A 115,343-nucleotide genomic window follows, 5' to 3' on the forward strand; every position below is an offset into this window, starting at 1 on the left:
TGTCCTACCACCTAGTTAGATTATACCATAACACGGCTACTTTTTTATGCTCCACGTCTATACATTTTTTACTAGTCATCCACTTGATCTTGCGAATTGCCTTTTATTAAGGCATTCCCGATGGTTATGTACAATTTTCCCAAGCACAAAAATTTGACGAAAGACCAAAAAATCCCAAAGACAGCTAACCCTTTCACCAATAGAGAGTAATAACTTTCTTTGACAATCTCTCCATAAAATGTCATGGATGATGCCATGATCACCCATCCCCAAATGATGAGAACGAGGGAGGCCCCATAAAGGATGGCCAAGCCCCAAAAGACCAAAGCATTTTTTAAAAATTTCCTCATGATACGCACAAGTGCCAATAAGCATAACAAAGAAACAAACAGTAGTAATTCCGTATTCGACATTGCTTCCCTTCCTTTTTTATTCATTAAAGCATACTAGGCTTTTTCTTCTAATTAGTTAGTCTTTCAGATATTCATATAAAAAAGGACCCTTCTTGTCTCTTGCAGTTGACAAAGAGTCCTCTTTAGTTCTTTTTCACAGTTAGCATGATCCATTCATCCCCTTTTCCAAAGGACGCATGGTAGCTTCTTGGCGTCTTGACTTTCTAACTGTAAAGTGAAGGATGGCAAGACCAGTAAATAGTCTACTACTCTTAGTTTTCTTAGGCACTCATCCTACTTCCGTTTTCGCGCAATCAAATGGATCGGGGTTCCTTCAAAGACAAAAGCTTTCCGAATCTGGTTTTCCAAGAAACGAAGATAAGAGAAGTGCATGAGTTCTTCTTCATTGACAAAGACAACAAAGGTTGGCGGCTTGGTTGCCACTTGGGTCGCATAGAAGATCTTGAGACGTTTTCCTTTATCTGTTGGTGTCGGATTGATGGCAATGGCATCCATAATCACATCATTCAAGACAGCTGAAGGAATCCGCGTATTTTGACTCTCGCTAATCTGTTTGATCATCTCTGGCAACTTATGCAAGCGTTGTTTGGTAAGTGCTGACACAAAGACAATCGGAGCATAAGAAAGGTATTGGAATTGGTCACGAATATCATCTTCCCACTGCTTCATGGTATGGTTGTCTTTTTCAATGGTATCCCATTTGTTAACAACAATGATCATACCTTTACCAGCTTCATGGGCAAATCCAGCAATCCGCTTATCATACTCGCGAATTCCTTCTTCGGCATTAATGACCATCAAGACCACATCTGAACGGTCGATGGCCCGCATAGCACGCATGACAGAATATTTCTCAGTGTTTTCATAGATTTTACCAGACTTGCGCATACCAGCTGTATCAATCATGGTGAATTCTTGGCCATCTGCATCGGTAAAATGGGTATCGATGGCATCCCGTGTGGTTCCAGCTACTGGGCTAGCAATCACACGATCTTCTCCAAGAATGGCATTGATCAAGCTTGATTTCCCAACATTCGGGCGGCCAATCAAGCTAAATTTGATGATATCTGGATTTTCTTCTTCTGTTTCATTCGGGAGATTTTCGATGATAGCATCGAGCACATCCCCGGTTCCAATCCCGTGAACAGAGGATACCGGTAGTGGCTCACCCAGTCCTAAGGCATAAAAGTCATAGATATCATTGCGCATCTCTGGGTTATCCACCTTGTTGACAGCCAGAATAACTGGTTTATGTGTCTTATACAAGATACGAGTGACATATTCATCTGCATCGGTGATCCCTTCTTTTCCAGAAACAACAAAGACGATCACATCTGCTTCGTCCATGGCGATTTCTGCTTGATGCTTAATTTGCTCCATAAATGGGGCATCTACGTCATCAATTCCCCCTGTATCAATGATACTAAATTTCCGATTCAACCACTCAGCTGTTGCATAAATACGGTCACGAGTGACTCCTTCTACATCCTCAACGATGGAAATCCGCTCACCGGCAATCCGGTTAAAGAGTGTAGATTTTCCGACATTGGGACGGCCTACAATCGCAATAGTTGGTAGGGCCATGATTTCCTCTTTTCTAATGAAAGGCGAGACTTCAGTTCAAGAACGCCTCTCTTCATTTCATAATAGTTTGTGTTTTTCTAGTAGTTTTTTGGTCTCTTCTTGTTCAGGTTGACCAAATTGAGCTGCAAGGCGCTCGCTCCAGCTATCTGTTGCACGCGCTCCAGCATAATCTGCCTGAACCTTGTCATAGTCAGTCACAACTGATATGTCTTGTTCTTGGTATTCTTCTTCAAAAGTAATCTGTTCCAAAGGCAAGCGCGGTTTCACAGCATGCTGTTGATTTGGCACTCCGAGAGCAATTCCAAAAACAGGGTAGGTATAGTCCGGTAGACGGAAGAGTTCTGCGACTTCTTCTGAACAATAGCGCAACATGCCGATCATCACTCCACCATAGCCGAGACTTTCAGCTGCTAATAGCGTATTTTGAGCTGCTAGAGCCGCGTCCACTGAGGTGATCAGTAAGTTGTCCACCCCTTCAGGATGGAAATCCTGCTCATGAAGTTTGACAGCTTTTTCAGCACGGTTTAAATCCCCAACAAAGAGGAGAAATACGGCTGATTGGCGAATCGCTTCTTGAGGAAGCAAGTCGTAGAGAGCTTCTTTCTTTTCCTTGCTCTTCACCACAATCACAGAATAAGATTGAAAGTTTTTCCAACTTGATGCCATCTGCCCAGCTGATAAGATTTCCTTGAGGTCAGCTTCTTTGATGGCTTCTTCCTTAAACCTGCGAACAGAAAAATGAGATTTCATTAAACGGATGGTTTCATTCATCGGCGATTGACTCCTTCCAAATGGATTTCCTTGGCTAAAAATTTCACGCGCTCCATGACACGTTTGGCCTGCCAGGTTTCATCCCCATTGCGCGAAGCTGCAAAATGACGTTCCAACTCTTCAAAATTAAAGTTAGAAGTAAAGAAGGTTGGGAGATTTTCCTGCATTCGGTGCTGCAGAATCACTTGTAAGACTTCGTCTCGCACCCAGGCTGACATCTGTTCCGCACCGATATCATCGAGAATTAAAATTTCGGCTTTTTTCACCTGATCTACGGTTTCTTTGACCAAGCCCGAACTGATGGCATTTTTGACATCGATAGCAAAACTTGGAAAATGTAGTAGAGTGGTAGAGGCCTGGCGTTTTTCGGATAAATCATGAGCCAGGGCTGCCATCATGTAACTCTTTCCTACTCCAAAATCACCATAGAGGTAAATTCCCTTTTGATACTCGGGATAGTTAGCTACAAAATTAGCTAATTCCTCAAAGGCCACAAATCGTCCCTTATCATCGAGCTCAACCTTGGCTAGACTCGCTTCTTTTAAGGTTGAAGGGAGATTGATCAAGTTGAGACGTTGGTTGATCGCAGCCCGTTTTTGGGCTTCGATTAACTCTGGTGTCTCCTCATAGGCTACATCTGCATAACCTTCATTCATGGTGAGGATCGGTTTATAGCCTTTGGCAATATAATCCGGATCAGCAAGTAAAAAACGGTTTCGCTCGCTGATGTATTGATTAAATTTTGAAATACTCCGTCGAATTTCCTGCTCAGACAAAGACTGAGCTTGAATAAAGGCAGCGACTTCTTGGTCTGCCAAAATCTGTGCCACCAAATCCTCATAGTTAAATTGGCGGGCACGATTCATGTGGGACAGGGTTTGACCTACACTTTCCATCTACTCACCTCCTTGATTTAATTTTTCTAATAGGCGTTGTTTCTCTTTTGCAAGATCCACTTTTTCTTTTTGACTGGTTTGATTTTGATAGTTCGGTTGACTCCACTTAGGAACATTGCTTGGCTTGCCTTTGGCAGGAGCAGTTGTTGTCCCTTTGTTTGCTTGAGACTTAGCCTGTTCCTGACGTTCTCGGACTTTTAAAATCGCCATTTCAGCACTGTTGACCCCTTGGTAAGAAAAGTCATTTCCCACTTTCAAAGCATATTTTTCATTGAGATTAGCTGACTGGGTTTTATTAAAGGTCAGCAACAAGATGATATTGATCACTTCATCCAGTAAGCCTAGATCTGCTAACTTGGAAAGGGTCTTGCGTTCGCTCTGCGTAATGGTCGCCTTGCGGGCCTTCTTTATCTCTGCCAAGAATTGCAGGCTAGATTTTTGCTTGGCTTCCCTCAAGATGGTTTCTTCCTGACGGCTATAGGACAGGCGTGGTTGTTCCTGATTAGCTTGGGCTAGCTTTTGCTTCATTCTTTTTGGAGAAATGGTGCGGTCTACTGCCGTTTCTTTTGCTAAAAGATAGGTTTCATACCAGGTCCATTGTTGCTCCTCTGCAATGGCAAAGAGGTCCAGAGTGGCTTCCCCTTCATCCGCAAAACGAAGACCGTCTCGGCCCATCATGCGTGTAAACATATCCATATCAAACTGCTGTTTTCTACTTGGTGTTGCAGCAACCTCACCCGCATCTATACCAAAAACTTGAGAGAAAGAAACTTGACGTCTGGTCCCTAAAGAACGCTCTGGCAGCAGATCTTCCACTGCCTTCTCTCCAATCTTTCTTTCCAGCAAGCGTTTATAGACGGCATTTGAACAAAATTGCTCTGCTTCAAGGGGGGCATGCATCTGGATAGTGAGACCATCTTCCTCCTCAAAGAGATCAATCAAGCCCATGGCAATCAAGCGATCAAAAGCCAATAACAATTGAGGGAATCCCATATCGATGTGGTTTAGAATCTGTGCAAGCAAATGTTGCTTTTCACCTTGATCATACGATGCCAGCAAATAGCGATACACCGTCACTGTTTCCATCTCCAAAATAGGCAGGTAATACTGCTCCAAAGCAGCCCCTGCCGGCGGAAGAATATTATTTTTTAAAAATACAAAAGGAGTATTGGGCTTCATCTATTTTTCCTTTTTCTTCTTGGTTCCTTTCGTAATTTGCTTCAAGAGCGTCTCTAACTCACCGACATCCTTGAAACTCCGGTAAACACTGGCAAAACGAACATAGGTAATCTCATCCAGATCTGCTAACTCATCCATGACCAAAGAACCAATATACTCGCTGTTAATTTCATTATCACTTTGGCTACGAACCTTTTGTTCAATCCGGTTTACAATTTCTTCGATTTCATCACTCGATACAGGACGTTTTTGAGCCGAACGGATAATGCCATTAAAGATCTTATCACGAGAAAATTGCTCGCGCGTTCCATCCTTTTTGACAACCACTAGCGTTCGTTCTTCTACTCTTTCGTAGGTAGTAAAGCGATAATGGCATTCTTCGCATTCACGACGACGACGAATGGTGTTCCCGTCTTCAGCTTGTCGACTATCCACCACACTAGACTTACTTCCACCACATTTTGGACAACGCATTTGCTACCTCCTTAAACTGTTTTAACACTTCATTTTACCATAAAATCAATCGTAAAGAAAGCAGAAGAACATGAGAAGCCCCGATGCCAACCTCTAATGTAAAAATTAAAAAAGAGTCGACGAACGATTCGAACAAAATCGTTTTCCTATCGACTCTCAATTCTTTTTAAAGTGATAATTCTGCTTCTAAACCATAGTGATCACTGACATGTGGTTTGTTTTGACCGTCAAAAATGACGTGAAGACGCTCGATGTCCCATTCCGGACTTGCAAAGACGTAATCGATCCGCAATGGTACTTGATTGTCCGTCCAGCCATCGATACCAGGACCTACCGTATAGGTGCCCTTGGTTTCTTTGGCTTCAATAAAGCTATCTTGTAGCTCTAGAGAACTTGATAAAATGGTTTCATAGCCTTCTTGACCAGCAGGATTATTGAAATCGCCAGCTAGAATAAAGGGTTTGCCTACTTGGCTAAAATACTGCTCAATCCGTGGCCACTCAAATTGGAAACCTTTGTCCCACCAAGAAAGATGGACACTAGCAACAGCAATGTCTTTTCCATCCACACTCGTGTGAGCAACAGCCACCCGACGGGTATGGTAGTCTGTTGGATCGTCCATATTAGAGACCAAAATCTCATCTGCCTTTAATGGTTGACGTGATAAAACAGCAACCCCTTCATTGAGGTGATCATAACCAATATGGTTGTAAGCCCAAGTCCAGTAATAGTGAAGACCTTGAGCAGCCAACTCCTCAACCAATAAGCGAACAAAGTGATCCTTGTGAATAGCTACGGAAGATGGCAAAGCTTGATAATACTCGTCGGTTGCAATTTCCTCTGTAGCCATCTCTTGGTTGACTTCTTGAAAGCAAATCACATCGTATTGAGCTTCTAAAATTTGCTCTTTGAGGGTCTCAAACTTTTGCTGAGCATTCTCCTCCATCCAACTATGGGAATTTAATGTTAAAAATTTCATCCCCTGATTTCTCCTTTTACTTAAAACAAGAAACGGCAAGAGGTCGGGTGCACTGCCCCAACCTCATTTTCTTTGCCGTAGTCTTTATAATTCTACTGTTGCAACTGGAGCATTGGCTGCCAATTTGCCTGTATGTTCGATCTTAACTGACTTAATGGCATCTGCATTTGTGAAAACAACAACTGTAGATGTTTCACGACCTGCTTCACGAATCGCATCAAGATCGGCTTCTACTAAAAGGTCTCCTGCAGCCACTGTTTGGCCTTCAGATACTTTAACCTCAAATGGTTTTCCTTCTAGACTAACAGTATCTAGACCAATGTGAACCAAGACTTCCAAACCATTATCTGTCAACAAACCAAGGGCATGTTTAGTTGGGAAGACGCTCGTAATTTTACCAGCCACTGGTGAAACGATGTGGCCATTTTCAGGCTCAACTGCAAATCCGTCACCCATCATTTTTTGTGAGAAGACTGGGTCTTTCACATCTTCAATATTGATGACTTGACCATCCGCAACTGAATGAACTTCATCCGTCACACCTTTGAAGGTTGCTTCTGCCTTTTGAACAGCTGTCATTTGGCTAGGAAGTGTTTCAGGAATGACTTCACCTGAGTCAAGTACGTCTTGGATGTCTGACTTCAAGACGTCTGCTTTTGGACCGTAGATGGCTTGAACCCCTTGTCCTTTCATGACAAGACCCATTGCACCTTCAGCTTTCCATTGTTCTTCTGTTCCAACTTTTTCTGCGTCTTTCACAGTCACACGGAGACGAGTCATACATGCGTCAACATCTACGATATTGGCACGTCCACCAAGAAGGTTGATGATGTTGATGACTTGTGAGCTAGCTGAGCTAGTAGCCGTACCAGATGCTTCACCTTCTCCTGAAGCTGCATCATCATTTTGCTCGTAGTTACCATTGCGTCCTGGAGTCGCATAGTTGAATTTCTTAATCATGAAGTTGGCAATGAAGTACATGATACATCCAAAGAGGACAGTTACCCATACAAAGTTAAAGATATCAATTGCCAAACCAGCGTTGATGGCCATTGGAGTACGTGTCAAGAATTCGATTGAACCGAATGAGTGAACCCGTAGGTGAACCACGTCCGCCATTGCAAAGGCAGCCCCTTGAACAAAGGCGTAGATCAAGTACAATGGTGTTGCAATGAACATGAACATGTATTCAATTGGTTCTGTAACACCTGTCAAGAAGGTTGCAAGAGCAGTTGCAACAAGCATCCCTTTGTATTTTTCTTTTTTATCTGGATCCACATTGCGGTAGATGGCAACTACAATCCCCATCAAGATACCGAAAGATCCGATCATTTGACCAACTTTGAAACGAGCTGGTGTATATGCTTGAAGCAAGTGTTGGTATTGGCTAGGATCAGCTTTCTTCAAGTTCACTAGGTCTGTTACCCAAGCCAACCAAAGTGGGTCTTGTCCAAATACAGTTGTTCCTTTAGCAGCTCCCGTAAGAACTTGGTAGCTACCACCCAATTGAGTGTAGTTAATTGGAATGGTCAACATATGGTGAAGACCAAATGGCAAGAGAAGACGTTCCAAGGTACCAAACAAGAATGGTGCCAATACTGGAGCAGTGGATTGTGAGTTGGCAATCCAAACACCAAATCCGTTAATTCCTGATTGAACAGCTGGCCACAAAATTGAAAGTAGCAAAGCTGCTAGAGTAGAACGGATGATAACAATGAATGGTACAAAGCGTTTTCCGTTAAAGAAGGAAAGAGCTTCTGGAAGTTTACGGTAGTTGTAGTATTTATTGAAGGCAGTCGCTCCAACAAAACCAGAGATAATCCCTACAAAGACACCCATATTCAGAGCAGGAGCTTCAAGGACACTAATGAAATAATCCGCAACTTTAACAGAACCGCCTAAAATTGTGTGAACGGTAGCTTCTTTATCAGCCAACATTGCAGATGTCACTCCAAAAACGGCACCTGTAATACGGTTAATTAAGATGAAAGAGAGACCAGCTGCAAAGGCACCCCCTGCACGTTCCTTGGCCCAGCTACCACCGATAGCGAGTGCAAACAGGATGTGAAGGTTTCCGATAACCCCCCAACCGATTTGTTCGAGAATCCCACCTGTAATAACAAGTGGAGATAAATTCGGGTTGATCATAGGGATTGATTTCCCGATTGAAATCATCAACCCAGCCGCTGGCATTACAGCGATAACGACCATCAAGGCCTTACCGAACTTCTGCCAGAATTCAAAGCTAAATAAACTTTTGAATGATCCTTTGTTCATCATTCAACCTCCTTATATTGTTTAAGGCTTTGTTTTTAAGAAAACGTTTGCGCTTAATTTGATTCTAGTATACCATATTTTTCAAAAATGTAAAGCCTTACATAACATTTTTCTTGAATTTTTTCTCTTTATATTAAATTTCAAACACAAAATCTTTCTCAATCTTTCTTTTTTCGATAATTTTTAACGCAAACGATTTCTTTGAAACATAAAAACATTCGAACCCTTTAAGGATTCGAATGTTTCATTCTAGTTCGTCTTGCATGGCATAGCCAATCCCACGAACGGTCTTAATATAGCTCTTTTGTCCTGGGAGATCTATTTTCCCACGAAGATAACGGATATAAACGTCGACAATATTGGTCTCCCCCTTACTCTCGTACTTCCAAACGCTCTCTAGCAATTGCTCACGAGTCACCACTCCCTTGTTTCCCATCAGAGTCGCTAGGAGATCGTATTCTCTTCGCGTCAGACTAATCATGTCTTTTCCTCGATAGACGGTGTGGTGTTCGACATCGATCCGCAAATTCCGATAAGAGGTTGGAATTTTCATCTGGCTACAGTGTTGGTCAATATAATCACGGCCTCTAAATATAGCTGTGATTTTATCTACTAAATCACTGATCACAAAGGGTTTGACCATATAGGAAACGGCAAACCGCTCAATACTCTCTTCGTGTTCGGCAATCTTTTCCCGACTATCCAAAACAATCAAAACCGAAGCAGGGCGAATCTGACTGATCTCCTGAGCAAAGGCTTCACCAGACATGTCTGACAAATCATAATTGAACAAGATCAGATCATATTTGGTGGTAGCAATCAAGGCCAGACCCGTTTTCCCATCCTCGACCACATCAACTTGATAGCCTTCTTTTTGAAGTTCCAAATTAATGAAGCGAGCGATTTGCTTCTCATTTTCTACTAGTAGGACTCGTTTGACCATAAGCCAAGATTATTTTTCGTCGTACCAAGAATAGTGGAAGGTACCTTCTTTGTCCTTCCGTTGGTAAGTATGGGCACCAAAGTAGTCACGTTGCGCTTGGATCAAGTTCGCTGGAAGATCCGCTGAACGGTAGCTATCAAAGTAAGTGATGGCTGCTGAGAAGGTTGGTACTGGTACACCTGCTTGAACAGCAAGAGCTACAATATCACGAACAGATTGTTGGTACTTAGCTGTTACATCCAAGAAGTATTCATCCAAAAGAAGGTTAGCAAGATCTGCATCGCGGTTGTAAGCATCTGTGATCTTTTGCAAGAAACGAGAACGGATGATACATCCATCACGCCAGATAGATGCGATGTCCGCAAATGGCAAGTTCCAGTTGTTTTCTTTAGAAGCGACACGCAATTGGGCAAAACCTTGTGCGTAAGAGATGATTTTTGAGAAATAAAGGGCTTGGCGGATCTTTTCAATCAATTCAGCCTTGTCTCCTTCAAATTTGAAAGCAGCTGGTTTTGGAAGCACCTTGCTAGCGTGTACACGTTCTTCTTTATAAGTAGAAATGTAACGTGCAAATACTGACTCAGTGATGAGTGACAATGGCACACCAAGGTCAAGAGCTGATTGGCTCGTCCATTTACCTGTTCCCTTGTTTCCTGCAGCATCCAAGATGTAGTCAACGATTGGACCATCTTGACCTTCGTCGTCTTTGCGTCCAAGGATATCCGCAGTGATTTCGATCAAGTAGCTATCCAATTCGCCCTTGTTCCACTCCGTAAAGATTTCAGCCATGTCTTGAGCTGAAAGGCCAAGCAAGTGTTGCATCAAATCATAGCTTTCTGCAATCAATTGCATATCCCCATATTCGATCCCGTTGTGGACCATTTTCACGTAGTGACCAGCTCCATCAGGACCGATGTAAGTCACACATGGTTTGCCATCTTCAGGCGCTTTTGCAGAGATTTCTTCAAGAACATCTGCTACCAATTCATAGGCTTCTTTTTGTCCACCAGGCATGATAGAAGGACCTTCAAGGGCACCTTTTTCACCACCAGAAACCCCTGTACCGATAAAGTTGATACCAGAGTTTGCCAACTCTTCGTTCCGACGGATGGTATCTTTGTAGAAAGTATTTCCTCCGTCGATCAAGATATCGCCTTTATCCAAATGTGGAAGAAGAGCTTGGATGGTTGCATCTGTACCAGGTCCTGCTTGAACCATGAGCATGATACGGCGTGGTTTTTCGATAGAGTTTACGAAGCTTTCGATATCATAGCTTGGCACAAAGTTCTTATCAGGATGGCAAGCAACAACATCTTCTGTTTTTTCTTTACTACGGTTATAAATGGCAACTGTATAGCCACGAGATTCAATATTAAGGGCAAGGTTACGACCCATTACGGCCATACCGACAACACCAAAGTTTGCTTTAGTCATGTGACACTCCTCTTTATAGTTTGCCCTTATTTTACCATTTTTCCTCCTCAAAAGAAAGCAGAAAATAGCTTCCCGCCTTCTACAAGAAGGAGAAGCTCCTGCAAATCATTTGATCTTAAAAACAAAAGTGCCCGAGAAACAGTTCTCAGACACTTCCTTATGAATGGCATTAATCTTCTTTTAAAGCTAATTCATCCGCTTCAATGACCGGATGTTCTCCTTCTTTGAGTTTGTTGACTGTCATATTGACCCCAAGAGCTCCTGCTAACAATTGACGAATATCAAATCCAGCTCCTTGAGAGACTTGATCGATACTTTGCATGATATCGCCCACCATCTTAGAAGCATTGCCTTCGCCATACATCGTGATCTTATCCACCTTGGTCAATGGCTCAGCAACAGCACGCGCAATTTCAGGCAATTTGTCGACCACCATTTCGGTAATGGCTGCTTCTTGCATTTTCTTCATCGCTTCGGCCTTTTGGTCCAAACCTTTAGCTTCGGCTTCTAGTTTCAAGCGAATAGCTTCTGCTTCTGCACGACCTTTGGCTTCGATAGCTTCAGCCTCTTGCAGTTGAGCAAATTTCTCTGCTTCGGCTTGGGCTTTCCGAGCTTCGGCTTCTTTTTGCGTTTCGAAGAGTTCTGCTTCTGCCTTGCGTTGGCGTTCGATCAATTCTGCTTCGGCTGCTTGTTGACGAGCATACTTTTCAGCTTCGGCTTGCTTACGGATGTTGGCATCCAATTCTTGCTCACGAACCTTAACTTCGCGTTCTTTGACTTCCGCTTCTTTTTCTTGTTTCATGATATTGGCTTCAGCTGCCACGCGCTCTTGTTCACGACGTTGTACTTCTGCCTCAATCCCTTTCGCGGCATCTGCTTTTGCTTGGGCAATATCTGCTTCTTGCTTGAGGGCTGCTTGTTTGAGTTTTAATTCGTTTTGTTTTTGCGCAATTTCAAGATCGGCTGCAACACGTTTGTCGTTGGCCAATTTATCTTGTTCTGCTTCGACTTCCTTGCGTTCGCGTTCTGCTTTGGCTTTGGCAATCAAGGCATCTTTCTTAATGGTTTCAACATTTTCAATCCCGAGGTTGTCGATGACTCCCCCTTCATCAGAGAAGGATTGAACCGTAAAGGCGATGACTTCTAGACCCATTTTGGCCAAGTCTGGTGCTACGTTGTCCTGCACTTTTGAGGCAAACTCTTGACGGTCATTGACCATCTTACGGAGCTCCATCTGACCGATCACTTCCCGCAAGTTTCCTTCCAAGACATCTTGGACAGAATTGGAAATATCTGTCGTATTCCAGTTCAAGAAGTTTTCTGCAGCCCGGGCAATCATTTCATCGGTTGTACCGATTTTTAACTTAACAGCTGCATCGGCACGGACGTTAATGAAGTCCAGTGTTGGGACTGCTTCTGACGTCCGAACATCTGTCGAGAATTGCTCAATATCAAGATAAGAGCGTTGTTCGACAAAGGGAATCATAAAGCCAGCTTTCCCACGCAAGTGACGTTGTTTCCGAAGACCTGTAATGACCACGACTTCGTTGGGTTTAGCGTTCACGTAGCCTTTTACAAGCAAAACTACAATAATGACAGTAACAATGAGACCTGTTATCAACCAGCCTGGAATAAATAATGTATCCATACTTTTCTCCTTTTTCAGAGGTCTCCCCTCTGTTGTTTATAAATCCTAGTATACCAAAAGAAGGCCTTTCCTCAAAGAAAAGACCTGTATTTATGTTTAGATTTTTAATATGTCATCCCTAGCCTATTCTTCCTCAAATAAACCTTGGAGACCAGCAAAGGGACTGTTTTCTTCTTTCTTAACCGCTTGAGCTTCTTGATACTCTTCTTCTGTCATGATTTTCCAATCATTGCCCTCGATAAAGCCTTGCCCGGCCTCTTCTTCTGGAGTGAGAACCTTGAGAGGAATATTGAGAAGGATATTGTCTGCCACACTCTCACTTAGGTCAATTTTGCCCCCTTCAATGGGAAGGATCAGATCTTCCTCAAGAGCTTCGATATCTGCCTCTGACTGTACGTCCTCAGCAAACACTTCTGTTACAGGATAGCTTTCTTGGAGTTCAACGGGTTCCATGCTTCGGCTAGATGCCAAAACAATGGTGTAGGTCAATTGGTAATCTAAGACATAGAGACCTGTATCATAGGCTACTCGTCCTGTCGCTGTCACATTCTTTAAATCAAGAATTTCTGGATTGCGCTTTTGCAATTCCTTTAACAACTCCAACTCTTGATCAAAGGCTAGTCCTTCAGGATTTTTACGGATTTCTTGTGTGTATAAGTTCATTCTTTTGTCCTCAAATCTTCTAGATACTACTAGTATATCATGAAGCTGTCTCTTCAACCAAGAAGTCTCCTCAAAAATTTGTTATAATCATGAAAAAAGATAAAGGAGATCTGATGGCAAGAGTTTACGATTTACCATTTTCAACTGTATATACAGCTTTAGTCCAAAAAGTCTTACGAAAGGGTGGAGCAGAGACCAGCCTTGACCAAATTACCTCGCGATTAACAGGCTATTCTCTGGCGGAACTAAAAGAATGGAAAAGGCGTGATGGAAGCTACGGAGATTTCTTTCGCCAAGCTCCCGCCTATCACCCCAATCGAACACTGATTACTGGGAAAGTTTGTGACGTGCAAATTGAAACAATTCAAGATCCTTTGATGCAGGAAATTCGTCGATTAGATCGTCTGGTCGATTGGTTAAGCAAGGGGAAGACTGTTGAGCAATTGGTTGAAAAATACCAGCTACAAGAGGAGAAGGCATGAAAGAAATCGGAGCAGCTTTTCGGCAAATACGTGAAAGTCGCCACATCTCTTTAGAGGAAGCAACTGGAGGCGAATTTTCGCGCTCCATGCTATCTCGATTTGAAAGAGGGGAAAATGACCTCACTACGCAACGGTTTTTTCATGCCCTTCAACAAATCAAAACCAGCCTCAGTGAGTTTTCCCATCTAGCAGGGATCGACCAGCACTCCTTTATTCCCAAATTGTTGAAAGAGCACTATGAAAACATGAGCTTGGAACACGACCAAGCCTTGTACCAACGCTATCAACTAGCCTATCAGAAAGATTACAAAAAAGAAGACTTCTTAGCCAGCATTATTCTCAAGGCCCAAATGCTTGGCAACTATCCTGAGGTAGAGTTGACTGCTAACCAAGAGGAACTAGATTTCCTCTATGACTACCTCTTCTCTGTCATGATCTGGGGAAATTTTGAATTAAGCCTATTTTCACTGACCTCTCCACTTTTTTCCAGTCAGCTCTATCGACAGTACACAGAGGAATTGGTCCAGCGGGAGGACTTCAAGCTTCTCCTAGACTCTTCTCTTCCTGCCCTCAACTCTATTTTTCTCAATGGCTTTTTTCTGGCCATTAGTTCAAATGAATTTGAAGATGCGACCTATTTTGATCAGCTGATCAAGGACCACTTTTACTCCGAAAACGAAGCCTACCTTCGGACGGTTTATCTCTATGCCAAAGGGGAATTTCTTTATCGAAAGGGAGAAAAAGAAACTGGTCTTGAAAAGATGGAACAGGCCATTCAGGTCCTCTCTATTCTGGATTGTAAGGACAGTGCCAACTACTACAAACAGGGCCTGCAAGAACTGATTAAGGAAGCCTGAAAAGAGAGTGGGACAGAAATCGGTCATTCGTTAGAATTCGATTTCGTCGTCCCACCTCCGCACAGTTGAGTAGGGATGTAAAAGCTGATGAAATCAGCGTAATAGAGACCACTCAACCACTGCGTCTTGCTCGACAATCCAAAAACAAAAAGAGGCTAGGACTTTTGTCCCAGCCTCTTTTTGTTGAAAATATGCAACATGTAATTTTTCTTGCTTTTAGGGGTTACAATAGGATCATCAAGAAAAGAAAGAGGTCCCAGCATGATAAGCAGACTAAAGAATCATCTCCTTCATTATTTCCTTAAACAGACTAGTTTTTATGTTAAAGAGGAAAAATTAGAACTGACGGAAGAAGAGAAACTGTCTCTTCTCAAGCAGACCTTGCAACATTTAAGAGAAGTTATTTTATCTGCTAAGCATAAGGAGGAAAGCTTATGAAACTCTTATTTCGCAATCATATCTTTGCCTTACTCAGTCTTTCACGTTTTTTGAATTCCATTGGTGCTGCGATTTACAACCTTGTCTTTGTGGTCTTCGCGGCTAGCATGCCTCACCCTAGTCTGGCAGTTGGGATCGCCAATCTCATTGTTTTCATCCCAGGTCTTTTCACCATTTTCATCGGAATGAAGGCCGATCACACCGCTAAAAAAGCTGACTGGCTGATCCGAATGGGCTTTCTGCAAGCTATCCTTTTCGTCATCATTGCACTGATGACGAAGATTCCGGGTTACCTGGCCTTTTCGATCGTTTGCTTCTTGAATATTGTGTCAGATTGTTTAAGTGATTATCGCGGGGGATTGCAACTTCCCATTATGCAGAAGAACATCCCTAGCGAGGATCTGATGGAAGCCTATTCCTTCAATCAACTGCTTAGTATGGTTTGTTCCATTTCAGGTCAAGCGCTGGGAGTCTGGCTTTTAGCTATCAGTCACCATAACTTTGCACTTGTTGCTTCGATCAATGCCCTGACCTTTCTCCTTTCTTCCACTTGTCTTTTCATCCGACGCAGTCAACTGACCCACGAACCGATTCAAGTGGATTCGAGTAAGAAAGTTTCTTTCCTTCAAGAATGTCGAGACATCTATCGCAATGTCACCACTATCTTTGCAGATGAAGAAGTTCACAACTTTGGGAAACTTCTCCTATCCTTAATTTTCATCAATGCTTTGGGAGGATCCATCTCCGGCATCTATAATTTGCAACTGCTTCACTCCCCCTTCTTTCATTTGAGCTTTAGCCAATCGCTCTTGATCTTAGAAGCAGTAACTATTTTAAGCATGGTCTGGGCTAGCCTGACACCTCACGATTATTTTTCCAAACAAACCCTCCACCATACTCTACTGTGGATTGCAGGTGGTCTGACCATGCTTGGCCTCACAAATACTCTGGTCCACTGGGATATCCTTTCCCTTCTACTCATCACTTTCCTCGGTTATCTTGTTGCAAAAATCAACCCAAAAGTTTCCAGTCTTTTAATGAGTAAATTACCCGCTGAAAAATTAGCTTCTACCTCTAGCTTTTTGGGACTGATGGTCAGCTTTGCCATGCCTCTTGGAACAGCCCTTTTTTCTAGTCTATCTATCTGGAACCTCTCTCTAGCTTGGGGAATCTTTGCCATCCTTGGTTTCACTACCGTCCTCTTGTCTAGCAAATAAAGAGAGTGGGACAGAAATCGGTAATTCGTTAGAATTCGATTTCGTCGTCCCACCTCCGCACAGTTGAGTAGGGCTGTAAAAGCTGATGAAATCAGCGTAGTAGAGCCCACTCAACCACTGCGTCTTGCTCGATAATCCAAAAATGATTAAAAGGCTAGGACTTTTGTCCCAGCCTCTTACTTTACATTTTTCTTAGTCTTTCCACCCGCTCGGCAATGGGTGGGTGGGTATAAAAGAGCTTTTGAAAGCCGGATTCCTTTTTGGGATCGTTGATAAAGAGAGCACTACTTGCACTATCAACTTCTCGCTGCATGGGTGCACTATGATCCAGTTTCAAAAGAGCATTAATCATCCCTTGAGGATTTCGTGTCAATTCGACACTTGAAGCATCCGCTAAAAACTCCCGTTGACGAGAAATGGCTAATTGGACCAAGGTCGCCGCTAATGGAGCTAATACGATAGCAATCAAGGAAAGAATCAGAATAATAATTTCTAAACCACTGCCCCCTTCTCGATCATCATCCCGTCTACGGCCACCGCCCCACCACATCATCCGTCCTCCAATACTAGAAAGCATGGTGATGGCACTAGCAAGGGCAACCGCAATCGTGGAGATGCGGATATCGTAATTGCGAATATGGCTGACTTCGTGTCCAATGACTCCCTCCAATTCCTCACGGTTCATCACAGCTAGAAGACCTGTCGTTGCTGCAACAGCAGCATTTTGAGGATTGGATCCTGTCGCAAATGCATTCATGGATGGATCATCTACAATATAGACCCGAGGCATAGGGATTTGAGCTACCATGGCCATATCTTGGACAATATGGTAGAGTTGAGGGGCTTGCTCTTCCGTCACCTCACGCGCCCCGTTCATCCGCATCACTACCTCTGTCGATTGAAAAATCATACTAATCGCATAGATTCCACCAATAATCAAAGCTAGGATGACACCACCAAGAGAGGAGCCTAACCAGAGGTAGCCAACGGCTGCTCCGATGAGGGCCAAGAGTATGAAAAAAGCAATAAGGAGAATCCAAGTTCTCCTTTTATTGCTTGCAATTTGGTCAAACAGCATATTAGTCTCCTAATCCGCTAAAATCCACCTTTGGTACAGCTTTTTCTTCTTCAGGCACTTGAAGGAATTCAGCTTGTCTGAAGCCAAACATTCCAGCAATCACATTTGTTGGGAAAGTTTCCAATTTCACATTGTAGTTGCTTGTGACACTGTTATACAATTGACGAGCATAAGAAATTTTATTTTCTGTGTTGGTCAATTCTTCTTGCAATTGCATGAAGTTGGTGTTGGCTTTCAAGTCTGGGTAGTTTTCGGCAACCGCAAAGATGCCTGCTACTTGACGTGAAAGAGCATCACTGGCTGCCATTGCTTCTGCAGGTGAAGTAGCTTGAGCCACTTGTTGACGAAGTTGAGTTACTTTTGCTAGTGTATCTCCTTCGTACTTAGCATAGCCTTTAACGGTTTCGATCAAATTTGGAATCAAGTCATTCCGACGTTTCAATTGCACGTCAATTTGACTCCAAGCTTCGCGAGTTTGCATCCGACTTTTCACTAAACCGTTGTACACTCCTACTACCATCAACACAAGGACCACAAGGATCCCAAGAATAATCCAAATCATTTTATTGAATTCCTTTCATTTCTTTCTACCAGTATATCAAATTTCTCTTATTTTGTGGTAAAATAATAGCATGAAACCAGAAGAATTTTATGCCCATTTAGCCGATCTCGGCTACCCATTAACAGATCGTCAAAAAGAGCAATACGAACGCTATTTCGAGCTCCTCGTGGAATGGAACGAAAAGATCAACCTCACTGCCATCACCAAAAAAGACGACATCTATCTCAAGCATTTCTATGATTCTATCGCGCCTATCTTACAGGGATTGATTCAGAATCACCCCATCCGTCTCTTGGATATCGGAGCTGGTGCCGGCTTTCCCAGCCTACCCATGAAGATCCTATTCCCTGAGCTAGATGTGACCATCATTGATTCCCTCAATAAGCGGATCAATTTCCTTCATTTACTGGCTGAAGAATTGGACTTGGATGGAGTTCATTTCTACCATGGGAGGGCTGAGGATTTTGCACAAGACAAGGAGTTTCGTGCCCAATTTGACGTGGTGACCGCTCGCGCTGTTGCCCGCATGCAGGTTCTTTCTGAGCTGACCATTCCTTATCTGAAAGTTGGGGGACGTCTCCTCGCTCTCAAGGCTAGCAATGCTCCAGAAGAGTTGGAGGAAGCTAAAAACGCCCTGAATCTGCTATTTAGCAAGGTTGAAGACAATCTACACTATGAATTGCCTAATGGGGATCCTCGCTACATTACTGTTGTGGAGAAGAAAAAAGAAACCCCCAACAAATACCCAAGAAAAGCAGGCCTGCCCAATAAGCGGCCTTTGTAATAAGATACAAAGGGCCAAGCGGATAAAGTCAAAAAAGGAGTAGGATAAGTTCCCTACTCCTTTTTTATTTTTGTTTCAATTCTGTTCGCAGGGCTTCTTGCTGCTCTTTTGTCAGATGAACGCCCTTACTTGCAACAATGCGACTAGAGACTTTGTTGGCAAAGCTTAAAGCTTTCGCAATGTCTAAACCTTCTAAACGAGCTGCAATAAAAGCGCCTACGTGGCTATCCCCAGCACCCACTGTATCGATGACTTTTGTCGGAATTCCTGCCGCCTTATACCAGTTCCCATCGTAAGCGATTGCTCCTTTTTCTCCCAAGGTGACAATGACCAATTGGCCCGTTCTCTGATACAATCCTTCGACTGCTTGGTGGATCTCTTTACACCCTGAAAATTCTAGTGCTTCGACCTCATTGACGTGGAGAATTGGATGCAGATCATAAATCGCTTCCAGTCGGTCCTTCGGAATCAGGCGTCCTCGTGGTCCTGGTGCAAAGATCACCTTGCCCTCTATTCGCGAAACGGACTGGACTAATTCTAGACCCGTTGACTCCTCAACCTCCAGACCACATAAGTATATGTAATCAAACTTTTCCCTGGCGATTTCTTGTAGCCACTCTGCTTGGAAGCTATACTCCACACCATGGTCCGATAAAAAGGTTCTTTCACCATCAGACTCTACAAAGCAGTAACAGCAACCATTAGCCCCGTCTAATGAGATGGAAGAGGGAATCCCTAATTGCTTTAGTTCTCGCCTAATAAAATCGCCGTAAATCCCAGAACCTATGGGCGAGATAAACTGATAGGGTTGCGATAAAAAATGGAGGATGTTGACGACATTAAAGGCGCATCCCCCAACAGACCATTGTTGGTGATCAATGTGAGCATCGCCTTCTCGATTTGGCAAACGATCCAAATAGATCATCACATCACAAACGGTTGAACCAATAATTAACGCAGCTGCCATCTTCTTCTCCTTACTTTGCCTCCTATTATACCAAAAAGCTTGGAGAAACAGAAAAGAACAACCCATACAACTTATACGGGTTGCTTCTCTTTTTAATCACGGCAAACCGGTTGCGGTCCAAAACTTTGGGAAACTGGCATGATCTCAATTCGGTTGACATTGACATGCTTAGGTTGTTGGAGCAACCAAGCGACAGTGTTGGCAATATCTTCGGGCTGAATAGCATGAGCATCTTTATAAAGGGCTTCTACCCGTTTTTCGTCCCCTTTGAAGCGAACAGAAGAGAACTCCGTTCCTTCGCAGAGTCCAGGTTCGATGTTACTGACACGGATCTTCTTCCCTGCTAAGTCGGCCCGAAGATTGAGGGAGAATTGCTTAACAAAAGCTTTTGACGCCCCATAGATATTGGCACCTGGATAAGGTACTGTTCCTGCTGTAGATCCTAAATTGATAATATAACCATCATTTCGCTGGACCATCTGGGGTAAGATTTTCCTTGTCAGATAGGTCAAGCCAACAATATTGGTCTGGATCATAGTCAGCCAGTCTGATACTTCTGCTTCATAAGCAGGAGCAAGGCCTAGGGCTAAGCCAGCATTATTGACCAAGACATCAATTCTCTCCCAAGAAGCTGGCAAACTAGTAAGTGCATGATCCACCTGAGGGAGATCTGTTACATCCATTTGAAGGGGGTAAAACCCTTCTCCTAACTCTTCTTGAAGGACCTGTAATTTTTCAATGCGTCTAGCCGATCCGATCACGCGGTATCCATCTGCTACTAAGCGACGACAGATCGCTTGACCAAAGCCAGCTGAAGCTCCTGTTACTAAAATCGTTTCTGACATGTGATTACCTCCATGGATTGTAAAAACGCCCTTGATTGAGAAAAATTAACAGAACGCTTAAGATGAGAACAGCCAAAGCAGTTAGAATCATTCCATAATCTTTCCCTTCCATGGCTTGGTATGAATACCAGGTCCGCTTTTTATTTTTACCGAAGCGACGTAATTCCATGGCCGTAGAAATACTGTCAATCCGCTCAAGTGAGCTAAAGATTAAGGGCGAAATGATTTGCAAATTGCCTTTGATTCGCTGAACGAGCTTGGCCTTTTTGGATAACTCCAATCCTCTGGCTTCCTGTGACAATCTGATCGTCTGGTATTCTTCCTGCACGTCTGGAATATAGCGCAGGGTCAAGCTCACTGAATAAGCAATCTTGTAGGACACCCCAATCTGATTGAGACTCGATGCAAATTGACTGGGATGGGTGGTCATCAGGAAAATGAGAGCCAGCGGAATGGTACAAACATACTTCAGAGCTAGATTAAAGAGATAAAAGAGCTCCTGAGAAGTAATGCTGTAGGATCCCCAGCCTTTGATGAGTAATGTTTTTGCTCCATAAATCTCTACCCCGTACTGAGGAGCAAAGAGATAGACCATGAGCACATTCAGAATAGCAAAAACAATAGCAAATCCAAGTACAAAAGAGATATCCCGAAAACGAATGCGGGCAGTAGAGAACAAGGCCAGAGCACCCAGACCAATTCCTAAAAGGAGCCTGGTATCATAACTCAGCATGGCTGCAAGAGAGACTAAAAGAAGAAAGAGCAACTTACTCGCCCCTGAAAGGCGGTGAAGAAAACTACTTCCCTCATGGTAGCCGACTAATCGATGATTCATGGCCTGCTCCTTTCTGTTTCATGTAAAATTGCGTGAGAGCTAAAGGATCAACACCTAAGCGATTGGCCAAGGCAAAAATAGACGTTTCTTTCAAATTGGCCTGGGCTAAAATGTCTGGACGAGTAAACAATTCTGCAGGAGACAGGTCAGCTATGATCCGACCATCTGTCACCACGATTGCCCGGTCCGAATAATCCAGCATGAGCTGCATATCATGGGTAATCATGATAATGGTATGGCCTTTTTGTTGCAAACTATCCAAAAATTCCATGATTTCAGTGTAATTGCGCTGGTCCTGACCTGCTGTCGGCTCATCCAAGACCAACATTTCTGGTCCTAAAACCAGTATAGAGGCGATGGTCACCCGCTTCTTCTGACCATAAGATAGAGCAGAAATCGGCCACTTACGAAATTCGTAGAGACCACAGGTCTTCAAGGCTTGATGGACACGACTTTCAATCTGATCCTCTGGAACATTTCTCAAGCGAAGACCCAGGGCCACCTCGTCAAAAATCATATTGGTCGTGATCATCTGGTTAGGATTTTGCAGGACATAGCCTACGCGCTCTGCCCGCTCCTTGACACTGTCACCCTTGATATCCTCTCCCTTTGAGAAATATGTTCCTTCCGTCTGGATGAAGCCACAAATCGCCTTAGCAAGGGTTGATTTTCCTGCCCCATTTTTACCAACAATGGCCAACCGTTGACCTTTTGGAATGGTTAGAGATAGGTCTTTTAGAATGGGCTGGCCTTCTCGATAGGCAAAGTTCAAATGCCCGAGTTCTAGGATTGTCTCTGCCTCTGCTCCTTTTTCAAAATGAGGACTTGGGATATCCACTGATAAATCCCCAAGTGGTAGTTTTTCTACCTTGTCCAAATGCGCTAGCTCGCTGATATCCTGCCCTAACTGACGAAGAGTCGTTAAATAGAGGGGTTCACGAATCCCATTTTCAGCCAGCAGTGTCGTCCTCAACAACTCATCTGGGCTCCCATTAAAGAGTACTTGCCCTTGATTGATCAAGATGACCCGATCAATGGGACGATAGAGCACATCCTCCAGACGGTGTTCGATAATAATGGTTGTCGTTCCCTGCTCTTCATGAATCTGATCAATCAGATCTATGATATCCTGACCCGATTTTGGATCTAGATTAGCCAGTGGCTCATCAAAGAGCAGGATCGGACTTTCGTCGATCAGGACGCCAGCCAAGCTGACCCGTTGTTTTTGCCCACCGGATAAATCTTGAGGCCGATGGTCCAAGAGCTTGCTCAAATCTAAGCGCTCCGCCCAGGTATGGACCCGGGATTTCATGCTTTCCAGCTCCAGCATATCGTTTTCAAGGGCAAATGCTAAGTCTTCTGCAACACTGAGACCAATAAACTGACCATCTGTATCCTGCAAGACCGTACTGACCAAATGAGATTTCTCATAAATACTGAGATCAAAGGCTTCTTTCCCCTGAATAAGGAATTGCCCACTACTGGTTCCCTTATAGATATTAGGGATAATCCCATTTAAGCACTGGCCAATGGTTGACTTTCCAGAGCCAGATGGCCCGACAATCAGGACCTTTTCCCCCTTATAAATGGTTAAGTTGAGATTTTTCAAAGTTGGCTCAGACTGTGCCTTGTATTGGAAGGAAAAATCCTTCAGTTCAATCATTGCTTCTTTCATTTAGTTTGCCTTTTCCCATAAGAGCGCAAATTGGATGGCTAAATCCGCGATTCGATCCTTGCTATCTAAATCCTCATGACTAGATAAGGTTCGGATATCCCATTTTTCTTCCGAGAGGTGGTCTGCTGCGTAGAAGAAATGGCAGAGCTCAAAGCCCCGAAAAGCCGCTAAAGCTGCCACTGCCGAACATTCCATATCTACACAGATGGCTCCTGCTTCCTTTCGACGCTTCATCTTGTCGATGGTTTCCCGGTAGGGAGCATCGGTTGTCCACACTTTTCCTGACTGATAAGAAACCTTGTGACTGTCCAGAAAAGCTTGGAAGAGAGGAAGGCTTTTCTTATTTACTTCCACTTCATCACTAGCTGGAAGATAGTGATAGCTGGTCCCTTCGTCTCTAAGAGCTGCTGTTGGAATGATGATGGAGGTCGCCTCAATATTTTGGTCCAAAACCCCACAGGTCCCAAAGAGCACTAGTTTTTCCATCCCAAATTGAATCAAATCCTCTATAATCCCTACACAGGAAGCAGCCCCAACTGGTGCATTAAAGACAGCAATCTGTTGGTCTTCAATCGTAATCCCATAGACTAGGACTTCAAAGTTGGCCATGGAAGTTCTTGTAATGACCTCATGTTCATAATTTTCAAGGAGACGCGCAAAAGTTACTCTTGAAAAGCAAGAGATGACTACTTTGGGAAATCCTTCAATTGGTTCGTGTAGGTCTTGTGGGTTGATAATCGCCTGTCGATTGGCATCGAATTCTTCTAACAGCATCTCTGACTTCTCTTTCATTAATTCTACTTCTAGTCCTCTATTATACCATAAAACCGGCCTCTTTCCTTCTAACAAAGGGGCAAGCAACCCCACTTGTTCGCCTTTTGTGATGGGAAACAAAACAGCTGTCCTCCAAAAGATAATAAAGAGGGATACCTCAACCACTGCGTCTACTGTTGACCTCTTTCCTGATGAAAATAGATAACTCCTGCCTCGCTTGTTTATTTCTTGGCTCGGGAAAAATTCGTTTACAAAACGAATTTTTTCTGCTATACTTCTTAGAAGCAAAGGTTTTTAATGTCATCCCGTGAGGTGACAAAGACACAGAATATGAATAATCTGAGGGCCCTTGCTATGCAAAAAAATCATGGGCTCTTTTTTGGTGCCCAAAAGTGAGGTTATTATGAAAGAAGAATCAACTGTTGATTTGCTCCTGGATGTCGACCAAAGTCCGGCACCCCTTAAAGGAATCTTATTAAGTTTCCAACACGTTTTCGCCATGTTTGGGGCAACCATTTTGGTACCACTCATCTTGGGCATGCCCGTATCTGTTGCCCTATTCGCATCAGGTGTTGGGACACTGATCTATATGACTTGTACCGGCTTTAAAGTCCCTGTCTACCTCGGCTCTTCCTTCGCCTTCATCACAGCCATGGCTTTGGCGATGAAGGAAATGGGCGGAAAAGTCGATGCAGCCCAAACAGGGGTTATCCTGACTGGTCTGATTTACGTGCTAGTCGCTGCAGGGGTTAAAGTAGCAGGCACTCGCTGGATTGACAAATTGCTTCCTGCCGTTGTTATTGGACCTATGATCATCGTCATTGGTCTAGGGCTTGCAGGATCAGCCGTTAAGAACGCTGGTTTTGTCGAAGGGGGAGATTGGAAAAATGCACTTGTCGCTGTCGTGACCTTCCTGATCGCTGCCTTCATCAACACCAAAGGAAAAGGTTTCTTCAAAATCATTCCTTTCCTCTTTGCCATTATCGGTGGTTATGTCTTCGCAGTTTGCTTGGGCTTGGTGAACTTTGATCCGGTCCTCAAGGCGAACTGGTTTGAGATTCCTGGTTTTTATCTTCCTTTCAATACGGGTGGGGCCTTCAAACAATACAACTTGTATTTTGGGCCTGAAACCATTGCCATCTTGCCAATCGCTATCGTAACGATTTCAGAACACATCGGTGACCATACGGTACTTAGCCAAATCTGTGGCCGTCAATTCTTAAAACAACCGGGACTTCATCGTACCCTTCTTGGTGACGGGATTGCAACATCTGTATCTGCCTTCCTTGGTGGTCCAGCCAATACCACTTACGGTGAAAATACAGGCGTTATTGGGATGACTCGCATCGCTTCTGTTTCCGTTATCCGAAATGCAGCCTTGATCGCTATTTCCTTGAGCTTCCTTGGTAAATTTACTGCTCTCATTTCTACCATTCCAAACTCTGTTCTCGGTGGCATGTCTATCCTTCTCTACGGGGTTATCGCAAGTAATGGTTTGAAAGTCTTGATCAAAGAACGCGTTGACTTCAGCTTGATGCGTAACTTGATTATTGCAAGTGCTATGTTGGTTCTTGGACTTGGTGGAGCAATTCTGAAACTTGGTCCAGTGACCCTATCAGGAACAGCCCTCTCAGCTATGACAGGAATCATCCTTAACTTGATCTTGCCACATGAATCAAACTAAAAGAAAAAGTTCTCAACACTGAGAACTTTTTTTATTAGAGTTGGGCCAATTGCAACAAGCGTTCTTTGGACAATTTTTTGATTTCAATTTGATTGGCATCTAGAAGCTGATATTCATTCGGCTCTAAGGCTTCTATGAGTGCCTTCAAAGGAACGGAAGCAAGTGGATGGTAATTTTCTTGCTTGTCAGGATCTCCATCGATCGCTACCAAAAGAACCCGCCAATCACTCACACCCGCCAAGCCCACAATTTCTACATATTCTGCAGGAACATGTGGTCGGCGTGGCAAGACGGTATCTGTCTCTTCTGTCAAGCTATAGCTAGCTAAGAAGTCTCTTGTCTCCTCCTGTTGGTAAAAACGGACTTGACTAAAATAAGCAGCACTGTATTGAATCTTCTTGATAAAGGCAGAGTAGGCTTCTAGTGGGTGAACATGGTTCAAGACTTCCTGAACGGTCTCCCTATCTAAATAAACTGGATGGGCGAAGCCTTGTACTTCAAACTCTTCTAGATCTTTTTCCTTCGTCAGATTCCCAAGTGTTTCTAGGATAATGACTTCGTAATCAAAATGGAAAATAGAATCTGGACTATAGTTCCCGCCTTCGCTGGATGTGATCTCTGTTCCCAATAGCTCAGCTAGACGACTCATCCATCGAAGAGCCAACTGCCAATCTTCCTCAATGGCGAAAGGTGAAACTAGGATTTGATAAGCGTTTTCCGCATCAACATAGCGTAATTGCAAGGGAAGACCACTCTTACCAAATAGGATACAGTTCAGGCTTTCAAAATCATTCAAGGAACGATGCAAGCTACTGGGGTCATAGTTGTAACTGATCAAACCTTCCACTAATTTGAGGACTTCATTAGCTGCGAGTACTTTCTGATAGCCAAACAAGCTCTTTTTATTCTTGATTGAAAACACAATAGTCATTTGTTTGCTCCTTTGTGAAATCGCTTACTTAGAGTATAGCATAATTTTCAATCAATTTCCATATAAAAACAGCCTGAGCTTTCAGACTGTTTTTTTCTCTTATGCAAGCTCTCCATCAAGTGTCTCACCGATAGCGGCCAAACGCTCAGCAACCTCTGCTTGTGACAAGTTGTGTTCTTCTACATAGCGATTGCGTGGATGAACACGACACTCATGGGAGCAGCCACGGAGGTACTTGTCTTCGTTTTCTTCTGAAGTCAAGATGCGACGGTTACAGAAAGGATTTCCACAGTTGACATAGCGTTCACATGGTGTTCCATCAAACCAATCTTTTCCGACAACACTTGGATCAACATGGTTAACATCGACTGCGATCCGCTCGTCAAAGACGTACATTTTCCCATCCCACAATTCTCCTTGAACTTCTGGGTCTTTTCCGTAAGTGGCGATTCCTCCATGCAATTGGCCGACATCTTTGTAGCCTTCACGCACCATCCAGCCTGAGAATTTCTCACAACGGACTCCACCCGTACAGTATACGACCACACGCTTGTCCATGAATTTTTCCTTGTTATCACGGACCCATTGTGGCAACTCACGGAAGTTGCGGATATCTGGACGAATAGCCCCACGGAAGTGTCCAAGGTCGTACTCGTAGTCGTTACGAGTATCAAGGACAACGGTATCCTCGTCTAGAAGAGCTTCTTTAAATTCTTTTGGTGACAAGTAAGCGCCTGTTGTTTCAAGAGGATTGATGTCGTTATCAAAGTTATCATCCTCTAATCCAAGGTGGACAATCTCTTTCTTATAGCGGACGAACATCTTCTTGAAGGCTTGCTCTTCTTCCTCATCCATCTTGAACCAGAGGTCTTCCATACCCGGAAGGCTGTGAACGTAGTCCATGTATTTTTGCGTCGTTTCGTAATCACCAGAAACGGTTCCGTTGATTCCTTCGTCAGCAACTAGGATACGGCCCTTGAGCCCGATTGATTTACAGAAAGCCAAGTGATCAGCCGCAAATTGTTCTGCATTTTCGATGGGAACATATTTATAGTAAAGTAAAACACGAATAGGTTTTGCCATAAGATTCTCTTTTCTAAGATTAAATTATCAGAATTTTTCATTCAACTATACCAGTATACTCTCCCCAGAAAACGAATGCAATTTATTTGACTGAAAAATAAAAGCCTGGGGTTCCAGACTTTTACACGATGAAACCAAGATTTCAACTTCCTACTCTTCCTTTTCCAACTGATCCAGATAGGCGTCATAGCGTTTTTTCTCTACTTTTGCAAGCAGCATCACAACAGCATTCACACCCCCTACAATTGGGAAATTCAGTAAAAAGGTAATAGGAAGTACGAGCAAGAATTTTGAATGAAAAGGATTATGGTGATAGACAGCTTGGTTTAATTGATAATTCTGAGCCCAAATGAATAAGGAAAGAATAGAGGTCACTACTACCATACCAGTTAGATTGAAGTAGCTATAGATGATAAACCGTACACCCAATCGTTGACATCGAACCGAATAATACAATCCTGACACAATGAGTAGACTTACGACCATGATTGGACTCAGACCGACCTGAGAAGTAAATATAGACCCCACACTAAAAACGGTTAAGGCAAGAAACAGAAAACCAGCCGTCTCCGCACCAGCTTTATTGGCCAGTCCTTCCTCTCGTTCATCTATGATTTGTTTGTTCATCAAGTGTACTCTCATCTATTCCTCCTCTAATTCTGCCTCGATCTTCTTCTGTTTTTTCCGATTGATAAGTCCTAGTGGTTTCTCTAACAGATAAGTCAAAAGGGCAAAGACGAAAATGGCAAGGACAATTTTGAGCAGATACTTGGGACTGAACATAAAGCTCATCGTTTCCCGCTTCCCAATTACATCCGTTACGATCACAAATATGGCAAATAAAATTCCTGAGCCAAGGCGGCTCAACCAGCTATCTCTTTCTAACATATCTCGAATGTCAATCCCTGAACTGATCCTTCTTACAAGGGCATAAGCCCCCATGGCAATCAAGAGAATAAGTTCGGGCATATAGGCTACTAGGGTTAAGTCCAGAATACTAGCTTTCACAAGGACAGATAGGGCAATAAAGCAAGTCATTCCTAGAACAAGTTCCCCTGCAATTTTTCCATCAACCAGCATGGTCCGTTCATCTTTTACAATTGGTTCTTTCTTTTGTTTCATATGATTCCTCTTTCTATGTTAAAACTGTTATTCCCAGAACAGTTGATCCAGCGTCTTATCCAAGGTCTTACAAATGGCTAGGCAGAGGCTGAGGGTCGGATTGTACTTCCCTGCCTCAATCAGACCAATGGTCTGGCGTGTCACTCCGATGGCATCTGCAAGATCCCCCTGGGTCATATCATGCTCGACCCGAGCCATTTTTAATTTGAGATTTTTCGCCACATGCTTTTCCTTTCTTGTTTTTATAGATACATTATACACTATATTTTCTATTTTGCAATATATATATTACATTTTGTAAAAAATATTTTTTGATAAACAAAAAAGCCTGGTTTCCCAGACTTTCTCTTCTTATTTATGATTAATCTTTAGACAAACTTCCGTCTTTTGTTTGGGTACGAGCATAGGCAATCAAGAGAAGAGAACCTGCAATAGCTACCACTAAAGCATTGACAGAACCTGCTACAACACCTTGTAGGAAGACTTTATTTGGATTATCGTGGTAGATCAAGACATCCCCAACCGGAGCAATCAATCCCCAAATTACAAGATTGGCTACAATTTGAACGACGTTAAAGACGAGCAATTCTTTCTTGGTCACTTCTCCTTTGAGGTCACCGATTTGTTTGCGGAAGAGACCAACAAAGAGTCCAAACAAACCACTTGAAATGATCCAAGTCCACCAAAGACCACCTGACATAGCGTCCTTAATAGCATGACCGATTATGCCCATTAAGAAACCAACAATCGGACCAAAGATCACACTAAAGAGGGCTTGAAGAGCAAATTGCAACTGAATGTTTGTATTTGGAGCTGGCGCTGGAATTGGGATCATCGCAATGACCACAAAGAGGGCTGCTCCAACCCCGATGGCTACAACATCCTTAATTGAAAAAACTTGTTTTTGTTTCATATTTTATCTCCTATTAATTTTCCATTTTTCTAATTTCGATATGCCAAGAAGCCCCAACTCCTACATTATAGGCCTTAGCAAAGGATCCCTGGTTGATGGCAAGGCCAACACGATAGAGGGAATTGATATAGAGGATTGGCTGTCCAATCCGCACATCGGCGAAAGACTTGCCGTAAGTTACTTGATTTTGATAAACCAGCATGTCATTGTTATAGATGGTCACTTCAAAGCGTTCCCCAAATTCAGGTTCCAAATGATTGAATTCTTCCCGAGTAATCGACGTCCAGAGAGAACCAAAGCGCACATCGAGAATATCGACTGCTCCTTTAACTAAGTTCTCTTCAATGATGGTCTCCACCACTGGAATTTCCACAATGTGTTCGACACTGAGTTCTGGACCTACTTCCTCAAAGCTGATATGGCCACTGGCTAACTTAGCTCCTGTATAGGCATAGACATCACGCCCGTGGAAGGTATAAGAAAACTCTGTATTGGCCCGACGGTTCTTCACCTCTGAAATCTCACGGATAGCAACAATCCCTACATGTTTTTTGATGAAAGAGAGGGTCCCATTATCGGGAGTCACAATGTATTGATTCTTAGAAGTTTTAGCTACCACACTCTTTCGTTTGGAACCGACCCCCGGATCGACCACCGAAACAAAGGTTGTCCCTTCCGGCCAGTAGTCTACCGTCTGAAAGAGGCGGTAACTTCCTTCAAAAATATTGTAAGGGGTAATGTCATGGGTCAAGTGGTGAATCTTGAGGGTTGGCGATTCCTCTAAAGCAACCCCAATCATAGCAGAGACAGCCCCATCCACCAGACCAAAGTCTGACTGAAGGACTAGTAAATTATTGTGCATATTTCTTCTCCATCATATCATTTTCTATCTAGCTTTTGATAGACCAAAGATCCAAGAAGATAACCTACCAGAGCTCCAAGAAGAAGGGTCAGTAAAAACCAGCTCACCGTTCCCATATTCGACGGTACCATAACGCGTTCGATATAATCCATCGACTTCCCACGGGCTAGTAAAGAAGCACGGTAACTAGCTGGTTGGAACCACATCATAACGATAGGCCCTGTCGTCGTAAAGGAAAAGAGGAGGAAGGAAAGCGCATTGCCCAGCTTCGACTGATAGTGGCCACGTGCTGCGACCAATTCAGCTAAGAGGCCTCCAACAAGAGCAGGAAGAAAAGCTCCGGCCCCATGACGAGTGAAAAGGAAAAAAGCACCAATCACAAGAGCGACTACTAGAATGGCTCCTGTTCGTTGAATTTTTTCAACATAAACTCGATAGATCCCTCCACCCACTAGGGCAGAGAAGGCTGGAGCATAAAACATGTTGCCTCGATGATCAACCAGACTTCCAAGCAGGACGCCTAAGCCAATAGCAAGAAAATACAAGCCTGCAAAGGCTGCTACCTGCTTAAACTGATGTTTCTGTATTATTTTCATGTACCTATCCCATCCTTACCGGTGGCTAATTTTCTTGGATAGGAAATCGCCCATAAATTGGACCAGCACAATGAGGATCAAAATTAATAAGGTCGCCACAAAGATGACATCATTGTTAAACATATTTTTACCATAGTTGATGGCCAAGGTTCCCAATCCTCCTGCCCCAACGGCACCTGCCATGGCTGTTTCCCCGATCAAGGAAATGATGGTCACGGTTGTCACACGGATCAAATCTGGAAGGCCCTCACGAAGGTAAACTCCGACGATATCCCAGAAAGTGGCCCCACTGGCTTGAGCCGCTTCAATCACACCGCCATCCAATTCAGATAAGACCACTTGGACTTGGCGGGCAAAGAAAGGAAAGACTGCTAAGGAAAGTGGAACAAGGGCCGCAGTTGGACCGATCGTATTTTTCAAAAGCAAGTAAGTCAATGGATTAATAAAGGCTAACAAGATAATGAAGGGAATGGCACGGAACAATGAAGTAATCTTATCCAAAATTTGGAAAACGATTCGATTTTCGATGACCCCCCCCGGACGAGTCAAGACTAATAAAAGTCCTGTTACCAATCCTAAAAATCCTCCGATGAGAAAGGAAATAACGGTCATATAAAGAGTCAAGTAAATAGCGGTTCCCCATCCATATTGGCCAGACCACCCTAATTTATAAACATTTGGTAAATATGTTTGAATTAACTGGATCATGCTTTTCTCCCATCTTTCACAATAGTCACGGAAACTCCTGCATTTTCTAACTCAGCTTTGGCCGTTTCCAGATTTTGAGTTTCACCTGATAAGATGACCACCAACTCTCCAACAGGCGTGTTATCAAGGATCTCGATATTCCCAAATAAAATGTTGGCAGATACTTGGTACTGCTTGTAAATATCATTGATGATCGCTGTATCTGTTACAGAACCTGCATACTTGAGATGCGCTAAAATCGAATCATCTGGCAAGTTCTTAACAATCGCTTGTTGGTTGATTTTCACCATGGCTTCATCGATTCCTGTTGCAACAGTGATAAAGTCTTGGGTCAAGGCATTTTTCGGATTCGAGAAGATATCTAAAACAGATCCTTCTTCGATCAATTCGCCATTTTGCATCACGGCTACGCGATTGGCAATGTCTTTGACAATTTGCATCTCATGGGTGATCAAGACAATGGTTAAGCCTAGTTTTTTATTCAATTCTTGCAATAAAGCTAGAATTTGTTTGGTCGTCTTCGGATCCAGGGCTGAAGTTGACTCATCTGAGATCAAGATTTTTGGATCGTTGGCAAGGGCACGCGCAATCGCTACCCGTTGCTTTTGACCACCAGACAATTGGGCTGGGTAATTTCCTGCACGGTCAGCTAGACCGACTAGTTCCAACAATTTCGCCACTTTCTCATTCTTTTGTTCTTTGTTCAATTTAGAATGTTTAAGAGCGAAGGTAACATTTTCTGCGACAGTCATTTGAGCCATCAAGTTGAAGTGTTGGAAGATCATCCCGATATCCCGACGTTTCTCTCTTAGGGCAGCTGGTTTCAAAGTTACTTGATTTTGGTAGATCACATCTCCATCCACAGTGATGGTTCCGGTGCTAGGCACTTGCAAGAGATTGATCACCCGAACCAAGGTAGATTTTCCGGCTCCGGAATAACCTACAATCCCATAGATATCGCCTTCATTGATCTGAATGGTCACATCTTTGACAGCTTGAATCTGACGTTTCTTTTGCTGGAAGGTCACATCAATGTGGTCCAGCTGAATCATTGCTTTACTCATAACTTGCTATTAACTCCTTTATCAATTCAATATGGGTGTAATAATCGGCGATTTTCACATTTTCATCGCCCCCATGGTCACGGCTATTGGCATTACCAATTCCGAAGGCTGCCATAGGTACCTGCAAAGCCTCAAATACTGTATGCATTGGTCCTGTTCCCGCTGTTGTTGGAAGAACTGAAACCCCTTCTCTATAGAAATCTTTGGCTAGCCGAATGACATTTAAAATCGAAGGGGCACTCATATCACTTCGGTAACTCATTTCACCGAGAGTGTAGACCAATTCGACCTGATCATAGCCATTTTTCTTCAATTGTTGCTTGATCTTTTCTAAGACATCTTTGGGATCTAGTCCTGGAACCAAGCGCACCTCCATCTTGGCACGCGCCTCTGCTGGAAGAATCGTTTTGACACCTTGACCTTGGTAACCAGAACCAAAACCTTCAATATTCAAGGCTGGTTCAAAATAGAAACGGCGCAAGAATTCTTTCCGGTCTTCCTTCAAGACGGGGAGAGTAAGACCATAGGTTTCTGCAACATCTTCTGGGCCTTTGTTGGCATATTGTTCAATCAAAGCGAGCTCGCGTTCATTGGGTTCTTGAATCTGATCGTAAATCCCATCCACCAAGATTCGACCTTCTTTGTCACGTAGACTTGCAATGGCATTTAACAAATACCAGGAAGCAGAGTCTACGACACCACCATAGCTGGAATGGATATCCACTTCTGCACTCTTCACCACCATATCAAAGGTGACGATCCCTTTGCTACCACCAGAAATTTCCAACTGACCCTGATGATTTCGGGTACCTTGTTCCCAAACTAGGAGGTCTGCCCCACGCAAGTGTTTTTTATGTTTAGCTAAGTATTTATCCAAGTCAGTCGATGCAGACTCCTCTGCCCCTTCGATGATAAAGGTGATATTGACTGGCAAATCGCCACTTTCACGAATGTATTTTCGAAGAGCTGTGAGACGAGCTGTGATATGTCCCTTGTCATCATCAACCCCTCGACCGTACATGGTCCCGTAATGAACCGATAAGGTAAAAGGATCTCCCGTCCAAGGTTGGTCTCCATCCGCTGGTACTGTATCATAGTGGTTATAAAAGATGATGGTTTTTGCGTCTGGATTTGGGGAGAAAAATTTGGCAATCACAAAAGGGGCTGTGTAGCTATCATCAACTTCGACTTTGGCTCCTGCAGCTGTAAAAATTTCCCCCAAATAGTTGGCCACTTCCTTGAGACCTACTTGTTGAGCAAAGATGGATTTTTTTGAAATCAAGGTTCGCAACACTTCAAAATAATGTTGTGCGACCTCATCATTTTCAAATTTACGAATTTGTTCCGCTTCTGTTGCAAAAGGCATGCATTCCTCCTAATACACGATAAGAGGTAGAGAATTGCTTCTCCACCTCCTTCATACACTTGAGATCGAATCTTAGAAGACTGGTTGGTCCATTCCTTCTGAAGATTCTTCGATCGCTTTTTTCACATTGTCTTTGTGATAGGCATCGATGATTTCTTTGATTGCTTTTGCTTTGTCAGATTTTTCCCAATCTTTCTTAGCAGCAATCAAATTGTACCATTGTTTTGAGTTGTTGTCTTTCTTTTCAACATAGATCGCTTTTTTGAAGTCAACCCCTGCTTCACGAACGAAGGTATTGTTGATGACTGCAGCATCTACTGAAGGAAGAGCAGAAGGCGTTTGAGAAGCATCCAATTCAGAAATCTTCAAATCTTTTGGATTTTCTTTGATGTTTGATACGTTTGCCAATTGTCCATCTTTGGTATCCAATTTAATCAAACCTGCTGATTGCAAGACATACAAGGCACGGCTTTCATTTGTTGGGTCATTTGGTACGGCAATGGTTCCACCTTTTGGAATTTCTTTGATAGAAGTGTATTTATTTTTACCGTTTTCTGTACCAGAGTAGAGACGGATTGGAGCAATGTAAGTATCCGCTACAGAGACAAGCGCATCATCATTTTTAGAATTCCAGTTATCCAAGAAGTTGTGGTGTTGGAAAGCATTGATATCTACACTACCATCTTTTACAGCCACGTTTGGTTGTGAGTAATCTGTAAATTGGGTGAATTCCAATTTGATGCCTTTTCCTTTGAGGTTTTCTTCGACTGCATCCCAACGAGCTTTTTCAGTGTCGCTCAAAGTTATGACACCCACTTTAACTGTTGTTTCGCCATCTTTGCTAGATGATTTTGAAGAACCACATGCTGCAAGAGCAACTGTTGCGACAGCTGCAAGAGCTGTTAAACCAAGAATTTTTTTCAATTTCATTTTAAAATCTCCTTTAAATAAATATTATTCTTTAATATCTTTTGCTTCTGGTAGGTAAGAACCACCGAAGTATTTTTTAGACAATTTTTCAAGGGTTCCATTGTCATAGAGTTCTTTGATGCGTTTGTTGACAAATTTTTGAAGGTCTTTATCCTCTTTTGCAATAATTGGATAAACATAAGGTTGTTGGTCGCTTGGAAGCTCGATAACCTTCAAGTTGTCATAGCCTTGATCACGAATGATGGTATCTACAGAAATCCGTTCGAAGATCTTGTAATCGGTACGACCATCCGCTAGATTGGCCATGATGGTTTGAATCGTTCCATCTGTGTATTGCAAGTCAGTTGGATTATCTGAATGTTTTTTATTGTAATCTTCTAATTGTTTAGCAGTAGATGTTCCTTGAACAACTTCTGTTTTCTTGCCACCAATATCATCCAAAGATTTAATAGAAGAATCTTTTGGTACGACCAATACTAGTGGATTACGAGCATATGGATTTGGATAGAGGTATTTTTCTTCCCGCTCTTTTGAGTAGCTGATGTTGTTGGCACCGATTTGGAAACGGTCACTATCTAAGCCAGCAAAGACTGAAGACCACTCTGTCTTGTTAAAGTTCACTTCGTATTTATCTGAACCTTTAAAGATTTCACGCAATACTTCGATCTCATAACCAGTTAGCTTGCCGTCTTTTTCTTCATAAGAGAAGGGTTTGGTTGTTCCAACCGTCCCAACTTCAATGGTTTTCTTCCCACTGGCTGATTTGCCAGATGAACATGCTACTAAAGCACTGGTTGCAAGGACTGCAACTAATCCTAAAGCAGAATACTTAATCATTTTTTTTAGATTCATAGGATCTCCTTTTTGGTTTCAGGCACATAAAACACCATTTTAAAAGTATTTTTTTATTTTATCAAAAAAGCATTCACTTGCCTAATATATATTTTTTATGGAGGTGATAGTTTTTCTTTATCACACTTATTTTTCTTTGAAATACCGCAATAAAGCTTGCGCATTTTCAACATAATAGGGAACCGACACCTGAAAGGCTGCATCATCGATGGTCATGTGATCATGATGGAGGTCTGGCGCATCCGGATCTCCATTTGAACCGATAAAGGCAAAGACTCCAGGAATTCGTTCTTGGTAAAAGGCGAAGTCTTCTCCAGCTGTAGATGGATTTGCTGGAAGCACCTCAGCCAAGTCTTGTGAAGCTTCCCAAACGACTTTGGTCAATTCCTCATCATTAAAGGTAACAGGCGGGGTCACTCCCCACTCAAAAGCCACATCCACTTCCAGACTTTTTGCTATATGACGAATGATCGAAATAAAATGTTCCTTCAACTCTCTTTGCACACTCGGATTAAAGGAGCGAATCGTTCCTTCAAAATAGCCTGATTTTGGGAGTACATTCCAGGTTGAACCCACATCTAGATGCGTAATCGATAAAACAGCTGTTTCAAAGGGAGAAATGGTCCGTGAAATTAATAATTGTACATTCTGAACCATGGTTGTGACGGCTGTTACCGTATCAACTCCCAAATCCGGTCTCGCAGCATGGCTACTAACCCCTGTTACAGTGACCTTAAATTTCTCTACCCCTGCCATCATAGCTCCAGCATTCAAAGCAAGTTGTCCTGCTTTTAGCTGAGGCATATTATGAAAACCAATAATTCCTTGAACATCCTCCAACAGTCCTGTTGCTAGAACATCAGAAGCACCTTCTGAAATTTCTTCTGCCGGTTGAAAGATCAAGCGTATTGTTCCTTCCAGCTGGTCTTCCTTTTCCTTGAGAAGAGCTGCTGCTCCTAGAAGACTGGTTTGATGAAAATCGTGACCACAAGCATGCATGACACCCGGATGTTGACTTTGGTAGGGAAGATTCGTTTGTTCCAAAATCGGAAGGGCGTCGATATCTGCACGTAGCGCCACCACTGGTTGGCCGGACCCAATTTCTGCAATCAGACCAGTTTTTAACCCACTCTCTAAAATACGAATCCCCAACTCTTCCAAACGTTCCCTTAGAAAGGCGGTTGTCTGGTATTCTTGACCAGACAATTCAGGGTGTTGGTGGATATAGTGGCGAATCTCTGCTAACTCTTCATAAGAAAAAGACACAAGCCTTCATCTCCTTTCAAACTTAAAATTATTCTATCACTAATAGGTGTTTCCGTCTAATTCCTGTTTCTTGGGTTTTGATATAGTTTCAAACTATAGATAAAAACACTCCTAGATTCACGTTCTAGGAGTGCCAACTTCCGCATTAAGAAAGATTTCCCTCGAATTTTTCCATAAAGCTATCACTATTATAGGCTTTTTCCACTTCCCATTTGCCATCTTTCTTAACAAAGGTCAACTGGTAGTCGTACCGATCCGGCGTCGTCAAGGGACGATCTGCAAGAGAAGCCATCATTTCCTCTCTATAGGCTTTGTTTTGAGCCTGATTGGCCTCAATGATACTCGAATAATCTTTCCGATGTTCTTGATAGAAGGTCTGCATGTGGTTTAAGATCGTCTTTTCCATGCTGACAGTCTCAGGATTTAGACTAATGACCACCTTGTCCGGGAGATATTGTTTAACCTTATAGGTTAATTTAGCGCGCTTTGCATTTTCCTTTTCATAAGCATCGATAAACTGGGTCACTTCTTCTTCTGGGAATTGGTAATCATGCAATTGACGGGTAAAATCAGCTGCAAATTTTGCACGGAAATCACTGGCTTCCTTTTTCAAATCAGTTCCCAAAACAAAAGCATCATCCTTTTTGACCTTTCGTTGGCCACTAAAGTAAACTTGATTGATGTATTCATCAGCTAGAAGGGTGGAAGCTTCCACCTTGTCCTCATATTGAGAAGAATCCACCGCAAATTTTAGAGGCTTCGTTTTTTTATCAGAGCTATAGGTTTTTCGTTCATACTGCACTTCGTATTTTTTGCCTTTTTCGACTGGAAAGACGATATAGCCGGTTAATTTTTTATCCTGGGCCAACTGATCACTCTTAAGCAATTGGAAGGCTTCCGTTTGGTCATAAATTCCTGACTGCAATTTGACCTTGTTATTCTCCGCATCGTAAATGGTGATATCTGAATCTGACACGTTGATAGATTCTTTGGAAACATTCTTAAATTCTAATTGAAGGGCCAAATAAGTGCCGTCTTCTGAGTCATTGAGGACAGGCGGTTTAATGTATTGCCCTCCTTTTAGGCTCAGCTCTACTTGACCGTCAGATGCTGAGCTTTTTGCTGCTTTTTCCGTCTTTGATTGCTGCGAATTTGTCTTTTGAGCAGTGGTGCCACAAGCTGCTAGAGTCAAAGTCGCTACAGCAAATAGGATCCATTTAAAAATCTTTTTCATCCTTATCTCCTTAAAAAAGTTTTGTTCTATTTTAACATCTTTTTCCATCTATGTATACGCTATCTAGTGATATCTACCTCCACAAGGAACCCTGATCAGAAAAAGGCTGAGACTTCCGTCTCAACCTTCTGATTTCTATAATAAGGATCCTTTTCGGCCTTCTTTACAAGATTCCTTTTTCTTTTTGAATCAAGAGATCCTTGAGGGAGATCAAGAGAACAGCTAGAAGAATCATGGCCATTCCAATCACATCAACCATAAAAAAATGCTCCTTCATAATGACAAAGGCAAAGAATACTGCCGAAATAGGCTCAAAGGAAGCCAGCAAACTTCCTTTAACGGCTCCGACCAAAGAGGTGCCTTTCAAAAAAGCTGTATAGGCAAAAATCGTCCCAATAACCACCAAGCCAAAAAGGGCCATCCAGGTATCGAGTCTGTAGTTTCCAGAAGAAGAGAGAAGGCCACTAAAAGGGAGCATTAGGATTCCTGGAATCGCCATCCCAACTCCAATCACCAGCATACTTCCCCATTTTTGAATCAAGTTCAGAGGTAGAATGATATAAAGGGCATAGGCAAAGGCAGACACCACTCCCCAAGCTAAACCTTTGGGATTGATGGCCAGGTGGTTGAGCTGACCATGTGTTGCAATTAAGAATGTGCCTCCAATCGCTAAAAGCATCGAAACTACTTCCGCTAGTGTAGGGGCCACCCTATCCTTGACACAGGTATAGGCTAAAATTCCCACTGGACAGAGATACTGTAACACCGTAGCTGTCCCAGCATTGGATTCAGCAATCGCCTCTAAATAGGTCAGCTGAGTCAATAACAATCCTAAAAAGGCAAAAACAAGGAGGGGAAGGTAGGAAGATTTATCTTTGACAAAGGCCAAAAACTTCTCCTTGTCTGCAACGTAGGAAAGAATAATGAGGATAATACCAGAAAACAGCAAACGAAGATTTGTTAACCCAATAGCCGAAAATCCATGAACCATTAAATATTGCCCGCTAACTCCGGATAGTCCCCAAGCAATTCCCGCTATTAAAGTAATCAGAGTCCCTTTTAGAGTTGTAGACATACTGCCTCCACAAATATTTTTTACATCCTAATTGTAACATAAAAATCAGCCCAAATGGGCTGATTTACTGTAGGTTTTAAAAAGTATTTTTAAGGCCCAATATAGAAGATTTTAATCTTCTTTTCTCCCCTTCTTTTTCATTCCAAATCCGAGACTGCCTAAGAGAAGAAGCCCAGCCAGGCTAGTAAGGTTGGAACTGGTTTCTCCTGTTGCAGGAAGCGAGCGAGAAGGACTTGTTTCTTCTCCATGTTCAACTGACCCGGAGTCAGGATGAGGAGCTAAAACTTGAACCTCTGTCTCCCCTTTCTTTTGAGCAAGGAGTTGTGGCGTCGGTTTAGCAGTTTGTGAAGGAAGGACTTTGTCTGGAGATGGAGTTGCCGGTGTATGGTATTCAGGTCGATCCGAAAGTGCTGGATTTTCAGCTTCTTCCTTAGTAGACAAACGCAAGACAGTTGCTGTCAAAGCATCCAGTCGAAGTCCTTTTTCTGTCCAAGAGATTCCTTTTGGATCAGTTAGATTGCTAATACCTGCGCGTTCCCCATCCACTAGAACATCCGCATTTCTAAAGCGTTCTAGGTCAGTTCCTAGAGCAAAGTCACGCGCCTTAGTATCTGCATTGACCAACACCAAGTATACTTCCCCATTGCTTGCAGTGATTTGGTAGCCAATCACCTGATCCTCTTCTTCGACTCCATTCTCACCTGGAATCGTCAAGAGCTTGACGCGACTCTTCACTTCATCCATATTATCCATCCGGAAGGCATCTGTTGACTTACGAAGGGCAATCAATCCTTTGGTGAAGGCGCGAGAGCGCGTATTCTCTGGATAGAGGGCTTCATTGGTTGCTTTTCCCCAATCAAAGTGGTTGATGGCATCACTTGAGTCATAGGAATCATGGATAAAGTAAGGGTAGTCAAATGGTTTTCCATTTTCATCGACCAACAAATGAGATTTGTTTGGAACCTTGTCATCGGAAACAGGCGTGCGGTAAGCTGGATCCTTGAACTGCTTGGTCCGACCATATTCTTGACCAGAATGAAGGAACGGTGTTCCTTGAGCTGTCAAGACAAGCAGATTTCCGAGACGCAAGCGACGATGAATCTCTGCATTATTGGCTGGGATGCTAGGGTCCTTCTTGATCGACTGAGCGATAATATCAAAGAGGGTCAAGTTATCATGGGCTGCAATGTATTGGATAACATCACCTGGACTATCTGCCTCAAAGTTGGTTGGTTGTGCGATGAGATTCTTAAAGATAGTCGCAATTTTCCGTTTTCCATTGGTGATAAAGGAAGGTTGTCCCTCATTTGGATAGCCAGATTTTAGATTGTTTCGAACATCATCCGAGAATACGGCAACGGTATCTGTTTTCTTCATCCAGGATTGGTCTGCTGGTTGTACAGGACTGTTTTCATCACCTGCATAGGTCACCCAGCCTTCTCCCAACATGATGAGATTTGGGTTGAGTGCACGGGCCGCCTTATAAGCTTCTTCGATCGAGGCCGCATCATGGTCTCCCATCATGTCAAATCGGAAACCATCCACCTTATATGTATCCACTAAATACTTGATCGAATCGACCAAGACCCGTTTGGACATGTAGTGGGTTGTTCCCAAGCGTCCACCACCAAAGCTTGTCCTAGGCGTACCGTCCGCATCCATGAAATGATAGTAATTCGGCTCGATATCCTCAAAGATGTCCACATTAGCTGTGTGGTTATAGACAACGTCTAGTACCACTCCCATTCCACGTTTGTGGATTTCATTGACCAAATTCTTGAATTCTTCAATCCGTTTTTGAGGATTGCTTGGATCTGTTGAATACATCCCTGACAAGGCGAAGTAGTTCTGTGGATCATAGCCCCAGTTGTAGTTGCTATTGCTTGATGTATACTCTAACAAGCGCTCGCTATTTTTTAATTCATTGACATGGTAATAAGACAGAACTGGTAAGAGTTGAACGTGCGTTACACCAAGATCTTTGAGGTAATCCAATTTTTCAACAAAGGAAGCAAAGGTCCCAAACTGGCTCTTAAGCTCTGACGCCAAAGCCGGATCAGAAGTGAAGTCGCGGACATGGGCTTCATAGATGATGGCATCTTCCCGTTTCTTGAAGTTTGGAATGGACGCATAGGTTAAGTCACTCGGACCTAATTTACTTGGATCTACAAAGGCTGCTTTAGCTACCTTATGGACATCATCTGTCTTGGCCAATTCACTATTCCAAGCTGCTAACGATTTGGCATAAGGATCAAGGACTGTGAAGGTTTTCCCTTGGCGTTCAATTTCATACTGGTAGAAATAGCCCGTATAATCTTGGATATCCAGCCCTGAATCAGCAGAAAGGGTCTGCTTCCAAGTACCTCTCTCCCCTTTTTCTAAAGCCACACGGCCAACTAGTTTTTCAGAATCATTCTTATCATAGACGACAACGGATACTTTATCCGCACTTGGTGACCAGAGGGTGAGATCAACCTTCTTCCCTGCTTCATGAAGATGAGCTCCGAGAGTTCCATCATAGCTATAAGCTTCATCCTTGAGGCGCCAGTTCATTTTGGTTGTAAAGCGGTCATTGTCGTATTGAACCGTATAGGATTGATCAACCTGAGAGAAATCCCCTGTATAGGTTACTTTCTTCCCTGCTTCATCTAAAAGAAGGTCCGAGATGGTAACTGAATTGCCCTGAGCATCCGTGATCTTGGTCCGCTTGAGCAATTCTTCTTTCTGTGCTCCCGCCAAGGTCGAGAAGCTGGCTTCAATTTTTTCTTTTCCGACATGTTGGGCACCTGTCATACGGATATCGTTGACATAGTATGGGTTAGTGTAAACAGTCGGATCATCGTCCCGTAAGAAAATCTGGCTATGGTTCTTCAAATCAGCAAATTTATAATCTTCTTGTCGAATTTTCACATCGTCTCCAGACTTGCTCTCGTCCAATAATAAGAAACCAAATTCTTTTGCAGCTTCCTTTAGGGGGATATCGATGTAACGACCATATTTCCCTGTCGCTGTAAAATCTGTCCCATCCGGCCAAGCAGCACTGCTCGGATTCTCTACATCACCCCAATACCAGAGAGATTTTTTGTCATAGTTGCCATCTGTCCGGTAGTAATTCACTCTGACAGTCCCCTCTGCTTGAGGCTGATAAGAATAGACTTTAAATTTGTCGTCCAACCAAGCTTCATTCATTTTTGGCGAGAGCAATTCAATGGACTTGTCGCCTGTGATATTCTCCCCTTTAACATTGTTGATGAGGAAACTAATCTTCTTCGCCTGCTCATTTTTGAGCTTGACATCTAGATAATAGCCGTAGTCATCCGTCTTAGCGTCCTTAAAGGATTGGGCACCTGTCGGCCAGTTTTCCGATGGTTTTTCAACATCATCCCAGGTCCAGAGACCTTGCGTTTCCTTGTTTTCTTCTGGTAGCTTTTTCACGTGAATCCGGATAGTCTGATCAGCAATTGGCTCCTCTGCCTTCTCAGTCTTCTGAGTTGCCACTCCTTCAGTGAGTGCACTTACATTTTCAGACGTTTTGACACTTTCATCCGCTACTTTTGGGGTTTCACTTGTCTCAGTGTTCGCAGCTGGTTTCGCATCAGATGAAGAAGTACTTGCTTCATTAGACGGGGCTGTCACCACTTCCGAAGCTGGTGCGGGGGTATTGACTACCTCATCCGCACTGACCGAACCAGCAAAAGCTGTTAAGAGAGCCAAACTCGTCGCAATCGCCACCGAACCAACGCCATTTTTCAATCGACGAATCGCATAGACGACTTGTTTATCGCCTGTCACAGAAGAATTCTGTTTCATATCTATTCTATCTCCTTAAAATAATTAGTGTTCAACCAGTATAGCATGTAAAAATTATTTATGCAAGCGTTTTCGTAAAAAATCATACCTTCCTTTTATCTTTTTTGGAAGCAATGAAGATCATAAAAAAACCAGTCCACATGGACTGGTCTAATTCCGTTTAGATGGTGAATTATGGCTCAACCAAAATCTTGATTTGGGCTTTATCTTGTGTTAATTCAACAAATCCTTCTTCAACGATATTTTCCAATTTAATTTTCTTGGTCACTAATTTCTCAGCAGAGAAATAACCTTGTTCCATCAGTTCCAACACTTTAGGGAAGATATGACGGTAGGCAATAATTCCTTTGAGAGATTTTTCTTGGATAGCAAATTCATTTGGATTGATGCTGGCTTCACGTTCCCAGATAGATACGACCATACATTCCCCTGCCTTATGAACAGCTGCAAGGGCTTGACCTAAAACAACTGGAACCCCAGTAACTTCATAAGAAACATCTGCTCCACCACCTGTTAAACGATGGATGGCTTCGACGACTGTCTCACCTTCTTCTGGGCGAACCACAATCGCTCCCAATTCTTCCGCTTTCGCTTGGCGTTCAGGAGATAATTCAACCGCATAGATTTTTGATGCTCCTGCTGCACGAAGGGCTTCAACAATCAAAAGACCGATTGGGCCTAAACCAAAGATAACGGCTGTATCCCCAGTTTTCAAAGCAGATTGACGAACTGCATAAACGGCAACAGCAGCAGGTTCTGTAAGAGCGGCTTGTTCATAGCTCAAGCTATCTGGAATCACATGCACAAGATCACCATCAAGCACACAATACTTCGCAAAACCACCATCTGCTGCTAAACCAACAAAGTTCAAGTTTGGATCAAGGTTGTAGTCACCGATTAAGTTATGTTTTGCCAAAATTGGTTCAATCGTCACACGATCCCCAACTTTGACACGAGTCACATCGCTTCCAACCTCAACAATTTCTCCAGCAAACTCGTGACCGAGGGTAACGGGTGCTTTTTGACCAGAATAAACATGCTCTTCTGTTGGAATGAAGATTGGCCCATCCAAGTATTCATGCAAGTCTGTTCCACAGATTCCCGTGAATTTGACCGCAACCTTTACTTGATGAGGTTGTACTTTAGGGACTTCCACTTCCTCGATACGAACGTCCTTCTTGCCATGCCAGCGAGCAGCTTTCATTGTTTCCATATGATTCTCCTATTTTTCCATGAATTGCAATTCCCTTTCAGGAAACCCGACAACCATATTGTAAACCTTTTCACAAACTTTGTCAAGAAGAAACAGACAGTTAATATCTTAATTATCGGTCCGAGATGACTCTAATTTCCAACCGACAATCCAGCCCAGAACAAGAAGATAATTTTCAAAAGCTCCAATAGCATTTACTGGCAAATGATAGTTGAGATAAGCAAATAAATGATTGGTCCCAATCCCAAGCCCACCAATGATCAAGGCCAATAGTACCGTTCGAAGATAGAACCAATCATATTTGAGATTGACAGCAATGAGAATCACAAGAACTGCCACATTCCAAATCCCAATCTCTCGCTGCCAACCGACAGAAACACCATATCCTGAATGACTTCCCATATAGGATGGAAAGAAGAGCTGAAAAATAATGGCTCCAGACATGGCGATGATAACTAGGACAAATAAGGCTCTTAAAAATTTGTTCATTTAACTTCTCCTAATGCTAGTTGATATGTAATGGTCTTTCCTATTCTAACACAATTTTATGGATAGAAAAAACCAACCTCTCGGCTAGTTTTTCTCTATTACTCTTCTTTCAACTTCGCCAATTCTTGGGCAAGTAACTTGAGGGCTACTTGTGGGTTGGCTTGGCCTTTGGTTGCTTTCATGAGGAAGCCGGTAAAGGCCTTGTCCGCATTCCGCTTCCCTGACTTGAAGTCAGCTACGGCTGCTTCATTGTCTGCGAAGACTTGGTGGATGATAGGGATCAAGACTTCCGGATCTGAAATCTGTACCAATCCAGCTTTTTCGACGTATTCACGCGCACCGCCACCGTTTTTCGCTAAGTGAACGAAGACTTTCTTAGCAATCTTAGATGAGATGGTTCCATCTTCGATGATGGCAATCATTTCGACCAAGTTTTCTGGTGTCAATTGGATTTCTTCTAGTGTTTTTCCTTCAGCATTCAAGAATTGCGCCACTTCACCTTGGAGCCAGTTTGACACTTGTTTAGCGTCTCCGCCAAGGGCTACGGCTGCTTCAAAGAAGTCAGATGTGACTTTAGTAGCTGTCAATTGATTGGCATCATAGTCTGACAAGCCAAGCTCCGCCACGTAGCGAGCACGACGGTCTTTTGGAAACTCTGGCAACTTCGTACGCATTTCTTCGATCCACTCATCTGAGATTTCAAACAAGGGAAGGTCTGGTTCTGGGAAGTAACGGTAATCCGCTGCCCCTTCTTTTACCCGCATAAGAATCGTGCTCTTGTTGGCCTCATCATAACGGCGTGTTTCTTGACGAATAATCCCACCTGAACGCAAAATTTTTGCTTGACGCTCCACTTCGTATTCAAGACCTTTACGGACGTTTGAGAAAGAGTTCAAGTTTTTCAACTCCGTCTTGGTACCAAATTCCTCTTGACCGTAGGGGCGAAGGGAAATGTTGGCATCGACCCGCATCGATCCTTCTTCCATCTTGACGTCAGAAATACCTGTGTATTGGATGACTTCTTTGAGAGCTGTCAAATAAGCGTAGGCTTCTTCAGGAGAACGCATGTCTGCTTCAGATACGATTTCGATCAATGGCACCCCTTGACGGTTAAGGTCTACATAAGAGAAGCCGTCTGTTCCATGGGTGTTCTTACCAGCATCTTCTTCCAAGTGGGCCCGTTCAATCCCGATTTTCTTAGTTGAGCCGTCTTCTAGTTGCACTTCAATCCACCCATTGTAACCGATAGGCTCATCAAATTGCGAAATTTGGTAAGCTTTTGGATTATCAGGGTAGAAATAGTTCTTACGGTCAAAGTGCATGTGCTGGTGGATATCCATATTCAGGGCCAAAGCAGCCTTAATACCAGCGTCCACAACACCCTTGTTCAAGACAGGAAGCACCCCTGGGAAAGACCAGTCGATCACATTGGTATTGGCATTTTGCTCGTTCCCAAAGTGGGCAGAGGTTGGTGAGAAAATTTTTGAGTTTGTATTCAATTCAACGTGGACTTCAAGTCCGATGACTGTTTCAAAGTTCATTAATTGTCACCTCCGAAAATAAGGGGTTGTTGCTTGTGGTAATCCGTCGTTGCTTCAAAGGCAGCTGCAGCTTGGTAGATGGTCTCTTCCGAATATTTCGGACCAATCAACTGCAAACCAACTGGAAGACCTTGCGCAAAACCTGCAGGGATTGAAATTCCTGGAAGACCTGCCAAGTTAACTGGAATGGTCAAGAGGTCAGCCAAGTACATGGCAACCGGATCATGATTGAGCGAATCCAAATCAAAGGCCACACTTGGAGCTGTTGGACCAAGAATGAGGTCGTAATCTGCAAAGACTTTTTCGAAGTCTTGGATAATGAGGGTCCGGACTTGACCAGCTTTCTTGTAGTAAGCATCGTAGTAACCAGATGACAAACTAAAGGTTCCCAGCATGATCCGACGTTTGACCTCATCACCAAAGCCTTGGCTACGAGTGTTCACGTAGATATCATCCAAGTTTTTAGCATCTTCGGCACGGAAACCATAACGAATCCCATCAAAACGTTGCAAGTTTGAAGAGGCTTCTGAAGAAGCAATGATGTAGTAAACGGCAACCCCGTATTTAGAATGTGGCAGGCTAACTTCTTCGACAGTTGCTCCCAATTTTTCAAAGTGGTTAGCAGCGTTTAGGATGGTTTCTTTGACTTCTGGGTCGATCCCTTCCCCGAGGTATTCCTTCGGAAGGGCAATCTTCATACCTTTAATATCTTGACCGATTTTAGAAGTAAAGTCTGCTACACGAACAGGTGCAGAAGTCGAATCCTTGTCATCTGCACTGGCAATGACATTGAGCAAGAGCGCATTTTCCTTAACGGTTGGAGCAAACGGTCCAATTTGGTCGAGTGAGCTACCAAAGGCAATGAGACCGAAACGAGAAACTGTTCCATAAGTTGGTTTGAGACCGACGATTCCGTTGAAGGCCGCAGGCTGGCGAATAGAACCACCTGTATCTGAACCGAGGGACAAACGGACTTGCCCTGAAGCTACAGCAGCTGCTGAACCACTAGAAGATCCACCAGGCACCTTGCTGTGGTCCCATGCATTCTTGGTTGGTCCATAGTATGAAGTTTCACCAGATCCACCCATGGCAAACTCGTCCATGTTGGTCTTCCCGATGACAATCATATCTTTGGCTTTCGCATTGGCAACAGCTGTCGCATCAAAGATTGGCTCGTAGTTGTAGAGCATTTTTGATGCCGCAGTCGTCAAGATACCATCTGTTGAGATATTGTCTTTGACAGCGAGTGGAATTCCTGACAGCAGGTTGTCTGCATCGATTCCTTTTTCATCAATGGCCTTAGCTTGTGCAAGGGCAGCTTCTTCGGCCACCGTTACAAAGGCATTGACGGCTTCTTCACGCACCTTGATATCGTCAAGCGTCGCTTGTGTCAATTCCGTTGCTGAAATTTCCTTAGAGACAAGGAGGTCGTGCAACTCTTCAATGGTTTTATGGTTGAATGACATTAGGCATCTCCTCCATCTTCTAGGATAGCTGGCACCTTGATGTAGTAATTGTCTTTTTCAGGTACATTTTTAAACAAACGGTCGCGGTCAGTGCCTTTTTCAGCGACATCCGGACGCAATACGGTCTTACGATCCGCCATGGTTGTCGTTGGGGCCACACCTGTTGTGTCCACTTCTTCCAACAATTCCACCATATCAACAATCTTAGATAAGGTTGTCGCAAACTCAGCTGTCTCTTCTGGAGAGAATTTCAATTTTGAAAGATTGGCAACGTGGGTTACCTCTTCTTGCGTAATTTTCATCTTGCTTCCTTTCGTGAAATGATGATTTTTCAATACCCTCTATTTTACCATAATTTAGCCTAATTTGCTTGCCTTAGAAAAAATCTGCAGGACTTTTTTGTCGCTACAGATTCTTCGTTTTACATTTCTTTTCTGTCCAATTGGCCCATCTCTATTAGCATCTGCTTCCAAACTTCTTGGACCTTCGTTTTGAGGTAGCAGGAAGCTAGGTCATAAGAAGCCTGATGAAATGGTGCTAGGTCCCTATTAAAGAGTTGCACCAGCTTGTCTGCTAGTTCTTTGACCAACTCTTCTTCTGGTCTCTTCCCACTATAAGGTACCAGATAGCCATTTTCTCCCTCTTTCATAAAGGTCGGATTACCATAACGGGCATCAAAGCCAAGCAAGGCTAGACCCGCTCCAGCCGCCTCCATCAAGGTCAAGCCAAAGGTTTCCCACTGAGAAGTGGCTAGGTAGACCTGGTAGTAAGGATAAATCTGCTTGAGACCTGCATGACCACGTAGGTGAATATAGTCTTGCGCTTCAAGCTCCTGAATCAAGTGCCGTAAGTTGTCCGCTTCTCCACCCTTCCCATAAATATCGAACTGAAGGGCCGGTATGTGTTTATGAGCTTGAGCTACCACTCGAATGGCCAAATCGATGCGTTTCCTTGGATCCAAGCGGGAAGCTGTGATCACACTAAAGGGACGTCTATCTCCTGGTAATTCTGTCAATTCTTCCAAATGGCCCACTGGAATGCTATAGATTGGAATATTTTCGCACTCTTGCTTGGCAAGTGTCTGTTCCAAGACTTCTTTTTGTGCCTCCGTTGCAGTGATAAAGTAATCAAAGCGTTTGGCATATTTGAACACATAATAGTACTCATAGTTGAGCTGGCCATTTTCAAATTCGTGCTCTGAATGAAACACCATGGCTAGCTTGGAACGATCATCTTTCTCCATCAAAGGGCGGGCAAAATCCATGCGAGAAGCCCGGTCAAGTAAAACCAAATCCTCTTCTTTTAGAGAAAGTTTTAACAAAAAACGTCTCATCACTTCCGTATGACTGGTCAGGATCTCAGGCCCTAGTTTATAGAGCCAGTTTCCGCTTAGCCTCAATTCTTCAAAGGCGATACGGCCATCTTGATGGTGATAGGTCCGTCTAACGACACTTCCATATTGAAAATACTCTGTAGCAATTTTACAAGCCCCATAATATTCTCGCTTGAGGGTACTCCCATTAGAAAGATAGTCGACATAGCGGACACAGTCTTTATGATAGGGATCCAGATGAAAGGTCAGAGCGCTGTTATCTGCAAATTGATAGCGAATGGCTCTCTCTGTTTTTTCAACAACATCCAAACGCGTCAACTGAAAATCCATCTGCAAGGCCCCAACTGTCTTTTGAGGGACTGTCGTTTCTTGATCTGTAAAAGCTAGATGGGCGAAGAGCAATTCCTCATCCCGGTGCCCTAAAGAAAGGTAATAAGCTAATTTCTCTGGACTAGGCCATGTTGTAAAGATGAACCTAGCTGCCACCCCCAAATCGCGGAGCATCCTAGCTCGAGAAGCCTGCGCCACATCGACGCCATTAGGCTCAAACCCCACTAATAGGTTAAAGGTATATACGGTCATCCTTTCCCTCCCTCTAACTGCTTAAAGATCTCCATCAGAGCTTCTTTTTGAGGAAGTTGCAAGATTCGTACTTGCTCTCTCAAGAGTTCTTCATAGGACTCTGGATGTTGGACTAATGCTCCTAATCGGGCTTTCATTTCTTCTACCGAAGCTGTAATAGTAGTCAATTCTTTGTAGGCTTCATGGTGCACAGTGCTCTGCAACCCAAGCAAAATTTGCCCATTTTCAAGAGCACGTATACTACTGTTCATCACTTCTTCCCCTTGGTTGCAATCCAGATAGAGGGAGCAAGTCGCTAGTAATTCCTCGTAGTTTTCCATCGAAATTCCCGGATAGAGTCGCACATTGGGACAAGGATCCAAGTCTGTTAATTTTGGTCCCATAGCTGTCAAAGCAGCAATGTGAAAGGTCACTTGTGGAAAATCGTGAACGAGGTCTGCTAAGCCTTCAACCTCTTGAGAAGCTGTCATGACCAGGGCTTCTGGTTGAAACTTCTCCTGGTCCACGTCTACGAATCCTGAAAGACTGGTGTATCCTTCTTTTTTCTCATGTAAATGAGCAGCCTCCAGCACCAGGATCTGCTCAACCCGCTCTTTGATCCCTTCTAGGTCGGCACCTGTACTTCTACACAAGGCAAGTCGTTCCTTAGGCAACTCTTTCACAAAAGCTAGCAAGCTCTGATCCATTAAAAGGACGGCTTCCTTTTCTGGTAAGACTTGTTTCAAAACGGCTCTCTGCAACTCTTCTCTATCAGCGTACAACTGGTCTCGTCCCTTAGAAGTTTGATGCAAAAAGGTCCCTTGCAAGACAAAATGGAGCAGCACTTCTTCTTGTTGACGATTCAAATAAATCTCTAAATAAGGTTGAGCGCCTTCATTGAGAAGGCTTTGCTGACTTCTCCAGCCATAACGGTTGTAAAAATCAATGGATGCGATTTCTTCTTTCTGACCAAACCACTCTACTCGATCAACGGTTCGCGACAAAAGGTCCTCTCGCAACACGATATTGGCACGACGTTCCTCACCATCAAACAGATAGGTTGTGATCCCAAGTGTCCAACATTCCCATAATTCAGGAACTGAGAGATCATTAAAAAATAGTGGTTCCCCAATTTTTGAAGCCGGGTCTGTTTGGGTAAAAAAGGTCGCAAGACTCTCCGTCTCTTGATCCAAATCCGTTTCCAAATTAGTGATGAACACACGGTAGGGCTGACCTAGTTTATCCAATAATTTTCGCAAATGGTTCAGCTCTCGGGTCTGTTCAGCTGCAATAATGAACATGCTAATCCTTTCTCATCAATAGATGGTTAGTCCTTTTTTTCAATGAAGTTGAGGTTCATCACCACGCGCTCATAGGTTTCTGATCCTTGTAAGCCTGCTTCTTCTAATTTTTCAAGGGCCCGTTTCAAGCGCGTTTTGTATATATAACGATGCCAGGTTAAATCGTAGCCCAACATGCCCAGAAGTGCCAACTTTTCTTGCTTAGCTTCCATCTCATCTAGTACACGCTTTTCTGTCCAGACTTGTGAGAGGGTATCTGAACGGCCAACACGATACCAATAAATACATTTCTCCGTATGAACCACTCGTTCGGCTTTTAAAAAAAGCTTGTACATAAGGAAGTTGTCCTCTACATTTTTTCCGACCGGAAAACGAAGCCCTTCAAATAAGTTACGCTTATAGAGCTTCATCATAGCACACGCCCAGGCCATATCTCTGGTCTCCTGAATGGCATCGTGCTCCAAAATCCCTCTCCCCTCATAAAGGGTTTCTGAATAATCAGCATCCGTTACCTTAATCAAGTATTTGCTACTACTCTCATCATAGAGGTTATAGTTGGCTACTGAGACATCCGCATCATACTTCTGAAGCTGACCATAAAGCACCTCTACATAGTCCTCCGTCACCCAGTCATCCGGATCAACAAAGGTGATGTAATCTCCAGTCGCTAACTCAATCCCTGTATTACGGGCAGCGGATAAGCCACCATTTTCTTGACGAATATAGCGAATGCGAGCATCTCGTTTAAAAAATTCCTTGCAGATTGCTTCTGAATTGTCTGGTGAGCCATCATTGACCAGAATAATTTCCAAATGTGGATAGGTCTGGTGAATAACGGTTTCCAAACATTGCCTCAAATAAGCTTCTACATTATAGATGGGAATAATGATACTGACGACTTCATTTGCTTCCATGATTGTCCTCCCTTTTCTTTAAATAATCGCGAATCGCTGCCACCATCTCCTGCACCTGGTCATCAGCAAACACTTGGTTCTCCCCATTTTCTACATGATTGGTTCCCTCAAAAGAAAAAATTGGGATGCCTTGTTGGCTGAGTATTTGCGTGATTTGATCAACCTCACCATAGGGATTGATATCCAAATAGAAATCTAATTTTTCTATAACCTTTCGACTAGTCAAGGGATCAAAGGAAGGGTATAGAAAGAGGTTGGGGTAGCGTTCCAATTGCACCAAGTTAAAGCCAAAATGACTATGAGCAAGAACATGAATCGTGACATCTGGTAGCTCTTTTAACAGAGTCTCTAACTCATGGATATCAGCTGTATGGGTATAAATGGCTGCATGATAAGGAAAAGTTCCCACTAGATCTTGATAGGTTTGCTTCAAAATCGGTTTTCGAAGCAAAATTTCCTCCCAAGAGAGGGCATAATAAAACCACCATAATTCACGAAAACGATTGAAGCGTTTGGAGGTCCATGGTTTATTATGAGAGGTGTAGTGAACGACTGCTGGAACCCCTTGGAAGGCATCATACCAGTCCAAATCACCATAAAGATATTGATCCTTATCAGACCCTACTTGTAGATTATAGGTCCAAGGTAATGGATACCAAGCATCTTTGAAATACAGATTTAAAATCCCTTGATCTCCATAGACCTGCTGATGGTGCTCCTTGGTGAGGTCAAAGAGGGCCTCTGTCACTTGGTGCTCTTGCCACCAAGCCTTATCAATCACCAAAAGTCCAGCATTAAAACCATCTGTCGTCGTCGGCTTATCGACCACTGCACCCAGTCCATAACCTTTTAGATCGACCTCAAATAAAGGCGATAAATCCTGTGTAAAGATCATATCACAATCCAGATAGAGGATTCGCTCTTCTTCCACAATCTCTGGAATAGCGTAACGGAAATAGGTTGCATAGTGAATATGGTTACTTGGAAGCGAAAAGGACTGGAATTGCTCGGGAGACATCCGACAATTGATCACTTCTGAATCCAACTGGCGCAAGCGCTGATTCATGATAGCAAACCACTCAGTTGGTAGATCTTCATTTAAGACATACATTTTCAACTGGTCCTGATGGGCACACAGTGACTTCATAGCGGTTTCCAACTTCTCCATATAAGATAGATTGGCTGAAAACACGACAGCTTTTTTACTCATAACTTCCCCTTTTTTCTTTCATTAGAATACCATTTTCAAGTGAGGAAAACAATTTCTAAGCCCCAAAAAAGAGGCCTAGACAAGTGTCTATGACCTCTTTTACATCGGTTTCTTATTTTTTGTCTAATACAGCTAGTGTATCGTCCACCAAACTTGCCCCTAAGACATGCTTGAAGTGATTCAAAGCAAACTGGTGATTTTCAGGAGTAAGCGACGCCACTGCAGGCTCCACCACTTCGATCTGATAACCCAGATTGTAGGCATCAACCGCTGTATGAAGGACACAGATATCGGTCAAGACACCCGTCAAAATAACGGTATCCACATGACGTTCACGAAGGCGGATATCTAGATCCGTCCCTGAAAAAGCAGAATAATGACGTTTGTCCATCCAAAAGACGCGTGGATCCGCTTTGTGCTCCTGATAAAAATCTGCTAAAGGGCCGTACAAATCACGTCCACTAGTCCCAATGATATTATGGGGTGGGAAGAGCTTGCTTTCAGGATGAAAAGAATCGTCTACATCATGCGCATCAATAGCAAAAAAGACATAGGCTCCTTGATCAAAGGCTAATTGGGTCACCTGGGCAATGCTCTCAGAAATGGCTTGGGCGGGAGCTCCTGCCGTTAGCTTACCTTCATCCGCTACAAAATCAACGGTGTAGTCAATCGAAATTAATGCTTTGCTCATTAGTAGTCTCTTTTCTTAATTTCTTCAAAAATATCTGGGATCAAAACTTTGAGATAAGTTCCCTTCATCCCGAGTGAACGACTTTCAATAATACCAGCTGATTCCAATTTCCGAAGCGCATTGACAATCACAGAGCGGGTAATACCGATTCGATCCGCAATCACAGAAGCAGTTAACTGTCCTTCATTCCCCTTCAATTCCCCAAGGATGGCAGAAACCGCCCGCAGTTCAGAGTAAGACAAGGTATTAACAGCCATATTGACCGCTGTCCGGCGACGAATGTTTTTCTCGTCTTCCTCTCGTTGGAAGTTCAACATTTGAATCCCAACTACGGTACTGGCAATCTCAACCAGGATCAAATCATCATCGTCAAACTCTTTATCATTGCGCCAGATAATCAAAGATCCCAAACGAATCCCAGATACGTGGATAGGAGCAATGGTCGTTAAGCCATCAGGAAATTCAGACTTGGTCTCTACCGGAAAGACGGTCAAATCATGCTCGATTGGAAGGTTGGCTTCCGTATCATAGACCAAACTCGCTGCCTTAGCGTAATCTTCCGGCAACTTTTTATTTTCAAAAAAGGCTTCTACCCGGTCATTGTTGGTCTTATAACGCATGAAATAACCAAGCAGCGTTCCCTTGCTATTAATGATACAGGCATTACAGTGAATGATATCTGCCAATTGCTGGGCAATATCATTGTAAGGCATCTCGACTTGTAACTGCTCATCCGTTCGTTTCAAGATAGATGTAATTTTACGTGTTTTATCTAATAAGTTTGCCATAATAAACCTCGCATATAGTCAGCTAAAGTATATCATATAAGCGGAGGAAATTCAATCAAATTATCTGAAAATTATTTATTTTTTCTACAATTATGCGCAATTCAGAAAAATGTCAAGGAGATAACATCAATTTTATAGAATAGATCAAAAAAGATTGAAGATCTTCCTCTTCAATCCTTCGGTTTGATTAGCGTCTATATTGTTTCAAGAAGCGGGTCATTTTTTCTTGAATTTGAGCCAATTCATCTACACGTGGTAGGTAAACGATCCGGAAGTGATCTGGGTCCTTCCAGTTAAATCCGCGTCCATGAACCAAGAGAATTTTTTCTTGTTTCAAGAACTCTAAAACAAATTGCTCATCATCATCGATCCGGTACATTTCCCGATCGATCTTAGGGAAGATATAGAGACCGGCTTTTGGTTTGACTGCTGAGAGACCAGGAATCTCATTGATGGCTTTGTAGATAAAGTTACGTTGCTCGTAGATTCGTCCACCTGGAAGCAAGAGTTCATCTACAGATTGGTAGCCTCCAAGGGAGGTTTGAACAACTTGTTGAGCCAAGACGTTTGAACAAAGACGCATATTGGACAACATATTCAAGCCTTCAATATAGCCCTTCACATGATGCTTGGGTCCAGATAGAACCATCCAACCAACACGAAAACCTGCAATCCGGTGAGATTTTGACAAACCATTCATACTCACACAGAAGAGATCCGGTGCTAGACTCGCGATAGCCGTGTGTTTTTCACCATCCATCACCAAGCGGTCATAAATTTCATCCGCAAAGATGATCAAGTTGTTTTGACGAGCGATCTCAACAATCTCAAGTAGAATCTCATCTGGATAGAGAGCCCCAGTTGGGTTGTTAGGATTGATCACAACGATGGCTTTTGTATTTGAGGTAATTTTCGACTTGATATCCTCAATATCTGGATACCAATTTGCCTCTTCATCACAAAGGTAATGGACTGCATTCCCACCAGCTAGACTGACTGCTGCTGTCCAAAGAGGATAGTCTGGCATCGGAATCAAGACCTCATCGCCATTGTCGAGCAGCCCTTGCATGGACATCACGATCAGCTCACTCACTCCATTGCCGACGTAAATATCTTCGATATCCACATTGGGAATTTTCTTTAACTGGCAGTACTGCATAATAGCCTTGCGGGCTGAAAAAATCCCTTTCGAATCCGAATAGCCTTCACTATCACGCGCATTCATAATCAAATCATGGATCACTTCATCTGGTGCTGTAAAACCAAACTCAGCTGGGTTCCCTGTATTTAAACGGAGAATCTTTTCCCCATTTGCTCGCATGCGCATAGCTTCTTCCAAAACTGGACCACGAATATCATAAGCGACATGTTCGAGTTTGCTTGATTTATTATATTCTTTCATATTCTGCCTCGATTCACGAAATTATCTCTATTATACCACTAGTTCAAATAGAGTACAAACTGAGAACTTTAAAAATTCCTCAGAAATAAGATAGAAAAAGCTAGACTTTACCTTTACATTCCAGCTAAAAAGAGATAAAATATAAGTGTATAGGGAATGGAAGTACCTTCTATTCTATCCATGTTTTCAAGCTATCAGGAGGTAGGATTATGTCTCAAAAATATGAAAACATTATGGTCGCTGTCGACGGCTCTCATGAAGCAGAATTGGCATTTGAAAAAGGGGTCAATGTTTCTCTTCGTAATGGCTCTAAATTGACCATTGTTCACGTCATCGATACCCGTGCCCTGCAAAGCGTCTCAACTTTTGATGCTGAAGTGTATGAAGAATTGCAAGAAGAAGCCAAGGAGTTGCTCAAAGGCTACAAGGAACGTGCCGAAAAAGTCGGCGTTCAAAATATTGCGACTGTTGTAGAGATGGGAAATCCAAAGGTCCTCTTGGCCAATGATATCCCAAGTAAAGAAGGGGTTGACCTCATAATGGTCGGGGCTACCGGACTCAATGCATTCGAACGTCTCATGGTCGGTTCCTCCTCAGAATACATCCTTCGCCATGCTAAAGTAGACTTACTAGTGGTGCGTGATAAAGATAAAACCATGTAAGAAACAAAAGAGGCTGGGACAAAAGTCCTAGCCTCTCAATTATTTTTGGATTGTCGAGCAAGACGCAGTGGTTGAGTGGGCTCTACTAAGCTGATTTCATCAGCTTTTACAGCCCTACTCAACTGTGCGGAGGTGGGACGACGAAATCGAATTCTAACGAATGACCGATTTCTGTCCCACTCTCTTTTTAGTTTTCTTCTGTTACTTCTTTTGGTTTTGCGTGTTTTTCGTATGCTTTCAGTTGGCGATCCAGCTCTTTTTTGATGGCAGGTTCCGGGGCGTATTTTTCTTCCCAATCATCTGGCTTCAGAATTTTGTGGGTTACTGGATCAAAGTGTGCCTTTCCATCTGGGAAAATCTTCCCCATATTGGCACGGTGAACAATCTCAAAAACCTCTTCCGGATCGACCCCCATTAAGACGAAGCTACCATAAGTCAGATAGAGCGTATCGATCAAGGCATCGACCTGCCCCACCATGGAGATCTCAGCCGGATGCTTGCTTCGAACCTTCTCCGCTGCCTTGTCCAAGGCTTCATGAAGAGCGGCTACCGAGTGATCAAATTCTTCTTCGTTCGAGCTAGCTGCTCGGACAAATTCCACCAGCTCTTCCTGCTTGAACATGGTCCGGTAGAGGGCATCTTGAGACTGCCAAACAACCGGTTTTTCCTGGGTTTTCCCATCCATCACGCCATGGAAAGTTTTGACCTTATTGAAGTGATCATCCTTAGAAAGAAAGAGTTCTTTCTCTGAGAGAATACCAAAGTGTTGCAGAGCTTTTTGGATACCATCCTTACTATTACTGGTCGTGGTATGCTTGGCAATCGCTTTGACACTAGTCGTCCCATTCCCCATCGCAATCGACAAACCTACGCCTGAAAGCATCTCTAAGTCATTATCTGAATCTCCAAAAGCCATGACTTCATCAATATCAAAGCCAAATTCCTGACCAACGATACGAATTCCTTCCAGTTTAGAAATTCCTGGATTGAGAACGTCTGCTGCAAAGGGGCTGGACCGTGTAAATTTCAGATGCGGAAACTCTTTTTCAATTTTTGCAGTCTCTTCTGGACTGGATAAAATCAATACCTGGTAGATGGGTTCCTGCGCTAGTGCATAAAGGGTTTCCTGATCTTGTGGAACAACTTTACTGACCACTTTATTAAAGCCTCGACTAACGGTACGGGCCATCTTGCGGGGTACAAAACGACTGGACCAAGTCGAAATAGGACTCATCCCAAAACTCATAATACGAGAACCACATACACCATCTTTGGTTCCTAGAGCAATTTCCTTACGGTGCTCCTGAGCATAGTCAATCAGCTGGTGCAAACTCTTTTTGTCGATTGGACTGGTAAATAATACGCGGTCCTTGGTTACTATATACTGGCCATTATAGGTCACAGCAAAATCAAAGCCATAGCGCTCCATGAAAGGTTTAACAAAAGCTGGACCTCGACCCGTTGCAAGTCCAACATAAATTCCTTCCTCTTTTAAAGATTGGATAGCTTTTTCGGTCGATTTGAGGACTGCTCGACTGTCATTCACCAAGGTCCCATCGATATCAAAAAAGACTGCTTTTATTTCCATGTCTACTGTTTCTTTCTTTTTATGATAAAATAAATTATATCACATATTCCAAGGAGCTTCACATGTTTAAGAAAATTTTAGCACTACATACCGGAGGGACCATTTCCATGGCAGCAGATGACTCCGGAGCAGTGATCACCAATGAAGTTAATCCCATGACCCAAGTTACTTCTCCAATTGAAGGAATGGAAGTCACTTCTGAGGATATCTTCAATCTACCAAGTCCACAAATGACACCGCATCACATGTTAGCTCTATACCAAAGAATCAAAGAGGCAGCCAGCCACTTCGATGGGATCGTCATTACACACGGGACCGATACGCTAGAAGAAACAGCTTATTTTTTGGATACCATGGAGTTACCAGACATCTCCGTGGTGATTACAGGAGCCATGCGAAGCTCCAACGAACTAGGAAGCGACGGTGTCTATAATTTCTTAACAGCCCTCCGAGTGGCTGCCGATCCAAAAGCACGTGATAAGGGGGTCTTAGTCGTCATGAATGACGAAATTCATGCGGCCAAGTACGTTACCAAAACCCACACCACCAATGTCGGCACCTTCCAGACACCAACTCATGGCCCACTCGGTTTGGTCATGAAAAAGGAAATCCTCTTCTTTAAAACAGCTGAGCCACGAGTGCGCTTCGATCTCGATAAAATTGAAGGTTTCGTTCCCATTATCACTACTTATGCTGGAATGAAAACCGATCTGCTAGATCTACTGGATTGCTCAAAAATCGATGGTCTCATTATTGAAGCCTTTGGAGCAGGAAACATCCCTAAAGAGACCGCCCTAAAACTCCAAGAATTCATAGATGCCGGACTTCCAATCGCTTTAGTATCCCGCTGCTTCAACGGAATTGCAGAACCCGTGTATGCATACGAAGGAGGTGGTGTTCAACTCCATCAAGCCGGTGTCTTTTTCATCAAAGAATTAAATGCCCCCAAAGCTCGCCTTAAGCTCCTCATCGCCCTCAATGCCGACCTAAAAGGACAAGAACTCAAAGAATATATCGAAGGGTAGCATAAGATACAAAGCCCGTAAAATGCCAAGTGAAAATAGGAAATTGTCGCCGGGAGCGAAGCTCACAAGAAAATTTATCTTTTTCACACAGCATTTAGGGCGTGTTCAATTAACAAGATACAAAGGGCATAGCGGATACAGTCAAAATAGGGAGTAGGACAGAAGCGATACTTTGGCAGACTCTTCGTCGTCCTACCCCCACAAGGCTGATTAGGATTCTTCCAAGCTCATAAAGTAAGAGAAGAATCCAATCAGCTACTGTGTCTTAAAGTTAGTACTAGTATAGTTGGCGTTTTATCACACAGTATTTAGCCCGTGTTCAATTACTAAGATACAAAGGGCGTGGCGGATACAGTCAAAATAGGGAATTCGACGCAGAATCATCAGATTCTAGGAGGATTCATCTTTTTGACACAATCCGGAGCCCGTGTTCAATTCGTGTAACGAGGCTGGGCAAAATTTTCAGTCTTTGATGTTTGATAGAAATAACAGTATGACGCAGTGGTTGATGGGCATCTTTGTTCGCTTTTTAAGCTCCAAAAATGGCCTAATCAACTTTGCGGGGGTGGGAAAACAAACTCTTTTTAACTAATCGGAGTTCTTTCCCACTCCCTACACGACTCACTAACTCCTCAGGTGGATGGTATCGATCCACCTTCGTCCTGTCGCATTTCATCAAGATCCAAAGCCCATTAAATGCAATCTTAAAAGTGAGTAGAGTAGAAACATCACATTTCCACTCTACTCACTTTTTATGATCTAATCTAAATGTTCTTGCTTCTCCAGATACAGTGAGAGCAAATGCCAGTCTGGGTGTTCTCGCCAATTTGGCGTCGTTACAATCTGGCTGGCGACTTTCCGCGCTTCTTCAAGAATTGGATAATCTTCTACTAAATCGGCTACTTGAAATTCTGGAATCCCCGATTGACGGGTCCCAAAGATTTCACCTGAACCACGCATTTTCAAATCTTCTTCAGCAAGGACAAACCCGTTTGTCGTCTCTGTCATGATTTTCATGCGCTGTTTGCCACTATCCGTCTTAGGATTCGCAACTAGGATAGCATAGGATTGCTTATTTCCCCGACCGACCCGGCCTCGAAGCTGATGGAGTTGACTAAGGCCAAAACGATCCGCATCCATAATGACCATAACGGTTGCATTGGGCACATTGACCCCCACTTCAATAACGGTCGTTGACACCAAAACATCGATTTGGTGCTCTTTAAAGGCCTGCATGATGGTCTCTTTTTCTTCACTTTTCATCTTCCCGTGAAGAAGAGAAACACGTGCCCGCTGACCAAAGAAGGCCTCTAGCTCCGCTTGTAGAGCAAGAGCGTTTTTCAGATCTAGGGCTTCTGATTCCTCGATTAAGGGAGAGATAAAGTAGGCTTGAGAACCTTTCGCAAGCTCTTTCACCAACCAGTCGAGGACCACTTCTAACTGCTCATGCTTGACCCAACGTGTGATGATTTCCTTACGTCCAGCTGGCATTTGATCAATGATCGACACATCCATATCTCCGAAGGCTGTAATGGCCAAAGTCCGAGGAATAGGGGTAGCCGTCATCATTAAGACATCTGGATTTTGTCCTTTTTCTCGAAGGATCCGGCGCTGAGTAACCCCAAAACGGTGCTGCTCATCAATAATGACCAATCCTAGATCTTGGTAGTGAACCCCTTCTTGGATCAAGGCATGCGTTCCCACAATTAGTTGAGCTGTTCCTGAGGCGATCTCTTCTAAGACTTCTCGTTTCTCAGCTGCCTTTAATCCTCCTGTTAGAAGAGCAACCGGTAGATCAGGGAAGAGATTTTCCAAACTTTCTTTATGTTGCTCTGCTAGAATCTCTGTCGGAACCATCAAGGCAGCTTGCTTACCAGCACTAATAGCTGCATACATGGCAAGACCAGCTACAACCGTCTTGCCACTTCCCACATCCCCTTGAAGCAGACGGTTCATATGGTAAGGAGAGGCCATATCTGTCAAGATTTCATTTAAGCTGTTTTCTTGGGCTTGTGTCAGCTCAAAAGGGAGCTGTTTTTTTCGTTCCGTCATTTTTTCTGGATCCCAGGCCAAGGAAATCCCTTGACTAGCATCATGATTTTCTTCTTTTAGCACTTGGAGTTGTAGCTGGAAAAAGAGAAGTTCTTCAAACTTCACCCGTCGAAGGGCTTGTTTGTACTCCGCCAAATCCCTTGGAAAATGCATAGCTTGCACAGCTTGGGAACGAGATAAGAGTTGGTAACGATCCCGCAAGACCTGGGGTAAATTTTCTTCTAAAAGCTGATCCAAGCCCTGATTAAATGCTATTTTGATCAACTTTACCAAGCTATTTTGGCTGATTCCTTGCATCACCCGATAAACCGGCTGCAAATCATCTTCCACCTGAGCCAGAAGTTTCATCCCTGTTAAACTGCCTTTGGCCTTATCCCATTTGCCAAAAATCGCAACCGTCTGCTGAACCTCGATTTTGTCTGCTAGATAGGGTTGGTTAAAAAAATTAACCGCAATGACTTGATCTCCCTGTTTGATCGAAAAACGCAAGCGATTTCGTTTGTAACCATAATATTGGACATTGGCTGGCGTTGCTACAAGCCCAGAAATGACAGCTTTTTCACCATCTTCTAATTCTAAAACATTGCGCGTTTTAAAATCTTCATAGCGAAAGGGGAAGTACAAAAGCAAATCCTCTAGGGTTTCAATCCCTAATTTTTTAAATTTTTCCGCTGATTTTGGACCGACTCCAGGCAGTACGGATAAGGGTTGGTGTAGATTCATTTCTCCTCCTTTCTTTTATAAAAAAGCAGGTCCATTCGGGAAAATCCCACCTGCTTCTTCTTATTCTTCACCTGTATAGTCACGAGGAATCCGATCACTCAAGAGACAGACCACTTCATAATTAATGGTCCCACGGTAATCTGCAACCTCTGTTGCCGTGATTTCTTTCTCGCCCTCTCGTCCAATCAGGGTAACCTTGGTCCCCAGAGGCAATTCTTCTGGAAGGCGAACAGTAATCTGGTCCATCGAAACGCGACCAACAATGGGACAAAACTCACCCTTGATCAGTACATGGAAATTTTGCATCTCTCGGATCCAGCCATCCGCATAGCCGATAGGAATCGTCCCGATCCATTGGGGTTCTTCTGTCGTATAGGTTGCTCCGTAGCCAATATCTTGACCAGCTTCTAACTGTTTCACATGAACTAACTCACTCACCAAACTCAAGGCTGGCTTAATTTCATAAGGCAAGGCTAGCACAGAACCGCTGGGATTCAAGCCATACATGACATCTCCCAAGCGCACAGCTGTGAAAATCGTATCCGCATGCCACAAAGAGGTGGCTGAATTACTCGCATGGACAATGGGAGGAAGGGTTTCAAGAGCAGCCAATACTTCTTTGAAAAACTGGTATTGCGCTTGGAATTTTCGATCATCTGCCTCATCTGCTGTCGCAAAATGAGTAAAGATTCCTTCAATTTCAGCTCCAGCTGCTATGAGAAGGCGTTCAGCTTCTTTGATCTCTTCGATCGTTCGGAATCCAATCCGCCCCATTCCAGAATCCACCTTGATATGGACCTTCAATCCTGAAAGATCTGCTTCTTGTCCAAGCAATTGAACCAACCAAGCAAGACTCGCCACCGTTAAGCGGATGTCATGCTCTTTGGCTAGATTCACTGTTTCACTCGGCACAACTCCCAAAATCAAAAGAGGGTGTTGCAAACCTTCTTCACGAATTTCAAGGGCTTCATCCATATTGGAAACACAAAAACCATCTACCTGAGGTGCCAATTTTTTGGTCACCGCAACGACCCCATGACCATAGGCATTGGCCTTGACGACTGCATATTTCAAGGCTTGACTCGGAATATGGTCACTGACTTGTTGCACATTAAAGGCAATGGCATCCAAATCGACTCTTGCAACAGTTGGTCTATGTTTACTTGCTTTCATTTTCTTCCTCCAAAATGACACTGGTCGACACTAGGTCTCCCTTATGACTGATCGAAATCCATACCTTCCCAGAAAAAGGAGACTTGGAAAAATAGGGTGCTCCGTGGGCATCATTTAAAATTTCTAAATCTTGAAAACCAACCGGTCCAATCCCTGTTCCCATTGCCTTTGAAAAGGCTTCTTTGGCGGACCATCGGCCCGTTAAATATTCCATTTTCCGTTTTCCAGACAATTCCTCAAAGCGCTCTCGCTCAGCCTCGGTTAAGACTTTTTCAGCGAATCGAGTATTCTTCTGATAGGCTTTTTCAATCGCAGCGATCGATTCGATATCGATGCCATGTCCTTTGATCATCTTGTTTTATCCTTATTTATCGTTTCAGTATCGTTTTACTGACAAAAGAGAAGAGGCTAAAGAATCACTCCTTCCGCCCCTGCCTTTTACTTATTCATCGTTGCAATTTCTTTGACCAAGGCCTGTGTTTTTTCCCAACCCAGGCAAGGGTCTGTGATGGATTGACCATAAACCACTGGTTCATTTTGACGGCCATCTTCTAGATAGGATTCAATCATGAAACCACGAACTAAAGTTGCCAAATCCTTGTTCCAAGCACGGTTCATCATGGTTTCTCTCACGATGCGTACTTGCTCTTCGAATTGTTTGCCAGAATTGTCATGGTTGGTATCCACCAGGATGAAGGGATGTTGCAAGCCCATTTCGCTATAGCGTTTTGCTGCCGCTAGCAAATCTTCATAATGGTAGTTTGGAATATTCTTACCACTTGCATCCAAGCCCCCACGAAGGATCGCATGGGCTAAAGGATTTCCTGATGTTTCCACTGCTTGGGCATTGAACAAAAAGTTTTGGGGATGTTGGGCTGCATAAATCGCATTGAACATGACAGAAAGATTTCCAGAGGTTGGATTCTTCATGCCGGTCGGAGCAGAGATCCCACTAGATACAAAGCGGTGCTCCTGGTCTTCAACTGATCGCGCTCCAATGGCATGATAAGAAATCAAATCTTCAACATACGGAAGACTTGCTGGATAAAGCAACTCATCCGCAGTTGTCAAACCAGTTTCTGTAATCACACGGTAGTGGAGATGTCGGACCGCTTTCAAACCGTCCACAAAGCTTGGTGCTGCATGTGTATCTGGTTGGTGCATCAAGCCTTTATAGCCATCCCCGTTGGTCCGAGGCTTAGCCGTATAGACCCGCATCACAATGAAAATCTGATCTTTGACTTTCTCTTGCAAGTCTGCCAAACGACGAGCATACTCCATCACAGCTTCTTCATTATCAGAAGAGCAAGGCCCGATCACAAGAAGGATCCGTTGGTCTTCTCCTTTGATAATAGCTTCCAATTCTCGATCACGCGCTTCTTTGCGCTCCAAGGCTGGACCTTCCAAGCGGTAAAGCGAAGTGATCTCTTGCTCATCAATCTTATTGCTCTTCGTAATGAATACCATACGGCCTCCTTATGCTACCTAGCCCCATCCTCTTTCTATTTCAGAGGAGCTCTTAAAATTTACGTCCGTGACAGTTTTTGAATTTCTTGCCTGAACCACAAGGGCACAAATCGTTGCGTTTCACTTGTGATAAGTCAATATCTGCTGGAATATCTTGTTGTTGCGCTGCAATGTTGCGAGTCGCAGTTGTTGAAATACTGTGTTCCGTACGTGGACGTTCTTGTTCGTGAATTTGGGCTTTCATCATGAGACGAGTTACATCAAATTCAATCGATCCGATCATATCGTTAAACATACGGAAACTTTCTGATTGGTATTCTACCACTGGGTTATTTTGCGCATACCCACGGAGTCCAACCGCATTTCGCAATTGATCCAAAGCATCGATGTGGTCTGTCCACTTGCTGTCCACCACACGAAGGATCAAGACTTTTTGGAATTCTTGCACAGACTCTTCGTCACGCAATTTCGCTACTTGGCTAGCATAGATTTCTTCTGCACGTGCATACAAGTAATCGATAACTTCCTTGTCAGATTTTCCTTCAATATCGCTTGCAGAAATCGTATCTTCCGGAACCAAATTGTATTTGGCAAAGTTCAGAATCGCTTCAACGCGTTCTTCCTTACTTGAGTGGCTGGCTCCTTCAACAATCCGTTTGATGGTCCGTTTGATCATGGCCTTGATTTCAGGTGCCAAGTCACGGTTAGCTGTGATAACATCATAGCGTTCAGCGTAGATAATTTCCCGTTGTTCCCGCATCACGTCATCGTATTGAAGGACTTGTTTACGGGTATCGTAGTTGTTTCCTTCAACACGTTTTTGTGCACCCTCTACCTGACGGGTGAACATATTTGAACGGATCACCGATTCTTCTTCGCTCAACTTGAAGCGATCAAGCACTGCTTTGATCCGTTCAGAACCGAAACGACGCATCAATTCATCTTCAAGAGACAAGTAGAATTGAGATTCACCTGGATCCCCTTGACGTCCTGAACGTCCACGAAGCTGGTTATCGATCCGACGGCTTTCGTGACGTTCTGTCCCGATGACACACAGTCCACCGAGTTCGCGAACACCTTCACCAAGCTTGATATCGGTACCACGCCCGGCCATGTTGGTCGCAATGGTAACAGCACCACGTTGACCAGCGTTCATGATGATTTGCGCTTCTTTGTAGTGGTTTTTCGCATTCAAAACTTCGTGAGGGACACCTGCTTGAACCAACAATTGAGAAAGGTAATCACTGGTTTCAACCGCAACGGTACCTACTAGGACTGGTTGACCTTTTTCATGACGAGACTTGACATCTTCAACAACAGCCTTGAATTTTGATTTCAAGCTTGGGTAGAGAAGGTCTGGATGGTCAATACGAGCAATCGGACGGTTGGTTGGAATTGGAATCACGCGAATGTTATAAATTTCACGGAATTCTTCTTCTTCAGTTTTCCCTGTCCCTGTCATCCCTGACAACTTCTTGTACATACGGAAGAGGTTTTGGTAAGTAATCGATGCAGATGTTTTGGTTTCTTCTTGAACTGGAACACCTTCTTTGGCTTCGATCGCTTGGTGAAGACCATCAGAATAACGACGTCCTTCCATGGTCCGACCAGTAAATTGGTCGACGATCAAGATTTCTTGATCTTCGCTGACCACATAGTCGATATCCAAAATCATGATGTAGTTGGCACGAAGGGCGTTGTCGATAAAGTGAGTCAAAGCTACGTTTTCAATATCGTACAAGTTTTCAAGATTAAAGTAGCTTTCTGCCTTATCGATTCCTGAATCAGACAAACCGATGGTTTTAGATGGGACATCGATAATGTAATCATCCTCGTTCAAGGTCTTCACATAAGCATCCGCCATGTGGTAGAGCTGGCTTGTATCAGAAGCTGTCTGACCAGAAACGATCAATGGAGTACGCGCTTCGTCAATCAAGATGGAGTCTACCTCATCGACCAAGGCATAGTTCAATGGACGTTGAACCATGTTTTCTGCACGAACAACCATGTTGTCACGCAAGTAGTCAAAACCAATCTCTGAGTTAGTTGAGTATGTGATATCACAGAGGTAAGCTTCTTTTTTCTCAGCTGGAGATTTTGCTGCAAGGTTGATCCCTACTGAAAGGCCAAGCCATGAGTAAAGTTCTCCCATCTCTGTTGCATCCCGCTCTGTCAAGTATTCATTGACGGTGACAACGTGCACCCCTTTACCAGACAAGGCATTCAAGTATACCGGCATGGTTGCCGTCAGGGTTTTTCCTTCCCCTGTACGCATCTCTGGAACGTCACCATGGTGAAGAACGATTCCCCCCATGACCTGAACCTTGTATGGGAACAAACCAAGAACCCGTTTTGCAGCTTCACGAACAACTGCAAAAGCCTCGTACAAGAGATCATCCAAAGACTCACCATCTTGGTAACGTTGCTTAAACTCAACTGTTTTCGCTTTTAATTCGTCATCCGTCAAAGCTGCCATTTGGTCTTCATAAGAAAAGACCTTATCAGCCATTTTTTCAAGGCGTTTGATTTCGCCTCGATCATTTTCAATAATTGTTTTTAATAAATTTGCCATTTTTTTCCTTACTTTGAATTTTTCAAAATCTAAAATGTTCTTTTTATTCTAGCATTTTTTAAACATTTTTTCAAGATCAAGGCTGTATCTTACAAGACTTTCGAGTGGTTTTTTTCGTGTAAGAAAATCCAAAAAGATGCCTGCTCAAGCAGACATCTTTTCTTTAGGCGATCGTTATTCAGACAAATGGTAAGAATAGCTTGCCACAACCACTTCTTCATGCCAACGAAGTGCATACTTCAATTTCAAACTCATTTGGTTGTGGAGAACATTTTGCCAATGTTTTTTAGGAATAAATTGAGGGACTAAGACTGTAACAGTGTTCCCTTTTTCCTTGGCCTCCTCAGCTACTTTTGAGACAAATTCAACCGTTGGTTGGATAATATCTCGGTAACTCGTCATGACATTTTCAAAGCGAATATGAGGGAAATAGTGCTTAAATTCTTCTGCCACCTCTGCATCTTTAACCTTGGTTTCTTCTGTTGAGACGTGCATAGCTATGACGTCATTTCCTAGGCTATTGGCATAACTCATAGCTCCCACACTTACCTGAGTGACATTTCCGACAAGGACGATCACGGTATTGCCCGCATAACTTGTCTTTTCGATCTTACCTCCCAAGCGCAATTGAGCCGCAACTTTATCATAGTGATTGCGGATACTCAAGAACATCCAAAGCAAAAGACCAATAATAGGGAAGAAGGGCCAGATTTCACGCAGACGGAACAGCAAGAGGATCAAGACAATACCATAACAGATAGCTGCCCCGAGGATATTGGCAAGCGAAAACTTGAGAAATCCTTTTTGATATTGGTGTTTCCAGTGGATAACCATCCCTGTTTGAGAAAGGGCAAATGGAATGAAGACCCCAATGGTATAAAGCGGAATCAAGCTTTCTGTTTGCCCATCAAAGATCAAGAGCAAGACGATGGCACCAATGGCCAAGGTCAAAATCCCATTGGAATAGCCCAGACGATCCCCTTTTTCCATATACATGTGTGGCATGTATTTGTTTTTAGCCATGTTAAAGGCCAACATTGGAAAGGCTGAGAACCCCGTATTCGCCGCAACTGCCAGGATCAATGCTGTTGATAATTGGAAAACGTAGAAGAAGGCTTGTCCGACCGGAGAATTTCCTAAGATAGCTTGGGCCATTTGAGCTAGAGTTGTTACCCCTTTTGCTGGTACGACACCAACCCAGTAATTGAGGAAGGTAATCCCTGCAAACATAATCCCCAAAATCAAAGCCATGATGGTCAAGGTAGAGGCTGCATTCTTTGCTTTTGGTTTCTTAAAGAAAGGAACCGAATTGGAGATGGCTTCAACCCCTGTTAGTGAAGCTGATCCACTCGTAAAGGCCCGCAATAAGAGAATGACACTAACCCCTGAAATGGTTTGACCCACATGAGCAGTCGCGTTATAGGCCAAATGCCCTGTCAAAATTTGGATCACACCATAGCCGATCAAGGCAATCGTACTAACAATGAACAGGTAGACTGGAATCATCAAGGAAGTAGCTGATTCACGCAGCCCCCGTAAGTTCATCAGCATCAAGAGCAAGACCAACAAAATGGAAATGTGCAGATTATAAGGATGAAGAGAGGGAATCGCTGACGTGATAGCATCTGCACCGGAAGAAACAGATACTGCTACCGTCAGCATGTAGTCGACCAAGAGACTGCCACCAGCGATCAACCCCGCTTTGGGTGACAAGTTCTCCGTAGTCACCATGTAGGCCCCTCCCCCTTGAGGATAGGCATGAATGACCTGGCGATAAGAAATCGTTAAACTGGCTAGGAGAACCAGAACCACAATCCCAATTGGAATGGACCACCAAATGGCTCCTGCTGATACCGTCATCAAGACCAGGATAACTTGCTCTGGACCATAGGCAATAGAAGAAAGTGCGTCACTAGAGAGCATGGCCAAGGCCTGCATTTTCCCCAGCAATCCTCCTTCACCTTCTGCACCAGATTTCAACGGACGGCCAATAAACCATTTTTTCAATGTTGAAAACATAAAAAACTCCTTGAAAAAAAGATCATGAGGCCGGGAATTCCCTGCCTCTTTTTCATAAAACAGGGGTTATTCTACTCCTTTTTTTCAAGACTGTCAACCGAAATTGTGAAAGTTTCATAAGGTTTTCATTCTTTCCTTCCACCTCCCATAGATAGGACAGTTTCTTTTCAATTTTTTCCAAGCAAAAAACGAGGCTGGGACAAAAATCCTAGCCTCTCAATTATTTTTGGATTGTCGAGCAAGACGCAGTGGTTGAGTGGGCTCTAGTACGCTGATTTCATCAGCTGTTACAGCCCTACTCAACTGTGCGGAGGTGGGACGACGAAATCGAATTCTAACGAATGACTGATTTCTGTCCCACTCTCACTTTTTTATTTCAGTTGATTTTCTACATAAGAAGCAATGACATCCGAAGTGTACTGGGCTGTACCAGCCCCAAACTTGTCGATGTTTCCCTTGAATTCTGGATTATAGACATAGCCTTTGCCAATATGCCCAAAAACCTCTATAGAGCAGTCAAATCCATAAGTTCGAATCGCGTCTAAAAGTTTGGCTGCTGCTTCTTGGTTTTCAAATTCGGTTACTGGCAGACCAACTTGAAGGTTTTTCGCAAAGACTTGGAAGACTTGATTAAAGGCTCTTGTCGCCTCATCTTCTCGACCTTTTTGGCGTTCAAGCGCTTGGCTCATGACTTCTTGACCATACTTGTCTACCGCCTCTTGATGGTATTTTTGAGTATCTTGGTAGCTAAATCCAGTAAATTTTTCCTCAATTGTCATTTGTCTTTCTCCTTTTTGTTCTTGAATGGTTTTTTGCAAGGTGGAAATCAGGGTATCCAAACGTTTTCTTTCTTGAGTTAAATAATCTAACTGTTTGGTCAAATGGGGCAATAAGTTAGACTTTTCTTCGGCTAAGAGTTCTGCTATTTGTTCCAAGGAAAACCCTAGATACTTGTAATAGAGAATTACCTGTAAGCGTTCTAAATCTTCTTGGCTGTAGGTCCGATAGCCATTTTCAGATTTCACAGGGACTAGAAGTCCTATCTTATCATAGTGGTGCAAGGTCTTGATAGAGACACCTGACAGCTCTGCAGCTTCTTTGATATGGAACATGATTTCCTCCTTACAAGGATAGTATAATCCCTCCCCTTAGGTCAGAGTCAAGACTTAACATAAAAATAGTTTTATTTCAGAAAAAAGGCTTGAGTAGTTCCATTGCGTTTTACTCAAACCCTTTGTTTTTTTATGGGTGACTCACGATCAATTCTAAACCTTGCCCTTCCAGAGTCCAAGATTCAACATCGCTTGGCAAGATAAAGTGACTTCCTTTTTGAATAGGATAATCCTTTCCATCTACCGTCAATTTCCCTTCTCCAGTTAAGACGCTCAATAAGCTGTAATCAGCAGTCTTTTCAAAATTAGCTTTTCCAGTAAGTTCCCACTTATAAACCGTAAAGAAATCACTGGCAACCAAGGTCGTCATCCGAAGATCATCGATCCCAACTGTATCTGGATGGCTATTAGCTGGCTCCCCAATATTCAACACATCAATTGATTTTTCAAGATGAAGCTCCCGCAAGTTTCCTTGGTCATCCTTGCGGTCAAAATCATAAACCCGGTAGGTTGTGTCACTGGACTGTTGGGTTTCAAGGATCAAGATTCCGGAACCAATCGCATGCATGGTTCCACTTGGTACATAAAAGAAATCCCCAGCCTTAACGGGTACTTTTGTCAGCAAGGCCTCCCAGTTTTTATCTTCGATTTGCTGGCGGAGTTCTTCTTTTGACTTGGCATTGTGTCCATAGATAATCTCTGATCCTTCGTCAGCCGCAATCACATACCAACACTCGGTTTTTCCAAGTTCTCCTTCATGTGCTAAGCCATAAGCATCATCTGGGTGCACTTGCACGCTGAGCCAATCATTGGCATCCAAAATTTTCGTCAATAATGGAAAGACAGGCTCTTTACGATTGCCGAATAATTCTCGGTGCTCTTGATAGAGCTGATCCAATCCCATTCCTTCGTATGGACCATTGGCCACTTTAGAAACGCCATGTGGATGGGCCGAAATCGCCCAAAATTCACCGACATGGTCACTCGGAATGTCGTAACCAAATTCCTCTTTTAGACGTGTTCCTCCCCATATTTTTTCCTGCATGACCGAATGTAAAAATAATGGTTGTCCCATAATACCCTCCTCGCATTTCATGTTTCTATTATACAAAAAAAAGAAAGCTTTTGAAAGCCCTTTCTGATTGTTTCCTTTCTCGCCAGAATCTTCATTTTTGTGTATAATGGAAAAGATGACACTAAAAGAAAACATTATCCAACTGGCACATTCTATTGGGATTTCAAAAATTGGATTTACAACCGCTGATGACTTCGCTTATTTGGAAAAATCGCTCCGCTTGGCCGTTGAGGAAGGACGGAATTCTGGATTCGAGCATAAGAATATCGAAGAGCGCATCCAACCTAAATTAAGTCTCTCCTCCGCAAAGACGATCATCTCAATCGCTGTCGCCTACCCCCATAAGCTCAAACAACAACCTCAAAAAACTGCCTATAAAAGAGGAAAATTCACTCCCAACAGTTGGGGATTGGACTATCATTATGTCCTTCAAGACAAGCTCAATCGCTTAGCCGCTGGGATCGAAGAAATGACGCAGGATTTCGAATACAAGGGGATGGTCGATACTGGAGCACTGGTTGATACCGCTGTCGCCCAACGAGCAGGGATTGGTTTTATTGGAAAAAATGGCTTGGTCATTTCAAAAGAATACGGTTCCTACATGTTTCTGGGTGAATTGATTACCAACCTCGAAATCGAACCAGATCAACCTGTCGACTATGGTTGTGGGGACTGTCGCCGTTGTTTAGATGCTTGCCCAACCTCCTGCTTAATCGGAGACAGCTCTATGAATGCCAAACGCTGCTTGTCCTTCCAAACTCAAGACAAGGGCATGATGGACTTAGAATTTCGCAAGAAAATTAAAATGGTCATCTATGGATGTGACATCTGTCAGATTAGCTGCCCTTATAACAAAGGTCTGGATAATCCCTTGGCAACAGAAATCGATCCTGATCTGGCTCATCCAGAGTTGATTCCTTTTATCGAACTGTCTAACGGACAATTTAAGGAAAAATTTGGAAACGTTGCTGGAAGCTGGCGAGGCAAGAATATCCTCCAGCGCAATGCCATTATCGCACTAGCAAATGCTAATGACCGCTCAGCTATCCCTAAGCTACTGAACATCATCGAGACCTCGCAAAATCAGATCCATATCGCAACGGCTATCTGGTCCTTAGGGCAACTGCTACGTGAAATCACACCAGAACTTATCGAACTCTTGCTAAATATCAAAAAACCTTCTAAAGATATTATCGAGGAGCGAGCAGCCTTTTTTAAACATTTTGACATCCAAATAGACTAACCATGATAATGAAAAAACACTAAGGTTGTAACCTTAGTGTTTTTTTAGTTCCTTCAAGAAATACCAGCTCCCCATTTCTACATGGTTAAAGCTAATCTCGTTAGAGTAGACTTCCTTGTAGCCATTTTTGGTATAAAAATAGACATTTCCCTTCGTATTGGTATAAAAGGCTAGTTTTTCTCCTTTAACCTCTTCCAAGAAAGGCTCAATTCCTTCTGTCATAAAGCGACTGCCATAGCCCTGCCGTTGGTGTTTAGGGGCGACTGCGAGAAGCATTAAATACCAATCAAAGTCTACATTTTGCTCCAATTCCTTATCCGTGTCCTCCATAAATTTAAAGTAGGCCAACATATTCTTCAAGGAAATAAACTTGAGCAAACCAAATCCCCCATTTAAGAGATAGGCTCGAAAAGGAATCGGTCCCTTTTGTAACAAGGAAACTGCATAAATTTCATCGTTCTTTTCTGCCACAAGGCAAATATGGTGCTTGAGAAAAACCTTTACCAAGATGCGCATCATTGCCTCAACAAAGGCAGGATACTGCTTGGGATCACGCACCAAATCCTTGATGACTTTTAAAAATAGATATTCCTCAAAGGCTGTACTGGCTACTCGAACCACCTGATCCAGATCTGCTTTTTCTGCTTGTCTGTATTTCATCTTCTCTCCTCTTCTAAGTCCACTTTCCAGTATACACTATCACTTGCTGTTATTCAAAGGTCAATTTCGAGCAATATGTTGATTCAAACAAGCAAAAAAAGTCCTCCCCAGGCCAGTCCCAATCCCCAAGCAACGAGAACGTCCTTGGGATAATGAACCCCTCCAAAAACTCGGACAAGGGCTAATAGAAGAGATAGGAGCATCGAGCACATTCCAAACAGAAGCGACAACTGACAGACACACATAGAGATAATGGTCGCCGAAAAAACATGGCGGCTAGGAAAAGAATGTCCCGATGAATTTTTCTCTAATAAAGGTTGAATGTCCCATGTTTCGTAAGGTCTTGGAACATTGATCCAATGGCGGAAGAGACTAAACAAGATAAAGCCAGAAGCTGGAATCCAAATAAAAGGCCAAATTCCTCCAATCGCGGTTTGTTTTAAACATAGCCAACAAAAGACCAGACCATAGATGCCTGGCATGACGAGAGTTAGGATTCGATTTGTCCGCCGAAGGACCTGCACACGACGCGGATTTTTCGCAAAAGGCAGGGTTAGCCAACGATAAAATTGCGGGTATTCTTGAAGGTTGCGCTTCATCTTGGAACTCCTGTCTTTCATCTGATTTTCGTACTACTAGTATACGCGATCCTAAGAAAACCTGTCAAGTGCGGTTCCTTTTTTATTGTTTCTTTCTTCTTTTTCTATACAACCGCTATTCCTTTTTTGCTTTTATCAATTTTATGTCTCCAAGAATCGACTTTTCTATCACTTTTTCCTAGTAAAAAATGGAGCCAGATTGACTCCATCCATCACTTCTATATGATAACGCCTTCTAGATGATCCATTTCATGCTGACAGATCTGGGCTGGAAAACCTGACAAATGTAAGGTTTGAGCTTGCCAATTGACATCCCGATAAGCCACCGTGATCTCCTCATAACGGGTCGTCGGCCGACTTCCCACTAAAGACAAGCACCCTTCCTCTGTTTGATAGGCCTTTTTCTTATCCAGAAGAACAGGATTAAACATGACCAGATTTGCATTTCCCATTCGAATGATAATTGCCCGTTTTTTCACCCCTATCATATTGGCTGCCAAACCCACACACTCAAAGAGAAGGGCGTTCAAGGTATCCTGTAAATCCAAGGCCAAAGGACGATCTTCCGGTGTCGCTTCTTCTGATTTTTGTCCCAAAAATAAGACATCTTTTACAATGCTCTTTTTCATATTTTCCTCACTTCTTTATGGAAAAGGACAAAACCGAGACAGCTCGGTCTCGGTTTCGCTATTGTTTTTAACCTCTATGGGGCAAGCGCTTTTTACTTTTTAAGCTTTTCACTCACTTCTTTTGCAAGAACAAAGTTCCCCAAGGTAGCTGAACCATTGCCAGCAACTGCAGGTGTCACAATATAATCTCTTACATCTGGTACAGGGAGATACCCGTTTAAGAGAGCTGTAAATTTCGTCCGAACACGATCTAACATATGTTGTTGCGCCATTACTCCCCCACCAAAGACAATGATATCTGGACGGAAAGTAACGGTCGCATTCACAGCCGCCTGTGCGATATAGTAGGCTTGAATATCCCAAACATTACTGTTGAGTTCGATATTTTCTCCACGAATACCTGTACGAGCCTCTAAACTCGGACCAGCCGCAAAACCTTCCAAACAGCCGTTGTGGAAAGGACAAACACCCTTGAATTCTTTTTCCACATCCATTGGGTGTTGCGCCACATAATAGTGACCCATTTCTGGGTGTCCAGCTCCCCCAATAAACTCGCCACGTTGGATAACGCCAGCTCCGATTCCTGTTCCGATTGTATAGTAAACCAAGTTTTCGATATGGCCACCTGCGTTATTGCGTGCTACCACTTCACCATAGGCTGAACTATTCACATCTGTTGTAAAATAGATGGGTACATTCAAAGCACGACGGAAGGCACCAACGATATCAACATTGGCCCAATTTGGTTTTGGAGTCGTCGTAATGAAGCCATAAGTTTTTGAATTTGGATCGATATCAATTGGTCCAAATGATCCAATCGCAAGACCAGCAAGATCCTCAAATTTTGAGAAAAATTCGATAGACTTATCAATGGTTTCAATTGGCTTGGTTGTTGGGAATTGTACTTTTTCAACAATATTGTAGTTTTCATCACCAACTGCACAAACAAACTTTGTACCGCCAGCTTCCAAACTTCCGAATAATTTTGTCATGTTGGCTCCTTTTTATAATGAAAATTTCCTGTACTTATTATAGCATATTTTATAGCAATGCTACTTCTCTTCTCTAAAGAAAAAGCAGGCATTTTTAAGAAATAAAATTCAAGGACTGGAGATAACCTGACCAGTCCTTGAAAACGTATTGATTCGATTAAGCTTTGACTTCGATGATCGCATCACCTTTCGCAACTGAGCCAGTTGCAACAGGAGTTACAGAAGCAAAGTCAGCTGTATTGGTAACGATGACCATTGTTGTGTCTTCAAGACCAGCTTCGGCGATTTTTGCTGCATCAAATGTACCAAGGACATCACCAGCTTTGACTTTATCACCTTGCGCTACTTTTTGATCAAATCCTTCACCATTCATTGATACCGTATCAATCCCAACGTGGATCAAGATTTCAGCACCATTGGCTGTCTTCAAACCATAGGCGTGCCCAGTTGCGAAAGCAATGGTTACTTCAGCATCTGCTGGAGCATATACAACACCTTCAGTTGGTTTGATGGCAATCCCTTGTCCCATCGCTCCACTTGAGAAGACAGGATCATTGACATTAGCAAGAGCTACTGTACTACCAACGATAGGAGTGATAATTGTTTCATCTTGAAGTGCTACTGGGATATTACCAGTTGTTTCTTCTTCAATAATAGCTTTCGCTTCTTCATTCTCTGCAGGAACTGATGAAGCGTCATCTTCATATCCAAACATATAAGTCAAACCGAAACTTAGGGCAGTCGTAAATACAACCATAAATACATATTTCAATAATTGACCGTTTAGATAGAGAAGCGTCCCTGGAATAATTGTAATACCGAATCCTGTACCAGCAAGATTTAACATAGATGCAATCCAGCCACCTACAGCACCTGCTCCCAATGCAATAACGAACGGTTTCACGTAACGTAAGTTTACACCAAAGATTGCAGGCTCAGTAATACCTAACAAGGCAGAAATAGTTGCAGGGAATGCCAAAGCTTTAACTTTTTGAGATTTAGACTTCACTGCGACTGCTAAAGTAGCTCCGGCTTGCGCAGTCATGGCTGCTGTAATAATTGCATTAAATGGATCTTTTTTATCTGCCGTAATCAACTGTGATTCAAGAAGATTAAAAATATGATGGACACCAGTCACGACAATTAACTGATGAACGCCACCAATTAGAAGACCTGCTAGTCCGAATGGTAAATTTAAAATAAACTTAGTTGCATTAAGTACATGTTCCTCGATGCTGTGGAAGAATGGACCAATAATAAACAAAGCGAGGAATGACATAATTGTCAACGTAAACAATGGAACCAATAACAAATCCAATACATCTGGAATTTTCTTATGGAGCCATTTTTCGAGTTTAGCACCAATTAGACCAACAAAGAAAGCAGGAAGAACTGAGTTCTGGAATCCCACCACATGATGGAAGATACCAAAGTATGTTGCTGCTTTAGAAGGATCTTCCGCTACAACCCATGCATTTGGAAGTGTCGGACTAACCATCATCAATCCAATAACAATCCCAAGAACAGGATTTCCTCCAAATACTCGGAAAGCAGACCATGAAATCAATGCTGGGAAGAACGCAAACGCAGTATCAGTTAAAATTGTTGAATATGTGTAGAAATCCGTAGATTTAAATGCATCTGCTGTCGTACCAAACAAAGACAATACCTGATCCTGCGCAATTGCACCGCGAATACCCATAAATAAACCAGTAGCCACAATTGCTGGCAAAATTGGGACAAATACGTCTCCGAAAGTACGAATCGCACGCTGGAACCAGTTCCCTTGTTTTGCAGCTTCTGCTTTCATTTCGTCTTTTGATGAAGTTGGCAAACCTAGAGCTACTACCTCATCATAAATCTTATTTACAGTACCAGTACCAAAGATGATTTGGTATTGACCTGAGTTAAAGAAAGCACCTTGTACTTTTTCAAGGTTCTCAACAACATCTTTGTTGATTTTTGATTCATCTTTTACCATCACGCGAAGACGAGTTGCACAGTGAGCTACACTGCTAACATTCTCAACTCCACCGATGGCATCGATGACCTTCTTTGCAATTTCTGTATTTGACATTTGCAAAAATCTCCTTATATTTTGTAATGTAAACGGTTAAACCGCCTCTACGCTCTTAATTGTACCACGTATTGAGAATATGTCAACCGTTTTGCAGGATTTTTTTGAAACTTTTTTAGACTTTTTGATACCTTTTGACAGCATGAAACTATTTTCATTTCAAGATAGGCCTAAACTACGTTCTTTAGCCCTTTAAAGCTACTCTTTATTTTCATTTTCTTTCATTTTTTCACAAATTTTCAACTTCTTCTCTTTTCTCTAGGGAACCAAATAGATGTCAATCGTTTGACATTTTTTGCCATTTTTTTTCATTTATCGCTTGCATTTTTAATAGGAAATCGGTACTATGGAAGTAAGAAAAAATTCGGAGGAATAAAATGGAATGGACAACTGAACGTCGTTACCGACGTTACGAAGACTGGACAACAGAGGAAAAGCAAGCCATCCAAGATCATATGGCCAAATCTCCTTGGCATACACACTACCATGTAGAGCCAAAAGCTGGTCTCTTAAATGATCCTAACGGTTTTTCCTACTTTGATGGAAAATGGATCTTGTTTTACCAAAATTTCCCATTTGGTGCAGCCCATGGGTTAAAATCATGGGTACAAACAGAAAGTGAAGACTTGGTTCATTTCACAGAAACTGGTGTAACACTTCTTCCAGACACAGATCTGGATAGCCATGGAGCTTATTCCGGATCAGCCATGCAGTTTGGTGACAAACTATTCTTATTCTATACTGGAAATGTTCGGGATGCAGCATGGGTCCGCCATCCCTACCAAGTCGGTGCTCTGATGGACAAAGACGGAAAGATTGAAAAAATTGACAAAATCTTGATTGATCAACCTACTGACTCTACGGATCACTTCCGTGACCCACAGATTTTTAATTTCAAGGGTCAATTCTACGCTATCGTTGGTGGTCAAGACCTTGAGAAGAAAGGATTCATCCGTCTCTATAAGGCGGTAGATAACGACTATACCAACTGGGTTGCAATCGGTGACTTGGATTTTGCAAATGACCGGACAGCTTACATGATGGAATGTCCCAATCTGGTCTTTGTAGAGGATCAACCAGTTCTCCTTTACTGTCCTCAAGGTTTAGACAAATCGATCCTCGATTATGACAATATCTATCCAAATATGTACAAGATCGGGGCAAGCTTTGACCCAGAAAAGGCCAAAATGGTTGATGTATCCGAATTGCATAATCTCGACTATGGTTTTGAAGCCTATGCCACTCAAGGATTTAATGCACCCGATGGACGTGCCTTTGCTGTTAGCTGGCTAGGTCTTCCAGACGTTTCTTATCCAACGGATTCCTATGACTACCAAGGAGCTCTCTCACTGGTCAAAGAAGTAACCATCAAAGATGGCAAGCTCTACCAATACCCAGTTGAAGCCATCAAGGACTTACGCGTTGAGCGTGAGGAATTTGCCAACAAGGTTCAAACCAAGAACTGCTATGAATTGGAATTGCAATTTGAAAAAGACAGCCAAAATGAGATCGTCCTCTTTGCAAATCCAGAAGGAAAGGGCTTATTTCTCACATTCGATCTAGCGAAAGGATTAGTCACAGTCGATCGTAGCCAGGCTGGTGAGCAATATGCCCAAGACTTTGGAACTAGCCGTAGCTGCACAATCGATAACCAAGCTACAACTGCTAATATTTTCATTGACAATTCGATTTTTGAAATCTTTATCAATAAAGGAGAAAAAGTATTTTCTGGCCGGGTCTTCCCACATGCTGATCAAAATGGTATTTTGATCAAGTCTGGAAACCCTACCGGAACCTACTATGAACTTGATCATGGTCGCAAAGCTAACTGATGTCGCCAAACTCGCCGGTGTCAGCCCTACTACAGTCTCACGGGTCATCAATAAAAAAGGCTACCTATCTGAAAAAACGATCCAAAAAGTCCAAGAAGCCATGCGAGAGCTGGGCTATAAGCCCAACAATGTTGCTCGTAGTCTCCAAGGGAAATCAGCCAAGTTGGTTGGCTTGATTTTTCCTAATATCAGCAATGTTTTCTACGCAGAATTAATTGATAAATTAGAGTACCAACTCTTCAAACATGGCTACAAGACCATCATCTGCAATAGTGAACACGACTCTGAAAAAGAGCGGGAATACATTGAGATGTTGGAAGCTAACCAAGTGGATGGCATCATTTCAGGAAGCCACAATTTAGGGATTGAGGATTACAACCGAGTAACTGCTCCGATTATTGCCTTTGACCGCAACCTCTCCCCAGAGATTCCCGTTGTCTCATCAGACAACTACGCTGGCGGTGTGCTAGCAGCAGAAACGTTAGTTAAAAGTGGGGCTCAAAACATTATGATGATCACAGGGAATGACAACTCCAACTCCCCAACCGGTTTTCGTCATGCAGGCTTCGCATCGGTTCTGCCCGAGTCTTTGATCATCAACGTTTCCAGTGATTTCTCTCCCATTCGCAAAGAAATGGAGATCAAACAGATTTTAACTCAGCAAAAACCAGATGCTATTTTTGCTTCGGATGATTTGACAGCAATTTTGATCATGAAGGTCGCAAAAGAGCTTGACCTTCAGATTCCTCAAGATCTAAAAGTGATTGGTTATGATGGCACCCAGTTCATCGAGACTTATACTCCTGAACTAACCACCATCCAGCAACCTCTAAAGGATATTGCAGTTCTGATGGTAGACTTACTACTCCAAAAGATCGAAGGAAAAAAAGTAGCGACTACCGGTTATTTCTTGCCCGTTAGTCTCCACTCTGGAAAAAGTATTTAAAAGCAGAGGCTGGGACAAAAGTCCTAGCCTCTCAATTGTCTTTGGATTGTCGAGCAAGACGCAGTGGTTGAGTGGGCTCTACTACGCTGATTTCATCAGCTTTTACAGCCCTACTCAACTGTGCGGAGGTGGGACGACAAAATCGAATTCTAACGAATTACCGATTTCTGTCCCACTCTCATTTTTCATTCAAAAAAAGAGCCATCGGCTCTTTTTGATTATTCTTCTGTTACAAATTGACTGAGAACACCATTGACAAATCGTGAAGAGGTTTCATCTGAAAAGGATTTGGCCAATTCCACCGCTTCATTGACTGCAACGATCTGTGGTGTATCAAACTCTGTTATTTCATAAATTCCAAGACGAAGGATGTTTTTCTCCACCAAGGTCAAGCGCTCTACCGTCCAACCAGTTTTCAAATGTTGACCGATTTGTTGGTCCAATTGATCTTTAGACTGATAAACACCCGTCACGAGGTTCATGAGAAAGGCAGGAAGATCGACTTCTTTGTCTTCGGCTAGGTCCTTGTCATGTAAATAAGCAAAGCGACAAGCTTCCACAATGTCTCCATCGTATTCCAAGGCCATCAAGGCTTGGAAGGCGCGCTCACGCAAATCTCGACGTGATTCTAATAAAATTTCATCAGTCATTGAGGAAGTCCTCGTTAAACAAGTCTTTCAAGTCTGGTTTTGGAGATTTTTCCGTCGCGATACCGACAACGTGAATGTTGACAGCATCCAAGGTTACATCTGCCATATCATAAACCGCAGACTTGACCGCCTTTTGAATCGCTACAGCGACAGATGGCACAGCAACTCCGTACTCCAAATAGAGATAGATGTCTACTGAAACTTGACCATCTTCTTCCGTATGAAGGTAGACGCCACGTCCAAGTGAGCGTTTTGATAAGCTATCTGAAACACTCTTATTTTCGAGCGAATAGACACCCTCTACTTTTGCTGTCGCAATCGCAATAATTTTTTCTAATACACGTGGTGCAATAACGATGTCACCAAATTGTTCAGTTGCCATAGAAGTTCCTTTCTATTTGACACCCTGAGATGTCTCTTATGCACGAGAAACGTATGTTCCTTCAGTAGTGTTAATGACCAATTTTTGTCCAGCTTCGATGAAGTCAGGAACGTTCACGACCAAACCAGTTTCCATTGTAGCAGGTTTACCAGAACCAGTCACTGTAGCACCTTTGATAGATGGTTGAGTTTCTGCAACTGTCAATTCAACAGTTGTAGGAACCGTTACACCGATCACTTCGCTTCCGTAGAATTGAATTTTTACTTCTGAGTTTTCAAGGATGTAAAGCAATTCTTGTTCGACGTTCACCACTGGAATTTCATATTGATCATATGTTTCAGTATTCATGAAGTAGGCTGTATCATCCATTTTGTACAAGTATTGAGCTGGAACAGTTTCGATAATCGCTTGTTCAAATTTTTCTTCTGGACGGTAGCTTGTATCAAATGTTGAACCAGTACGGACATCACGCAATTTCATACGCATGATAGTGTTTCCTTTACCTGGTTTGTGGTGGCTAGCTTCCAAAACGCGGATCAATTTTCCATCAGCTGTTTCAAAAGTCATACCAGCTTTCAATTTACTTGCTTCGATCATGTTTTATTACCTCTTTTTAAAAATAGATTACTCTTTATTGTAACACACTATTTGATTTTTCTCAAACAGCAATCTTTTCTTTTTAGTCAGGAAAGAAGGCAAAGACTAGGTGTTGGAGCCACTCGTTCTCTAAGCCTCATTTCTCCAATTAGTCAACGGGGACAATATTGCCATCCGCATCTTTGGTCACATGGACATATTTGCCATCAACTTCAATATAGAAGGTATGTGGTTTATCTGGAGCTGGAGAGGCTTGTTTTTGCAGATCATTCCCCAGAGCTTGGCCCAGGTTCATCCCCATGATCATGTTCATACCATTGCCACCTTCATTTTTAGCAGCTGCCACCAAGGCCTCATTGCGGGCGCGACGCTCTTCAATTTCAATGGTATTGTACTTCATCGCTACCAATTCACTATCCAGTTTATTGACCTTGGCCATACTATCTGCATCATAGCTCAGATCTTCAATCAGGACATTGGTTAATTCAATACCATATAGTTCTGACCACGTTTTATTGACTTCACGTTTTGCGACTTCATTGAAGACATCTTGGTCCGCATTGATATTGTAGATTTCCGCCTTATTTTCAGCCGTATATTTTGAAATAGCCACTGCAATCTTTGGTGCTAAGTTTTGGCGCAAGGTTCCCTGAGCCACATCTTCCAAAGTAAAAGGTTTGTCCGCCGTAATTTGGCGACTAACTGCACTGACGAAAAAGAGTACAGGATCTGCTACTTTAACGTCATAGAGACCATAAAAGCGAATGCTAAGAAGCTGTTGGTAACGGTCGCTAAAGTACTCGACTGGATTTTGGGTGCCAAATTTATTTCCTGTAAAAGGTTGCATCCGAACAAAGATAATTTCCTGTTGGGTGACCACTTGGCCACCAAATGAGAAGCGATTCTTGAACTGGTCCCAAGTCCCTTTCACTCCGCCCTTTTCAAACAACCAAGCATTCTCACCGGCTTGCCATTCGTGGCTTCCTGCTTCTAGAAGGTCTCCCAAAAAAGTTCCATTGTTGACTAAAAGAGCGACATAGCCTTGAGGGACAATGACGACAGAGCCATCTGTCAAAAGGCCAGTATTTTGGTTGCTCTGACGAGAGCGTCCGTCCGGATCTTTGGTCAAGAGCTGTCCCTTGATAGCCAAAGCCGTTGCTGGAATAGCTTCTGGCAAAGTAATGGCTTCCTTAAATTTACTATCTTGAAAACTTGAAATACCCGCTGAAAGGGCTGCATTAATAAATCCCATACATTCTCCTATCTGTAGAATTCAATTTCATCCACAACTTCATAAACATCCAAGACCCAATCTTTTGGATTGTGTTTCAAGGATGCTTGGCAATATTCACACTTGTCGATCGAATCGATGGTCAGTGGTGCACCACAGTTCGGACAGTGATCACTGACGACTTCTGAATTCTTAATGATCTCTGTCTGAGCCCCGTGTTCCCGGAGAAAGACCATGCGGTAAACGGTAAAGAGATCTTTGGTTGGATCCCCTTCGATCACACGACCCGATTCATCGTTTCGAATGTAATCTCTCATGGTCGAAGATAGAATGACTTCGATGCGGTCATTGCCACCTGGATTTTCGATAAAGTCTTTGATCTTCGAATTTTCCACACGCACGCGCTCTAAAACATTGGTCGTTTTTGCTCGAATATGCTCTTGCAACTGCGTCAAGTGTTGCTCATAAAGACTGGTACTTTCTAAGTTTCGAACAGAATTCCAATCTTTTTCTGTCCAGGCAGACTGTAATTGAAGGTAAACCAGCTTGACTTGCGACAAAAAGCGGTCTTCATCAAACATTGGGTCCAATTTTCGGATGCGGCGAATCGCTTCATAGTTGTTTTCAATTGGTCGACCCGCCCGTTCTTCGGTTGTCCGTTTTGGACCACTATTTGAATAAGACGAATCATCACTCTCATTAGCCTCTTTGGCCAGATTATAGACAAAACCAACTAAGCCAATGATAGCGACAACTGCAATACCACCAGAGTCTGTTCCAGAACTAGAACTGTAGCTACTGGATCCACCAGACCAGCTGCTTCCACCACCAGACCAGCTACTTCCACCGCCACCACCACCAGAATGAATAGTGCTACTACCACCACTATGTGTATTCCCAACACCCGCATGGGCTTGAGGGACAAATACAAATAGAAGGGCTACTAGAAGGATTCCCAATACTAAAATACGTTTTTTCATAGGCCTCTTTTCTTATTGTTATCTTTTAAATAGGAGCTAAGAAAAACTCAATCGATTCTATAGAACAATCAATTCTTTTGGAGCAAGGGTCAAGACCTCACAGCCTGTTTCCGTGATCAAGAGGTCATCTTCGATGCGCACACCAGATAGCCCTTCAATGTAGATTCCCGGCTCATCTGTCAAGACCATCCCCGCCTTGATCACCTCTTTAGACGTTTGGCTGAAGTAGGGTTCTTCATGGATATCCAGCCCAATCCCATGACCGATTCCATGAGTGAAGTATTGGCCATAGCCGGCTGCTTCAATCACATCCCGAGGGATTTTATCAAAATCACGGAAGCCAAGGCCGTCTTTAGCTGCAGCAATCAAGGCTTGATTGGCTTTCAAAACTGTTTCGTAAATTTCTCTTTCCTTGTCGCTGACATGTCCTGCATAGATAGTTCGTGTCATATCGCTGACATAGTGATCATACAAGCAACCAAAATCAAGGGTCAAGGCATCTCCTGCTGAAATCACCCGATCACTTGGAGTCGCATGAGGCATAGCAGAGCGTTCACCAGCTGCTGAAATAATATCAAAAGATACACCAGAAGCTCCCAACTCCCGCATTCTAAAATCTAGGAAAGTCGCTGCTTCCAACTCTGTGGTTTGTCCCACCTTGATAAAGTCCAAAATATCATGAAAGGCTTGATCTGAAATGCTACAAGCTTTTTTAATCGCCGCAATCTCTGTTTCATCCTTAATCAAGCGCAATTCCATGACGAAGTTCGCTAGAGGTTGAAGGCTGATACCACTGAAAACAGCCGTCATCCGGGCATGATAAGCGACCGTCACTTCGTCCTCAAAACCAAGATCTTTGATCCCAAGGTCCTTGACGATCTCTGCAGCGGCAGTCAACTCATCGCGGGTTTCCACAATCTCTACAAAGGGAAAACAAGTCGCATGGGCATGGATAGTGTAGCGTGAATCGGTGAAGAGTACCACACGTTCTTCTGTCACCAAGGCAGTCCCATTTGATCCCCAAAAATTGGTCAAATAATAAACATTTTTTAAATTGTTAATCAGTACCGCTTTGAGGTTTTGAGCTTTCATTTTGTTTCTTAAGTTACTGATCCGTTGGTTCATTGTAGTTTTCCTTTCAAATACTGTCCTGTGTAGCTAGCAGGGGTTGTTGCGACCTCCTCTGGTGTCCCAGTTGCAATAATGGTTCCGCCACCGACACCGCCTTCAGGTCCCAAATCGATGATGTGGTCTGCCGTCTTAATGACATCCAAATTGTGCTCGATCACAAGGACCGTATTGCCATCATCCACAAACCGTTCTAAGACCTTGATCAAGCGGGAAATGTCTTCGGTATGGAGTCCGGTCGTTGGTTCATCCAAGATATAGAAGGATTTTCCTGTAGAGCGCTTGTGCAATTCAGAAGCCAACTTCATCCGTTGCGCTTCCCCACCTGAAAGGGTGGTCGCTGGTTGACCCAGCGTTACATAGCCCAAGCCCACATCTTGGATGGTCTTGAGTTTGCGTTCAATTTTTGGAATGTGCTTGAAGAATTCGACTGCCTTGTTGACCGTCATATCCAGCACTTCTGCGATATTTTTTTCCTTGTAGTGGACTTCGAGAGTCTCACTATTGTAACGACGTCCATGGCAGACTTCACAAGGAACAAAGACATCCGGTAAGAAGTGCATTTCAATCTTGATGATCCCATCTCCTGAGCAGGCTTCACAACGCCCACCCTTGACATTGAAACTAAAGCGGCCTTTTTTATAGCCCCGAATTTTGGCTTCATTGGTCTGAGCAAAGAGATCGCGAATGTCATCGAAGACGCCTGTATAGGTCGCTGGATTGGAACGAGGAGTCCGGCCAATCGGACTTTGATCAATGTCGATCAAGCGATCGATATGCTCAATCCCCTGAATGGTCTTGTATTTCCCTGGTTTTTCCGAATTGCGGTTGAGCTTTTGAGCGATGGCTTTTTTTAAGATGCCATTGATCAAGGTTGATTTTCCAGAACCTGAAACTCCAGTGACTGCGATAAATTTGCCCAGAGGAAAACGCGCTGTAATATCTTGTAAGTTGTTCTCACTGGCCCCTGTAATTTCAATAGAACGGCCATTTCCTGAACGGCGCTCTGTGGGAACCGGAATCTTGCGTTTGCCGGACAAATACTGGCCAGTGATGGATTTGCTGTTGCGCGCCACCTGCTTTGGAGTTCCCGCAGCAACAATCTCTCCCCCAAAGACACCCGCACCTGGTCCGACGTCGATTAGGTAATCAGCCTCTCTCATGGTATCTTCGTCGTGTTCGACGACGATCAAGGTATTGCCTAAATCACGCATCTTTTTGAGACTGGCAATCAGGCGGTCATTGTCCCTTTGATGGAGGCCGATAGACGGCTCATCCAAGATATAAAGGACTCCAGAGAGGTTGGAACCGATCTGGGTTGCCAAGCGAATGCGCTGGCTTTCTCCACCTGACAAGGTCCCAGCCGATCGTGACAGGGTCAAGTAATTGAGCCCCACATTGTTTAAGAAGGTCAAGCGATCCTTAATCTCTTTTAGGATCGGTCTTGCAATCGTGGCTTCATTGTCCGTTAAGACCAGCTTGTCCACGGCTTTTAAGTGGTCCGCAATCGATAGATCCGACACTTCCCCAATATGCATCCCCTTTTCTCCTCCGACACGAACAGAAAGAGCCTGGTCATTGAGACGGTAGCCATGGCAGGTCGCACAGGTCAATTCGTTCATATAGGAGCGCATTTGGTTGCGGGTAAAATCACTATTGGTCTCACGGAAACGGCGGTGAATATTGGTTACGACTCCTTCAAAGGGAATGTCGATATCTCGAACCCCACCAAACTCATTTTCATAGTGGAAGTGGAATTCCTTGCCTTTTGAACCATAGAGGACCAAGTCCTTTTCTTCTTGAGAAAGATCGGAAAAAGGCGTGTCCATATTGATGCCAAACTGGATCATGGCCTGCTCCAACATCTGAGGATAGTAGTTGGAAGAGATCGGATTCCAAGGAGCAAGAGCTCCTTCGCGAAGGCTTAATCGATCATCTGGCACCACCAAATCCAAGTCCACTTCCAGCTTAATGCCCAGCCCATCACAATCTGGACAAGAGCCAAAAGGCGCATTGAAAGAAAAGAGACGGGGCTCTAATTCAGGAACGGTAAAGCCACAAACCGGACAAGCATAGTGCTCCGAAAAAAGTAGCTCCTTATCGTCCATGGTATCAATGACCACGTAGCCATCGGCAATCCGAAGAGCTGCTTCAATCGAATCAAAGAGCCGCGAGCGAATCCCCTCTTTGATCACGATTCGGTCCACAACGACTTCAATCGTGTGCTGTTTGCTTTTAGACAGTTCTGGGACCTCTGTCACATCATAAATCTCACCGTCAACCCGCACCCGAACATAGCCGTCTTTTTGCACCTTTTCAATAATATTCTTATGCTGGCCTTTTTTCTTTCGGATAATAGGGGCTAAAATTTGCAGGCGCTGCCGTTCTGGTAATTCCAAAACTTGATCAACGATCTGCTCAACTGAAGAAGCGGTAATCGCCCCATGGCCATTGATACAATAAGGCGTACCTACACGCGCATAGAGCAGGCGCAGGTAGTCATTGATCTCAGTTGCCGTCCCCACAGTGGAACGCGGATTTTTACTAGTGGTTTTTTGGTCGATAGAAATAGCGGGGCTTAAGCCATCAATCGAATCCACATCTGGTTTTTCCATATTTCCCAAGAACTGCCGAGCATAGGCTGACAAGCTCTCCACGTAACGACGCTGGCCTTCTGCATAGAGGGTATCAAAGGCCAGACTAGACTTTCCAGATCCTGACAAGCCCGTCACCACGACCAACTTATCGCGTGGAATTTCCACATCTATATTTTTTAAATTATGGGCACGTGCCCCATGAATGACAATTTTATCTTGCATGTTTTTACTCTAATTCACCTTTTTGTTATCCTCCATTATAACAAATTTTTTAGTATTCTTTTATCCAAAAACGTGCTTTTTCTGTTATAATGTTAAGGTGTAAAAAAACAAGGGGAGGCACCATGAAACAGGTCTTTTTATCAACAACGACTGAATTTAAAGAAATAGAGACACTGGAACCCGGTAGCTGGATCAACCTTGTCAACCCTTCTCAAAGTGAATCAATGGAAATCGCCTCTGCATTTAATATTGATATTGCCGACTTACGGGCACCACTCGATGCGGAAGAAATGTCCCGTATGACCATCGAAGATGAGTATACCTTGATCATCGTAGACGTTCCCATCAAGGAAGAGCGGAACAACCAGACCTACTATGTCACCATCCCTTTGGGAATCATTCTAACTGAAGAGGCCATTATCACCACATGTTTGGAAGAATTGCCTTTGCTAGATACCTTTATCAATCGTCGCTTACGGAATTTCTATACCTTCATGCGGTCTCGCTTTATCTTTCAGATCCTTTATCGAAATGCCGAGCTCTACTTGACCGCGCTTCGTACCCTGGATCGCAAGAGTGAACAGATTGAAAGTCAACTCCATAAATCAACTCGTAACGAAGAGCTGATTGAACTGATGGAGTTAGAAAAAACCATCGTCTACTTCAAGGCCTCTCTGAAAACCAATGAGCGCGTGATCAAGAAATTGACCAGTGCCACTAGTAACATCAAGAAATACCTGGAAGACGAGGATCTATTGGAAGATACCTTGATCGAGACTCAACAGGCCATTGAGATGGCGGATATTTATGGAAACATCCTCCACTCCATGACCGATACCTTCGCATCGATCATCTCCAACAACCAGAATAATATCATGAAGACCTTGGCTATGGTGACCATCGTCATGTCCATCCCAACCATGATTTTCTCGGCCTATGGGATGAACTTCAAGGACAATGAGCTTCCGCTCAACGGCGAAGCCCATGCCTTTTGGCTCATTATCTTCATCGCCTTTGCCCTGACTGGATCCCTCGTCGTCTACCTCATCCATAAAAAATGGTTCTAACAACACTTGTATATCAAAGGAGTATTTATGTCTCACATCGATCTTAGCCAACTTAGCAAGAAAAACCAAGAATTTATCCGGATCGCCAAACACCAATTGCTTGAAAACGGAAAGACAGAGGAAGAAGCAGAAAGCCTCCTCCAAGAAATTCTTCCAGCTATCCATGAGAACCAAGGAAAAGGAATTCCGGCACGGACCCTTTTTGGAGCTCCAACTGTCTGGGCTAACTCTTTCAGCGAGAAAGAACGCTATGAAAAAGAGCATCCAAAATTAAACGATGCTCCTTCTCTCATGATTTTGGATTCCTTCCTCTTTATTTTTGGTGTCTTTGCTGCCATTTCAGCCTTCATGAACTTGGTCGCACCGCATCGTACTGGCTATGGTTTGATCACCTTGATTCTTGGAAGTTTGACAGGGGCTCTGCTCTTATACCTCATGTACTACTTCTTCTATCAGTATATGGGTGGCACAAAAGATCGCAGTGAGCGTCCCTCTCTTTGGAAATCTATGCCGATTCTTGTTGGCGTCATGTTCCTTTGGGTCATCGTCTTGTCCTTCACCTCATTACTCCCACAAGTCCTCAACCCAACCATTCCAGATATCCTTGCGATCCTTTTAGGAGCTTTAGCACTCGCCCTTCGCTTCTACCTCAAGAAACGTTTTAATATTAAAAGTTCGAGCACAGCACCCGCAACTCGTCGCTAAGAAAACGGATGAAGTTTTCATCCGTTTTTGTTTTACTGTATTTCCCTGTTCAACCTTTTTGAAAAATAGAGGACTAAGTCATCATTGTTTTCACAAGAACTGTAAGGGGCCAAGGGCTGATCCCTAAACCAAATTCCAGATCCATCTGGGATATAGCCTCGTTTAACATACAGTCTTTGAGCTGGGCCATAACCCGAGTGTAAACCAACCCCTAAAGTAACAAACTCTGATAGTAGCCGGACTCTTTTTTCCGCCTCTTCTAAGAGTTGATTCCCAATTCCTCGATTTCTAAATGGCTCAAAAACATTAAAATCAGATAGTTCAGGATAGACTCCCACGAAAGGACCGTGCTTGGCAGCAGGCAATATAGTGATATAACCTGCCACAAGTCCATCCGACTCAACTACTAATACGTCCCTTTCTCCATTCTCCTGATCCTGAAAATAGCTGGTCAAGATATCCTTTCTACCCGGCCACCTTTGGTGGATAAAGGCTTGAGAGATGTGCTCAATATCTGCCTTTATCATCCTCCTGATGATTACACCTTCCTTCATAGTTCCCTCCTTGATATATTTCTTCCCACATTATAACACGATTAGAGCTAGGGAAAGGTCAAAGAGGTCCACCCGAACCTGAAAAAAAGACCCACCAGGGTCTTTTCTTTAATCTTCGTTTACGAAAGGCATCAAAGCCATTACGCGAGCGCGTTTGATAGCTGTTGTTACTTTACGTTGGTTCTTCGCTGAAGTTCCAGTTACACGACGAGGAAGGATTTTCCCACGTTCTGAAACGAAACGGCTAAGAAGCTCAGTATCTTTGTAATCAACATATTCAATTTTGTTTGCTGCGATGTAATCAACTTTTTTACGGCGTTTGAATCCGCCACGACGTTGTTGAGCCATGTTTAATTCTCCTTTATAGTTTTAATTCGTTAAACCCATTCTTAGAATGGAAGATCGTCGTCTGAGATATCCATTGGATTAGCTCCAAATGGGTTTTCCTCACGACCAAAGTTAGGTGCTGCATTGCTTGGTTCAGATCCACCAAAGCTTGGGGTTGCATTTCCAGCAAAACCACCATTGCCTGATGAATAACCTCCACCTGCATGCCCTTCGCGTGCTGCACGGCTTTCCAATAATTGGAAGCTATCTGCTACGACTTCAGTGACATAAACACGTTGACCTTGCTGGTTTTCGTAATTACGTGTTTGAATGCGACCGGTAATCCCAATCAAAGCACCCTTCTTAGCCCAATTAGCTAAGTTTTCTGCTTGCTGACGCCAGATCACACAGTTGATGAAATCGGCTTCGCGCTCTCCATTCTGACTCTTGAAGTTGCGGTTGACAGCTAGGCTGAAAGTAGCAACTGCTTGATTGCTTGGAGTATAGCGAAGTTCAGCATCACGGGTCATACGACCGACAAGTACAACATTGTTAATCATAAGTCACCTCTGATGATTTCTTACGCGTCAACTTTTACGATCATGTGACGAAGAATGTCACCGTTGATTTTTGAAAGACGGTCGAACTCGTTAAGAGCTGCGTCGTCGTTCGCTTCAACGTTTACGATGTGGTAAAGTCCTTCACGGAAATCTTGGATTTCGTATGCAAGACGACGTTTTTCCCAATCTTTTGATTCAACAACAGTTGCACCGTTGTCAGTCAAGATAGAATCGAAACGTGCTACCAAAGCGTTTTTAGCTTCTTCTTCAATGTTTGGACGAATAATATAAAGAATTTCGTATTTAGCCATTGATAATGTTCCTCCTTTTGGACTAATGACCCCAAGTCTTTGCAAGGGGTAAGTGAGGTTTACTCACAAGAAACTATTATACCAGACTTTTCGAACAAAGGCAAGGATTATCTTTAGGATTTGAAACATCATTTTTTTACGTGTCCTATGAGATGAAAGGAAAACTTCCCCTGAAAAATGACAATTATAGAAGGAAAGATACTCCTTTCCTAGCCCTTTTCCTTAAAGAAAACTGATATCAGTTAGCTTTAAGCTTGAGTCTTTATACTAGCTACAACAAATTTCAAGAAACGAGGAACGATTATGAATTATCTTATCATCCCCGCCTATCAACCAGATCTGAATCTTGTCAAATTGGTTCGCCTGGTTCACGCTAAGAGTGATCTCCACATCATCGTCGTCGACGATGGAAGTGACGACGACAAGAAAGTGATTTTTGACAAATTGGACGGTCTTGCGACAGTCCTGACCCACGAGCACAACCAAGGAAAAGGGCAATCTCTCAAGACTGCTTATGCATACATCCTAGAAAGAGGTACCTATGGAAGCGTTGTTACAGCTGATGCAGACGGTCAGCACAAAATTTGGGATATTTTCAGGGTTGTTAACCAATCTCAAGAACATCCTGGAGCACTTATTTTAGGAGCACGCGCCTTTTCTGGCCAAGTTCCTTTGCGTTCTGCTTTCGGGAATAAATTGACCCGTTTCCTCTTCAAACAACAAACCGGAGTGGCAATCAGCGATACCCAAACAGGTTTACGGGCTTTTACTACGAATCTCTTGCCTTTCATGCTTGAGGTTGACGGACAGCGTTATGAATATGAGATGAATGTTCTCCTTGCAGCAAGCAAGTCCTTCCCCATCCTAGAAGTTCCGATTGAAACAGTCTACATCAATGACAATGAAGGCTCCCACTTCCGACCTATCCGAGATGGCCTCATGATCTACAAGGACATGTTTAAGTTTGCCCTCTCCTCTCTGAGTAGTTTTATCGTGGACTATCTGGTCTACGCTTTCTTCCTTTTCGTGATGATGGCCGTGCCCATTAGTCTTCGCATTCTCCTAGCGAATGGGATCGCTCGTGTGACGAGCTCCATCTTTAACTACTCGACTAACAAGCACCTGGTCTTTAAGAATAAAGACAGCGTCGCTAAAACAGGAAGTGGCTACTTTGGTCTTGCCCTCGGCCTCTTTATTCTCGATACGCTCTTGATTCGACTCTTCTATACTGCTTTCGGGCTCAATCTCCTGATCAGTAAAATTGTCGTTGGCTTCCTCCTCTTTCTGGTCTCATGGGTGATCCAGAAAAAAGTGATCTTCAAAGAAAGGACAGCTCCCCACCATGAAATTCTTTAAAAAATCTTATACCTATGCTGCCTGCTTTGGTCTTCTTTTGACCAGCAGTTTTAGCTACTCGATGCTCAAGACCTTTGTCTTATCCGATGCCATCCAAACCGTAAAAGCTACGACTACGGACACTAAGGCAGCCAAAAAAGCAGCTGCTTCAGCTACAACGACCGATACTAGCTATTCAGATGACAATATCCAGGTGACTTTAACAGAAAAAACAGTTGAAAATACCCAGGTTTACATCGCAGATATCACAGTCAGCTCGGCAGATTATCTCAAAACAGCCTTTGCACAAAACACCTACGGGACAAATGTAACGGCTAAGACCTCCGTCACGGCCGCCAACAACAGTGCTATTCTAGCAGTGAATGGTGACTATTACGGGGCTAACAGCACAGGATACGTTATCCGAAATGGAGTTGTCTACCGCGATACCGTTCGTGAAGACTCTAGCAATGGCGACTTAGCCATTTACAAAGATGGTTCCTTCAAGATTATCTATGAAGATGAGATCTCTGCGGATCAATTGGTCAAAGATGGAGTCGTCAATCTCCTTGCCTTCGGACCTTCCTTGGTTGAAAATGGAGAAATAACTGTCGATACCAATTCGGAAGTAGGTCAATCCATGGCGTCCAACCCACGTACAGCGATTGGGATCATCGATGAAAACCACTACATCATTGTCGTATCAGATGGACGGACTTCAGAAAGTGAAGGACTATCTCTCTACCAATTAGCGGAAGTGATGAAGTCTTATGGCGTTAAAACAGCCTACAACTTGGATGGGGGCGGATCTTCTACCCTCTACTTCAATGGCCAAGTTATGAACAAACCAACTACAAATGGTACTATTTCAGAAAGGGCGGTGAGTGACATTGTCTACATCGGTTACTAATCCTATCAAACAACGGTTGAAAAAGACCATCCTCTGGTACACTCTGATTTCAGCTTTCTTCTTCGTCGGAAGTCGCATCTACGAACACTTTAGTTTTGGCGAAACCTCTGCCTTCATGCACTACCTCTTCTTGATTCCTTTGATGGGTGGTGCCCTGCTAGTGGCTCTGCAACTAGTGGTCAAGGGGCTTTCTAGAATCACACTCAATCTTTGGAACTCAGCGGTTGCCACGGCAACTGCAGGGGCCCTCTACCGAGGCATTGTTAACCTCTCTGGTCGTTCAACAACTCTCGACCAACCCTACTATTATGTTGCAGGGATCTTCCTAGCCCTCGCCCTCATCAGCATCTTCTTTGTCCGCAGTGTCTGGGTGGAGACAACAGACTAAGACATGAAAAACGTCCGTTTCTTAAAAGAACGGACGTTTTTTAGGGTCAGTTAACGTATGAAGGACTTAACCTTCACGTTTTTTGCTAGCTACAAAGCCTGCCAATGCTAGCGAGGTCATACCGAAGAGGCTGAGGACTGTTGAAGCCAAGTCTTTTTGACCTGTTTTTGGAAGGCCGGTTGCTGGTGCAGAAGTAGCTGCCACTTCTTGAACACCTGTATGATAGGTAACAGCGACTGGTTTTACCTGGGCTGTTTCTTTACTGTCAGATGCAGCTGGTTGAACTGGAGTCACTGGAGTTGTAGGTTGAACTGGTGGATTAGTTGGCGTCACTGGAACTACAGGATTGACTGGAGCTACAGGATTGACCGGAGCTACAGGAGTTGCTGGTTCCACTGGTGCTGGCTGAGGTTCCGGTTGTGGAGTTGGTTCAGGTGCAGGAGTTTCTTCTTCCACTTTTTCTACAAAGGTCTTGTTGCCTAAAATAGAAGCAGATAACTTCTTCCCTGCCTTATTCACATCTTCGATGTATTGGATAAAGACTTCTGTATCCGGATTGATAGCCCCGATCAATTTTGTATCACGGAAGACTGAGAAGCCATCTCCACCACCATACAAGAAGTCGTTGATAATCGCTTTGTAGGTCTTGGTACGATCAATTTCTGTGCCATCTGCCTTGTAGACTTTCACGACCTTATAAGGATTTTCTTCCGTCGCATCGGCTGGTTTGGTATAGGTGTACTTGATCCCTGCCATTTGCAAGAAGTAGAGTTCTTTCTCATCATACTGTTGGTCCAAAGCTTTATAGATTTGTTCTCCAGTAATTTCGACTACTTGAAGAATATTTCCAAATGGTTGCACGGCTTGAGCTGCACCCCAGGTTACAGTTCCATCTGGTTTCACCACAAGGTCTGCACGAATTCCCCCATTATTAGTGAAGGCAAAGTCAACATCTGGATAACCTGATTTTTTAGCAATATCCAATTGGGCGGCTGTGACCAGATCCCCAACAGCACTTTCCTTTTGCGCATTCAATTCACGGGTAATATTTTCTGCTTTTTCTGCTGAACCAATTTTCGCTTCCGTTACCTTTTTAACAGTCTCATTGGCTTCATTGATGATCGCTTGGACCTTAGCATCTTTAGCTTTACCTTTAGAAGGATCGACAGCGATGATTTTAGCAGTTGGAGCTTTGACAAAGTCAGCTGTATCTGTATCTAAGACTCCACGGACATCAGAGTAGGCCTTTCCTTGAGAAGTTCCTTGCACAATCAAGGTATTGCCGACCATCCCATTTGTATATTGGTGGTTGTGACCAGCAAAGACAAGGTCCACAGAGTTTTCAGGATAGATCTGGTTTAATTTTTTGATCATGTCTGCAGCTGGTCCTTCTGCTACCCCATTTTTACTTGTTGCAGCAACGTGGGCCAAGACAGCGATGGCATGAACCCCTTGGTCATTCAACTCACGCGCATATTTGGCAATGGATTCTGCTTCATCCAAAACGCGGTATTGTTCATGATTTTTACGCAAGACTAGATTTGGGAATTCTGTCGTAACAACCCCGATAAATCCGACTTTAACAGTCTTGTCATTGACTGGGATTTCTTTGATGGTATAAGGCTTCCAGTCAAATGGGATTTTGTTAGTATCCTTGTCGACCAAGTTGGCAATCACGACTTCTTGTTTAGAAGCTTCATGAGGATATTCATCGACGATCTTATTGAATTGACCTGGTGTTGGGGCTTCCCCCTTCATGATCCGGTTGAATTCACCAAGTCCTTCGTCAAACTCATGATTTCCAAGTGTTCCGTATTCAAAGTTCATTTCATTGAAGACTTTTACAGATGGTTCATCTTGAAGGAGGGCAGAGTTGGCTGGACTAGCGCCGACCATATCTCCAGCTTGCACACGAATACTAGCATTTGGTCTTCCAGCATTCTCCGTTTCAAATTCTTTTTGCGAATCGTTGAGGTAGGTTGCTAAGAGCGGAGCTGTTCCTGCATTCTTCACAGTCTCCCCTTCTAAACGAGCTGTCCCCGTTTGTTCCAAGGCACCGTGGAAGTCATTGACTCCCATGAACTGCACGGGCAATTCGTCCGCAAAGACACTATTGATCGCAAAAACACTGAGACCGGCAGCGACCGCTAGGATACTGCTTTTCAAGATAACTTTTTTCTTCATTGAATACTCCATTTTCTAATGTCGGACACTTCTCCAAAGAGGAGAAAGCAGAAAAGTTGATTTGCTGCAATCAGCTCTTCCATTTTACTATTTTTTCGGTTTTTCTTCAATGTTTCTTTGAAAACTCTTCCATCTTTCTCTAGAAAACGCTTGATTCCCGAACATCTATCCAGCTGTTTTTTCTTTAGTTCCTAGATCTATAAATTGTAAAATAAAAATCAGTCCCTAAAGGTTCATCAAATAAGAACTGAAAACTATTGTTACCTAGAAGCGTAAGATAGACACAATGAATCATGTGAATCGACTATACTTTTCTCCTAAAAATACAAATCATTTGTGCTATAATGTGATTAATGGAAAATAGTAAAAGTACAATCACTAGAAAAACTTTCAGAAAGCAGGAACCTGATGTCCTGGGCAAGACAATTGCTTCTACTCCTTGTCTACCAGTAGCACAAATTCATGGCCTCCTGGTAGATAAGGAAAGTAGGTGCCAACACTATCATTCTCCACTAGATATTGTTGCTCTAAAATGCTATGACTGTCAAAAATATTATGCCTGTTATCAATGTCATGATCATATAGAGGATCATAGATTTCGAGCTTATCCTTGCCACATAAGGCAGGATAAGGTAGTTATCTGTGGTGTTTGTCTACATGAAATGACTATTGAAAACTATCAAAAGTCTATCTCTTGCCCTCATTGTCACAGTCGGTTTAATCCAGCTTGTTCAAAGCACTATGACATTTATTTTGCAAAATAAAAAGATTGAAGACATTGTTCGTGTGAACAGAGCCTTCAATCTTTTTTTATTGGAAGTAGCTATGATTTTTTAGAGATTTTAAAATGGGTTTCATCACCAAAGCGACAACAAGGCCTTTCAAAAGATCAGGAATGATAAAAGGCACTAAACCAACAGCTATAGCACCAGACCAAGGCATATTGCCAAGGAAGTGAAGACTGATGATACCTCCGACAAAGACAAGAGCATCACCTAAAACAAAAGCTAAGAAATTTTTCCAAATAGGAGCTGTAGCATGAGTCAGTTTAGAGGTGACAAATGCAAAAAGTGGATAGGCGAGCAAATAGCCTACAGAAGGTTTAACGAAGGATTGAAGGCCACCTCCTCCACCTGCAAAAACTGGTAAACCAATAGCTCCTAAGAGAAGATAGAGGAGTCCAGCTAATGCAGCTTCTCTTGGTTTAAAAATAGCGGCCACCAGCCCCACAGCAAAGGTCTGTAATGTGATGGGAACAGCACCAATGGGGATAACTATTTGAGCCAATGTGGCAATAATAGCAGCTCCGAAAGCTGGAAGAACAATTGAAAAAGTATGATGTTGTTTCATTTTTTAGTTAACCTCGTTTTTAAATATGGTTAACCTATTATACCAAACAACCCCTTAATGGTCAACCAAGATATAAAAACAGGTTGACTGTAGAAACTGGAATTCGTTTGTAATTTTCTTTCTCAAGCAATCCCACTTTCCAGCGTTCTTTTTTATTTTAGGAAATCATTCACCTAGCTACTGATGGGCTAATCAAATATTTTTAAAAAAATATCAAATTCTTTTACCGCTAGCATCATCAATGCAATCCACAAGGTGATTTCACCTTCTGTGGATAGAAGACTTCCACAAACTGATGAAACAGCGCTTAACTGTTTCAAAAAAAGCAAGTGGAAATGTAAAAGACGGTCTAAATAAGACAAAAAAGCCGGATTGCTCCGGCTCTTTCTATCATTTATTTACGTTTTCCCATTTCCAGTTTTGAACTTCTGGAATGTCATCTCCATTTTCACGGATATAGGCATTGTGGAAGGCTATTGTTTCATCCATTTGAGCTGCAAATTCGCTTGCTGCTTCTCCAAGAGCTGCATTAGCAGCATCTTGTGCCAAGTGGAAGCGGTCCAACTCAGACATGACACGCATATCGAATGGTGTTGTGATATCTCCGTTTTCACGGTAACCATGCACACGCAAGTTGTGATTGTAACGGTTGAAGAAGATGTCACGGATCATGCCTTCGTAACCATGGAAAGCAAAGATCACAGGTTTGTCAGCGGTGAAGACCTTGTCGAACTCTTCATCTGAAAGTCCACGCGCGTCGACGGATGGGTGACGCAATTTCAAGATGTCTACAACGTTAACAAAGCGGATCTTCAATTCTGGGAAGGCTTTGTGAAGAATCGTTACGGCTGCAAGTGCCTCTAAGTTTGGCTCTGTACCTGCTGCTGCAATAACAAGATCTGGCTCTTCATCTGCTGAAACAGTTGATGCCCAATCGATCACCTTGTATCCTTCACGAACCAATTCTTCAGCTTCAGCTGCTGAGTAGAATTGAGGACGCGGGTGTTTAGAAGAAACGATCAAGTTGATCACATCTTCTGCCTTGAAGGCTTGGTCCATCACTGCAAGCAATGTATTGGTATCTGCTGGCAAGTACTCACGGATGTATTCTGGAGTTTTTTCTGCCAAGTGAGTCAAAATACCTGGATCTTGGTGAGTGTAGCCATTGTGATCTTGTTGGAAAACAGTTGAAGTCGCAATCAAGTTCAAGGCTGGGTAGTTTTTACGCCATGTCGTGTGAGTCTTAGATTTACGCAACCATTTGAAGTGTTGAGTAATCATAGAGTCTACGACACGAAGGAATGATTCGTAAGATGCGAAGAATCCATGACGACCTGTCAAGACATATCCTTCAAGCATTCCTTCCGCTTGGTGTTCTGACAATTGAGAGTCAATCACACGTCCAGCAGGGCTCAAAGCTTCATCGTAGTCTGGTTTCATACGTCCTAACCATTGACGGCTTGTACGAGTAAAGACTTCTTGAAGACGGTTTGATTTGGTTTCATCTGGTCCAAAGATACGGAAGTTATCTGGGTTCGCATCCACAAGATCTGCTGCATACTTACCAAATTCGATCATATCTTGCGCCATGATAGCACCTGGTGTTTCGATCTTGAAGGCATGTTTCTTCCAATCAGCAGTGTCCATTGGTTTGATGACACCTGCGTTTGTGATTGGGTTCATAGCCATTCGACGGTCACCTTTTGGTGCGATTTCAGCAATCTCAGGAAGTAATTTACCAGTTTCGTCGAACAACTCAGCTGGACGGTATGATTCCAACCAAGAAAGCAGAGCATCCACATGCTCCATGTGGTGAGCATCTACTGGGATTGGCACTTGGTGCGCACGGAATCCACCTTCGATTGGTGTTCCTTCCCAAGCTTTTGGTCCAGTCCAACCTTTAGGAATACGAGCAATTAAGACAGGGTATACTGGTTGAGTTGCTTCTTCTGCAGAACCTTTACGAGCTTCTGCTTGGACTTTCTTGATTTCTTCAATCGCTTCGTCCAATTTTTCTGCAAACAAAGCATGAGCCGCTTCGTGATCATCAGAAATAGCCGTTACGTCTGCAAAAATAGGTTTCCAACCAAGACCTTCAAAGAAGAGGGCCAATTCTTCGTCTGTTTTGCGTTCGAAGATCGTTGGGTTGTGGATCTTCCCACCGTTGAGATAGAAGATTGGAAGAACAGCACCATCGTTCACTGGGTTCAAGAAGGTATTGGCCAACCAACCAGCCATCAATGGACCAGTTTCTCCTTCACCATCACCGATTACGGTTGCAGCAATCACATCAGGATTATCCAAAACAGCTCCAGCTGCGTGAGAAAGAGCGTATCCAAGTTCTCCACCTTCGTGGATAGATCCTGGTGTTTCAGGCGCCGCGTGAGAAGCGATTCCTCCTGGGAATGAGAAGATTTTACATAGGTGTTTGAAGCCTTCTTCATTTTGTGGGATGTTTGGATTCAATTCAGTATAAGAACCATCTAAGTAAGAGTTGGATACCATTACTTGTCCACCGTGACCTGGACCTTCGATGTAGAACATATCCAAGTCATATTTGTTGATGGTACGGTTCAAGTGAGCATAGATAAAGTTTTGCCCTGGTACAGTTCCCCAGTGTCCGATTGGGTGAGCTTTTAAGTCATGTTCAACAACTTCACGCTTCAACAATGGATTATCTTTTAAGTACATTTGAGCAGCTGAAATGTAGTTGGCTGCACGCCACCAAGCGTCTACTTTATCCAAGTAAGCTTTGCTGTTATAATCGACAGTCATCTTGTCTCCTCACAATTTCTAGACAGGTTATTTTAAAAAAACCTGTTCATTTTATTAATCGTTTAAATACTCTGTTTTCATGTTCAAACAGATGATATTGAAAAAAATATTCAATATTACTCTATTCTATCAAGAATTTCTCTTTTTGTACATCAGAAAGTAAGAAAAATATTCTTTGAAGGTCAAATTTTTATTCTCCAATAAAGTGTTCCCATTCACTGCGGTAATCTGATAGAAAAAAGACTTTGCTGATTCTTGCAAACCAGCAAAGTCCCTAATCAAATAGAGGCCGTTTAAATGACTTTTTGACCTTTCTTGTAAACATCTGTCACCAGATTTGTCGCAAAGAAATAGAAGAGATAATCTAGATTTGGTGCATCATAAATCGTGATATCTGCTTGTTTTCCAATATCCAAAGATCCAATGGTTTTGGCACGATCTACAGAATAGGCTGCATTGATGGTCACCGCATTGAGGATTTCCACTGGAGTTAGGCGCATCATGAAGCAGCCCAGGTGCATGGCAAACTGAAGATTGGCCGTCGGACAGGATCCTGGGTTGCTATCAGTTGTTAGGGTAATGGCCATACCAGCATCCAACATCTTACGAGCCGGTGCATAGGTATCTTCCATCAGACTAAAGGTTGTTGCCGGCAAAAGATTTCCGATGACTTTGGCTTTTGCTAGTTTTTGAATGCCTTCATCGGTAATCACCATCAAGTGTTCTGCACTAGTAGACTCCAATTCAGCTGCTACATCCACACCACCAATGGACTCAATCTCATCCGCATGAATCCGTAACTTGAAGCCCATTTCCTTGGCTTTCGAAAGAAGGTAGCGAGACTCATCTGCTGTGAAGACACCTTTCTCACAGAAGATGTCGCAGAACTCAGCCAGATTGTCTTCTTTTACCTTCGGAAGCATTTGCTCAATGATGAGATCTAAATACTCTTTAGAACGGCCCTTGTACTCTGTTGGGATCGCGTGAGCTGCCATAAAGGTCGACACGAGATCGATGTCATGGTCACGGTCCAAGGCTGCTACCACATCTAATTGGCGTTTTTCAGTCTCCCAATCCAAACCGTAACCACTCTTGGCTTCAACAGTTGTCACCCCATGACGCAACATATAATCCAACAGTCGTTTTGACTTGTCATAGAGATTGTCAAAAGATGCTTCACGTGTTGCCCGAACAGTGCTCAGAATTCCACCGCCTTGAGCGAGGATGTCTAAATAGGAAACTCCCGCTAACTTTTTAGCAAACTCATGCTCACGACTGCCTCCATAGACCAAGTGGGTATGGCAATCAATCAGACCAGGTGTTGCGACCTTTCCTTCACAGGATTTTACTTCCGTATGGTCATCGATCAGTTCTGGATCTGGTTGACCTGTTCCAACTGCGAGGATCTTTCCATCTTTAATAGCGATATAAGCATCGGAAAGAATTTGGGCATCTGCCATCTCCTTCCCATAAAGAGGATGGCCGAGGTCCTTTGGACAAAACAACTGGTTAAAGTGGGTTAATAGAATATCAGCAGACATACGAAACATTCCTTTCTATTTCCGTTATAATTTCATTTTACAATTCTAAAAAAAAAGAGTCAAAAAAAAGTCAAAAAGTTGACCCCTCACTTTTTTTTGCTTTATTAAAAATTATATTTTTTTTTGACTCTTTATTGACGTTTCTTCGATACAATAAAGAAAATATAAATTCATAGTTCAGCTATAAGGAGGATTCCACTATGTCATTTATAGACGAAAAAGAAATTGCAGCAGCTATGTCTGTCAAACTTGACTATGATGTCCTACCTGAAAAGGCAACTTTTCAAGAAGGTATTCGTCGTGCACCAGATAGAGGCTTCCGCTTAACGCAAGCTCAAACAGAGATTGCCCTTAAAAATGCTCTGCGATACATTCCTAAAAAATTCCATCAAGAGTTGATCCCAGAATTCCTGGAAGAACTAAAAACTCGTGGTCGCATCTACGGCTACCGCTTCCGTCCAAAAGAACGCATCTACGGAAAACCAATTGATGAGTATAAAGGAAACTGCACCGCTGCTAAAGCTATGCAGGTCATGATTGACAACAACTTGAGCTTTGAGATTGCTCTTTATCCATATGAATTGGTTACTTACGGAGAAACAGGTTCTGTCTGTGCTAACTGGATGCAATACAACTTGATCAAGAAATACTTGGAAGTGATGACAGAAGACCAAACCTTGGTCGTTGAATCTGGTCATCCACTCGGCCTCTTCAAGTCTAAACCAGAAGCTCCTCGCGTTATCATTACCAATGGTCTTTTGATCGGTGAGTATGACAACATGCACGACTGGGAAATCGCTGAAGAGATGGGCGTTACCAACTACGGTCAAATGACGGCTGGTGGCTGGATGTACATTGGTCCTCAAGGAATCGTCCACGGTACCTTTAACACCCTTCTCAACGCTGGTCGTCTGAAACTCGGCGTTGCTGACGATGGTGACTTAACTGGTAAACTCTTTATTTCATCTGGTCTCGGTGGGATGAGTGGCGCTCAAGGGAAAGCAGCTGAAATTGCAAAAGCTGTTGCGATCGTTGCAGAAGTGGACCGCTCTCGGATCGAAACCCGTCACTCTCAAGGCTGGATTAGTCAAGTGACCGACAGTGCCGAAGAAGCTGTGAAATTGGCTCAAGCAGCACTGGAAGCTGGCGAATCTACTTCTATTGCCTACCATGGTAATATCGTAGACTTGCTTGAATATGTCAATGAACACCAAGTCCATGTTCATCTCTTGTCTGACCAAACCTCTTGCCACAACGTTTACGATGGTGGTTATTGTCCAGCTGGTATTAGCTTTGAAGAACGGACACGCTTGTTGGCAGAAGACAAGGAAACCTTCCACCGTCTCGTCGATGAAACCTTGGCTCGCCACTTCGCAGTGATTAAAGATTTGACTGCTAAAGGTACCTACTTCTTCGACTATGGTAATGCCTTCATGAAATCTGTTTATGACTCAGGCATCAAGGAAATTTCTAAGAATGGTCTCGATGACAAAGACGGATTCATTTGGCCATCTTATGTAGAAGATATCATGGGACCTATGCTCTTTGACTATGGTTACGGTCCATTCCGTTGGGTCTGCCTCAGCGGTAAACATGAAGACTTGATTGCAACCGACCATGCAGCTATGGAAGCGATCGATCCAACTCGTCGTTACCAAGACCGCGATAACTACAACTGGATTCGCGATGCTGAAAAGAACCAATTGGTGGTGGGTACAGAAGCTCGTATCCTCTATCAAGATTGTATGGGCCGTGTTAACATTGCTTTGAAATTCAATGAACTCATTCGCCAAGGCAAGATTGGACCTGTCATGATTGGACGTGACCACCATGACGTATCTGGTACAGATGCTCCATTCCGTGAAACATCCAATATCAAAGATGGATCGAACGTTACTTGCGATATGGCGGTTCAATGTTACGCTGGTAACGCTGCTCGCGGTATGAGTCTTGTTGCTCTCCACAATGGTGGTGGTACTGGTATCGGTAAAGCTATCAACGGAGGATTCGGTCTCGTTCTAGACGGTAGTCACCGAATCGACGAAATTATCAAATCTGCTATTTCATGGGATACCATGGGAGGGGTTGCTCGTCGGAACTGGGCACGGAACGATCATGCTATTGAAACAGCGATCGAATACAACCGTCTCCATGCAGGAACAGACCACATCACTATTCCTTATCTTGCAGACGAAGATTTGGTCAAAGATGCGGTTCAAAAATTGTTTTAATTCAAAAAAATAAAAATTGAGAAAGGGGAGGAGATTACATTGCCCTCCTTCCCCACTTCTCCTATAAAAAGAGGTAATCATATGGCAAAAATTGTTGAGTGTATTCCAAACTTCTCTGAAGGACGCAATCAAGCTGTAATCGACGGATTAGTCGCTACTGCAAAAAGCATTCCAGGTGTTACATTATTAGACTACTCGTCTGATGCTAGCCACAACCGCAGCGTCTTTACACTCGTTGGGGATGAAGAAACCATTCAAGAAGCGGCTTTCCAATTGGTAAAATACGCATCTGAAAACATCGATATGACCAAACACGAAGGCGAACACCCTCGTATGGGAGCAACAGACGTTTGTCCATTCGTTCCAGTCAAAGATATCACAACAGATGAATGTGTCGAAATCGCTAATAAAGTGGCGGAACGCATCAATCGTGAATTGGGTATTCCAATCTTCCTCTATGAAGATGCCGCAACCCGTCCAGAACGCACCAACCTCGCTAAAGTTCGTAAAGGCCAATTCGAAGGAATGCCAGAAAAATTGTTGGAAGAAGACTGGAAACCAGACTACGGTGAACGCAAGATTCACCCAACTGCAGGGGTTACTGCTGTCGGTGTCCGTATGCCACTCGTTGCCTTCAATGTCAACCTTGACACAGATGATCTAGAAATTGCCAATAATATTTCTAAAATCATTCGCGGATCCAGCGGTGGATACAAATACTGTAAAGCGATTGGTGTTATGCTAGAAGCTCGCAACATTGCCCAAGTTTCTATCAACATGGTCAACTTGGAAAAATTCCCATTGTATCGCGTCGTTGAAACCGTTCGTTTCGAAGCACAACGCTATGGTGTTCGAATCATCGGAACAGAACTCATTGGACTTGCTCCAGCTAAGGCTTTGATCGACTCTGCTGAGTACTACTTGCAATTAGAAGACTTTGACTATAGCAAACAAGTCTTGGAAAATCACTTGTTGGGTTAGAAAGGGAGTTCTATGAAACTAGTTGACTTAAGTATTACAGAGTTTGCCAAGGTTCTTGGTTCAGATGCTCCAGCTCCAGGTGGTGGTTCTGCTGCTGCCCTATCCGCTGCAAATGGGATTTCCCTTACAAAAATGGTCTGCGAACTGACCATTGGTAAGAAAAAATACGCTGAATTTGAAGACCACATCAAAGGGGTTCACGAAAAAAGTGCCCAACTCCAAGACCAATTACTAGAAGCTATTGACAAGGATACAGAAGCTTTCAACGTGGTATCAGCTGTCTTTGATCTTCCAAAAGAAACCGAAGAAGAGAAAGCCGCTCGTCGCGAAGCCATGCAAAAAGCTTTAAAACATGCGACTGTTTCTCCTTTCTCTATGATGGAACTCATCGTTGAGGCTCTTGAAACCACCAAAGAAGCTGTTGGCAAGTCCAACACCAATGCGGCAAGTGACCTAGGGGTGGCTGCTCTCAACCTTAAAGCTGGGCTTCAAGGGGCTTGGCTCAATGTCCTGATCAATATTTCAGGCATCAAGGACCAAGACTTTGTCCAAGAATACCACGGCAAGGGTCTCGAACTTCTCCAAACAGGTTCTGAGCTTGCAGATAGCATTTACCAAACTATTTTAGAAAGTCTATCTTAAGCCTACCAATCAACTTTATAACTTCAATACCTACAAAGAAAGAAGGGATTCTATGGTTTTATCGGATATTGAAATCGCCAATTCTGTCCAAATGAAACCCATCACCGAAATCGCTGCCGAATTAGGATTAACTGAAGAGGATATTTCTCTCTACGGAAAATATAAGGCAAAAATTGATGGCAACCAATTGGAACAATTGAAAGATAAGGAAGATGGAAAACTGATTCTTGTGACAGCCATCTCTCCGACACCTGCTGGAGAAGGAAAGACAACAACCTCTGTTGGGTTAGTGGACGCCCTCTCTGCTATCGGTGAGAAAGCCGTCATTGCCCTCCGCGAACCATCTCTTGGCCCTGTCTTTGGGATCAAGGGTGGTGCTGCTGGTGGTGGTTACGCTCAAGTTGTTCCAATGGAAGACATCAACCTTCACTTTACAGGGGACTTCCATGCCATTGGGATTGCCAACAACCTGCTCGCAGCCTTAATTGACAATCATATTCACCACGGCAATGAGTTAGGCATTGATTCTCGTCGCATCACTTGGAAACGAGTAGTCGACATGAACGACCGTCAACTCCGCCATATTGTCGATGGCCTTCAAGGAAAAACAAACGGAGTTCCTCGTGAAGATGGTTTCGACATCACAGTGGCTTCTGAAATCATGGCTATTCTCTGTCTCTCAGAAAACATCCTTGACCTCAAAGAACGCCTCGATCGCATCATTATCGGTTACAACTACCAAGGCCAACCCGTGACGGCTAAAGACCTCAAAGCTGGTGGTGCTATGGCAGCTGTCCTTAAAGATGCCATTCATCCAAACTTAGTGCAAACCTTGGAGCATACTCCTGCTATCATCCACGGTGGTCCATTTGCCAATATCGCTCATGGCTGTAACAGTGTGCTGGCTACTAAACTAGCTCTCAAATATGCAGACTATGTTGTGACAGAAGCTGGTTTTGGAGCAGACTTAGGTGCTGAAAAATTCATTGACATCAAGTGCCGCATTGCCGGACTCAAACCTTCTGCCGTAGTCCTCGTCGCAACCATCCGTGCTCTCAAGATGCATGGTGGAGTTGCCAAAGCGGACTTGGCTACTGAAAATGTCCAAGCTGTTATCGATGGTCTGCCAAACCTCGACAAACACTTGGCCAACATCCAAGAAGTCTACGGGCTACCTGTAGTGGTTGCCATTAACAAATTCCCACTGGATACAGAAGCGGAACTTGAAGCCGTATACGAATCATGTAAGAAACGCGATGTAGATGTTGTTATTTCAGATGTCTGGGCAAATGGTGGAGCTGGTGGACGCGACCTAGCTGAAAAAGTCATTCAACTAGCTCAAGAAGAAAACCACTTCTCTTATGTCTATGACGAAGAAGACAGCATTGAAACAAAATTGACCAAGATTGTCACAAAAGTTTATGGTGGTAAAGGCATTAGCTTAACACCGGCGGCCAAACGCGAACTAAAAGAATTGGAAGCACTTGGTTTCTCAAACTACCCAATCTGTATGGCCAAAACGCAATACTCCTTCTCCGATGATGCCAAGAAGATTGGAGCACCGACAGATTTCACTGTCAAAATCAGTAACCTTAAGGTAGCAGCCGGAGCTGGCTTTATCGTAGCTCTCACCGGAACGATCATGACCATGCCTGGCCTACCAAAAGTTCCAGCCAGTGAAAAGATTGATATCGATGCCCAAGGCAATATCACTGGTCTCTTTTAAGAAAGAGGACGTCCAATGGTGACTATCCTTCATCTTACCCCTTCAGATTATCAGATATCTACTTGGTCCGGTGGCCAAACCACCCAACTCTTCCTCTCTCCAAAAGAGGGAAGTTATCAGGATCGAACCTTTGATTTCCGACTCTCTACTGCAACGGTAGAGGTTGAAACAAGTGATTTTAGCGATCTCACTGGCTTCCACCGAATCTTAATGCCCTTGAATGACTCCATTCGACTCACCCATCAACACAAAGAAGTGGTCTTGAATCCATTTCAAAGCTACTTCTTTGACGGGGGAGATCCTGTATCTAGCCAAGGGACCTGCCAAGATTTTAATCTGATCTACAAACCTTCCTATCAGGGGCATATGAGTGCTATATCCCCATATGAAAGTGCCACGAGTCAGAGTCGCTATCAATTTATATACGCTCTCTGTCCTCTCACACTCCAATGGGAAACAGGACAATCTCAAACCCTCCAAACTCACGAGCTCCTGGTTATCGAACAAGCATCTCCTCTTCAAGAGATGACAATCACGTTTTCACCCCTTCAGTCTGGGGAGCAACCGATTGCTATCTGGACTGTACTTAAATAATGTTCAAAAAGGAGAGACATTATGAACGGAGCACATAAACAGTCGATTGAGGAACAGGAAAAAGCCAAATTCAGCTTTAGCGGTGCCACTCTATACGGTATCAATGCCGTGATCGGGTCTGGTATCTTCCTCTTGCCACAAAAAATTTATGCCGGTTTAGGACCAGCTTCCCTAGCTGTTATGTTTGGAGTAGCTATTCTTGTCATGCTACTATCAGCCTGTCTGGCTGAAACGGCTGGCTACTTCGATAAAAACGGTGGAGCCATGCAATACTCCAAAGCAGCTTTCGGAGACTTTGTCGGCTTTAACGTCGGGATCCTCGGATGGGCCGTTACCGTTATCGCTTGGGCTGCTATGCTAGCTGGTTTTGCTAAGATCTTCATCATTACCTTCCCAGCATTCGAAGGCTACAACCTACAGATTAGTATCGTTATGTTGGTTCTCTTGAGTCTTATGAACATCGCCGGTCTGAAAACATCGAAAATGTTCACACTGACAGCTACTGTTGCAAAATTAATCCCAATTGTCCTCTTCTCACTCTTCGCCATCTTCTTTATTCCTGGTGGAGTAAGCAAGGGCAACTTCACACCTTTCCTTCAATTGGAAAGCGGATCAACTCTCTTTAGTGCTATTTCTAGTACCGCTGTTTACATCTTCTATGGATTTATCGGATTCGAAACCATGTCCATCGTTGCAGGGGAAATGCGTAACCCTGAAAAGAACGTTCCTCGTGCTATCTTGGGATCCATCAGTATCGTCTCAGTTCTCTACATGTTGATCATCGCTGGAACAATCGCTATGCTTGGTGGAGGCATTATGGGAACCGAGGCACCAGTACAAGACGCATTTGTTAAAATGATTGGCCCTATCGGTGCCCCTCTTGTCTCCTATGGTGCTCTCATTTCAATCGCCGGTCTCAACATCGGTGAATCCATTATGGTTCCTCGTTTCGGTGCTGCCCTAGCAGACGAAAAACTCTTGCCAGCAGAACTTGGAAAAACAAACTCCAAGAATGCTCCTGTCATTGCCATTATCATTTCCGGTTTCTTTGCATTCTTACTCTTGTTATCTGGATCTTTCGAATCCTTAGCAACTTTCAGTGTTGTTTTCCGTTTCTTCCAATATATTCCGACTGCTTTGGCAGCGCTCAAACTCAGAAAAATGTACCCAGAGAAAAAGGTTACCTTCCGAGTGCCATTCGGTCCAGTTATCCCAATTTTGGCTGTTGTCATCAGTATCTTGATGATTGCAGGGGATAATCTAATGAACTTTGTATGGGGAGCTATCGGTCTAGTAATCGCTAGTGGACTTTACTTTGTTTTCCACGGTGACAAACTAGCTAAAAAATAAAACAGTCCTCACCAATTCTATTTACACATTAGATGGGAACTCTGGCGGGAGTAGGCTTAGGTTCTACTCCCCAGCCCATCTATGCTTTCACGAATATCAAACATGAGCTCTTTTCTCTAAGCCTCCTTTAGATCCCTATAAGCTGGATAGACAATGGGCCCATGTTTGGTATTCAAATTGAAGTACACAAACCTACTTCTACAGAACAACTACTCATAATCGGAGGTTTTATATGACTCAATTGATTCATTTAGATGGTAATAGCTTAACACTCGAAGAAGTCATCGCCGTCGCTCGCCACGGTGCCCAATGTGAGCTTGACGAACAAGCAAAAGAAGCTGTCGTTGCATCTCGTAAGATCGTCGACGACATCGTACGTGAAAAACGAGTGGTCTATGGTGTTACCACTGGCTTTGGTTCCCTCTGTAATGTCAGCATCTCTCCAGAAGATACTGTTCAACTTCAAGAAAACTTGATCCGAACTCATTCATCTGGTTTCGGTGATCCACTTCCAGAAGACGCCGTTCGTGCCATCATGCTGATCCGGATCAACTCGCTCTTGAAGGGCTATTCTGGTATTCGTCTGTCAACTGTTGAAAAACTGTTGGAATTGCTCAACAAAGGGGTGACTCCTTATATTCCAGAAAAAGGATCTCTCGGTGCTTCTGGTGACCTAGCTCCTCTTTCTCACATGGTTTTACCAATGTTGGGACTTGGACAGGCCTACTACAAAGGGCAACTCTTAAGCGGTCAAGAAGCTCTCGACCAAGCTGGTATTGAAAAGATCCAATTGGCTGCCAAAGAAGGGCTTGCCTTAATCAATGGTACAACCGTTCTAACAGGTATCGGAGCTCTTGCAACCTACGACGGTATTCAATTGCTTAAACTGTCTGATATTGCCGGTGCTCTTTCAATGGAAGTCCACAATGGTATTACAAGTCCATTTGAAGAAGACCTTCATACCATCCGTCCTCAAAGTGGACAATTGGCAACCGCTCGCAATATCCGCAACCTCCTTGAAGGAAGCAAGAACACAACGGTAGCAACCCAACAACGGGTACAAGACCCTTACACACTCCGTTGTATCCCTCAAATCCATGGAGCTAGCAAGGATTCTATTGCTTATGTAAAAGAAAAAGTTGAAATCGAAATCAACTCTGTGACAGATAACCCAATTATTACTAAAGAAGGCCACGTCATCTCCGGCGGGAACTTCCACGGTGAACCAATGGCACAACCATTTGACTTCCTAGGGATCGCTCTTTCTGAAATCGGAAACGTATCTGAACGTCGGGTGGAACGCTTGGTCAACAGCCAGCTTAGTAAATTACCATCCTTCTTGGTTAAACACCCTGGACTCAACTCAGGCTTCATGATTACGCAGTATGCGTGTGCATCCCTTGCATCTGAAAACAAAATCTTGTCTCACCCAGCTAGCGTCGATTCTATCCCTTCTTGTGAAAACCAAGAAGACTTCGTCAGCATGGGAACAACAGCAGCTCGTAAAGCGGCTGAAATTCTTAAGAATTCACGTCGCATCGTTGCTACTGAAATCATGGCAGCCTGCCAAGCCTTGGATCTCAAACCAGAAAATCATGAACTTGGTAAAGGTACAAAACCTGCCTATGACCTGATCCGCAACAAGGTTTCCTTCATTGAATTTGACAAAGACATCGAAATCTTTGAAGAACTCAATAAGGCATCTGCTGTTGTCGAAAGTGAAGAATTCTTAGCAACTATCGAAAAAGCAGTTGACTTAAGCATTCAATACTGATACAGTAAAGATATAGAAAAAACAGAGGCTGGCGATTTTCTCAGCCTCTGAATGCTTTCAAAAAATATAAGGGAGGCAACGACCTTGCTTACAAACTACTATCCAATGACCTATAGCTATTACCAAGGTAGTATCGAGGATAATCCCTACACTGCCAAATGGGGCATGGTCACAAAATTTCTAGACCTAAATGATGAGTCCCTCACTCCATTTGAGGGTACGACCTTTGGGATTATCGGCTTTAAAAGTGATAAAGGCGTCTATATCAACAATGGACGTGTAGGAGCTGTCGAGGGCCCAACAGCTATTCGTTCTCAAATTGCCAAGCTTCCATGGCACTGGGGGACTAATGTTACAGTTTATGATGTTGGGAATATTGACGGTCCCAATCATTCGCTAGGAGAACTCCAAGAAAGTCTTTCACTAGCTATCCAGCGCATGTACCAATTAGGCATCCAGCCCATTGTTCTAGGAGGCGGTCACGGAACTGCTTATGGACACTACCTAGGGATCCAATCGAGCCTAAAAAAGGATGAACAACTAGCTGTGATCAATCTGGACGCCCATTTTGACTTGCGCCCATATGACCAAACTGGTCCCAACTCCGGAACAGGTTTTCGTCAAATGGCCGATCACGCAAAAGATAAAGGGCATGACTTCCCTTACCTCATCCTTGGAATCCAAGAGCACAATAACAATCTCTTTCTCTTTAATTACGTCGCTAAAACACCAAGCATTGATTTCTTAACGGGTCAAGATCTCTTCCAAATGAGCCACCCAGCCATTCTAGAACATATCGATCGATTCTTAGAACATCAAACAGCCGTCTACCTCTCCATCGATATGGACTGCTTTGCGGTCGGTTCTGCTCCTGGTGTCAGTGCTATTCAATCATTGGGTGTCGATCCTAAACTGGCCCTTATGCTGATCCAACATATTGCAGCCAGTGGGAAACTGATTGGCTTTGATATCGTGGAAGTTTCGCCTCCACATGATATTGATAACCACACTTCAAACCTTGCTGCGACCTTCATCTTTTACCTGACCCAAATCTTAGCGCAACAAACATTGAACTAGAAACATTTCTACACACATAAAAGGCATAGAATAACCTATCTTTACGGTCTTTCTATGCCTTTTTCTTTCTTCCTGACCTGCCGCTACAAAAATCCCTAAGTAAGAGAAGGGCATTCCTGTCTCAGTATTTTTGAGAAAATACCCTAGATCTCTCTTAATTTCTTAAGAAATTGCTGGTCCCTGTATGGATTCAAGTGTTGCTCTGCTAGCTTCTTGTAGTAGTTCTTATCTTCTTTTAAGAAGGTGCTCAGGACAGGATCCAGTTGTCTTCCTTTTTCCTTCTGATCTGTCAAGAGAGCTAGGAGATAATGGACCATTCCCTTATCCCTTGAATTGGCAGATTGGTTCATGTTCAGTTCTTTTCGAGCTAGGTAATCCGCCACTTTCCCGTCTTCTCCCTGATGACAGGCGATTAAGGATTGATAAAATTCTAGCAAGTCTTCCTTCCAAGGGAAGCGAACACTGGACAAAATTTTCTGTGCTCGGTCAAAATAGAGGCGAGCTTGGACGAGATCTCCCTTCCAGTAATAGGCGATTCCCAGATCAATATCAAATACGACACGGACAGAATCAACTGCTTGATCTCCCACCAAACGCAAGACCTCTTCTAAGTGGGTGACGGCTACTTGGAAATGACCTCTAATTTGCTCTATTTCAGCCAAGTAAGCCAAAGAAGCCGCAATTTGAATAGCATATTTAGCCTGCATGCTATTGGTTAAACTAAAGCAATCAATGGAGCGATAAAGATGACGTGTAGCCTGTTCTTCATCACCGACCATCAGATGGTACAAGCCTTTCAAGCGCAACTGAATCGCAATGGCTTCATGGTTATTGGCTTGGATAGCATCTTCTAAAGCCAGATCCGTATAATAGGCCATTTCAGAAATATTTTCTGTTTGAATGCAATAATAAATGATTTGGCGATAGCCTTCCAAGAGAAAGTCCAGTCGTTTGAGCTCCCTTGCATAGGAGATGACCTTTTGAATATCATGGATGCCCTTTTGGTACTCACCGATTCGAATAAAATAGCGTCCTTCCAGATACAAATAGCGTAGTTGTAAATATTTGTATTCTCTATCTCTTTGGTGTCTAGAGAAAAGCTCCTCTAGTTCATGATGTAGGCGGGTCAACTCCGCCAAAATATCTAAATGGCTATTTTTACCGTCCGATACAAGCCCCTCATCTCCCTTGGAGTAAATTGGAAACAGTTCATGCTCCAGCTGGAGGATTTCTTCCAAGTAGGTCAACTCAAAAGACAAGGAACGCAAGTGATTTTGGGACTGCTTGTATTGGTAAGCAATTTCCTTATAGAAGAGAAGATCCGTCGAATCTTCTAGAGTTTCTTCTAGTTTTTGAGCAATTTGTTGGTGAAAAAGACGCCGTCTGGCAGGTGAGAGGAGCTGGTAAAAGTACATGGCTACTAATTGCTTGCGAAAATGAACCAAAAGATCCTCACCATCTTCTACTATTGAGATAATGGCTCTTTCAGATAAAGGCTCTAATAGTTCTGTCAAGGCAGAAAGATCGGTAGCCGTCAAATCAGCCAAGATAGATATAGAAATGGGCTTATGAAAACAAGACAAGTAGTGAAGAAGCGCTTCTTCCTCACTGCTCATATCACCCAATTCTTGAAATAGATAGGCCTGAATGATATCAGGCAAGGGCTCTAAACTTTCCTTCTCTTTCCATTCTTCTATATAGCTAGACAACAAGAAGGGACTGCCTTCGCTCCACTCCATCATCTGCTCGATAAGAGCTGGTTCTATCTGCCCCAATTGATCTTGCAAGAGTGACCGACTTTCCTCCGGATTAAAATTGGTCAATTCTAGCTGGGACAACCGTCTCTCAACTTTCAAGCCTCCTAAGAACTTGACCAAGAAATCTGACAATGGCCCCTCAGCTGTAAAAATTACTTGCCATTTTTCTTGTCCTCTACTTTCCTCTAATTGCTTCACTTTTTCCAATGAAACCGCATCGATCCACTGGGCATTTTCAAAAAGAAGCAGGAGAGGTTTTTCTTGGCTGAGCCTTTGAAGTTGCTCCCGTACAGATACGAGATCACTCTCCCCTCCTAATAAAGAGCTTGCTGGATCTCCGCTTAATTTCTCTAGAGCTTGTATGAGACCACTCCAGCTACTTCCTGCTTCCTGAGAACTCCCCGCTCTGCCTTCGACCTTGACAAAACCAAAATTCCGATTGGTCATCAAGACCAACTGACGCAATAAACGTTTTTTGCCTGTTCCAGATTGCCCCATCACAAGGAAGGGCCCCACAGCTTTTCCTGTCTCTACCAGTGAGAGGTATTCTTCTAGTTGGGACAGTTCTTGCTTGCGACCAAAAAAGGGAAGTTCTCGAATATTCACCCGATTGCTCTGTTTATGGGTACGTTTGGCTTCCAAAACAGAATGATAGAGTTCTTCTACAGCTCGACTAGGGCGAACACTGAGTTCACGATCCAATAAATCGACCAACTTGTAATAGGTCTCAAAAAATTTTCCTAGCTGATGGTGAATCCTATAATACTCCATCAAGAGCTGATAGTTTTTTT

The 115,343-nt window shown here is 43.3% G+C and carries 102 protein-coding genes and 2 pseudogenes (1 of these 104 running past the window's edge); 25 read left to right on the top strand and 79 right to left on the bottom strand.

Going from position 1 to position 115,343, the window contains the following annotated elements; genetic code table 11:
- Window positions 1-71 precede the first annotated feature (71 nt).
- From HMPREF9186_RS03935 to HMPREF9186_RS03990, 12 genes are all read right to left on the bottom strand, one after another.
- Window positions 72-413, bottom strand: coding sequence for a hypothetical protein (locus HMPREF9186_RS03935; RefSeq protein WP_009731522.1), 342 nt, complete (start codon window positions 411-413; stop codon window positions 72-74).
- Between the two features lie 273 nt (window positions 414-686).
- Window positions 687-1,997, bottom strand: coding sequence for a ribosome biogenesis GTPase Der (gene der / locus HMPREF9186_RS03940; RefSeq protein WP_003005632.1), 1,311 nt, complete (start codon window positions 1,995-1,997; stop codon window positions 687-689).
- Window positions 1,998-2,054: 57 nt separating this feature from the next.
- Window positions 2,055-2,768, bottom strand: a complete 714-nt coding sequence (locus HMPREF9186_RS03945; protein WP_009731523.1) for a nitroreductase family protein — start codon at window positions 2,766-2,768, stop codon at window positions 2,055-2,057.
- On the bottom strand, window positions 2,765-3,664 hold the full coding sequence (gene dnaI, locus HMPREF9186_RS03950; protein WP_009731524.1) for a primosomal protein DnaI: 900 nt from the start codon (window positions 3,662-3,664) through the stop codon (window positions 2,765-2,767). Before dnaI ends, HMPREF9186_RS03945 begins: the two co-directional genes overlap by 4 nt.
- The gene (locus HMPREF9186_RS03955; protein WP_009731525.1) at window positions 3,665-4,843 is read right to left on the bottom strand and encodes a DnaD domain protein; all 1,179 of its coding nucleotides are present in this window, start codon (window positions 4,841-4,843) and stop codon (window positions 3,665-3,667) included. It abuts the gene before it with no gap.
- Window positions 4,844-5,317 (bottom strand): transcriptional regulator NrdR, encoded by a 474-nt coding sequence (gene nrdR, locus HMPREF9186_RS03960; protein ID WP_003005476.1) that lies wholly within the window; start codon window positions 5,315-5,317, stop codon window positions 4,844-4,846.
- A 166-nt stretch (window positions 5,318-5,483) separates the two neighbouring features.
- The gene (locus tag HMPREF9186_RS03965; RefSeq protein ID WP_009731526.1) at window positions 5,484-6,296 is read right to left on the bottom strand and encodes an endonuclease/exonuclease/phosphatase family protein; all 813 of its coding nucleotides are present in this window, start codon (window positions 6,294-6,296) and stop codon (window positions 5,484-5,486) included.
- 84 nt (window positions 6,297-6,380) lie between these two features.
- A complete protein-coding gene (locus HMPREF9186_RS03970) occupies window positions 6,381-8,576 on the bottom strand; it encodes a PTS transporter subunit IIBC (protein WP_009731527.1) in 2,196 nt (731 codons plus the stop codon).
- Window positions 8,577-8,817: 241 nt separating this feature from the next.
- Window positions 8,818-9,516, bottom strand: coding sequence for a response regulator transcription factor (locus tag HMPREF9186_RS03975; protein ID WP_009731528.1), 699 nt, complete (start codon window positions 9,514-9,516; stop codon window positions 8,818-8,820).
- Between the two features lie 9 nt (window positions 9,517-9,525).
- Entirely contained in the window at window positions 9,526-10,950 is a 1,425-nt protein-coding gene (gene gndA / locus HMPREF9186_RS03980) for an NADP-dependent phosphogluconate dehydrogenase (RefSeq protein WP_009731529.1), read from the bottom strand.
- Window positions 10,951-11,119: 169 nt separating this feature from the next.
- Window positions 11,120-12,598, bottom strand: coding sequence for a flotillin family protein (locus HMPREF9186_RS03985; RefSeq protein WP_009731530.1), 1,479 nt, complete (start codon window positions 12,596-12,598; stop codon window positions 11,120-11,122).
- A 123-nt stretch (window positions 12,599-12,721) separates the two neighbouring features.
- Window positions 12,722-13,261 carry a YceD family protein gene (locus tag HMPREF9186_RS03990; RefSeq protein WP_009731531.1) on the bottom strand — a complete coding sequence of 180 codons (540 nt, stop codon included), beginning with the start codon at window positions 13,259-13,261 and terminating at the stop codon, window positions 12,722-12,724.
- A gap of 110 nt (window positions 13,262-13,371) precedes the next feature.
- Here HMPREF9186_RS03990 and HMPREF9186_RS03995 point away from each other — a divergent pair, with 110 nt between their 5' ends.
- The 4 genes from HMPREF9186_RS03995 (at window position 13,372) to HMPREF9186_RS04005 (ending at window position 16,255) form a co-directional block, all read left to right on the top strand.
- A complete protein-coding gene (locus tag HMPREF9186_RS03995) occupies window positions 13,372-13,743 on the top strand; it encodes a DUF2200 family protein (RefSeq protein WP_198006034.1) in 372 nt (123 codons plus the stop codon).
- Window positions 13,740-14,600: a helix-turn-helix domain-containing protein gene (locus HMPREF9186_RS04000; RefSeq protein WP_009731533.1), complete on the top strand. Its 861-nt coding sequence runs from the start codon at window positions 13,740-13,742 to the stop codon at window positions 14,598-14,600. The genes HMPREF9186_RS03995 and HMPREF9186_RS04000 overlap by 4 nt, the downstream gene beginning before the upstream one ends.
- Window positions 14,601-14,861: 261 nt before the next feature.
- Complete coding sequence (locus tag HMPREF9186_RS11545; protein ID WP_009731534.1) at window positions 14,862-15,038, top strand: hypothetical protein; 177 nt, start codon at window positions 14,862-14,864, stop codon at window positions 15,036-15,038.
- Window positions 15,035-16,255: an MFS transporter gene (locus HMPREF9186_RS04005; RefSeq protein ID WP_009731535.1), complete on the top strand. Its 1,221-nt coding sequence runs from the start codon at window positions 15,035-15,037 to the stop codon at window positions 16,253-16,255. The genes HMPREF9186_RS11545 and HMPREF9186_RS04005 overlap by 4 nt, the downstream gene beginning before the upstream one ends.
- A 181-nt stretch (window positions 16,256-16,436) precedes the next feature.
- On the opposite strand, the gene htpX is transcribed toward HMPREF9186_RS04005, so the two are convergent.
- Both htpX and HMPREF9186_RS04015 read right to left on the bottom strand, forming a co-directional pair.
- Window positions 16,437-17,333 (bottom strand): zinc metalloprotease HtpX, encoded by an 897-nt coding sequence (htpX, locus tag HMPREF9186_RS04010; RefSeq protein ID WP_009731536.1) that lies wholly within the window; start codon window positions 17,331-17,333, stop codon window positions 16,437-16,439.
- A gap of 1 nt (window position 17,334) precedes the next feature.
- Window positions 17,335-17,895, bottom strand: coding sequence for a LemA family protein (locus tag HMPREF9186_RS04015; protein WP_009731537.1), 561 nt, complete (start codon window positions 17,893-17,895; stop codon window positions 17,335-17,337).
- A 70-nt stretch (window positions 17,896-17,965) separates the two neighbouring features.
- Between HMPREF9186_RS04015 and rsmG the strand changes: the two genes are divergently transcribed.
- On the top strand, window positions 17,966-18,679 hold the full coding sequence (rsmG, locus tag HMPREF9186_RS04020; protein WP_009731538.1) for a 16S rRNA (guanine(527)-N(7))-methyltransferase RsmG: 714 nt from the start codon (window positions 17,966-17,968) through the stop codon (window positions 18,677-18,679).
- Window positions 18,680-18,743: 64 nt separating this feature from the next.
- On the opposite strand, the gene HMPREF9186_RS04025 is transcribed toward rsmG, so the two are convergent.
- The 6 genes and pseudogenes from HMPREF9186_RS04025 to HMPREF9186_RS04045 form a co-directional block, all read right to left on the bottom strand.
- Window positions 18,744-19,646, bottom strand: coding sequence for a carbohydrate kinase family protein (locus HMPREF9186_RS04025; RefSeq protein ID WP_009731539.1), 903 nt, complete (start codon window positions 19,644-19,646; stop codon window positions 18,744-18,746).
- Between the two features lie 92 nt (window positions 19,647-19,738).
- Entirely contained in the window at window positions 19,739-20,491 is a 753-nt protein-coding gene (locus tag HMPREF9186_RS04030; protein WP_009731540.1) for an SDR family oxidoreductase, read from the bottom strand.
- Between the two features lie 4 nt (window positions 20,492-20,495).
- Window positions 20,496-21,326 (bottom strand): energy-coupling factor transporter transmembrane component T family protein, encoded by an 831-nt coding sequence (locus tag HMPREF9186_RS04035; RefSeq protein WP_009731541.1) that lies wholly within the window; start codon window positions 21,324-21,326, stop codon window positions 20,496-20,498.
- Window positions 21,298-22,122 (bottom strand): annotated as a pseudogene (locus HMPREF9186_RS11735) (energy-coupling factor ABC transporter ATP-binding protein); the annotation flags it as partial. The gene HMPREF9186_RS04035 and the pseudogene HMPREF9186_RS11735, both read right to left, overlap by 29 nt.
- A 27-nt stretch (window positions 22,123-22,149) precedes the next feature.
- A pseudogene (locus HMPREF9186_RS11740) lies at window positions 22,150-23,001 on the bottom strand (DUF3744 domain-containing protein); the annotation flags it as partial.
- On the bottom strand, window positions 23,002-23,775 hold the full coding sequence (locus HMPREF9186_RS04045; protein WP_037613927.1) for a nucleoside phosphorylase: 774 nt from the start codon (window positions 23,773-23,775) through the stop codon (window positions 23,002-23,004). It abuts the pseudogene before it with no gap.
- Between the two features lie 403 nt (window positions 23,776-24,178).
- On the opposite strand from HMPREF9186_RS04045, the gene HMPREF9186_RS04050 reads away from it, so the two are divergent.
- A complete protein-coding gene (locus tag HMPREF9186_RS04050) occupies window positions 24,179-25,459 on the top strand; it encodes a uracil-xanthine permease family protein (protein ID WP_009731544.1) in 1,281 nt (426 codons plus the stop codon).
- 34 nt (window positions 25,460-25,493) lie between these two features.
- Here HMPREF9186_RS04050 and HMPREF9186_RS04055 read toward each other — a convergent pair whose 3' ends face one another.
- The 29 genes from HMPREF9186_RS04055 to HMPREF9186_RS04195 all read right to left on the bottom strand — a co-directional run bounded on the left by HMPREF9186_RS04055 (window position 25,494) and on the right by HMPREF9186_RS04195 (window position 56,180).
- Complete coding sequence (locus HMPREF9186_RS04055) at window positions 25,494-26,390, bottom strand: DUF4299 family protein (RefSeq protein WP_009731545.1); 897 nt, start codon at window positions 26,388-26,390, stop codon at window positions 25,494-25,496.
- Window positions 26,391-26,489: 99 nt separating this feature from the next.
- Window positions 26,490-27,473 carry an oxygen-dependent tRNA uridine(34) hydroxylase TrhO gene (gene trhO / locus HMPREF9186_RS04060; RefSeq protein ID WP_009731546.1) on the bottom strand — a complete coding sequence of 328 codons (984 nt, stop codon included), beginning with the start codon at window positions 27,471-27,473 and terminating at the stop codon, window positions 26,490-26,492.
- 150 nt (window positions 27,474-27,623) lie between these two features.
- Window positions 27,624-28,115: a DUF6773 family protein gene (locus HMPREF9186_RS04065; RefSeq protein ID WP_009731547.1), complete on the bottom strand. Its 492-nt coding sequence runs from the start codon at window positions 28,113-28,115 to the stop codon at window positions 27,624-27,626.
- Window positions 28,116-28,595 (bottom strand): DUF6773 family protein, encoded by a 480-nt coding sequence (locus HMPREF9186_RS04070; protein ID WP_009731548.1) that lies wholly within the window; start codon window positions 28,593-28,595, stop codon window positions 28,116-28,118.
- A gap of 27 nt (window positions 28,596-28,622) precedes the next feature.
- Window positions 28,623-28,817 carry a helix-turn-helix transcriptional regulator gene (locus tag HMPREF9186_RS04075; protein WP_003005328.1) on the bottom strand — a complete coding sequence of 65 codons (195 nt, stop codon included), beginning with the start codon at window positions 28,815-28,817 and terminating at the stop codon, window positions 28,623-28,625.
- A 139-nt stretch (window positions 28,818-28,956) separates the two neighbouring features.
- Window positions 28,957-29,508 carry an ECF-type riboflavin transporter substrate-binding protein gene (locus tag HMPREF9186_RS04080; protein WP_009731549.1) on the bottom strand — a complete coding sequence of 184 codons (552 nt, stop codon included), beginning with the start codon at window positions 29,506-29,508 and terminating at the stop codon, window positions 28,957-28,959.
- A 13-nt stretch (window positions 29,509-29,521) separates the two neighbouring features.
- The gene (locus HMPREF9186_RS04085; RefSeq protein WP_009731550.1) at window positions 29,522-30,370 is read right to left on the bottom strand and encodes an SAM hydrolase/SAM-dependent halogenase family protein; all 849 of its coding nucleotides are present in this window, start codon (window positions 30,368-30,370) and stop codon (window positions 29,522-29,524) included.
- Between the two features lie 17 nt (window positions 30,371-30,387).
- Window positions 30,388-30,966 (bottom strand): MptD family putative ECF transporter S component, encoded by a 579-nt coding sequence (locus HMPREF9186_RS04090; RefSeq protein ID WP_009731551.1) that lies wholly within the window; start codon window positions 30,964-30,966, stop codon window positions 30,388-30,390.
- 15 nt (window positions 30,967-30,981) lie between these two features.
- A complete protein-coding gene (locus tag HMPREF9186_RS04095; RefSeq protein ID WP_009731552.1) occupies window positions 30,982-31,674 on the bottom strand; it encodes a methionine ABC transporter permease in 693 nt (230 codons plus the stop codon).
- A complete protein-coding gene (locus tag HMPREF9186_RS04100) occupies window positions 31,671-32,738 on the bottom strand; it encodes a methionine ABC transporter ATP-binding protein (protein WP_037613929.1) in 1,068 nt (355 codons plus the stop codon). The genes HMPREF9186_RS04095 and HMPREF9186_RS04100 overlap by 4 nt, the downstream gene beginning before the upstream one ends.
- Window positions 32,731-34,104, bottom strand: a complete 1,374-nt coding sequence (locus tag HMPREF9186_RS04105) for a M20/M25/M40 family metallo-hydrolase (protein ID WP_009731554.1) — start codon at window positions 34,102-34,104, stop codon at window positions 32,731-32,733. The genes HMPREF9186_RS04100 and HMPREF9186_RS04105 overlap by 8 nt, the downstream gene beginning before the upstream one ends.
- A 72-nt stretch (window positions 34,105-34,176) precedes the next feature.
- Window positions 34,177-35,034, bottom strand: a complete 858-nt coding sequence (locus HMPREF9186_RS04110) for a MetQ/NlpA family ABC transporter substrate-binding protein (protein ID WP_009731555.1) — start codon at window positions 35,032-35,034, stop codon at window positions 34,177-34,179.
- Between the two features lie 24 nt (window positions 35,035-35,058).
- Window positions 35,059-35,886: an amino acid ABC transporter substrate-binding protein gene (locus HMPREF9186_RS04115; RefSeq protein ID WP_009731556.1), complete on the bottom strand. Its 828-nt coding sequence runs from the start codon at window positions 35,884-35,886 to the stop codon at window positions 35,059-35,061.
- A gap of 126 nt (window positions 35,887-36,012) precedes the next feature.
- Entirely contained in the window at window positions 36,013-37,152 is a 1,140-nt protein-coding gene (locus tag HMPREF9186_RS04120) for an amidohydrolase (protein WP_009731557.1), read from the bottom strand.
- A 145-nt stretch (window positions 37,153-37,297) separates the two neighbouring features.
- Window positions 37,298-38,386: a DUF4352 domain-containing protein gene (locus tag HMPREF9186_RS04125; RefSeq protein WP_009731558.1), complete on the bottom strand. Its 1,089-nt coding sequence runs from the start codon at window positions 38,384-38,386 to the stop codon at window positions 37,298-37,300.
- A gap of 163 nt (window positions 38,387-38,549) precedes the next feature.
- Window positions 38,550-39,461, bottom strand: coding sequence for a DMT family transporter (locus tag HMPREF9186_RS04130; RefSeq protein ID WP_009731559.1), 912 nt, complete (start codon window positions 39,459-39,461; stop codon window positions 38,550-38,552).
- Between the two features lie 111 nt (window positions 39,462-39,572).
- Window positions 39,573-43,271 (bottom strand): pullulanase, encoded by a 3,699-nt coding sequence (locus HMPREF9186_RS04135; protein ID WP_009731560.1) that lies wholly within the window; start codon window positions 43,269-43,271, stop codon window positions 39,573-39,575.
- Between the two features lie 172 nt (window positions 43,272-43,443).
- Complete coding sequence (locus HMPREF9186_RS04140) at window positions 43,444-44,484, bottom strand: 2,3-butanediol dehydrogenase (RefSeq protein WP_009731561.1); 1,041 nt, start codon at window positions 44,482-44,484, stop codon at window positions 43,444-43,446.
- A gap of 108 nt (window positions 44,485-44,592) precedes the next feature.
- Complete coding sequence (locus HMPREF9186_RS04145; RefSeq protein WP_009731562.1) at window positions 44,593-44,973, bottom strand: hypothetical protein; 381 nt, start codon at window positions 44,971-44,973, stop codon at window positions 44,593-44,595.
- A gap of 98 nt (window positions 44,974-45,071) precedes the next feature.
- On the bottom strand, window positions 45,072-46,514 hold the full coding sequence (gene gatB / locus HMPREF9186_RS04150) for an Asp-tRNA(Asn)/Glu-tRNA(Gln) amidotransferase subunit GatB (protein ID WP_009731563.1): 1,443 nt from the start codon (window positions 46,512-46,514) through the stop codon (window positions 45,072-45,074).
- Complete coding sequence (gene gatA, locus HMPREF9186_RS04155) at window positions 46,514-47,980, bottom strand: Asp-tRNA(Asn)/Glu-tRNA(Gln) amidotransferase subunit GatA (RefSeq protein ID WP_009731564.1); 1,467 nt, start codon at window positions 47,978-47,980, stop codon at window positions 46,514-46,516. The genes gatB and gatA overlap by 1 nt, the downstream gene beginning before the upstream one ends.
- Window positions 47,980-48,282: an Asp-tRNA(Asn)/Glu-tRNA(Gln) amidotransferase subunit GatC gene (gatC, locus tag HMPREF9186_RS04160; RefSeq protein WP_002884769.1), complete on the bottom strand. Its 303-nt coding sequence runs from the start codon at window positions 48,280-48,282 to the stop codon at window positions 47,980-47,982. The genes gatA and gatC overlap by 1 nt, the downstream gene beginning before the upstream one ends.
- Before the next feature lie 119 nt (window positions 48,283-48,401).
- Window positions 48,402-49,895, bottom strand: coding sequence for a glycosyltransferase (locus tag HMPREF9186_RS04165; RefSeq protein WP_009731565.1), 1,494 nt, complete (start codon window positions 49,893-49,895; stop codon window positions 48,402-48,404).
- Entirely contained in the window at window positions 49,892-51,175 is a 1,284-nt protein-coding gene (locus HMPREF9186_RS04170) for a hypothetical protein (RefSeq protein ID WP_009731566.1), read from the bottom strand. The genes HMPREF9186_RS04165 and HMPREF9186_RS04170 overlap by 4 nt, the downstream gene beginning before the upstream one ends.
- A gap of 26 nt (window positions 51,176-51,201) precedes the next feature.
- Window positions 51,202-52,089, bottom strand: a complete 888-nt coding sequence (locus tag HMPREF9186_RS04175; protein ID WP_009731567.1) for a glycosyltransferase family 2 protein — start codon at window positions 52,087-52,089, stop codon at window positions 51,202-51,204.
- Window positions 52,076-53,299, bottom strand: coding sequence for a glycosyltransferase (locus HMPREF9186_RS04180; RefSeq protein WP_009731568.1), 1,224 nt, complete (start codon window positions 53,297-53,299; stop codon window positions 52,076-52,078). Before HMPREF9186_RS04180 ends, HMPREF9186_RS04175 begins: the two co-directional genes overlap by 14 nt.
- A 112-nt stretch (window positions 53,300-53,411) precedes the next feature.
- Window positions 53,412-53,990 (bottom strand): cysteine hydrolase family protein, encoded by a 579-nt coding sequence (locus tag HMPREF9186_RS04185; protein WP_009731569.1) that lies wholly within the window; start codon window positions 53,988-53,990, stop codon window positions 53,412-53,414.
- Window positions 53,990-54,778, bottom strand: a complete 789-nt coding sequence (gene codY / locus HMPREF9186_RS04190; RefSeq protein ID WP_009731570.1) for a GTP-sensing pleiotropic transcriptional regulator CodY — start codon at window positions 54,776-54,778, stop codon at window positions 53,990-53,992. Before codY ends, HMPREF9186_RS04185 begins: the two co-directional genes overlap by 1 nt.
- 187 nt (window positions 54,779-54,965) lie before the next feature.
- The gene (locus HMPREF9186_RS04195) at window positions 54,966-56,180 is read right to left on the bottom strand and encodes a pyridoxal phosphate-dependent aminotransferase (RefSeq protein WP_009731571.1); all 1,215 of its coding nucleotides are present in this window, start codon (window positions 56,178-56,180) and stop codon (window positions 54,966-54,968) included.
- Window positions 56,181-56,389: 209 nt separating this feature from the next.
- On the opposite strand from HMPREF9186_RS04195, the gene HMPREF9186_RS04200 reads away from it, so the two are divergent.
- Window positions 56,390-56,842, top strand: coding sequence for a universal stress protein (locus HMPREF9186_RS04200; protein WP_009731572.1), 453 nt, complete (start codon window positions 56,390-56,392; stop codon window positions 56,840-56,842).
- Window positions 56,843-57,029: 187 nt separating this feature from the next.
- Here HMPREF9186_RS04200 and HMPREF9186_RS04205 read toward each other — a convergent pair whose 3' ends face one another.
- Window positions 57,030-58,430, bottom strand: a complete 1,401-nt coding sequence (locus tag HMPREF9186_RS04205) for a Cof-type HAD-IIB family hydrolase (protein WP_009731573.1) — start codon at window positions 58,428-58,430, stop codon at window positions 57,030-57,032.
- 62 nt (window positions 58,431-58,492) lie between these two features.
- On the opposite strand from HMPREF9186_RS04205, the gene HMPREF9186_RS04210 reads away from it, so the two are divergent.
- The gene (locus tag HMPREF9186_RS04210) at window positions 58,493-59,455 is read left to right on the top strand and encodes an asparaginase (protein ID WP_009731574.1); all 963 of its coding nucleotides are present in this window, start codon (window positions 58,493-58,495) and stop codon (window positions 59,453-59,455) included.
- Between the two features lie 759 nt (window positions 59,456-60,214).
- On the opposite strand, the gene recG is transcribed toward HMPREF9186_RS04210, so the two are convergent.
- From recG to manA, 8 genes are all read right to left on the bottom strand, one after another.
- Window positions 60,215-62,230: an ATP-dependent DNA helicase RecG gene (recG, locus tag HMPREF9186_RS04215; protein ID WP_009731575.1), complete on the bottom strand. Its 2,016-nt coding sequence runs from the start codon at window positions 62,228-62,230 to the stop codon at window positions 60,215-60,217.
- A gap of 60 nt (window positions 62,231-62,290) precedes the next feature.
- Entirely contained in the window at window positions 62,291-63,403 is a 1,113-nt protein-coding gene (gene alr, locus HMPREF9186_RS04220) for an alanine racemase (protein ID WP_003005005.1), read from the bottom strand.
- The gene (acpS, locus tag HMPREF9186_RS04225) at window positions 63,390-63,755 is read right to left on the bottom strand and encodes a holo-ACP synthase (RefSeq protein ID WP_003005615.1); all 366 of its coding nucleotides are present in this window, start codon (window positions 63,753-63,755) and stop codon (window positions 63,390-63,392) included. The genes alr and acpS overlap by 14 nt, the downstream gene beginning before the upstream one ends.
- 86 nt (window positions 63,756-63,841) lie before the next feature.
- Window positions 63,842-64,870 (bottom strand): 3-deoxy-7-phosphoheptulonate synthase, encoded by a 1,029-nt coding sequence (locus HMPREF9186_RS04230; protein ID WP_009731576.1) that lies wholly within the window; start codon window positions 64,868-64,870, stop codon window positions 63,842-63,844.
- 52 nt (window positions 64,871-64,922) lie between these two features.
- Window positions 64,923-67,442 (bottom strand): preprotein translocase subunit SecA, encoded by a 2,520-nt coding sequence (secA, locus tag HMPREF9186_RS04235; RefSeq protein WP_009731577.1) that lies wholly within the window; start codon window positions 67,440-67,442, stop codon window positions 64,923-64,925.
- A gap of 174 nt (window positions 67,443-67,616) precedes the next feature.
- Window positions 67,617-69,461, bottom strand: a complete 1,845-nt coding sequence (locus HMPREF9186_RS04240) for an APC family permease (RefSeq protein WP_009731578.1) — start codon at window positions 69,459-69,461, stop codon at window positions 67,617-67,619.
- A 371-nt stretch (window positions 69,462-69,832) separates the two neighbouring features.
- A complete protein-coding gene (locus HMPREF9186_RS04245; RefSeq protein ID WP_009731579.1) occupies window positions 69,833-70,573 on the bottom strand; it encodes a MerR family transcriptional regulator in 741 nt (246 codons plus the stop codon).
- 130 nt (window positions 70,574-70,703) lie between these two features.
- A complete protein-coding gene (gene manA, locus HMPREF9186_RS04250; protein WP_009731580.1) occupies window positions 70,704-71,648 on the bottom strand; it encodes a mannose-6-phosphate isomerase, class I in 945 nt (314 codons plus the stop codon).
- Between the two features lie 115 nt (window positions 71,649-71,763).
- On the opposite strand from manA, the gene queG reads away from it, so the two are divergent.
- On the top strand, window positions 71,764-72,891 hold the full coding sequence (gene queG, locus HMPREF9186_RS04255) for a tRNA epoxyqueuosine(34) reductase QueG (RefSeq protein WP_009731581.1): 1,128 nt from the start codon (window positions 71,764-71,766) through the stop codon (window positions 72,889-72,891).
- Between the two features lie 33 nt (window positions 72,892-72,924).
- Here the strand turns inward: queG and HMPREF9186_RS04260 are convergent, their stop codons facing one another.
- The 5 genes from HMPREF9186_RS04260 to HMPREF9186_RS04280 all read right to left on the bottom strand — a co-directional run bounded on the left by HMPREF9186_RS04260 (window position 72,925) and on the right by HMPREF9186_RS04280 (window position 77,848).
- Entirely contained in the window at window positions 72,925-73,551 is a 627-nt protein-coding gene (locus HMPREF9186_RS04260) for a GNAT family N-acetyltransferase (protein WP_009731582.1), read from the bottom strand.
- Window positions 73,552-73,634: 83 nt separating this feature from the next.
- On the bottom strand, window positions 73,635-74,150 hold the full coding sequence (locus HMPREF9186_RS04265; protein ID WP_009731583.1) for a phosphatase PAP2 family protein: 516 nt from the start codon (window positions 74,148-74,150) through the stop codon (window positions 73,635-73,637).
- A 218-nt stretch (window positions 74,151-74,368) separates the two neighbouring features.
- Window positions 74,369-74,779, bottom strand: a complete 411-nt coding sequence (locus HMPREF9186_RS04270) for a peptide deformylase (protein ID WP_009731584.1) — start codon at window positions 74,777-74,779, stop codon at window positions 74,369-74,371.
- A gap of 92 nt (window positions 74,780-74,871) precedes the next feature.
- On the bottom strand, window positions 74,872-75,771 hold the full coding sequence (gene scrK / locus HMPREF9186_RS04275) for a fructokinase ScrK (RefSeq protein ID WP_009731585.1): 900 nt from the start codon (window positions 75,769-75,771) through the stop codon (window positions 74,872-74,874).
- A 157-nt stretch (window positions 75,772-75,928) separates the two neighbouring features.
- Window positions 75,929-77,848, bottom strand: coding sequence for a sucrose-specific PTS transporter subunit IIBC (locus tag HMPREF9186_RS04280; RefSeq protein ID WP_009731586.1), 1,920 nt, complete (start codon window positions 77,846-77,848; stop codon window positions 75,929-75,931).
- A 377-nt stretch (window positions 77,849-78,225) separates the two neighbouring features.
- On the opposite strand from HMPREF9186_RS04280, the gene HMPREF9186_RS04285 reads away from it, so the two are divergent.
- Together HMPREF9186_RS04285 and HMPREF9186_RS04290 are read left to right on the top strand one after the other, a co-directional pair.
- Entirely contained in the window at window positions 78,226-79,680 is a 1,455-nt protein-coding gene (locus tag HMPREF9186_RS04285) for a sucrose-6-phosphate hydrolase (RefSeq protein ID WP_009731587.1), read from the top strand.
- The gene (locus tag HMPREF9186_RS04290; protein WP_037614046.1) at window positions 79,661-80,626 is read left to right on the top strand and encodes a LacI family DNA-binding transcriptional regulator; all 966 of its coding nucleotides are present in this window, start codon (window positions 79,661-79,663) and stop codon (window positions 80,624-80,626) included. Before HMPREF9186_RS04285 ends, HMPREF9186_RS04290 begins: the two co-directional genes overlap by 20 nt.
- A gap of 218 nt (window positions 80,627-80,844) precedes the next feature.
- On the opposite strand, the gene nusB is transcribed toward HMPREF9186_RS04290, so the two are convergent.
- The 7 genes from nusB to uvrA form a co-directional block, all read right to left on the bottom strand.
- Window positions 80,845-81,276: a transcription antitermination factor NusB gene (nusB, locus tag HMPREF9186_RS04295; protein ID WP_009731589.1), complete on the bottom strand. Its 432-nt coding sequence runs from the start codon at window positions 81,274-81,276 to the stop codon at window positions 80,845-80,847.
- On the bottom strand, window positions 81,269-81,658 hold the full coding sequence (locus HMPREF9186_RS04300) for an Asp23/Gls24 family envelope stress response protein (RefSeq protein ID WP_003005404.1): 390 nt from the start codon (window positions 81,656-81,658) through the stop codon (window positions 81,269-81,271). The genes nusB and HMPREF9186_RS04300 overlap by 8 nt, the downstream gene beginning before the upstream one ends.
- 36 nt (window positions 81,659-81,694) lie before the next feature.
- Window positions 81,695-82,255, bottom strand: a complete 561-nt coding sequence (efp, locus tag HMPREF9186_RS04305) for an elongation factor P (protein WP_003005479.1) — start codon at window positions 82,253-82,255, stop codon at window positions 81,695-81,697.
- Between the two features lie 148 nt (window positions 82,256-82,403).
- Window positions 82,404-83,507 (bottom strand): SPFH domain-containing protein, encoded by a 1,104-nt coding sequence (locus tag HMPREF9186_RS04310; protein ID WP_009731590.1) that lies wholly within the window; start codon window positions 83,505-83,507, stop codon window positions 82,404-82,406.
- 8 nt (window positions 83,508-83,515) lie between these two features.
- Complete coding sequence (locus HMPREF9186_RS04315) at window positions 83,516-84,466, bottom strand: TIM44-like domain-containing protein (RefSeq protein ID WP_009731591.1); 951 nt, start codon at window positions 84,464-84,466, stop codon at window positions 83,516-83,518.
- A gap of 57 nt (window positions 84,467-84,523) precedes the next feature.
- Entirely contained in the window at window positions 84,524-85,591 is a 1,068-nt protein-coding gene (locus HMPREF9186_RS04320) for a M24 family metallopeptidase (protein WP_009731592.1), read from the bottom strand.
- A complete protein-coding gene (gene uvrA / locus HMPREF9186_RS04325) occupies window positions 85,588-88,413 on the bottom strand; it encodes an excinuclease ABC subunit UvrA (RefSeq protein WP_009731593.1) in 2,826 nt (941 codons plus the stop codon). Before uvrA ends, HMPREF9186_RS04320 begins: the two co-directional genes overlap by 4 nt.
- A gap of 122 nt (window positions 88,414-88,535) precedes the next feature.
- On the opposite strand from uvrA, the gene HMPREF9186_RS04330 reads away from it, so the two are divergent.
- Both HMPREF9186_RS04330 and HMPREF9186_RS04335 read left to right on the top strand, forming a co-directional pair.
- The gene (locus tag HMPREF9186_RS04330) at window positions 88,536-89,480 is read left to right on the top strand and encodes a magnesium transporter CorA family protein (RefSeq protein WP_009731594.1); all 945 of its coding nucleotides are present in this window, start codon (window positions 88,536-88,538) and stop codon (window positions 89,478-89,480) included.
- A gap of 27 nt (window positions 89,481-89,507) precedes the next feature.
- The gene (locus HMPREF9186_RS04335; RefSeq protein WP_009731595.1) at window positions 89,508-90,185 is read left to right on the top strand and encodes a DUF1129 domain-containing protein; all 678 of its coding nucleotides are present in this window, start codon (window positions 89,508-89,510) and stop codon (window positions 90,183-90,185) included.
- A 32-nt stretch (window positions 90,186-90,217) separates the two neighbouring features.
- Here the strand turns inward: HMPREF9186_RS04335 and HMPREF9186_RS04340 are convergent, their stop codons facing one another.
- The 4 genes from HMPREF9186_RS04340 to rpsF form a co-directional block, all read right to left on the bottom strand.
- Window positions 90,218-90,739: a GNAT family N-acetyltransferase gene (locus HMPREF9186_RS04340; protein WP_009731596.1), complete on the bottom strand. Its 522-nt coding sequence runs from the start codon at window positions 90,737-90,739 to the stop codon at window positions 90,218-90,220.
- Between the two features lie 108 nt (window positions 90,740-90,847).
- On the bottom strand, window positions 90,848-91,087 hold the full coding sequence (rpsR, locus tag HMPREF9186_RS04345) for a 30S ribosomal protein S18 (protein WP_000068664.1): 240 nt from the start codon (window positions 91,085-91,087) through the stop codon (window positions 90,848-90,850).
- Between the two features lie 41 nt (window positions 91,088-91,128).
- On the bottom strand, window positions 91,129-91,626 hold the full coding sequence (locus HMPREF9186_RS04350) for a single-stranded DNA-binding protein (protein WP_003008622.1): 498 nt from the start codon (window positions 91,624-91,626) through the stop codon (window positions 91,129-91,131).
- 20 nt (window positions 91,627-91,646) lie between these two features.
- Entirely contained in the window at window positions 91,647-91,937 is a 291-nt protein-coding gene (gene rpsF, locus HMPREF9186_RS04355) for a 30S ribosomal protein S6 (RefSeq protein WP_006595679.1), read from the bottom strand.
- Between the two features lie 303 nt (window positions 91,938-92,240).
- On the opposite strand from rpsF, the gene HMPREF9186_RS04360 reads away from it, so the two are divergent.
- From HMPREF9186_RS04360 to HMPREF9186_RS04370, 3 genes are read left to right on the top strand one after another with little or no spacing between them, the layout of a single operon-like run.
- The gene (locus HMPREF9186_RS04360) at window positions 92,241-93,293 is read left to right on the top strand and encodes a bifunctional glycosyltransferase family 2/GtrA family protein (RefSeq protein ID WP_009731597.1); all 1,053 of its coding nucleotides are present in this window, start codon (window positions 92,241-92,243) and stop codon (window positions 93,291-93,293) included.
- Window positions 93,280-94,182: a phosphodiester glycosidase family protein gene (locus HMPREF9186_RS04365; RefSeq protein WP_009731598.1), complete on the top strand. Its 903-nt coding sequence runs from the start codon at window positions 93,280-93,282 to the stop codon at window positions 94,180-94,182. Before HMPREF9186_RS04360 ends, HMPREF9186_RS04365 begins: the two co-directional genes overlap by 14 nt.
- Window positions 94,163-94,570, top strand: a complete 408-nt coding sequence (locus HMPREF9186_RS04370) for a hypothetical protein (RefSeq protein ID WP_083890001.1) — start codon at window positions 94,163-94,165, stop codon at window positions 94,568-94,570. Before HMPREF9186_RS04365 ends, HMPREF9186_RS04370 begins: the two co-directional genes overlap by 20 nt.
- A gap of 66 nt (window positions 94,571-94,636) precedes the next feature.
- On the opposite strand, the gene HMPREF9186_RS04375 is transcribed toward HMPREF9186_RS04370, so the two are convergent.
- Complete coding sequence (locus HMPREF9186_RS04375; RefSeq protein ID WP_009731600.1) at window positions 94,637-96,754, bottom strand: surface-anchored 5'-nucleotidase; 2,118 nt, start codon at window positions 96,752-96,754, stop codon at window positions 94,637-94,639.
- A 425-nt stretch (window positions 96,755-97,179) separates the two neighbouring features.
- Here HMPREF9186_RS04375 and HMPREF9186_RS11090 point away from each other — a divergent pair, with 425 nt between their 5' ends.
- The gene (locus HMPREF9186_RS11090; RefSeq protein WP_232198434.1) at window positions 97,180-97,518 is read left to right on the top strand and encodes a CHY zinc finger protein; all 339 of its coding nucleotides are present in this window, start codon (window positions 97,180-97,182) and stop codon (window positions 97,516-97,518) included.
- Between the two features lie 46 nt (window positions 97,519-97,564).
- Here the strand turns inward: HMPREF9186_RS11090 and HMPREF9186_RS04380 are convergent, their stop codons facing one another.
- The 3 genes from HMPREF9186_RS04380 to hutI form a co-directional block, all read right to left on the bottom strand.
- Window positions 97,565-98,104 (bottom strand): biotin transporter BioY, encoded by a 540-nt coding sequence (locus HMPREF9186_RS04380; RefSeq protein WP_009731602.1) that lies wholly within the window; start codon window positions 98,102-98,104, stop codon window positions 97,565-97,567.
- A 390-nt stretch (window positions 98,105-98,494) separates the two neighbouring features.
- Entirely contained in the window at window positions 98,495-100,879 is a 2,385-nt protein-coding gene (locus tag HMPREF9186_RS04385) for a phosphoketolase family protein (RefSeq protein ID WP_009731603.1), read from the bottom strand.
- A gap of 293 nt (window positions 100,880-101,172) precedes the next feature.
- Entirely contained in the window at window positions 101,173-102,420 is a 1,248-nt protein-coding gene (hutI, locus tag HMPREF9186_RS04390; RefSeq protein WP_009731604.1) for an imidazolonepropionase, read from the bottom strand.
- Window positions 102,421-102,620: 200 nt separating this feature from the next.
- Between hutI and HMPREF9186_RS04395 the strand changes: the two genes are divergently transcribed.
- The 8 genes from HMPREF9186_RS04395 (at window position 102,621) to hutG (ending at window position 112,795) form a co-directional block, all read left to right on the top strand.
- On the top strand, window positions 102,621-104,651 hold the full coding sequence (locus tag HMPREF9186_RS04395; RefSeq protein WP_009731605.1) for a urocanate hydratase: 2,031 nt from the start codon (window positions 102,621-102,623) through the stop codon (window positions 104,649-104,651).
- Window positions 104,652-104,732: 81 nt separating this feature from the next.
- Window positions 104,733-105,632, top strand: coding sequence for a glutamate formimidoyltransferase (ftcD, locus tag HMPREF9186_RS04400; protein WP_009731606.1), 900 nt, complete (start codon window positions 104,733-104,735; stop codon window positions 105,630-105,632).
- 12 nt (window positions 105,633-105,644) lie between these two features.
- Window positions 105,645-106,274, top strand: coding sequence for a cyclodeaminase/cyclohydrolase family protein (locus HMPREF9186_RS04405; RefSeq protein WP_009731607.1), 630 nt, complete (start codon window positions 105,645-105,647; stop codon window positions 106,272-106,274).
- A 52-nt stretch (window positions 106,275-106,326) separates the two neighbouring features.
- Complete coding sequence (locus HMPREF9186_RS04410; protein WP_009731608.1) at window positions 106,327-108,000, top strand: formate--tetrahydrofolate ligase; 1,674 nt, start codon at window positions 106,327-106,329, stop codon at window positions 107,998-108,000.
- 15 nt (window positions 108,001-108,015) lie between these two features.
- On the top strand, window positions 108,016-108,594 hold the full coding sequence (locus tag HMPREF9186_RS04415; protein ID WP_009731609.1) for a HutD/Ves family protein: 579 nt from the start codon (window positions 108,016-108,018) through the stop codon (window positions 108,592-108,594).
- A gap of 21 nt (window positions 108,595-108,615) precedes the next feature.
- The gene (locus HMPREF9186_RS04420; RefSeq protein WP_009731610.1) at window positions 108,616-109,944 is read left to right on the top strand and encodes an APC family permease; all 1,329 of its coding nucleotides are present in this window, start codon (window positions 108,616-108,618) and stop codon (window positions 109,942-109,944) included.
- Window positions 109,945-110,176: 232 nt separating this feature from the next.
- Complete coding sequence (gene hutH, locus HMPREF9186_RS04425; RefSeq protein WP_009731611.1) at window positions 110,177-111,718, top strand: histidine ammonia-lyase; 1,542 nt, start codon at window positions 110,177-110,179, stop codon at window positions 111,716-111,718.
- 84 nt (window positions 111,719-111,802) lie between these two features.
- Window positions 111,803-112,795: a formimidoylglutamase gene (gene hutG / locus HMPREF9186_RS04430; RefSeq protein ID WP_009731612.1), complete on the top strand. Its 993-nt coding sequence runs from the start codon at window positions 111,803-111,805 to the stop codon at window positions 112,793-112,795.
- A 143-nt stretch (window positions 112,796-112,938) separates the two neighbouring features.
- Here the strand turns inward: hutG and HMPREF9186_RS04435 are convergent, their stop codons facing one another.
- Window positions 112,939-115,343: the 3' portion of an AAA family ATPase gene (locus HMPREF9186_RS04435; RefSeq protein WP_009731613.1), read on the bottom strand. The gene runs 532 nt beyond the window's last position; only the last 2,405 of its 2,937 coding nucleotides appear in the window; its start codon lies off the right edge, out of view; the stop codon is at window positions 112,939-112,941.

Source organism: Streptococcus sp. F0442 (assembly GCF_000314795.2).
Classification (GTDB): Bacteria; Bacillota; Bacilli; order Lactobacillales; family Streptococcaceae; genus Streptococcus.

What these genes read in the sequence shown, in the direction of transcription:
- HMPREF9186_RS03935 (WP_009731522.1), bottom strand. Translation starts at nt 413, where the DNA reads ATGTCGAATACGGAATTACTACTGTTTGTTTCTTTGTTATGCTTATTG.
- der (WP_003005632.1), bottom strand. Translation starts at nt 1,997, where the DNA reads ATGGCCCTACCAACTATTGCGATTGTAGGCCGTCCCAATGTCGGAAAA.
- HMPREF9186_RS03945 (WP_009731523.1), bottom strand. Translation starts at nt 2,768, where the DNA reads ATGAATGAAACCATCCGTTTAATGAAATCTCATTTTTCTGTTCGCAGG.
- dnaI (WP_009731524.1), bottom strand. Translation starts at nt 3,664, where the DNA reads ATGGAAAGTGTAGGTCAAACCCTGTCCCACATGAATCGTGCCCGCCAA.
- HMPREF9186_RS03955 (WP_009731525.1), bottom strand. Translation starts at nt 4,843, where the DNA reads ATGAAGCCCAATACTCCTTTTGTATTTTTAAAAAATAATATTCTTCCG.
- nrdR (WP_003005476.1), bottom strand. Translation starts at nt 5,317, where the DNA reads ATGCGTTGTCCAAAATGTGGTGGAAGTAAGTCTAGTGTGGTGGATAGT.
- HMPREF9186_RS03965 (WP_009731526.1), bottom strand. Translation starts at nt 6,296, where the DNA reads ATGAAATTTTTAACATTAAATTCCCATAGTTGGATGGAGGAGAATGCT.
- HMPREF9186_RS03970 (WP_009731527.1), bottom strand. Translation starts at nt 8,576, where the DNA reads ATGATGAACAAAGGATCATTCAAAAGTTTATTTAGCTTTGAATTCTGG.
- HMPREF9186_RS03975 (WP_009731528.1), bottom strand. Translation starts at nt 9,516, where the DNA reads ATGGTCAAACGAGTCCTACTAGTAGAAAATGAGAAGCAAATCGCTCGC.
- gndA (WP_009731529.1), bottom strand. Translation starts at nt 10,950, where the DNA reads ATGACTAAAGCAAACTTTGGTGTTGTCGGTATGGCCGTAATGGGTCGT.
- HMPREF9186_RS03985 (WP_009731530.1), bottom strand. Translation starts at nt 12,598, where the DNA reads ATGGATACATTATTTATTCCAGGCTGGTTGATAACAGGTCTCATTGTT.
- HMPREF9186_RS03990 (WP_009731531.1), bottom strand. Translation starts at nt 13,261, where the DNA reads ATGAACTTATACACACAAGAAATCCGTAAAAATCCTGAAGGACTAGCC.
- HMPREF9186_RS04000 (WP_009731533.1), top strand. Translation starts at nt 13,740, where the DNA reads ATGAAAGAAATCGGAGCAGCTTTTCGGCAAATACGTGAAAGTCGCCAC.
- HMPREF9186_RS11545 (WP_009731534.1), top strand. Translation starts at nt 14,862, where the DNA reads ATGATAAGCAGACTAAAGAATCATCTCCTTCATTATTTCCTTAAACAG.
- HMPREF9186_RS04005 (WP_009731535.1), top strand. Translation starts at nt 15,035, where the DNA reads ATGAAACTCTTATTTCGCAATCATATCTTTGCCTTACTCAGTCTTTCA.
- htpX (WP_009731536.1), bottom strand. Translation starts at nt 17,333, where the DNA reads ATGCTGTTTGACCAAATTGCAAGCAATAAAAGGAGAACTTGGATTCTC.
- HMPREF9186_RS04015 (WP_009731537.1), bottom strand. Translation starts at nt 17,895, where the DNA reads ATGATTTGGATTATTCTTGGGATCCTTGTGGTCCTTGTGTTGATGGTA.
- rsmG (WP_009731538.1), top strand. Translation starts at nt 17,966, where the DNA reads ATGAAACCAGAAGAATTTTATGCCCATTTAGCCGATCTCGGCTACCCA.
- HMPREF9186_RS04025 (WP_009731539.1), bottom strand. Translation starts at nt 19,646, where the DNA reads ATGGCAGCTGCGTTAATTATTGGTTCAACCGTTTGTGATGTGATGATC.
- HMPREF9186_RS04030 (WP_009731540.1), bottom strand. Translation starts at nt 20,491, where the DNA reads ATGTCAGAAACGATTTTAGTAACAGGAGCTTCAGCTGGCTTTGGTCAA.
- HMPREF9186_RS04035 (WP_009731541.1), bottom strand. Translation starts at nt 21,326, where the DNA reads ATGAATCATCGATTAGTCGGCTACCATGAGGGAAGTAGTTTTCTTCAC.
- HMPREF9186_RS04045 (WP_037613927.1), bottom strand. Translation starts at nt 23,775, where the DNA reads ATGCTGTTAGAAGAATTCGATGCCAATCGACAGGCGATTATCAACCCA.
- HMPREF9186_RS04050 (WP_009731544.1), top strand. Translation starts at nt 24,179, where the DNA reads ATGAAAGAAGAATCAACTGTTGATTTGCTCCTGGATGTCGACCAAAGT.
- HMPREF9186_RS04055 (WP_009731545.1), bottom strand. Translation starts at nt 26,390, where the DNA reads ATGACTATTGTGTTTTCAATCAAGAATAAAAAGAGCTTGTTTGGCTAT.
- trhO (WP_009731546.1), bottom strand. Translation starts at nt 27,473, where the DNA reads ATGGCAAAACCTATTCGTGTTTTACTTTACTATAAATATGTTCCCATC.
- HMPREF9186_RS04065 (WP_009731547.1), bottom strand. Translation starts at nt 28,115, where the DNA reads ATGAGAGTACACTTGATGAACAAACAAATCATAGATGAACGAGAGGAA.
- HMPREF9186_RS04070 (WP_009731548.1), bottom strand. Translation starts at nt 28,595, where the DNA reads ATGAAACAAAAGAAAGAACCAATTGTAAAAGATGAACGGACCATGCTG.
- HMPREF9186_RS04080 (WP_009731549.1), bottom strand. Translation starts at nt 29,508, where the DNA reads ATGAAACAAAAACAAGTTTTTTCAATTAAGGATGTTGTAGCCATCGGG.
- HMPREF9186_RS04085 (WP_009731550.1), bottom strand. Translation starts at nt 30,370, where the DNA reads ATGCACAATAATTTACTAGTCCTTCAGTCAGACTTTGGTCTGGTGGAT.
- HMPREF9186_RS04090 (WP_009731551.1), bottom strand. Translation starts at nt 30,966, where the DNA reads ATGAAAATAATACAGAAACATCAGTTTAAGCAGGTAGCAGCCTTTGCA.
- HMPREF9186_RS04095 (WP_009731552.1), bottom strand. Translation starts at nt 31,674, where the DNA reads ATGATCCAGTTAATTCAAACATATTTACCAAATGTTTATAAATTAGGG.
- HMPREF9186_RS04100 (WP_037613929.1), bottom strand. Translation starts at nt 32,738, where the DNA reads ATGAGTAAAGCAATGATTCAGCTGGACCACATTGATGTGACCTTCCAG.
- HMPREF9186_RS04105 (WP_009731554.1), bottom strand. Translation starts at nt 34,104, where the DNA reads ATGCCTTTTGCAACAGAAGCGGAACAAATTCGTAAATTTGAAAATGAT.
- HMPREF9186_RS04110 (WP_009731555.1), bottom strand. Translation starts at nt 35,034, where the DNA reads ATGAAATTGAAAAAAATTCTTGGTTTAACAGCTCTTGCAGCTGTCGCA.
- HMPREF9186_RS04115 (WP_009731556.1), bottom strand. Translation starts at nt 35,886, where the DNA reads ATGAATCTAAAAAAAATGATTAAGTATTCTGCTTTAGGATTAGTTGCA.
- HMPREF9186_RS04125 (WP_009731558.1), bottom strand. Translation starts at nt 38,386, where the DNA reads ATGAAAAAGATTTTTAAATGGATCCTATTTGCTGTAGCGACTTTGACT.
- HMPREF9186_RS04130 (WP_009731559.1), bottom strand. Translation starts at nt 39,461, where the DNA reads ATGTCTACAACTCTAAAAGGGACTCTGATTACTTTAATAGCGGGAATT.
- HMPREF9186_RS04135 (WP_009731560.1), bottom strand. Translation starts at nt 43,271, where the DNA reads ATGAAACAGAATTCTTCTGTGACAGGCGATAAACAAGTCGTCTATGCG.
- HMPREF9186_RS04140 (WP_009731561.1), bottom strand. Translation starts at nt 44,484, where the DNA reads ATGGAAACAATGAAAGCTGCTCGCTGGCATGGCAAGAAGGACGTTCGT.
- HMPREF9186_RS04145 (WP_009731562.1), bottom strand. Translation starts at nt 44,973, where the DNA reads ATGAACAAATTTTTAAGAGCCTTATTTGTCCTAGTTATCATCGCCATG.
- gatB (WP_009731563.1), bottom strand. Translation starts at nt 46,514, where the DNA reads ATGAACTTTGAAACAGTCATCGGACTTGAAGTCCACGTTGAATTGAAT.
- gatA (WP_009731564.1), bottom strand. Translation starts at nt 47,980, where the DNA reads ATGTCATTCAACCATAAAACCATTGAAGAGTTGCACGACCTCCTTGTC.
- gatC (WP_002884769.1), bottom strand. Translation starts at nt 48,282, where the DNA reads ATGAAAATTACGCAAGAAGAGGTAACCCACGTTGCCAATCTTTCAAAA.
- HMPREF9186_RS04165 (WP_009731565.1), bottom strand. Translation starts at nt 49,895, where the DNA reads ATGACCGTATATACCTTTAACCTATTAGTGGGGTTTGAGCCTAATGGC.
- HMPREF9186_RS04170 (WP_009731566.1), bottom strand. Translation starts at nt 51,175, where the DNA reads ATGTTCATTATTGCAGCTGAACAGACCCGAGAGCTGAACCATTTGCGA.
- HMPREF9186_RS04175 (WP_009731567.1), bottom strand. Translation starts at nt 52,089, where the DNA reads ATGGAAGCAAATGAAGTCGTCAGTATCATTATTCCCATCTATAATGTA.
- HMPREF9186_RS04180 (WP_009731568.1), bottom strand. Translation starts at nt 53,299, where the DNA reads ATGAGTAAAAAAGCTGTCGTGTTTTCAGCCAATCTATCTTATATGGAG.
- HMPREF9186_RS04185 (WP_009731569.1), bottom strand. Translation starts at nt 53,990, where the DNA reads ATGAGCAAAGCATTAATTTCGATTGACTACACCGTTGATTTTGTAGCG.
- codY (WP_009731570.1), bottom strand. Translation starts at nt 54,778, where the DNA reads ATGGCAAACTTATTAGATAAAACACGTAAAATTACATCTATCTTGAAA.
- HMPREF9186_RS04195 (WP_009731571.1), bottom strand. Translation starts at nt 56,180, where the DNA reads ATGAAAGAATATAATAAATCAAGCAAACTCGAACATGTCGCTTATGAT.
- HMPREF9186_RS04200 (WP_009731572.1), top strand. Translation starts at nt 56,390, where the DNA reads ATGTCTCAAAAATATGAAAACATTATGGTCGCTGTCGACGGCTCTCAT.
- HMPREF9186_RS04205 (WP_009731573.1), bottom strand. Translation starts at nt 58,430, where the DNA reads ATGGAAATAAAAGCAGTCTTTTTTGATATCGATGGGACCTTGGTGAAT.
- HMPREF9186_RS04210 (WP_009731574.1), top strand. Translation starts at nt 58,493, where the DNA reads ATGTTTAAGAAAATTTTAGCACTACATACCGGAGGGACCATTTCCATG.
- recG (WP_009731575.1), bottom strand. Translation starts at nt 62,230, where the DNA reads ATGAATCTACACCAACCCTTATCCGTACTGCCTGGAGTCGGTCCAAAA.
- alr (WP_003005005.1), bottom strand. Translation starts at nt 63,403, where the DNA reads ATGAAAGCAAGTAAACATAGACCAACTGTTGCAAGAGTCGATTTGGAT.
- acpS (WP_003005615.1), bottom strand. Translation starts at nt 63,755, where the DNA reads ATGATCAAAGGACATGGCATCGATATCGAATCGATCGCTGCGATTGAA.
- HMPREF9186_RS04230 (WP_009731576.1), bottom strand. Translation starts at nt 64,870, where the DNA reads ATGGTATTCATTACGAAGAGCAATAAGATTGATGAGCAAGAGATCACT.
- secA (WP_009731577.1), bottom strand. Translation starts at nt 67,442, where the DNA reads ATGGCAAATTTATTAAAAACAATTATTGAAAATGATCGAGGCGAAATC.
- HMPREF9186_RS04240 (WP_009731578.1), bottom strand. Translation starts at nt 69,461, where the DNA reads ATGTTTTCAACATTGAAAAAATGGTTTATTGGCCGTCCGTTGAAATCT.
- HMPREF9186_RS04245 (WP_009731579.1), bottom strand. Translation starts at nt 70,573, where the DNA reads ATGTTCCATATCAAAGAAGCTGCAGAGCTGTCAGGTGTCTCTATCAAG.
- manA (WP_009731580.1), bottom strand. Translation starts at nt 71,648, where the DNA reads ATGGGACAACCATTATTTTTACATTCGGTCATGCAGGAAAAAATATGG.
- queG (WP_009731581.1), top strand. Translation starts at nt 71,764, where the DNA reads ATGACACTAAAAGAAAACATTATCCAACTGGCACATTCTATTGGGATT.
- HMPREF9186_RS04260 (WP_009731582.1), bottom strand. Translation starts at nt 73,551, where the DNA reads ATGAAATACAGACAAGCAGAAAAAGCAGATCTGGATCAGGTGGTTCGA.
- HMPREF9186_RS04265 (WP_009731583.1), bottom strand. Translation starts at nt 74,150, where the DNA reads ATGAAGCGCAACCTTCAAGAATACCCGCAATTTTATCGTTGGCTAACC.
- HMPREF9186_RS04270 (WP_009731584.1), bottom strand. Translation starts at nt 74,779, where the DNA reads ATGAAAAAGAGCATTGTAAAAGATGTCTTATTTTTGGGACAAAAATCA.
- scrK (WP_009731585.1), bottom strand. Translation starts at nt 75,771, where the DNA reads ATGACAAAATTATTCGGAAGTTTGGAAGCTGGCGGTACAAAGTTTGTT.
- HMPREF9186_RS04280 (WP_009731586.1), bottom strand. Translation starts at nt 77,848, where the DNA reads ATGTCAAATACAGAAATTGCAAAGAAGGTCATCGATGCCATCGGTGGA.
- HMPREF9186_RS04285 (WP_009731587.1), top strand. Translation starts at nt 78,226, where the DNA reads ATGGAATGGACAACTGAACGTCGTTACCGACGTTACGAAGACTGGACA.
- HMPREF9186_RS04290 (WP_037614046.1), top strand. Translation starts at nt 79,661, where the DNA reads ATGGTCGCAAAGCTAACTGATGTCGCCAAACTCGCCGGTGTCAGCCCT.
- nusB (WP_009731589.1), bottom strand. Translation starts at nt 81,276, where the DNA reads ATGACTGATGAAATTTTATTAGAATCACGTCGAGATTTGCGTGAGCGC.
- HMPREF9186_RS04300 (WP_003005404.1), bottom strand. Translation starts at nt 81,658, where the DNA reads ATGGCAACTGAACAATTTGGTGACATCGTTATTGCACCACGTGTATTA.
- efp (WP_003005479.1), bottom strand. Translation starts at nt 82,255, where the DNA reads ATGATCGAAGCAAGTAAATTGAAAGCTGGTATGACTTTTGAAACAGCT.
- HMPREF9186_RS04310 (WP_009731590.1), bottom strand. Translation starts at nt 83,507, where the DNA reads ATGGGATTTATTAATGCAGCCCTTTCAGCGGGTATTTCAAGTTTTCAA.
- HMPREF9186_RS04315 (WP_009731591.1), bottom strand. Translation starts at nt 84,466, where the DNA reads ATGAAAAAACGTATTTTAGTATTGGGAATCCTTCTAGTAGCCCTTCTA.
- HMPREF9186_RS04320 (WP_009731592.1), bottom strand. Translation starts at nt 85,591, where the DNA reads ATGAACCAACGGATCAGTAACTTAAGAAACAAAATGAAAGCTCAAAAC.
- uvrA (WP_009731593.1), bottom strand. Translation starts at nt 88,413, where the DNA reads ATGCAAGATAAAATTGTCATTCATGGGGCACGTGCCCATAATTTAAAA.
- HMPREF9186_RS04330 (WP_009731594.1), top strand. Translation starts at nt 88,536, where the DNA reads ATGAAACAGGTCTTTTTATCAACAACGACTGAATTTAAAGAAATAGAG.
- HMPREF9186_RS04335 (WP_009731595.1), top strand. Translation starts at nt 89,508, where the DNA reads ATGTCTCACATCGATCTTAGCCAACTTAGCAAGAAAAACCAAGAATTT.
- HMPREF9186_RS04340 (WP_009731596.1), bottom strand. Translation starts at nt 90,739, where the DNA reads ATGAAGGAAGGTGTAATCATCAGGAGGATGATAAAGGCAGATATTGAG.
- rpsR (WP_000068664.1), bottom strand. Translation starts at nt 91,087, where the DNA reads ATGGCTCAACAACGTCGTGGCGGATTCAAACGCCGTAAAAAAGTTGAT.
- HMPREF9186_RS04350 (WP_003008622.1), bottom strand. Translation starts at nt 91,626, where the DNA reads ATGATTAACAATGTTGTACTTGTCGGTCGTATGACCCGTGATGCTGAA.
- rpsF (WP_006595679.1), bottom strand. Translation starts at nt 91,937, where the DNA reads ATGGCTAAATACGAAATTCTTTATATTATTCGTCCAAACATTGAAGAA.
- HMPREF9186_RS04360 (WP_009731597.1), top strand. Translation starts at nt 92,241, where the DNA reads ATGAATTATCTTATCATCCCCGCCTATCAACCAGATCTGAATCTTGTC.
- HMPREF9186_RS04365 (WP_009731598.1), top strand. Translation starts at nt 93,280, where the DNA reads ATGAAATTCTTTAAAAAATCTTATACCTATGCTGCCTGCTTTGGTCTT.
- HMPREF9186_RS04375 (WP_009731600.1), bottom strand. Translation starts at nt 96,754, where the DNA reads ATGAAGAAAAAAGTTATCTTGAAAAGCAGTATCCTAGCGGTCGCTGCC.
- HMPREF9186_RS04380 (WP_009731602.1), bottom strand. Translation starts at nt 98,104, where the DNA reads ATGAAACAACATCATACTTTTTCAATTGTTCTTCCAGCTTTCGGAGCT.
- HMPREF9186_RS04385 (WP_009731603.1), bottom strand. Translation starts at nt 100,879, where the DNA reads ATGACTGTCGATTATAACAGCAAAGCTTACTTGGATAAAGTAGACGCT.
- hutI (WP_009731604.1), bottom strand. Translation starts at nt 102,420, where the DNA reads ATGTCTGCTGATATTCTATTAACCCACTTTAACCAGTTGTTTTGTCCA.
- HMPREF9186_RS04395 (WP_009731605.1), top strand. Translation starts at nt 102,621, where the DNA reads ATGTCATTTATAGACGAAAAAGAAATTGCAGCAGCTATGTCTGTCAAA.
- ftcD (WP_009731606.1), top strand. Translation starts at nt 104,733, where the DNA reads ATGGCAAAAATTGTTGAGTGTATTCCAAACTTCTCTGAAGGACGCAAT.
- HMPREF9186_RS04405 (WP_009731607.1), top strand. Translation starts at nt 105,645, where the DNA reads ATGAAACTAGTTGACTTAAGTATTACAGAGTTTGCCAAGGTTCTTGGT.
- HMPREF9186_RS04410 (WP_009731608.1), top strand. Translation starts at nt 106,327, where the DNA reads ATGGTTTTATCGGATATTGAAATCGCCAATTCTGTCCAAATGAAACCC.
- HMPREF9186_RS04415 (WP_009731609.1), top strand. Translation starts at nt 108,016, where the DNA reads ATGGTGACTATCCTTCATCTTACCCCTTCAGATTATCAGATATCTACT.
- HMPREF9186_RS04420 (WP_009731610.1), top strand. Translation starts at nt 108,616, where the DNA reads ATGAACGGAGCACATAAACAGTCGATTGAGGAACAGGAAAAAGCCAAA.
- hutH (WP_009731611.1), top strand. Translation starts at nt 110,177, where the DNA reads ATGACTCAATTGATTCATTTAGATGGTAATAGCTTAACACTCGAAGAA.